This is a genomic window from Marinobacter bryozoorum (assembly GCF_023156245.1).
Lineage (GTDB): Bacteria > Pseudomonadota > Gammaproteobacteria > Pseudomonadales > Oleiphilaceae > Marinobacter > Marinobacter bryozoorum.
Map to the genome: position 1 here is coordinate 113,178 of NZ_JAKZAH010000003.1, position 115,343 is coordinate 228,520.

General features: G+C 59.6%; 93 protein-coding genes, 5 tRNA genes and 1 pseudogene (1 of these 99 only partly in view). 33 read left to right on the forward strand and 66 right to left on the reverse strand.

Annotated features, from left to right (window positions below; translation table 11 throughout):
• Positions 1-145 precede the first annotated feature (145 nt).
• Positions 146-610: a c-type cytochrome gene (locus MLC59_RS02900; RefSeq protein WP_248230705.1), complete on the forward strand. Its 465-nt coding sequence runs from the start codon at positions 146-148 to the stop codon at positions 608-610.
• Between the two features lie 15 nt (positions 611-625).
• Here MLC59_RS02900 and MLC59_RS02905 read toward each other — a convergent pair whose 3' ends face one another.
• Together MLC59_RS02905 and MLC59_RS02910 are read right to left on the reverse strand one after the other, a co-directional pair.
• The gene (locus tag MLC59_RS02905) at positions 626-1,318 is read right to left on the reverse strand and encodes a cytochrome b/b6 domain-containing protein (protein WP_248230706.1); all 693 of its coding nucleotides are present in this window, start codon (positions 1,316-1,318) and stop codon (positions 626-628) included.
• 116 nt (positions 1,319-1,434) lie between these two features.
• Positions 1,435-3,198 carry a PAS domain-containing protein gene (locus tag MLC59_RS02910; protein WP_248230707.1) on the reverse strand — a complete coding sequence of 588 codons (1,764 nt, stop codon included), beginning with the start codon at positions 3,196-3,198 and terminating at the stop codon, positions 1,435-1,437.
• A 428-nt stretch (positions 3,199-3,626) separates the two neighbouring features.
• On the opposite strand from MLC59_RS02910, the gene MLC59_RS02915 reads away from it, so the two are divergent.
• Positions 3,627-6,509 carry an MHYT domain-containing protein gene (locus tag MLC59_RS02915; RefSeq protein WP_345799743.1) on the forward strand — a complete coding sequence of 961 codons (2,883 nt, stop codon included), beginning with the start codon at positions 3,627-3,629 and terminating at the stop codon, positions 6,507-6,509.
• 8 nt (positions 6,510-6,517) lie between these two features.
• On the forward strand, positions 6,518-7,501 hold the full coding sequence (locus MLC59_RS02920) for an HD-GYP domain-containing protein (protein WP_248230837.1): 984 nt from the start codon (positions 6,518-6,520) through the stop codon (positions 7,499-7,501).
• A 21-nt stretch (positions 7,502-7,522) separates the two neighbouring features.
• Here the strand turns inward: MLC59_RS02920 and MLC59_RS02925 are convergent, their stop codons facing one another.
• From MLC59_RS02925 to MLC59_RS02935, 3 genes and pseudogenes are all read right to left on the reverse strand, one after another.
• The gene (locus MLC59_RS02925) at positions 7,523-8,098 is read right to left on the reverse strand and encodes a nucleoside deaminase (RefSeq protein ID WP_248230709.1); all 576 of its coding nucleotides are present in this window, start codon (positions 8,096-8,098) and stop codon (positions 7,523-7,525) included.
• Between the two features lie 270 nt (positions 8,099-8,368).
• Positions 8,369-9,007: pseudogene (locus tag MLC59_RS02930) on the reverse strand (ADP-ribosylglycohydrolase family protein); the annotation flags it as partial.
• A 116-nt stretch (positions 9,008-9,123) separates the two neighbouring features.
• Positions 9,124-10,131, reverse strand: coding sequence for a helix-turn-helix transcriptional regulator (locus MLC59_RS02935; protein WP_248230711.1), 1,008 nt, complete (start codon positions 10,129-10,131; stop codon positions 9,124-9,126).
• Positions 10,132-10,510: 379 nt separating this feature from the next.
• Between MLC59_RS02935 and MLC59_RS02940 the strand changes: the two genes are divergently transcribed.
• The 3 genes from MLC59_RS02940 to MLC59_RS02950 are packed head-to-tail and all read left to right on the forward strand — an operon-like array spanning position 10,511 to position 15,239.
• Complete coding sequence (locus MLC59_RS02940; RefSeq protein ID WP_248230712.1) at positions 10,511-12,139, forward strand: FAD-binding oxidoreductase; 1,629 nt, start codon at positions 10,511-10,513, stop codon at positions 12,137-12,139.
• A gap of 2 nt (positions 12,140-12,141) precedes the next feature.
• On the forward strand, positions 12,142-13,683 hold the full coding sequence (locus MLC59_RS02945) for a glycerol-3-phosphate dehydrogenase/oxidase (RefSeq protein WP_248230713.1): 1,542 nt from the start codon (positions 12,142-12,144) through the stop codon (positions 13,681-13,683).
• Entirely contained in the window at positions 13,683-15,239 is a 1,557-nt protein-coding gene (locus tag MLC59_RS02950; protein WP_248230714.1) for an FGGY-family carbohydrate kinase, read from the forward strand. The genes MLC59_RS02945 and MLC59_RS02950 overlap by 1 nt, the downstream gene beginning before the upstream one ends.
• 11 nt (positions 15,240-15,250) lie before the next feature.
• On the opposite strand, the gene MLC59_RS02955 is transcribed toward MLC59_RS02950, so the two are convergent.
• Positions 15,251-16,561 (reverse strand): DUF2252 domain-containing protein, encoded by a 1,311-nt coding sequence (locus tag MLC59_RS02955; protein ID WP_248230715.1) that lies wholly within the window; start codon positions 16,559-16,561, stop codon positions 15,251-15,253.
• Between the two features lie 326 nt (positions 16,562-16,887).
• Between MLC59_RS02955 and MLC59_RS02960 the strand changes: the two genes are divergently transcribed.
• Positions 16,888-18,639, forward strand: a complete 1,752-nt coding sequence (locus tag MLC59_RS02960; RefSeq protein ID WP_248230716.1) for a putative bifunctional diguanylate cyclase/phosphodiesterase — start codon at positions 16,888-16,890, stop codon at positions 18,637-18,639.
• Positions 18,640-18,739: 100 nt separating this feature from the next.
• Here the strand turns inward: MLC59_RS02960 and MLC59_RS02965 are convergent.
• A tRNA-Cys gene (locus MLC59_RS02965) sits at positions 18,740-18,813 on the reverse strand.
• Between the two features lie 89 nt (positions 18,814-18,902).
• Positions 18,903-18,978: transfer RNA gene (locus tag MLC59_RS02970), tRNA-Gly, on the reverse strand.
• A 237-nt stretch (positions 18,979-19,215) separates the two neighbouring features.
• On the opposite strand from MLC59_RS02970, the gene MLC59_RS02975 reads away from it, so the two are divergent.
• Genes MLC59_RS02975 through MLC59_RS02990 form a run of 4 tightly spaced genes read left to right on the forward strand, consistent with a single transcriptional unit; the run spans position 19,216 to position 22,721 of the window.
• Positions 19,216-20,340, forward strand: a complete 1,125-nt coding sequence (locus MLC59_RS02975) for an ABC transporter permease (protein WP_248230717.1) — start codon at positions 19,216-19,218, stop codon at positions 20,338-20,340.
• Between the two features lie 2 nt (positions 20,341-20,342).
• Positions 20,343-21,128 (forward strand): ABC transporter ATP-binding protein, encoded by a 786-nt coding sequence (locus MLC59_RS02980; protein WP_248230718.1) that lies wholly within the window; start codon positions 20,343-20,345, stop codon positions 21,126-21,128.
• Position 21,129: 1 nt separating this feature from the next.
• Entirely contained in the window at positions 21,130-22,068 is a 939-nt protein-coding gene (locus tag MLC59_RS02985; protein ID WP_248230719.1) for an MlaD family protein, read from the forward strand.
• Positions 22,065-22,721: an ABC-type transport auxiliary lipoprotein family protein gene (locus MLC59_RS02990; RefSeq protein ID WP_248230720.1), complete on the forward strand. Its 657-nt coding sequence runs from the start codon at positions 22,065-22,067 to the stop codon at positions 22,719-22,721. Before MLC59_RS02985 ends, MLC59_RS02990 begins: the two co-directional genes overlap by 4 nt.
• A 6-nt stretch (positions 22,722-22,727) precedes the next feature.
• Here the strand turns inward: MLC59_RS02990 and pgsA are convergent, their stop codons facing one another.
• From pgsA to MLC59_RS03020, 6 genes are all read right to left on the reverse strand, one after another.
• The gene (pgsA, locus tag MLC59_RS02995) at positions 22,728-23,288 is read right to left on the reverse strand and encodes a CDP-diacylglycerol--glycerol-3-phosphate 3-phosphatidyltransferase (RefSeq protein ID WP_248230840.1); all 561 of its coding nucleotides are present in this window, start codon (positions 23,286-23,288) and stop codon (positions 22,728-22,730) included.
• Between the two features lie 7 nt (positions 23,289-23,295).
• Positions 23,296-25,164 (reverse strand): excinuclease ABC subunit UvrC, encoded by a 1,869-nt coding sequence (gene uvrC / locus MLC59_RS03000; protein ID WP_248230721.1) that lies wholly within the window; start codon positions 25,162-25,164, stop codon positions 23,296-23,298.
• Positions 25,148-25,804: a UvrY/SirA/GacA family response regulator transcription factor gene (gene uvrY / locus MLC59_RS03005; RefSeq protein ID WP_248230722.1), complete on the reverse strand. Its 657-nt coding sequence runs from the start codon at positions 25,802-25,804 to the stop codon at positions 25,148-25,150. Before uvrY ends, uvrC begins: the two co-directional genes overlap by 17 nt.
• 139 nt (positions 25,805-25,943) lie before the next feature.
• Entirely contained in the window at positions 25,944-29,261 is a 3,318-nt protein-coding gene (locus tag MLC59_RS03010) for a carboxyl transferase domain-containing protein (RefSeq protein WP_248230723.1), read from the reverse strand.
• Between the two features lie 141 nt (positions 29,262-29,402).
• Positions 29,403-29,606: a hypothetical protein gene (locus MLC59_RS03015; protein WP_248230841.1), complete on the reverse strand. Its 204-nt coding sequence runs from the start codon at positions 29,604-29,606 to the stop codon at positions 29,403-29,405.
• 114 nt (positions 29,607-29,720) lie between these two features.
• Positions 29,721-31,334, reverse strand: a complete 1,614-nt coding sequence (locus MLC59_RS03020; RefSeq protein ID WP_248230724.1) for a methyl-accepting chemotaxis protein — start codon at positions 31,332-31,334, stop codon at positions 29,721-29,723.
• A 195-nt stretch (positions 31,335-31,529) separates the two neighbouring features.
• On the opposite strand from MLC59_RS03020, the gene MLC59_RS03025 reads away from it, so the two are divergent.
• From MLC59_RS03025 to MLC59_RS03035, 3 genes are all read left to right on the forward strand, one after another.
• Entirely contained in the window at positions 31,530-32,228 is a 699-nt protein-coding gene (locus tag MLC59_RS03025) for an AzlC family ABC transporter permease (RefSeq protein ID WP_248230725.1), read from the forward strand.
• Positions 32,221-32,559, forward strand: a complete 339-nt coding sequence (locus MLC59_RS03030; RefSeq protein ID WP_248230726.1) for a branched-chain amino acid transporter permease — start codon at positions 32,221-32,223, stop codon at positions 32,557-32,559. Before MLC59_RS03025 ends, MLC59_RS03030 begins: the two co-directional genes overlap by 8 nt.
• Positions 32,560-32,845: 286 nt before the next feature.
• Positions 32,846-32,936 (forward strand) — tRNA-Ser (locus tag MLC59_RS03035).
• Positions 32,937-33,171: 235 nt separating this feature from the next.
• Here the strand turns inward: MLC59_RS03035 and MLC59_RS03040 are convergent.
• The 5 genes from MLC59_RS03040 to MLC59_RS03060 all read right to left on the reverse strand — a co-directional run bounded on the left by MLC59_RS03040 (position 33,172) and on the right by MLC59_RS03060 (position 38,600).
• On the reverse strand, positions 33,172-33,801 hold the full coding sequence (locus MLC59_RS03040; protein ID WP_248230727.1) for a hypothetical protein: 630 nt from the start codon (positions 33,799-33,801) through the stop codon (positions 33,172-33,174).
• Positions 33,798-35,414 carry an ABC transporter permease subunit gene (locus MLC59_RS03045; RefSeq protein WP_248230728.1) on the reverse strand — a complete coding sequence of 539 codons (1,617 nt, stop codon included), beginning with the start codon at positions 35,412-35,414 and terminating at the stop codon, positions 33,798-33,800. The genes MLC59_RS03040 and MLC59_RS03045 overlap by 4 nt, the downstream gene beginning before the upstream one ends.
• Positions 35,411-36,211 carry a class I SAM-dependent methyltransferase gene (locus tag MLC59_RS03050; RefSeq protein WP_248230729.1) on the reverse strand — a complete coding sequence of 267 codons (801 nt, stop codon included), beginning with the start codon at positions 36,209-36,211 and terminating at the stop codon, positions 35,411-35,413. The genes MLC59_RS03045 and MLC59_RS03050 overlap by 4 nt, the downstream gene beginning before the upstream one ends.
• Positions 36,212-36,223: 12 nt before the next feature.
• Positions 36,224-37,546, reverse strand: a complete 1,323-nt coding sequence (locus MLC59_RS03055; RefSeq protein WP_248230730.1) for a transporter substrate-binding domain-containing protein — start codon at positions 37,544-37,546, stop codon at positions 36,224-36,226.
• A 304-nt stretch (positions 37,547-37,850) separates the two neighbouring features.
• The gene (locus MLC59_RS03060; RefSeq protein ID WP_248230731.1) at positions 37,851-38,600 is read right to left on the reverse strand and encodes a fructosamine kinase family protein; all 750 of its coding nucleotides are present in this window, start codon (positions 38,598-38,600) and stop codon (positions 37,851-37,853) included.
• 159 nt (positions 38,601-38,759) lie between these two features.
• Between MLC59_RS03060 and MLC59_RS03065 the strand changes: the two genes are divergently transcribed.
• A complete protein-coding gene (locus MLC59_RS03065) occupies positions 38,760-39,710 on the forward strand; it encodes an AEC family transporter (protein WP_282450821.1) in 951 nt (316 codons plus the stop codon).
• A gap of 19 nt (positions 39,711-39,729) precedes the next feature.
• Here the strand turns inward: MLC59_RS03065 and MLC59_RS03070 are convergent, their stop codons facing one another.
• From MLC59_RS03070 to MLC59_RS03090, 5 genes are all read right to left on the reverse strand, one after another.
• The gene (locus MLC59_RS03070; RefSeq protein WP_248230732.1) at positions 39,730-40,647 is read right to left on the reverse strand and encodes an ROK family protein; all 918 of its coding nucleotides are present in this window, start codon (positions 40,645-40,647) and stop codon (positions 39,730-39,732) included.
• 27 nt (positions 40,648-40,674) lie between these two features.
• Entirely contained in the window at positions 40,675-41,205 is a 531-nt protein-coding gene (locus tag MLC59_RS03075) for a lipocalin family protein (RefSeq protein WP_427901691.1), read from the reverse strand.
• Between the two features lie 51 nt (positions 41,206-41,256).
• A complete protein-coding gene (locus MLC59_RS03080) occupies positions 41,257-42,315 on the reverse strand; it encodes an endonuclease/exonuclease/phosphatase family protein (RefSeq protein WP_248230733.1) in 1,059 nt (352 codons plus the stop codon).
• A gap of 182 nt (positions 42,316-42,497) precedes the next feature.
• Positions 42,498-43,328, reverse strand: a complete 831-nt coding sequence (locus MLC59_RS03085) for a CheR family methyltransferase (RefSeq protein WP_248230734.1) — start codon at positions 43,326-43,328, stop codon at positions 42,498-42,500.
• A 45-nt stretch (positions 43,329-43,373) separates the two neighbouring features.
• Positions 43,374-44,303, reverse strand: coding sequence for a chemotaxis protein CheV (locus MLC59_RS03090; RefSeq protein ID WP_248230735.1), 930 nt, complete (start codon positions 44,301-44,303; stop codon positions 43,374-43,376).
• Between the two features lie 292 nt (positions 44,304-44,595).
• On the opposite strand from MLC59_RS03090, the gene flgA reads away from it, so the two are divergent.
• From flgA to MLC59_RS03120, 6 genes are all read left to right on the forward strand, one after another.
• Positions 44,596-45,297, forward strand: coding sequence for a flagellar basal body P-ring formation chaperone FlgA (gene flgA, locus MLC59_RS03095; RefSeq protein ID WP_248230736.1), 702 nt, complete (start codon positions 44,596-44,598; stop codon positions 45,295-45,297).
• A gap of 173 nt (positions 45,298-45,470) precedes the next feature.
• The gene (flgM, locus tag MLC59_RS03100; protein WP_248230737.1) at positions 45,471-45,800 is read left to right on the forward strand and encodes a flagellar biosynthesis anti-sigma factor FlgM; all 330 of its coding nucleotides are present in this window, start codon (positions 45,471-45,473) and stop codon (positions 45,798-45,800) included.
• Positions 45,801-45,808: 8 nt separating this feature from the next.
• On the forward strand, positions 45,809-46,279 hold the full coding sequence (locus tag MLC59_RS03105) for a flagella synthesis protein FlgN (RefSeq protein WP_248230738.1): 471 nt from the start codon (positions 45,809-45,811) through the stop codon (positions 46,277-46,279).
• A gap of 158 nt (positions 46,280-46,437) precedes the next feature.
• Positions 46,438-47,070, forward strand: coding sequence for a peptidylprolyl isomerase (locus tag MLC59_RS03110; RefSeq protein ID WP_248230739.1), 633 nt, complete (start codon positions 46,438-46,440; stop codon positions 47,068-47,070).
• 3 nt (positions 47,071-47,073) lie between these two features.
• On the forward strand, positions 47,074-48,966 hold the full coding sequence (gene mnmC / locus MLC59_RS03115) for a bifunctional tRNA (5-methylaminomethyl-2-thiouridine)(34)-methyltransferase MnmC2/FAD-dependent 5-carboxymethylaminomethyl-2-thiouridine(34) oxidoreductase MnmC1 (protein ID WP_248230740.1): 1,893 nt from the start codon (positions 47,074-47,076) through the stop codon (positions 48,964-48,966).
• A 104-nt stretch (positions 48,967-49,070) separates the two neighbouring features.
• Complete coding sequence (locus tag MLC59_RS03120) at positions 49,071-49,703, forward strand: CBS domain-containing protein (protein ID WP_248230741.1); 633 nt, start codon at positions 49,071-49,073, stop codon at positions 49,701-49,703.
• Between the two features lie 39 nt (positions 49,704-49,742).
• On the opposite strand, the gene ligA is transcribed toward MLC59_RS03120, so the two are convergent.
• The 3 genes from ligA to smc all read right to left on the reverse strand — a co-directional run bounded on the left by ligA (position 49,743) and on the right by smc (position 56,567).
• Entirely contained in the window at positions 49,743-51,770 is a 2,028-nt protein-coding gene (gene ligA / locus MLC59_RS03125; RefSeq protein ID WP_248230742.1) for an NAD-dependent DNA ligase LigA, read from the reverse strand.
• A 91-nt stretch (positions 51,771-51,861) separates the two neighbouring features.
• On the reverse strand, positions 51,862-52,947 hold the full coding sequence (zipA, locus tag MLC59_RS03130) for a cell division protein ZipA (protein WP_248230743.1): 1,086 nt from the start codon (positions 52,945-52,947) through the stop codon (positions 51,862-51,864).
• Positions 52,948-53,069: 122 nt separating this feature from the next.
• Positions 53,070-56,567 (reverse strand): chromosome segregation protein SMC, encoded by a 3,498-nt coding sequence (gene smc, locus MLC59_RS03135; RefSeq protein ID WP_248230744.1) that lies wholly within the window; start codon positions 56,565-56,567, stop codon positions 53,070-53,072.
• Positions 56,568-56,824: 257 nt separating this feature from the next.
• Between smc and MLC59_RS03140 the strand changes: the two genes are divergently transcribed.
• The gene (locus MLC59_RS03140; protein WP_248230745.1) at positions 56,825-57,757 is read left to right on the forward strand and encodes a GGDEF domain-containing protein; all 933 of its coding nucleotides are present in this window, start codon (positions 56,825-56,827) and stop codon (positions 57,755-57,757) included.
• A 14-nt stretch (positions 57,758-57,771) separates the two neighbouring features.
• On the opposite strand, the gene rluB is transcribed toward MLC59_RS03140, so the two are convergent.
• From rluB to sdhC, 13 genes are all read right to left on the reverse strand, one after another.
• Positions 57,772-58,737: a 23S rRNA pseudouridine(2605) synthase RluB gene (rluB, locus tag MLC59_RS03145; RefSeq protein WP_248230746.1), complete on the reverse strand. Its 966-nt coding sequence runs from the start codon at positions 58,735-58,737 to the stop codon at positions 57,772-57,774.
• Positions 58,738-58,754: 17 nt separating this feature from the next.
• Positions 58,755-59,474 (reverse strand): SMC-Scp complex subunit ScpB, encoded by a 720-nt coding sequence (gene scpB / locus MLC59_RS03150; protein WP_248230747.1) that lies wholly within the window; start codon positions 59,472-59,474, stop codon positions 58,755-58,757.
• Between the two features lie 12 nt (positions 59,475-59,486).
• Positions 59,487-60,335 carry a segregation and condensation protein A gene (locus MLC59_RS03155; protein ID WP_427901692.1) on the reverse strand — a complete coding sequence of 283 codons (849 nt, stop codon included), beginning with the start codon at positions 60,333-60,335 and terminating at the stop codon, positions 59,487-59,489.
• A 20-nt stretch (positions 60,336-60,355) separates the two neighbouring features.
• Positions 60,356-61,570 (reverse strand): tryptophan--tRNA ligase, encoded by a 1,215-nt coding sequence (locus tag MLC59_RS03160; RefSeq protein ID WP_282450822.1) that lies wholly within the window; start codon positions 61,568-61,570, stop codon positions 60,356-60,358.
• 148 nt (positions 61,571-61,718) lie between these two features.
• Complete coding sequence (sucD, locus tag MLC59_RS03165) at positions 61,719-62,591, reverse strand: succinate--CoA ligase subunit alpha (RefSeq protein ID WP_248230748.1); 873 nt, start codon at positions 62,589-62,591, stop codon at positions 61,719-61,721.
• Positions 62,591-63,757 (reverse strand): ADP-forming succinate--CoA ligase subunit beta, encoded by a 1,167-nt coding sequence (gene sucC, locus MLC59_RS03170; protein WP_248230749.1) that lies wholly within the window; start codon positions 63,755-63,757, stop codon positions 62,591-62,593. The genes sucD and sucC overlap by 1 nt, the downstream gene beginning before the upstream one ends.
• A 237-nt stretch (positions 63,758-63,994) precedes the next feature.
• Entirely contained in the window at positions 63,995-65,437 is a 1,443-nt protein-coding gene (lpdA, locus tag MLC59_RS03175) for a dihydrolipoyl dehydrogenase (protein WP_248230750.1), read from the reverse strand.
• Positions 65,438-65,511: 74 nt separating this feature from the next.
• Positions 65,512-66,753 (reverse strand): 2-oxoglutarate dehydrogenase complex dihydrolipoyllysine-residue succinyltransferase, encoded by a 1,242-nt coding sequence (gene odhB / locus MLC59_RS03180; RefSeq protein ID WP_248230751.1) that lies wholly within the window; start codon positions 66,751-66,753, stop codon positions 65,512-65,514.
• A gap of 26 nt (positions 66,754-66,779) precedes the next feature.
• A complete protein-coding gene (locus tag MLC59_RS03185; protein ID WP_248230752.1) occupies positions 66,780-69,611 on the reverse strand; it encodes a 2-oxoglutarate dehydrogenase E1 component in 2,832 nt (943 codons plus the stop codon).
• Positions 69,612-69,926: 315 nt separating this feature from the next.
• A complete protein-coding gene (locus MLC59_RS03190) occupies positions 69,927-70,631 on the reverse strand; it encodes a succinate dehydrogenase iron-sulfur subunit (RefSeq protein WP_091848246.1) in 705 nt (234 codons plus the stop codon).
• A gap of 15 nt (positions 70,632-70,646) precedes the next feature.
• Positions 70,647-72,419 (reverse strand): succinate dehydrogenase flavoprotein subunit, encoded by a 1,773-nt coding sequence (gene sdhA / locus MLC59_RS03195; protein ID WP_248230753.1) that lies wholly within the window; start codon positions 72,417-72,419, stop codon positions 70,647-70,649.
• Between the two features lie 3 nt (positions 72,420-72,422).
• Positions 72,423-72,776, reverse strand: a complete 354-nt coding sequence (gene sdhD, locus MLC59_RS03200) for a succinate dehydrogenase, hydrophobic membrane anchor protein (RefSeq protein ID WP_248230757.1) — start codon at positions 72,774-72,776, stop codon at positions 72,423-72,425.
• Positions 72,761-73,138 carry a succinate dehydrogenase, cytochrome b556 subunit gene (gene sdhC / locus MLC59_RS03205; protein WP_091848249.1) on the reverse strand — a complete coding sequence of 126 codons (378 nt, stop codon included), beginning with the start codon at positions 73,136-73,138 and terminating at the stop codon, positions 72,761-72,763. Before sdhC ends, sdhD begins: the two co-directional genes overlap by 16 nt.
• 510 nt (positions 73,139-73,648) lie before the next feature.
• Here sdhC and gltA point away from each other — a divergent pair.
• Both gltA and MLC59_RS03215 read left to right on the forward strand, forming a co-directional pair.
• Positions 73,649-74,923 (forward strand): citrate synthase, encoded by a 1,275-nt coding sequence (gltA, locus tag MLC59_RS03210; protein WP_248230758.1) that lies wholly within the window; start codon positions 73,649-73,651, stop codon positions 74,921-74,923.
• A 426-nt stretch (positions 74,924-75,349) separates the two neighbouring features.
• A complete protein-coding gene (locus MLC59_RS03215) occupies positions 75,350-76,219 on the forward strand; it encodes an NAD(P)-dependent oxidoreductase (protein ID WP_248230761.1) in 870 nt (289 codons plus the stop codon).
• Between the two features lie 208 nt (positions 76,220-76,427).
• Here MLC59_RS03215 and topA read toward each other — a convergent pair whose 3' ends face one another.
• The 3 genes from topA to fadB form a co-directional block, all read right to left on the reverse strand.
• On the reverse strand, positions 76,428-79,061 hold the full coding sequence (gene topA / locus MLC59_RS03220; RefSeq protein ID WP_248230762.1) for a type I DNA topoisomerase: 2,634 nt from the start codon (positions 79,059-79,061) through the stop codon (positions 76,428-76,430).
• 257 nt (positions 79,062-79,318) lie between these two features.
• Positions 79,319-80,494, reverse strand: a complete 1,176-nt coding sequence (gene fadA, locus MLC59_RS03225; protein ID WP_248230764.1) for an acetyl-CoA C-acyltransferase FadA — start codon at positions 80,492-80,494, stop codon at positions 79,319-79,321.
• Positions 80,495-80,528: 34 nt separating this feature from the next.
• On the reverse strand, positions 80,529-82,676 hold the full coding sequence (fadB, locus tag MLC59_RS03230; RefSeq protein ID WP_248230766.1) for a fatty acid oxidation complex subunit alpha FadB: 2,148 nt from the start codon (positions 82,674-82,676) through the stop codon (positions 80,529-80,531).
• A gap of 381 nt (positions 82,677-83,057) precedes the next feature.
• On the opposite strand from fadB, the gene MLC59_RS03235 reads away from it, so the two are divergent.
• Together MLC59_RS03235 and MLC59_RS03240 are read left to right on the forward strand one after the other, a co-directional pair.
• Positions 83,058-83,870, forward strand: a complete 813-nt coding sequence (locus tag MLC59_RS03235) for a hypothetical protein (RefSeq protein WP_248230767.1) — start codon at positions 83,058-83,060, stop codon at positions 83,868-83,870.
• Between the two features lie 187 nt (positions 83,871-84,057).
• The gene (locus MLC59_RS03240) at positions 84,058-84,489 is read left to right on the forward strand and encodes a universal stress protein (protein ID WP_248230769.1); all 432 of its coding nucleotides are present in this window, start codon (positions 84,058-84,060) and stop codon (positions 84,487-84,489) included.
• 111 nt (positions 84,490-84,600) lie between these two features.
• Here the strand turns inward: MLC59_RS03240 and MLC59_RS03245 are convergent, their stop codons facing one another.
• The 4 genes from MLC59_RS03245 to MLC59_RS03260 all read right to left on the reverse strand — a co-directional run bounded on the left by MLC59_RS03245 (position 84,601) and on the right by MLC59_RS03260 (position 88,252).
• A complete protein-coding gene (locus tag MLC59_RS03245; RefSeq protein WP_248230771.1) occupies positions 84,601-86,544 on the reverse strand; it encodes an ATP-binding cassette domain-containing protein in 1,944 nt (647 codons plus the stop codon).
• A gap of 8 nt (positions 86,545-86,552) precedes the next feature.
• Complete coding sequence (locus tag MLC59_RS03250; protein ID WP_248230772.1) at positions 86,553-87,353, reverse strand: MOSC domain-containing protein; 801 nt, start codon at positions 87,351-87,353, stop codon at positions 86,553-86,555.
• Between the two features lie 108 nt (positions 87,354-87,461).
• A tRNA-Gly gene (locus tag MLC59_RS03255) sits at positions 87,462-87,537 on the reverse strand.
• A 106-nt stretch (positions 87,538-87,643) separates the two neighbouring features.
• Positions 87,644-88,252, reverse strand: a complete 609-nt coding sequence (locus MLC59_RS03260) for a DUF924 family protein (RefSeq protein WP_248230774.1) — start codon at positions 88,250-88,252, stop codon at positions 87,644-87,646.
• 81 nt (positions 88,253-88,333) lie between these two features.
• Here MLC59_RS03260 and MLC59_RS03265 point away from each other — a divergent pair, with 81 nt between their 5' ends.
• The 3 genes from MLC59_RS03265 to MLC59_RS03275 all read left to right on the forward strand — a co-directional run bounded on the left by MLC59_RS03265 (position 88,334) and on the right by MLC59_RS03275 (position 89,802).
• Positions 88,334-88,711, forward strand: a complete 378-nt coding sequence (locus tag MLC59_RS03265; protein ID WP_248230775.1) for a sirohydrochlorin chelatase — start codon at positions 88,334-88,336, stop codon at positions 88,709-88,711.
• Positions 88,704-89,618 (forward strand): TIGR01777 family oxidoreductase, encoded by a 915-nt coding sequence (locus tag MLC59_RS03270; RefSeq protein WP_248230776.1) that lies wholly within the window; start codon positions 88,704-88,706, stop codon positions 89,616-89,618. Before MLC59_RS03265 ends, MLC59_RS03270 begins: the two co-directional genes overlap by 8 nt.
• A 108-nt stretch (positions 89,619-89,726) precedes the next feature.
• Positions 89,727-89,802: transfer RNA gene (locus MLC59_RS03275), tRNA-Glu, on the forward strand.
• Between the two features lie 32 nt (positions 89,803-89,834).
• Here MLC59_RS03275 and ccoM read toward each other — a convergent pair.
• Entirely contained in the window at positions 89,835-89,951 is a 117-nt protein-coding gene (ccoM, locus tag MLC59_RS19895; protein WP_282450823.1) for a cytochrome c oxidase subunit CcoM, read from the reverse strand.
• Positions 89,952-90,298: 347 nt separating this feature from the next.
• Between ccoM and MLC59_RS03280 the strand changes: the two genes are divergently transcribed.
• Genes MLC59_RS03280 through pta form a run of 3 tightly spaced genes read left to right on the forward strand, consistent with a single transcriptional unit; the run spans position 90,299 to position 96,097 of the window.
• Positions 90,299-92,704 carry a bifunctional diguanylate cyclase/phosphodiesterase gene (locus MLC59_RS03280; RefSeq protein WP_248230777.1) on the forward strand — a complete coding sequence of 802 codons (2,406 nt, stop codon included), beginning with the start codon at positions 90,299-90,301 and terminating at the stop codon, positions 92,702-92,704.
• Between the two features lie 28 nt (positions 92,705-92,732).
• A complete protein-coding gene (locus MLC59_RS03285; RefSeq protein WP_248230779.1) occupies positions 92,733-93,941 on the forward strand; it encodes an acetate/propionate family kinase in 1,209 nt (402 codons plus the stop codon).
• Positions 93,942-93,955: 14 nt separating this feature from the next.
• On the forward strand, positions 93,956-96,097 hold the full coding sequence (gene pta / locus MLC59_RS03290; RefSeq protein WP_248230781.1) for a phosphate acetyltransferase: 2,142 nt from the start codon (positions 93,956-93,958) through the stop codon (positions 96,095-96,097).
• A 24-nt stretch (positions 96,098-96,121) separates the two neighbouring features.
• Here the strand turns inward: pta and der are convergent, their stop codons facing one another.
• The 13 genes from der to trmJ all read right to left on the reverse strand — a co-directional run bounded on the left by der (position 96,122) and on the right by trmJ (position 109,095).
• A complete protein-coding gene (gene der, locus MLC59_RS03295; protein WP_248230783.1) occupies positions 96,122-97,543 on the reverse strand; it encodes a ribosome biogenesis GTPase Der in 1,422 nt (473 codons plus the stop codon).
• A gap of 112 nt (positions 97,544-97,655) precedes the next feature.
• Complete coding sequence (bamB, locus tag MLC59_RS03300) at positions 97,656-98,825, reverse strand: outer membrane protein assembly factor BamB (RefSeq protein ID WP_248230787.1); 1,170 nt, start codon at positions 98,823-98,825, stop codon at positions 97,656-97,658.
• Positions 98,825-99,478 carry a YfgM family protein gene (locus MLC59_RS03305; protein WP_248230788.1) on the reverse strand — a complete coding sequence of 218 codons (654 nt, stop codon included), beginning with the start codon at positions 99,476-99,478 and terminating at the stop codon, positions 98,825-98,827. Before MLC59_RS03305 ends, bamB begins: the two co-directional genes overlap by 1 nt.
• A gap of 63 nt (positions 99,479-99,541) precedes the next feature.
• Positions 99,542-100,825 (reverse strand): histidine--tRNA ligase, encoded by a 1,284-nt coding sequence (gene hisS / locus MLC59_RS03310; RefSeq protein WP_248230789.1) that lies wholly within the window; start codon positions 100,823-100,825, stop codon positions 99,542-99,544.
• Between the two features lie 38 nt (positions 100,826-100,863).
• Positions 100,864-101,982 (reverse strand): flavodoxin-dependent (E)-4-hydroxy-3-methylbut-2-enyl-diphosphate synthase, encoded by a 1,119-nt coding sequence (gene ispG, locus MLC59_RS03315; protein WP_248230790.1) that lies wholly within the window; start codon positions 101,980-101,982, stop codon positions 100,864-100,866.
• A 75-nt stretch (positions 101,983-102,057) separates the two neighbouring features.
• A complete protein-coding gene (locus tag MLC59_RS03320; RefSeq protein WP_248230792.1) occupies positions 102,058-103,131 on the reverse strand; it encodes a RodZ domain-containing protein in 1,074 nt (357 codons plus the stop codon).
• Positions 103,118-103,942 (reverse strand): type IV pilus biogenesis/stability protein PilW, encoded by an 825-nt coding sequence (gene pilW, locus MLC59_RS03325; RefSeq protein ID WP_248230794.1) that lies wholly within the window; start codon positions 103,940-103,942, stop codon positions 103,118-103,120. Before pilW ends, MLC59_RS03320 begins: the two co-directional genes overlap by 14 nt.
• Before the next feature lie 26 nt (positions 103,943-103,968).
• Positions 103,969-105,081 carry a dual-specificity RNA methyltransferase RlmN gene (rlmN, locus tag MLC59_RS03330; RefSeq protein WP_248230802.1) on the reverse strand — a complete coding sequence of 371 codons (1,113 nt, stop codon included), beginning with the start codon at positions 105,079-105,081 and terminating at the stop codon, positions 103,969-103,971.
• A 53-nt stretch (positions 105,082-105,134) separates the two neighbouring features.
• A complete protein-coding gene (ndk, locus tag MLC59_RS03335; RefSeq protein ID WP_248230805.1) occupies positions 105,135-105,563 on the reverse strand; it encodes a nucleoside-diphosphate kinase in 429 nt (142 codons plus the stop codon).
• Positions 105,564-105,673: 110 nt separating this feature from the next.
• Positions 105,674-106,846, reverse strand: a complete 1,173-nt coding sequence (locus MLC59_RS03340) for an IscS subfamily cysteine desulfurase (RefSeq protein WP_248230807.1) — start codon at positions 106,844-106,846, stop codon at positions 105,674-105,676.
• Between the two features lie 13 nt (positions 106,847-106,859).
• Positions 106,860-107,360 (reverse strand): Fe-S cluster assembly transcriptional regulator IscR, encoded by a 501-nt coding sequence (iscR, locus tag MLC59_RS03345; protein WP_248230809.1) that lies wholly within the window; start codon positions 107,358-107,360, stop codon positions 106,860-106,862.
• 75 nt (positions 107,361-107,435) lie between these two features.
• Entirely contained in the window at positions 107,436-108,257 is an 822-nt protein-coding gene (cysE, locus tag MLC59_RS03350) for a serine O-acetyltransferase (RefSeq protein WP_248230810.1), read from the reverse strand.
• A complete protein-coding gene (gene trmJ, locus MLC59_RS03355; RefSeq protein WP_248230811.1) occupies positions 108,250-109,095 on the reverse strand; it encodes a tRNA (cytosine(32)/uridine(32)-2'-O)-methyltransferase TrmJ in 846 nt (281 codons plus the stop codon). Before trmJ ends, cysE begins: the two co-directional genes overlap by 8 nt.
• Positions 109,096-109,299: 204 nt before the next feature.
• Here trmJ and MLC59_RS03360 point away from each other — a divergent pair, with 204 nt between their 5' ends.
• Positions 109,300-110,100 carry an inositol monophosphatase family protein gene (locus tag MLC59_RS03360; RefSeq protein ID WP_248230813.1) on the forward strand — a complete coding sequence of 267 codons (801 nt, stop codon included), beginning with the start codon at positions 109,300-109,302 and terminating at the stop codon, positions 110,098-110,100.
• A 128-nt stretch (positions 110,101-110,228) separates the two neighbouring features.
• On the opposite strand, the gene secF is transcribed toward MLC59_RS03360, so the two are convergent.
• From secF to queA, 5 genes are all read right to left on the reverse strand, one after another.
• Positions 110,229-111,188: a protein translocase subunit SecF gene (secF, locus tag MLC59_RS03365; RefSeq protein WP_248230815.1), complete on the reverse strand. Its 960-nt coding sequence runs from the start codon at positions 111,186-111,188 to the stop codon at positions 110,229-110,231.
• Positions 111,181-113,055: a protein translocase subunit SecD gene (secD, locus tag MLC59_RS03370; RefSeq protein WP_248230817.1), complete on the reverse strand. Its 1,875-nt coding sequence runs from the start codon at positions 113,053-113,055 to the stop codon at positions 111,181-111,183. Before secD ends, secF begins: the two co-directional genes overlap by 8 nt.
• Before the next feature lie 63 nt (positions 113,056-113,118).
• On the reverse strand, positions 113,119-113,481 hold the full coding sequence (gene yajC, locus MLC59_RS03375) for a preprotein translocase subunit YajC (RefSeq protein WP_248230823.1): 363 nt from the start codon (positions 113,479-113,481) through the stop codon (positions 113,119-113,121).
• A 48-nt stretch (positions 113,482-113,529) separates the two neighbouring features.
• Positions 113,530-114,651, reverse strand: a complete 1,122-nt coding sequence (gene tgt, locus MLC59_RS03380; RefSeq protein WP_248230856.1) for a tRNA guanosine(34) transglycosylase Tgt — start codon at positions 114,649-114,651, stop codon at positions 113,530-113,532.
• 19 nt (positions 114,652-114,670) lie between these two features.
• Positions 114,671-115,343, reverse strand: partial view of a tRNA preQ1(34) S-adenosylmethionine ribosyltransferase-isomerase QueA gene (queA, locus tag MLC59_RS03385; RefSeq protein WP_248230824.1) — the 3' portion only. It continues 389 nt past the right edge of the window; the window shows 673 of its 1,062 coding nt (coding positions 390-1,062); its start codon lies beyond the right edge, outside the window; the stop codon is at positions 114,671-114,673.

The window sequence follows — 115,343 nt, forward strand, 5'->3', positions numbered from 1 at the left end:
TGGTTCACCCGCACTTTACCAGTGAACTCCAGCTACGTATGATTAGCCTATTATTGCTTTATGGAATGAGCATATACCCCGCCCTTCTTAATGAATGCCACCAAGACCGGTGCGGGGCAACCACCACCGATAAGAGGAAACCAAGATGAGAAAGACTGGAGTTCTGACTGCAGGCCTGCTCGCAGCTGCCATGACATTCCCGGCATTCGCACAAATGAGCGTTGAAGACCAGATCGAGGCCCGCCAGGCCGCCTATCAGTTCATGTCCTGGAACATGGGCAAGATCAAGGCCCAGGTTATCGATGGCGAAGTTGCTTTCAATGCCGATCAGATGATGGCTGCTGCCAATGCCATTGCAGCCACCGCCAACTCCGGGCTCGGTGCCCTGTACAGCCCTGAATCCGCCATGGACCAGGCTGACGACACCCGCCTGAAACCGGAGTTCTTTGAACAGCCCGAGAAAGCCCGGGAAGTGGGCGGCAACTTCGTTCGGGAAGCCAATAAACTTCAGGAAGTGGCGGCAACCGGCGACCAGGAAGCGCTTGCCAGTCAGTTCGCCGCGGTGGGCAAGACCTGCAAGGCCTGCCACGATAACTTCCGCGCCGACTGATTCAGCCTATCCGAGCTACCACCCCAGATTCTGTGGTGGTGGCTCAGGTGCCGGCGCTGGTGGAATCAGCTCTCCGCTGGCAGCGACTACAACCACCGCAGCCACTGCTAACGCAACCACCAACGCCACTGGCCCACCCCCGGTGCCATCAACGGCGACCTCCGGAGGTACGACCTTCCTTCCCGTTATCATCGGCTTCAGCAGGTTGTCCTTGCGTACCACCTTATAGTACAGAACTGCAGCCACGTGGAGTGCGACGAGGCCATACAGGTACCACTCGGTTTGGCGGTGCCAGCTGCTGAGGGTGTCGCTCCAGCCAGATGACACCAGGGGAACCAACGGACCATTGAAGGCAATCTCATCGTTGGCAAACAGTCCAGACACAGCCTGGAAACCAAACAGGCCCAGCAACGCCAGTACCGACCATGCCCCCAGTGGGTTATGACCTAGACCCTGCCACTGCCCCCTGAGATAACGCACCACGGCCCCGGGTCCCCTGACAAACATGCTGAACCGGGCATATCGGGAACCTATAAAACCCCAGACAATCCGGAAGCTCAGCAGCCCCACTACCGCAAGGCCGAAGCGCTCATGCCATACCATCCAGTCGCCCCCGGCCTTGATCGTGGCGACAGATCCGATCACTGCTGTAACCAGAAGCCAGTGAAACAGTCGCAGGGGCAGGTCCCAAAGCCGGATAACGGTCATGGCAATTCCTCATCGGATAACAGGCGTGAAGACTGAAAGACAACGGTGAGCTTACTAAGTTCCGCCGCCCGGGTCATCCGGGAAACGTTGTCCCCGCCGGGTTTAGAGCCAGGCCGCTAAGACCGCGCCAGACCGAACACACCTTCTACCTCACCGGCAACAACCACGGGTATGAACGAGAGCGTAAACCGGCGGGCGTGCTCGCCGAAATTCTGGAACGTGAGTGTCACGGGCGACGGAGTCAGTCCGCTGAGCGACTGGGCATAGGCGTGTTCAAACCTGGCCAGATCCTCTACCGGAACGGTGGTTTCGTTGATTAGCTCCCGGAAATCCATGCCAGCCAGGCGATTAGCCGCCATACCGAGGGCCTCTGCAGTGGCCGCATTCAACCGCAGGAATCGACGCTCCCGGTCGAAGACGAATACCGGGTCAGGGTTACGCTCGATGAGGGCCCGGAGACGCTGGGCTTCAGCCTCCAGTTTGCTGGTCCGCTGCTTGCTCTCTTCCATCATGGTACGGGCGTGCATGGCCACGAAGGCGAGGAACAGCCCAAAACCGAGGATGAGTGCCGGTAGCAGCCCCATGCGCCCGGGTTCCCCGGCCGCAGAAAGGGTAAGGGCTCCGCCATGGCTGCCGAGACGGAAAGACCGTGTGGCCAGGGTAACGTGATCAACGGGTCCTGCTTCCTCCGGTAGCGACCATTCTCCCAGGGGACCCGCCAGGCGCAGCCCTGCAACGGCCAGGTCCGGCGGAAGTTCTTGCTGTATGAGAATATTCAGGTCCAGCAGTGCGACCAGGTATTGTTGGGTACTGTCTGATGGACGCGTAATAACGAGGATACGCTCTGGATGCTGGTCATCAGGGACCAGCCAGGAATGGGTCCCGCTGCGCTCCGGGAATAACCTCACCCAGCGCAGTCCCTCGTCTTTAAGCAGCTGATTCTCCAGCCAGAGGGTCAGGTCCGGGTTATCAGAAAAGCGCCAGTTTTGCCGTGCCTGCTTGTTAATCTTCAGCAGCGCACGAAGCGCGGCATGATCTGACAACAGGATCCGGGCGTCCCGGACCTGGTCAGCGCCCCCCGGACGACCGCCAAGCCGGGCCCAGCTATCGACCAGGCGTTCGAGCATCCGTGCCCGGTCGGTAAGGGCACTCTCAAGGGTTCCGGCATAGTTATCCAGCCATTGGGCCACCAACAACCGCCGGGCGTGCTCCTGGGCATGTGTCGCCTGAAAGGCAAGGGAAAAAGTGACAACGATAGCCCCCAGACCCAGTACCATTGCCGATTGGGAGAGCCTCAGCTTCTCAGTACCGCCCTGGCCTGTGCTCGCCAGCCAGAACGCGCAGCCAAGACCAATTGCGGCAATAGCTCCGAGAGGGGTAGCCTGCCCCTGCAAGGCTTCCAGGGCGCCCCCTGCTCCGATTTCGGATTCACCCACCAGCGCCGCCAGGCCAAATGCTATGCCGATGGTTCCGCCAAGTCGCCACAGCCATCGACCGAACCTTCGCTTGTTACCAAACCAGCAACAGAACGCCAGCAGGATCGTGATCAGGCTGGGTGCCACCGGCATAAGGTAGGGAGCGGCCGGGAGCTCCAGTTGCCAGACCTGCGAGAGTATCTGGGAAAGAGCGCTGGCGGCACCGTGAAGTGCCAGCAATACCGGTAATATCACCCGCCCCAACCGATCACCCAGCAGGACCGCACCCAGGGTGGCGCTGGCCATCGCCACGCCTATCGCTCCCCCGGGGGAAAGTCTCCACACCTGCGATACCGCATAGTTCGGAAGCAGCATCAACAACAGGGTCAACAGGGCAACCGACAGGCAACTGACGACGATCAGGAACAGCGCCACTTGCCGGGGAAGGTTATTGGTTATTCTCATGGGCCCGTTTCCGGTTGGGATGACGGGTGCCTTTCAAAAGGCGGCACCTGTAATTGCGAGCAGACAAATTACTGAAAAAAGCGGCCTGTGTCTTTATCCCTTCTCATACATAAAGGCCTGCAATGACTGTTTCTTTGAAATCGTGACCAGGTACTCAAACCCTCAGGGCCATTTTTAATAGCCAACGCCGGAGCAAGCCTCATTGATCCCATTCCGGCAAACTCGCCTGCCTGCGTAGCTGTCTCATGGGCGTACTGAAACTTTATCGGTTTCCGTCAGGAGGGTTCTGACCACAAGGTTGATCTGGTCAACGCTACAAACCGTAACTATCTGACACTGGTCTGGAAGCGGATTTGTGAATAGCATCACAACAACTCACTATCCGCTACTGCACCCGGTTACCCGTTCACCCGCTCCCGAGTTAAACCTTGCTGTCACTCGAACACTTTTTTGTTGTCGGCCCTGCCCCCGAAAGACTGGTTTCTGGCCAGTATGACCCCTGGTTGGTTGCCCTCTCCCTGTTTATCGCCATTGGCGCCTCTTATATGGCGATGACCCTTGCCGCTGCGGCGAGGCGGAGTCAATCCGTGTTCATGGAACGACTGCACCTGGTCAGTGGCTCTACATCGCTAGGGCTGGGTATCTGGTCCATGCACTTTATCGGCATGCTCGCGTTCCAGATGCCCACCCATGTCCATTATCACCCGGGCATTACGGTGTTATCGGCGGTGCCAAGCCTGATTGCTTCCTGGGTCACTCTCAGCCTGCTGTCGCGCCATGAACTCACCCCGGTCAGGCTGGTGGCCGGCGGGCTGGCCGTGGGTGCGGGTATCGGTGCCATGCACTACCTGGGTATGGCGGCCATGGAAATCGGCCCGGCGCTTCGCTATGACCCGGCGTTGTTTGCCATTTCCCTCGCTGTAGCCCTGGCCTTGGGCACCCTCGCGCTCTGGATCAGCTTCGGGTTGAGACACCAACACCGGCTGCGTGGCTACAAGCGGCGCCTTCTGGCAGGGACCGTTATGGGACTGGCCATTGCCGGCATGCACTACACGGCCATGGAGGCTGCCCGCTTTATCGGCACGCCCGCCGAGGACTTTCAGCCCGGCAGCCAGCGCCATACTGTGTTGGCCCTCGTTATTGCCTTTATCACTATTTCCTTCAGCCTGCTTGCGGCCGGTGTTAATGCCATCGCACGTTACCGCAGCCTGCTCCGGCACAGCCAGGAGGTTGCCAGCGAGTTGCAGGCAACGATGGATGCTGCAGTTGATGGCATCATCAAGATTTCGGATCAGGGCACCGTATTATCTTTTAACGAGTCGGCCGAACGCATACTGGGTTATCGAGCCCGTGAGGTGATTGGCCAGAACGTGAACATGCTGATGCCCAACCCCCACCGGGACGCCCACGATGGTTACCTGGCCAACTACCTGCGCACGGGAGAGCGCAAGATTATCGGCACCGGCCGGCGGGTAATGGCCCTGCACAAAGATGGGCACCAGGTACCGGTTCGCCTCGCCATTGGCGAGGCCCGCACGAATGGCAAGAGCACGTTCGTGGGCTTCCTCACAGACATTTCCGCGAGGGTGCGCATGGAGAACGAGCTGCGCCAGGCCAAGGAGGCTGCGGAGCAGGCTGCGGAGGCAAAGAGCAGCTTCCTCGCTAACATGAGCCACGAAATCCGCACGCCCATGAACGCCATCATCGGTTTCACGGATCTGTTACTCGACACAGGGCTGGACAGTTCGCAGGCGAAGCATCTGGGTGTTGTCAGTAAGTCAGCCCACAACCTGCTCGCACTGCTCAACGACATCCTTGATACAGCAAAGCTCGATGGCGGTCATACGATCCTTGAAGATAAAGATTTCTCCCTGCATAGCATCTGTGAGCAGATCGTTGCCACCCAGTCATTGAACGCAAAGCGTAAAGGGCTCTACCTGACCCTCAACTACCAGGCGCCGGAATACTTTCGTGGTGATCCGCTGCGAGTCCAGCAAGTCGTGCTCAACCTGGTGAGCAATGCCGTCAAGTTTACTGAGGAAGGTGGGGTCACCCTGACCGTCAGCCAGAACAACGATCACGGCGTCACCCTGGAAGTGACCGACACCGGGATTGGTATCTCCGCCGACCGGATTGACCGGATTTTCGAACCCTTCACCCAGGCCGATGCCAGCATGACCCGGCGCTTCGGAGGCACCGGCCTGGGTACGACTATCGCCAGGCAGCTTACCGAACTGATGGACGGGCGAATCTCCGTGGACAGCACACCCGGAGCCGGCACCCGCTTTTGTGTTGACTTGCCACTGCCCCCGGGCGAGGCCGTTGCGGAAGAGGCACGGGCTGAGCAGGAAACGCCCCTGCCACCGCTGACTGTGCTGGTGGCAGACGATGTCACCCAGAACCTGGACCTGCTTGAAACATTGCTCGAGCAACGCAAGCACACCGTGGTGACTGCACAAAACGGTGCGCAGGCCCTCGCCTGTTACCAGGCGCAGAAATTTGATGTGGTACTGATGGATGTCCAGATGCCGGAAATGAATGGTCACGAGGCCACTGAAGCCATCCGTCAGTACGAAACAGACCAGCAACTTCCCCGCACGCCAGTGATCGCCCTTACCGCCAGTGTGCTGGAAGACGACCGACGGGACGCCACGGCAGCCGGGATGGACGGCTTCGCCACCAAGCCGATTAACCTGCCGGAATTGACCGCGGAAATCGCCATACAGCTTGGTCTTGAGCCCGTCTCCCACCATGCCCTTGCGACCGGGCAAGAAGGTGTGGTGGACAATGCGATGATTGATCAGCTCTGGCCAGACAGTCGTATCCACTTGCGTTCGGCCCGACAATTTCTGACGTCACCTCCAAATCAGCCAGCGTCATTGCGACAGCAATCGGATGCCAGCCAGGCCCGGGAACAGGCACACAGGGTCAGGGGAACTGCGGCAAATCTGGGTTTAACCCGCCTTGCACGAAGCCTGGCGACCATCGAGCTGACCATTCAGCAGGGTGAGTCCGTCAGTGAACTGCACTGGCAGCAACTGGAGGAACAATTCACAGCTGCCCGACAGTGGCTGGACCGTCAGCCGGATGCCAACGAGCCGGGGGACCAGGTGAACAAACAGCCACCCAATGCAAGCGCGATCGACCAGTTGGTCGCACAGCTTGATCAAGGGGAAATACCGGACCAGGCCCTGGCTCTGATCACTGCCACCCTGCCCGACCCCGAGCGCGATGAGGCAATCAGCGCTCTGTCTGACTTCGAGCCAGAAAAAGCCGCCCGAATACTGTCCCGTTTCAACGAGACCCGATGAGAAAAGCCATGCTGACCGACACCCGAACCCTTCTGCTTGTCGACGATGAACCTGCCAACCTGCAGGTGTTGCGCAATATCCTTTCGGACCAGTACCGCCTGCTGTTTGCCCGGGATGGCGAGAGAGCCCTGCACCTGGCCTGCACCGAGGCACCGGACCTGATCCTCCTCGATGTCATGATGCCGGGGCTGAGCGGGTATGAGGTCTGCGAAGCACTGAAGGCAAATGACAGCACAAACCGGATTCCGGTGATCTTCGTAACGGCCCTGTCGGATGTGGATGACGAGGCCCGGGGCTTCCACCTTGGTGCGGTGGACTATATTACCAAGCCGGTGCGAGCGCCCATCGTTCTTGCCAGGGTGCAAAATCACCTTTCCCTGGTGCGTGTGGATGAACTGGTGGAAACACGCCTGGCGGTGGTGCAGCGGTTGGGGCGAGCCGCTGAATACAAAGATAACGAAACCGGCCTGCACGTCATACGCATGAGCCATTTCTCGAAATTGATAGCGCTTACCGCGGGACTGGGACAGACCTGGGCCGATACCCTGCTCAATGCCGCGCCCATGCACGACGTGGGCAAGATCGGCATTCCGGATGCCATCCTGCAGAAGCCTGGCAAACTGGACGCCGATGAGTGGGCCATTATGCAGAGCCACGCTGAAATCGGCGCCGAGATCATAGGCGAAGACGGCTCCGCACTACTGGACATGGCCCGGGAAGTCGCCCTGTGCCACCATGAAAAATGGGATGGAAGCGGCTATCCGCGAGGCCTCAGTGGCGACGATATTCCCATGTCTGCCCGCGTCGTGGCCATTGCCGATGTCTTCGACGCCCTCACCAGCGAGCGCCCCTACAAAAAAGCCTGGCCCATTGAAGAGGCAACACAACTGATCCGGGAACAAGCCGGCAAGCACTTTGACCCAACCCTCGTGGAGGCATTCTTTCAGTGCCTGCCGGAGATCTTGCAAGCCCGTGATCGCTGGCAGGAATAGCCAGGGAACTGTAGCTGATCTTCACTGAGGTACAGCACTAACCCCAAGCCAGTCTTCCAGGTCCTGGTTCGGCTTCTCGTGACGGAACCTGGCGTAGAGCTCGATTCCCTGACGGTCTTCCAGGACATCAACCTGGACACCTTTGTCCCGCAGTTGGGTCTCTGTGCCGGATGCATTGGTGACGTCACCCACGACAACCCGTGGAAATCCCCGCATGCTGATCAGCGTTGCACAGACCTTGCAGGGGCTGAGGCTGGTGTAAAGGGTGGTCCGGCTGAAATCGATGCGGCCCGCGTCGCGGATAGCCGACGTCTCTCCGTGATTGTAGGGGTGATTTTCCTGAACCAGTGTATTGTGCCCCTTGCCCAGGATTTCACCTGTGGTGCTGTCCACGATCACCGCGCCAATGGGGCAACCACCCTCATCGTAGCTCTTGCGCGCCAGCCGGACTGCAATTCGCATGAAGTCGGCGTCTGTCAGGTTCGCGTTGAAGCTACTGTCCATAAGTACCGGCAGGCTTCTGGTTGGCATATGAGCGATGGCTTCCAACGCTGCCTCGGTTACCGGCGATGCTTGTTCAAGCAGGGGTTTTATCACGATATGAGCCTCCTGGACTTTGCAGCATCGCAGTGGTTCCCAACACCTGTTGCTGCAGACTTGGCTATGGGTGCTTTCTGAAGAGATAGTGGAAGATCAGGAGACAAAGGGGAAGAGCGTTTAACAATCTTCAACAGTTTGAACGGAGATGACGATCTTCTGGGCTTAGAGGGAAGTTAATAGATAGAAGCGACAAAAAACGTCGTCACAACGATTTGTTACAAAAACACGGTTCAGCAAAAGACCGACGTTTCCGTATAACCGGGCGCCTCAGTACCCCGGATACCGCTCCCAAAGCCCATCAGCGTCCATATCAGAATGCCACTCCCGGCAGGTCCACAAATCTGAAGCGACGGCCTCGATAACCTCCCGAAGTTCCAACGGCGCCAGCCACCGTTGCGGAATCACATGGGTACCGAGCATGGCGCCAAGGATATTCCCGGTGATAGCTCCCGTGGAGTCTGAATCTCCATCGTGATTGACTGCCATCACAATGCCCTGCTCAAAACTTGCGGCCACCAGGGCACAATAAACAGAAATTGCCAGTGCTTCCTCGGCTACCCAGCCCTCGCCCAGCTCACGGACTGCAATGTGTGGTGGCTTGCCAGAGTGGCTCAGTTCAACTGCATTCTCCAGGGCCGCCAAAGTCTCCTCGTGACCGGGCGCTGCCTCCAGTAACGTCCTGGCGGTACTCAGGGCGTCCAGCAGTGTTTGATCGTTCAATAACTCAAAGATCAAAACGGCCAGCACGCCACCTGTCAGATACCCGCTGGGATGGCCATGGGTGAGGCCAGCGCACATACAGCCATCTTCAAATACCCTTTCCAGCCCGGAGCTACCCTTGAAGGTGCGCCAGAACAGTCCAACCGGAGCCACCCGCATTACCCCGCCGCAACCCTTGCTGTCATTGCTGGCGGTTTCGGGAACGCCCGGCTAACCACTGAGACTTGAAGCGGTGGATCCGGTTGTGGCCCTTGCCGCCTTTGAGTTGCGACGGGATATGACCACAACCGGGATTTTCCGGTCTATCGAGCCTTGGTCTGACGGGTCCGTTTCAGCCCCTGCTTGAGCGTGGCTTCAATCTCTTCCCGCAGCCACGCCGGTTCAAGAATATCGCAGTGTACCGCCTGGGCGGTGAGCCACCAGCGCAAGTCCTGGGTGTCGCCCACGGTGACGCCGATTTCGAAGGTCTTATCGTCAATCTCGTTAGTGATCTGATCAAATCCCAGCGGAGATTCGATCAGGTGGTTCAGCACCGGTTTATCGCAACGTAACTTCAGGTAGACCGGCTCGTCGGATTTCAGAATGCCCATGGCACCGGTGTGGATGTACAAATCCAGGTCAAAATCTTCCGGGCGGTCGATAAATTCTTCCACCACTTCACCGGCTGTCGCCCTGTGCAGCACCAGCTGACGTATCCCTTCCCTGCCTTCGATGGTGCCGATCAGATACACGTTTGGGTCCCGGAAGATGAGCCCGAACGGATGCACCACAATCTCCTCCGGCTCCGGCCAGCTGCGGGCCTGGTACGTGAGTTTGCATTGATATTCCCGGAGTAAGGCCTCGGTGACCGCTTCCAGAACATCCGCATCAACGGTTGGGCGAGCCCCTCCCAGCCCCCGGTTGATCACCCGGACCCGGTCGGGCCATTGGCCCAGGGGGTTCTTTTCACGCAGCAGTGTGCGGTGGGCTTCATCGAAGTGGGGCTTGAGGTGAGACAGGGCCCTCGGTGGCAGCATCGGGGACAGGTAGGCCCGGGCCAGCTCGAAGGTGAGTGCGGCTGGCAGATCCAGTGCCGGGATGATGTCCATGGTGGCATTGCGGTCGAACGACCAGCGGTAAGGCCGGGAGTTTTCGTCTACCAGCAGGGGGAAATCCGTACTCAGTTTTTCCAGGTCCCGCTGGATAGAGCGCATGGTCACCGAGAAGCCCTGCTCTTCCAACCGGCTTGCCAGTTCGGTGGTGGTAATAGACCTTGGATACCGGGGCACCATCCGGAGCATGGTGAGATAGCGAACGGCCGTGTTGGACATAGCGGGATCCTTGCGTGCGGAAACATTTTAGCGACTTTAGATGTCGTTTTACTTTATCCAACATTGGACACGCAAACCACTCACCTACTCTTTCCTGAGGGTAACAAGGCCCGGTTACTCCATGATGCGGGAGGCCCACTCGGGTGCGTCCTTGACAAAGATCTCCCAGGCAACGTCCTTCCCTGAGGCAATTCGGGCATCGGCAACAAGTCAATCAATACCAAGGACCGGCACTTTATAAACTAACCATTTGCTGCGAAGATCAATATGGTTTTTAGGCACATGTAAATCCTGGTGGAGCCGGTCGGGGATGTTTTTCCCGGACCGACTCCAGGGCATCAGAGCTGGCAGGCGCGTAAAAGAACAAGAGGAAAAAACGATGCGCAGATGGAACGGCTGGGGTGACGACAGTATCCAGCCCCAACTCCCGGAGAATGGCCTCACCTTCCTCAAGGACCGCATTGGCGCCGCTACTCGCCTGCCCCAGGCCATACTCGAAGACGTCATCAGCAAGGTGCCGCCCTCCCGGCTTCCCGATCAGCCGCTGATCTCCAGGGATCCCGAAACCCGCATCCGTCACGCTCGTGGCCAGAGCCTTCCGGACTGGCTCGCCATGCGCAGCGGCCATATACCAGCTTACCCGGACGGCGTTGCCCGTCCTGGCAACACCCACCAGGTCCGGGAACTGCTGCAACTCGCCCGGGATCAGGGTTTCCATGTCATTCCCTATGGCGGTGGCACCAGCGTCGCCGGACACATCAACCCGCTGGCGGGCGACACTCCCGTGCTGACCATCAGTATGGCCCGCATGAACCGCCTGCTGGACCTGGACACGGAAAGCCAGATTGCCACCTTCGGTGCCGGCACCCCCGGACCTCTGGTGGAATCCCAGCTACGCGCTCACGGTTACACCCTTGGCCATTTCCCCCAGTCCTTCGAGCTGTCCACCCTCGGCGGCTGGATCGCCAGCCGCTCCAGCGGCCAGCAGTCGCTGCGATACGGGCGTATCGAACAGCTTTTTGCCGGCGGCACCGTGGAAACCCTGCGCGGCAGTCTCCGCATCCCTACTCTGCCTGCCTCCTCGGCGGGCCCGGATGTGCGGGAAATGATCCTCGGTTCGGAAGGTCGGCTCGGCATTATCACTGAAGCCAAGGTGCGGGTGACACCGTTGCCCGAGCAGGAATCTTTCCATGTGATGTTCTTCCCCAACTGGACACTGGCGCGGGAAGCTGCCCGACGAATGGTGCAGGCAAAACTGCCCCTGTCCATGCTGCGTCTGAGCAACGAGGAGGAAACCAGAACCCAGCTCGCCCTGGCCGGCCACCCGGCACAGATCCGCCTGCTTGAAAACTACCTCGCCCTGCGCCGGGCAGGGTCAACAAAATGCATGATGACTTTCGGTATCACCGGTAGCCCTCGTCAGTGCCGGTTTGCCCGGGAAGAAGTCAGGCGATTATGCAAACCCTTCAGAGGCGTCTACATGGGCACCGGCATGGGCAGGAAGTGGGCCGAGAAACGATTCGCCATGCCCTACCTCCGGGAAACCCTGTGGGAACTGGGTTACGCGGTGGACACCCTGGAAACCGCCACCGACTGGGACAATGTGGATACCCTGATGGGGATGGTGGAGGACAACCTGCGCCACGGTCTGATGGAGTATAACCAGCCGGTCCATGTTTTCAGCCATCTTTCCCACGTCTATCCCCAGGGCAGCAGCATCTACACCACCTATGTATTTCCGGTGGCGGACAACTATCGCAATACATTCGCCCGATGGCAGCATCTGAAGGACACCACCTCCGCCCTCATCGTCAACAACCGGGGCACCATCTCCCACCAGCATGGCGTGGGCAAAGACCATGCGCCATGGTTGCCGGTGGAAAAGGGGGAGCTGGGCATGATGGCGATTCAGGGGCTGTTGGACACCTTTGATCCACGGGGGCTTCTCAACCCTGGCACCCTCATTGCCGGCAATGACACCGAAGACGGCGAACGGCCCGAGTCATGAGCATGACCGATCCCGCACCCCACTACGACGTGATTGTAATCGGCGGCGGCATCACCGGCGCTGGCGTGGCCCGGGAAGCCGCCGCAGCCGGACTGAAAACCCTGCTGGTCGAACAGCGGGATTACGCCTGGGGTACGTCCAGCCGCTCCTCCAAGATGATCCACGGCGGTCTGCGTTACCTGGCTGGCAGGCACCCGGGGCTGACACGGGACGCCGTGCAGGAACGCGAACGGTTGCTGGAACAGGTGCCGGGACTGGTGGATCGCATGCGCTACGTCATGCCCCACTATCGCAAGGCTTTTCCCGGCCCCAGGCTCTTTCAGAAGGTGCTGTGGCTCTATGACCGGCTGGCTGGAGCCCACACCCGGCAGCTGATTCCGGTCACTGAAATCCTGCAGTGGCTACCCGGCCTGGAGACCGAAGGACTGAAGGCCGCCTCCGCGTTTACCGACGCAGTGACTGACGACGCCCGGCTGGTGCTGCGGGTTCTCGACGAAGCCCGCGCCCTCGGCGCCGTTACCCGCAATTACACCCGCGCCACGTACGTCGAGAAACCCGATGATGCGCCCTGGAACATCACCATCGCTGATGATAGCGGCGAGAGCAGGCTGACGGCTGCCGTGGTGGTCAATGCCACCGGTGCCTGGGCCGAACACCTGTGGCGCGGGGAACACGGCAAGGAGCACATCCGTCCCCTGCGGGGCAGTCATCTGGTGGTGCCCTATGAACGACTGCCGGTATCGGTCTCGCTCACCCTGCAACACCCGGTGGACAAGCGCCCGGTGTTCCTCTTTCCCTGGCTGGGCTGCACGGTGGTCGGCACCACCGATCTTGACCATGACGATGACCTGTCCCTTGAGCCACATATCACGGAACCGGAGGTCGCCTATCTCTTGCAGGCCGTGGACAAAGCCTTCCCCAGCAGCCACGTGGACACCGGCGATATCCTGAGCACCTGGGCCGGCGTGCGACCGGTGGTGACCCGGGGAGGCTCCCGCTCTCCCTCTTCCGAGAGCCGTGAGCACGTTATCTGGAACGAGGGTGGCCTGATCTCGGTGGCAGGGGGCAAACTGACCACCTTCCGCCGGATTGCCAGGGACGTCCTGCTGATCGGAGCCCCCCACCTGCAGGATATGGTGTTGCAGGACGATGACGCCCCCGTGTTCCAGCCCACTGCCCCCATGGCCCTCCCCCGGGCAATCCCGCACCTGACCTGGCGCCGGCTGCAGGGTCACTATGGGCACTGGTTACCACAGGTACTGTCCGCAGGGCCCCTGGACCGCATCGCGGGCACCGATTACCTGTGGGCCGAGGTGCACTGGGCCGTAACAGCGGAGTCGGTTGTCCACCTGGATGATCTGCTGCTTCGCCGCACGCGACTGGGCCTGTTGTGTCCCGACGGTGCCAGCGACCTGCTGCCGGAGATCCAGAGGCGGCTGGCGCCGGAGATGAACTGGTCGGACACGCAATGGCGGCAGGAAATCGATCGTTACCGGCAGCTCTGGCGGTCGGCCTATTACCTGCCTGAGTCCATGGTGCCGTGATGAGCCAGCCACTGATCCTCGCCATCGACCAGGGCACCCAGAGCGTACGAGCCTTGCTGTTCGATGCCTCCGGCGCTCTCGTGGGCCGGGGCTATGAGCCCATCGAGCCCTATTTTTCCGACCGCCCGGGGTGGGCAGAACAGCAACCGGACTACTTCTGGGACCACCTGGGGAAGGCCTGCCAATCGCTCTGGGCAAGTACCGATGCCAGGCCGGACCAGGTCGCCGGAGTGACCATCACCACCCAGCGCGGCACGGTGGTCACCCTGGACGACCAGGGCCAGCCCCTGCGACCGGCCATTCTCTGGCTTGACCAGCGCCACGCCGACATCCAGGAGCGGCTGCATGGCCCCTGGGGCTGGCTGTTCCGGGGCCTGAGGCTGGAAGACACCATTGATCAGTTTCGCCGCAATGCCCAGGCCAACTGGCTGATCCAGAATGAACCTGAAAACTGGCGCAGGACATGCCACTACCTGCTGCTGTCCGGCTACCTGGGTTACCGGCTCACCGGTCAGTTCCGGGATTCCACCGCGGCCCAGGTCGGCTACCTGCCCTTCGACTTCCGGCGCCACCAGTGGGCCGGAAAGCGGAACTTCAAATGGCAACTAATGCCTGTTCGCCGGGAGCAGCTGCCAGAACTGGTAAACCCCGGCGAACCCCTGGGAGAACTGACCTCTGAAGCGGCTAACCATCTTGGTGTGCCGTCCGGCCTGCCGGTCATCGCCGCCGCATCCGACAAGGCCTGTGAGGTCCTCGGCAGCGGCGGCACAGCCCCGGACATTGCCTGCCTGAGCTACGGCACCACTGCCACCATCAATGTCAGTAACCCCCGTTATGTAGAGCCCGTGCGGTTGATGCCACCCTACCCCTCTGCCATACCCGGGCACTATTCCACGGAAGTCATGATCTACCGGGGCTACTGGATGGTGAGCTGGTTCAAGCGTGAGTTCGGGCTGCGGGAACAGCGCATCGCGGAGCAACGCGGCATCCAGCCGGAAGCCCTGTTTGACGAACTGGTGGAGAGCGTCCCGCCCGGGTCCATGGGCCTGATGCTGCAACCCTACTGGTCACCGGGGGTAAGGCACCCTGGACCAGACGCCAAGGGGGCGATGATCGGTTTCGGGGACGTCCACACCCGCGCCCATATCTACCGGGCCATTCTGGAAGGTCTGGCGTACGCCCTGCGTGAGGGCAAGGAACGCATCGAACGGCGCAGCGGAACGCCGACCCGTTCCCTCAGGGTGGCCGGCGGCGGAGCGCGCAGTAACGCGGCCGTGCAGTTAACCGCGGATATCTTCGGTATGCCTGCGGAACGGCCGAACACGGCGGACGCCTCCGGCCTGGGTGCCGCCATTGTGGCCGCTGCCGGCCTGGGGCTGTACCCGTCGGTGCAGGCCGCTGCCCGGCAGATGACAGGTGTCGCAGAGGTGTTCGAGCCGGACCCGGCCGCGAGCAGGCTTTACGACGAACTCTACCGGGACGTTTACCTGCGCATGTACGGGCAACTGGCGCCCCTGTACCGGAATATCCGGCGGATTACCGGTTACCCCGAGTAACCGGGGCGCGTTCAGTCAACGGATTCGACAAAGGTTTCCAGGAAGGTCTGATAGTCCCGCTCAACACATTCGGCATAGTGGGTGGCGATCGCCAGCACCAGGGTCACGAACTCCTCCTCACGGTCTTCTGTCAGTCGGCTCAGGGTGTCTTCAAACAGGAACGGCGCCTCGGGATTGACCGCCCGGCTGGCCCGTTTGTGCTCGGTGGCCAGCACCTCGCCCCACAGGGCGGCCATCTTGCGGAACTCCTTCTTGCTGTCGAGCTTGTCCGTGGGGAAGTCATCCTTGAACGGCGAGCGTTCCCGCACCGAAAACACCTTGCCGTCCAGCTCCAGCCAGCCAAGATAGCGGTCGGGGTGCTCAGCCATGGCTTCGAAAGCGGCGGCGTGGCGGATGCCTTCATTGGCGTAGACCCTGTGGTAGGCCTTGCGCTCGGCATCCGTCATCGCCAGCAGCAGCGACGGGCCGTCCTGCTGTTTGATATCCAGGATGATGTCGTCATGATGAGTGCCGCTGTCACCCTCGATCAGGGCGTAGAAGCGGTCCGCACCCAGCGAGCCGGTACCAGCGTTGACGCGCCGTACCACGTCCTTGATCCGGTAAAACTCGTCTTGTCCCTCTTTTCGTTGAGCCCGGTAGGCTTCGAAGGCTTCCATGAACCGCTTGCGGGCAACCGGAGAGAGTCGTTTCAGTTTGGGATGCATGGCATCGAATACCCGCTTGCCGTTTTTCTGCAAACGGGTCCACTTGTCCAGCATTTTTTTGCGGCCCTTCTTGCGTTCCACTTTACCGAGAAACTTCTTCAGGGGCTTGCCGGCCGTGTCGGCAGTGAAGTGGACTTCCTTGCCCAGATCCTTCTCCCGGTACCGGGTAGCGGTCGTCAGGTAGCTTTCCACCAGGGTTTCCAGAGCCTTGCGGCCGGCTTTCTCGTGGAAATTGCCGTTGGCCCGGGTATCCAGCACCAGGCTCACGGCCAGGCGCCAGAGGTCGTACTGATAGTCGCTGACCACCGCATCATCAAAGTCGTCCAGGCCATAGATCACCTCGCCTTCATGGTTGGCAAAGGCGCCGAAGTTGTAGACGTGGGCATCCCCCTGGATCCAGGTCTGGGTGCCGGGCACACCACCGAACAGGGAAAACCGCCAGTCGTTGTACATGTCCTGCCAGAACAGGTGACTGGTACCACGAAAAAACCGGTAGGGGGATTCGGCCATGGCCGCGAACTTTTTCTCCCGGGACGCCTGGTCCAGATCATCGTTATTGTCGGCAATCGCCTGGATGACCTGCTGATCACGGTTATGTAGTGTCAGGTCTTTGATCATTGTAGGATTCCGGTCAGTGAGTGCAGAACAGATAGAAACTGGTCACAGCCTAACACAGCCCCTGTGAACGCCAAGGGCGCACACACTATGGGCAGGATTGTCGATCGAGAAATCGGCAGAAAGGAATTGCCCGCGGTTTACGACGATTTCCATGTCATCAACCCCCGGCGCCAGTTCGAGAGCGAGACTCGTCGCGAGCTGATGGCCCAGCCAGTGGACAGTCTCCCGGACGGGGCACTAGAAAGTGTGCACATACCAACTATGCTCGTATAACCGTCAGGCAAATCGGCCGGTGGTATTTTGATCAATTCTTGGAGTTACCAGTAATGCCGGATAAACAGAGGCCCAATTGGCGGGAGGTGCCTGTTACTGATACCGAACAGCAACAGTATTCACTCAACCAGGGCGAGAGAAAATTCTATGAATTGATAGAAAGCCTGCCGATGGTCGCTGTGCAGGGTTATAACCGGAACCGTGAGGTTATCTACTGGAACGAAGCCAGCCGGCGCCTGTACGGTTACACTCGGGAAGAAGCCCACGGACGGTTGCTGGAAGATCTGATCATTCCGGACCATATGCGTGAAGGCGTTATTCAGGCGCACCACGAATGGATTGAGAATAATGTCAGCATTCCATCGGAAGAACTGGAACTGAAGCACAAGCATGGACACCCGGTGCCGGTTTACTCCAGCCATGTAATGATCAAGGAGGATACCGGTGAATGCGAAATGTTCTGCATTGACATCAGCCTGGAAGAGCAAAAGAAAGCCAGGGAGCAGTTGTACCGCACGGCGTCCTTCGACGACCTGACCGAACTGCCCAACCGCCGCTTTATGGAAGCGGAGCTGACCGCCCGGCTCGACGAAGCAGCCCGAAAGAATGGCCAAGTGGCGGTGGTCTTCATTGACCTGGACAACTTCAAGCTGATCAACGACACCCTCGGTCATCACCAGGGCGATCGGCTTTTAAAGGCTGTCGCGGAAGCCCTGAAACAGGAAGTGCGGGGTGCCGACCTGCTGACTCGTTTCGGGGGTGATGAGTTTGTCCTGCTGCTGTTCGATTTCAACGGACCCGAGGGTATCCACGAACTGCTGGGGCGCCTGATACGAATCCTCGATCGCGGGTTTATCCTGGACGGAGACAGTTACCAGGTAACGGCCAGTTTCGGCATCAGCCTGTTTCCCGACAATGGAACAACCAGCGTTGAACTCATGGGTAACGCCGATGCGGCTATGTACCAGGCCAAGGAAAAAGGTAAAAACAGCGTCTGCTTTTTCACACCGGACATCAATCACCGGCTTACATACTACCAGAACATCACGACACGACTGCGTAACGCCATCGCCACCAATTCGCTGCAATTGCACTTTCAGCCGCAGATTGACCTTGTACACGGCGGCATGGATTCCTGCGAGGCATTGCTCCGATGCGTTGACGAAAATGGACAGGGTATCTCGCCGGCAAAATTCATACCCGTTGCAGAGAAATCAGGACTGATCAACCGGATCGGCGACTGGGTCCTGGAAGCCGCCTGCAAGCAACTCCAAGCGTGGCAAGGCACAGCCCTGGAAAATACCCGCATCGATATCAACCTGTCGGGAAAACAGCTGAACAACCCCCGGCTGGCCGATCACATTCTGGAGACACTCACGCACTACGGGCTCAGACCAGACCAGTTGGGGCTGGAACTGACCGAAAACGAAGTCTTTGGCAGCGAAAACGAACACATCCAGCAACTTGAAACGCTGAAGCAGGCCGGGGTCCATATCTCCATTGACGATTTCGGCACCGGTTATTCGTCACTGGTTTATCTCCGCAAACTGCCGGTGTGCAGTATCAAGATCGACCGCAGCTTCCTGCAACACGCCATCAGCAATGAAAGCGACATGGCGATCATGAATGCCATCATTACGGTGGGCCATACCCTGGGTCTCTCTGTCGTCGTCGAGGGCGTCGAGACCTATGAGCAGCATTCGATAGTACGAGACCTGGGGTGCGACCTGGCGCAGGGGTACCTTTACGCCCGCCCGATGCCCGCAGCCCGGATGCCGGTCTTCATAGAAGGTTTGAATACCTGAACACCCGGTTGGGCTAAACCCGAATGCCGGGTGTGGAGGCAGCCGCTATAGGCGTCACCCTCTGGATCAAAACGAGAAAAGGAATCGTATAATCGAAAAATGGAGGCGCGGGTCGGAATCGAACCGGCGTACACGGAGTTGCAGTCCGCTGCATAACCACTCTGCCACCGCGCCGGAAAAGCCATTTGAAGGGGCTTTCTGCTCTCAGGTGGGCGTTGAGAGACTTGGATAGTACTTTCCAACCGGCGGAACCGGAGAGAAATTGGAGCGGGAAACGAGATTCGAACTCGCGACCCCAACCTTGGCAAGGTTGTGCTCTACCAACTGAGCTATTCCCGCTCTTCGTCTTGAGGCATTGCCTCGTCAACGGCTGCGTATTCTACGGATTCCGGTTCCGCCGTCAACACTTTTTTATCAAGTTTCTGTTTTGTCAGGTATTGTGGTGAAATTTCAGCCAGGGTTCGAGGCTGGTTGTTGCAAGGTTCGGATTGCACCCCTGCAACGTGGCTGACATTACCTTAAGCTCGCGATCCGCTATCATTGATGCATCAGCTATTTTCAATACGGGAGTGATGGATGCCGACAATCGGCAACCTGACGATTGAAAGGGACACCCTGATCCTGACCGAGGATTGGGTCCTCGCCCATTTCAGCCAACTCAGACCACAGGTCCAGACAGCATTAGCCAACGCCGGGGCGACCGACCATTCTGTCGACTGGTCCGGGCTCGGCCGGCTCGACAGTGCCGGGGCTGCCCTGATCGCGGAATTGCTGGGCAGTGACCGCCTGACTGCGCTGGCCGAATCTGACACCGACCTTGCGCCGGAACGCCGGGAGCTCCTGCTTGCCGTGGCCCGGGCCACCTCGGGCCTGGAAGTCGACCCCGTCAGCCAGGCTCCGACCTTGCGAGAATCCCTTGCGCGGGTCGGGCGCGGCATGTCTGAGTTCTATCGCGGGCAGAAACTGCTGGCGGGCTTTATAGGCCTGACGCTCACTGCACTACTGGCCATTGTGCCCCGCCCCAGGCGCTGGCGGTTGACCTCGCTGGTGGCCCACATTCAGTCCACCGGGCTCAACGCACTCCCCATTGTCGCCCTGCTGACCTTCCTGGTGGGTGCGGTGGTCGCCTTCCTTGGCGCCACCGTCCTGGAAAACTTTGGCGCTACGATCTACACCGTGCACCTGGTCTCCTACGCCTTTTTGCGGGAATTCGGGGTGGTTCTGGCCGCCATCCTGCTGGCTGGTCGGACAGCCAGCGCGTATACCGCCCAACTGGGCTCAATGAAGGCCAACCAGGAAGTGGATGCGCTAAGGGCGAGCGGTCTTGACCCAATGGAAATGCTGGTGCTGCCAAGGGTGTTGGCCATGATGATCAGCCTCCCCTTCCTGACCTTTGTGGGCATGCTGTCCGGTATCCTGGGCGGCATGCTGGTTTGTTTCTTCAGCCTGGATATTTCTGTCACGCAGTTCCTGACAATCCTGGAACGGGATATACCCCTGAATCATTTCCTCGTTGGTTTGGGCAAGGCACCGGTGTTTGCCTTCGTGGTAGCGGTCATCGGCTGCCTGGAAGGGCTGAAAGTCAGTGGCAGCGCCCAGTCCGTGGGCGAACACACCACCTCCAGCGTGGTGCAGTCCATCTTCATGGTGATCCTGCTGGATGCTATCGCCGCTTTATTCTTTATGGAGATGGGCTGGTAATTATGGCGCCATTGATTGAAGTCCGGGGACTGGTAAACCGTTTCGGTGATCACACGGTCCATGATGACCTGGACCTGGACGTCTACCCGGGAGAGATCCTGGGCGTTGTGGGCGGCTCAGGGACCGGCAAGTCGGTTTTGCTGCGCAGCATTATCGGTTTGCGACAGGCCAGTGGCGGCACCATCCGCGTTTTCGGCCAGGATCTGCAGGAGCTGTCTGCACAGGACCGTTCCCGGGTCGAGCAGCGCTTCGGCGTTCTGTTCCAGACCGGCGCCCTGTTTACCTCGCTCAACCTGCAGGAAAACGTTGCCCTGCCGCTGATTGAACACACAGGCCTGAGTCGCAGTGATGCCGAACACCTTGCCCGAATGAAGCTGGCACTGGCGGGCTTGCCCGCGCAGGCGGCATGGAACTACCCTTCGGAGCTGTCCGGTGGCATGGTCAAGCGGGCGTCACTCGCCCGTGCCCTGGCCCTGGACCCGGAGGTTCTTTTCCTCGACGAACCGACCGCTGGACTGGACCCGATCAGCGCTGCTGCTTTTGACAGGTTGCTTCGCACCCTCCGTGATGCGCTTGGTTTCAGCGTATTCCTGGTGACCCATGACCTGGATACGCTCTACACGACCTGCGACCGGGTGGCCGTGCTGGCCAGGGGCAAGGTGCTGGTCGCTGACTCACTGGAACAGGTAGAGGACAACCCGGACCCCTGGATACAGGACTATTTCCACGGTCCGCGGGGCCGTGCCGCCGCAGACGCCCACCAACGCCTGGGCAGGGAGGATTACTGACGTGGAACCCAAGGCTCACCATGTACTGATCGGCCTATTCACCGTTGTCACCATCGCCGCCATTCTGCTGTTTGCACTCTGGCTGGGGGACCGTGAAGGCAACCGCGAGTATGGCTGGTACGAAATCGGCTTCCGCCAGGGGGTCAGCGGACTCGCCGAAGGCAGCCCGGTTCAGTACAGCGGCATTGAAGTCGGTGACGTGGCCGAACTGACACTGGACCCGGAAGACCCCAGCCACGTGCTGGCCCTGATTCGGGTCTACCAGGATATTCCGGTACGGGAGGATACCCGCGCGACGCTGAGCCTGGCCAACATCACCGGCGCCATGACCATTCAGCTATCCGGCGGTTCGAAAGGCAGTGCTGTGCTCGGTGGCGACCGACAGGACCCACCCTATATCGAAGCCGAGCCCTCACAGTTCAGCGCATTAATGAGCAGCAGCGAGAACCTGTTTCGGCGCGCAGACGACTTTCTCACCAGCGCCAACCGCTTTCTCTCCGAGGAAAATGCTGAAAACCTTACGACAACCCTGGAAAACTTTCGCGTTGCCTCCGATGCCATGGTTGCTGAACGGGATAATCTCAACCGTGCCCTGGTCACCGTCTACGAGGCCGCTGCCCGGGCAGAGGCCACCTTTGAGCGCTATGAAGGTCTGGGCAATTACCTCGACAGCCTGCTAAAGCAGGAAGGTAAGCCCATGCTTGCCTCAGCCCGGCAGGCGGCCGAATCCCTCGAACGGGCCACCACCCGTATCGACACCCTGGTGGCCGACAACGAAGGCTCCGTCGGCCAGGGACTGCAGAGCCTGGGTGAACTGGCCCCGGTCATGCAGGAGTTGAGAACCACCCTGCGCAACCTGCGCCTGCTGACCCAGCGACTGGAAGAGGACCCCGGCAAGGCATTGCTGGGACAGGACCCCATTCAGGAGATCTCACCATGACTCCCACCGGTATGCCCCTGCGCGGCCTTCCCGGACACTTGCTCAAAGCCACGCTGCTGGCAGCGATCTCAGTCTCGCTCACCGCCTGTAGCGTTGCCCTGTTTCCTGACAAGCAGCCCCAGCGCCAGTTCACGCTGCCGTATCAGTTCGAGGCGGACCGTGCACCTGGACCGGCGAACAGTAACCTGCCTGTCCTGAAGGTCGAGAGACCGCAGGCCAGTGGCTTGCTTGGTGGTAAGCGCATTGTCCTGGAGGTTCAGCCCAACGAGTTGGCTGCGTACAGTGCCGTGCGCTGGACAACCGATGTTCCGGGACTCCTGCGGGATCACCTTGTGCAGGCCCTGCGGGCGGATGGCCGGTTGGGTACGGTGGTGTCCGATGCCAGTGGTGCCGGCAGCCAGGTGACCGTCAGTTCGGCCTTGCTCAGTTTCCAGGAGGACCGAACCGGTCCACGGAATGCGGTTCACCTGCACCTTCAAGCGCAGCTGATCGAAAATGGCAGCCGCAAACCGCTGGCCACCCGGGACTTCAGGGTCAAAGTACCGTTAGGTGAACAATCCATCGAGGGCTCGGTAGCGGCGTTCGGACGTGCCGCCGACCGGCTTGCGGCCGAGGCTGCTGACTGGATTGCCAGCTCCCTCGCCGAAAACTGACCCGGTTTACTCGCCCTGAGCTTTCTCCGGGAACAGGTCCGGCCAGGCGGCCTGCAGATACAGGACCATGGACCAAAGGGTCAGCACCGCCGCCAGGTAGAGCAGTCCCGTGCCGAGCCAGGCAACGACCACCCCGGGCGGAACAGCCAGTAACATGATAATGGATACCATCTGAGCCGTGGTCTTGATCTTGCCGATGTAGGACACCGCGACACTGGCACGGCTGCCAACCTCGGCCATCCACTCCCGCAGGGCGGAGATCACGATCTCCCGGCCAATGATGACCATGGCCGGGATGGTCAGCACAAAGCTGGCATGCTCCTCGATCAGTACCGTCAGCGCCACCGCCACCATCAGCTTGTCTGCCACCGGATCCAGGAACGCGCCAAACGGTGTCGACTGATCCAGCTTGCGGGCCAGGTAGCCATCCAGCCAGTCTGTGGCGCCGGCAACGGCAAAGATAGCGGCACTGACCACGTAGCTCCACTGGACGGGCAGGTAGAAAATCGCCACGAAGACCGGAATCATCACGATCCGGGACAGGGTGAGGATATTGGGCAGGTTCATGGATTCGTTACTCATCGTGTAATGCGGCGTAGATGGATTCAGCCAGGGTCTTGCTGATGCCCTGAACCTTCGCTATTTCGTCAACACCGGCGTCTCGCAGCGTCCTGACGCTACCAAAGTAGCGGATCAGGTCCCGGCGGCGCTTGGGCCCGACCCCTTCAATCCCTTCCAGCGCTGACTGTCGGCGCTTCTTGTCCCGGCGCGCCCGGTGGCCGGTAATGGCAAACCGGTGACTCTCGTCCCGGATATGCTGGATCAGGTGCAGTGCTGGCGAGTCTGGCGGCACCCGGAAGACCCGACCAGTCAGGGCGTCAATCAGCTGCTCCATCCCTGCCCGGCGGGTGACCCCCTTGGCCACGCCAATCAACGGAATATCCCGGATATGCAGTTCCTCGAACACTTCCCGGGCCATTCTCAGCTGGCCCTTGCCGCCATCGATCAACACCAGGTCCGGGCGTTTGCCTTCCCCGTTAACCATTCGGCGATAGCGACGGGTCAGCACTTGCTTCATGGCGGCGTAGTCGTCACCCCCGGTGATGCCTTCAATATTATAGAGCCGGTAATCGCTTTTGAGCGGGCCATTCTCGTCGAAAACCACACAGGATGCGACCGTGTTTTCGCCGTGGCTATGGCTGATATCGAAACATTCCATGCGGGACGGAGTTTCGGGCAGGTCCAGCAGGTCCCGCAACGCCAGCAGCCGACGGTAGACGGTTTCCTTGCTCGCAAGGTGGGTCAACAGGGTCTGGCGGGCGTTGGTCTGCGCCAGCTCCAGCCATTTGCGGCGTTCGCCACGAACGTTCTGGCGAACGCGGGTTTCCCGCCCTGCCTGCTCGCTGAGGGCCTGGGCAAGCAGTTCATGTTCGTCCGGCATGGCCGTTACCAGCACGTCACGGGGAATCTCCCGGCGGGTGGCGCTGCCAAAATAGAACTGGCCCAGGAATGCCGACAACAGTTCCTCATCCGACTGTTCCAGCGAGAAGCGGGGAAAGTAATCCTTGGTACCGAGCACGCGGCCACCGCGTACGATAATGACGACCACACAAACGATACCCGCGTCCTGGGCCATGGCAATGACATCTGCATCGCCGCCCTCACTGTCGATCGCCTGCTGTTCCTGCACGTGGCGCAGATGATTGATCTGGTCGCGACAGGTGGCAGCCTTTTCAAATTCAAGGTTGGCGGCGGCCTGTTCCATGGTGTCCATCAGGTCACGGATAATGGCCGGGTTCTTGCCCTCCAGGAACATGGTGGCGTGGCGCACGTCAGCCAGGTAATCCTCCGGGATGATATGGCCGACACATGGCGCGGTACAACGGTTGATCTGGTATTGCAGGCAAGGTCGGTTTCGGTTCTTGAAATAACTTTCAGAACAATCCCTTATACGGAATATCTTTTGCAGAATATTAAGACTTTCCTTCACCGCCCCGGAGCTGGGATAGGGGCCGAACCAGGTGCCTTCCCCCTTGCGGGTCCGGCCGCGGCGGAAGGTTAGCGACGGGTAGTCGCTATGACCTGACAGGTAGATATAAGGGTAGGATTTGTCATCCCGCAACAGGATATTATAGGGCGGCCGCTCCGACTTGATCAGGTTCTGTTCCAGCAGCAACGCCTCGGTTTCGCTACCGGTAACCGTGACCTCGATATGGTGAATGCGGGCGACCAGGGCAGCGGTCTTGGGAGCGAGTCCGGACTTACGGAAATAACTGCCGACCCGTTTCTTCAGGTTGCGGGCCTTGCCCACATAGAGCATGTTACCGCTGTCGTCGTACATGCGGTAAACGCCCGGGCGCTCCGTAAGTCGCTTGAGGAAGGCCTTGCTGTCAAATCCCTTCTCGTTGCTGTCCTGCGACGGGGTATCAGACCTTGTCGGCATCAAGCAACCCGAATCGAACCGCCATAAGCGCCAGTTCCACATCACTGGAGATTTCCAGCTTCTCAAAGATGCGGTAACGGTAACTGTTTACCGTTTTCGGGCTCAGGCAAAGCTTGTCGGAAATATCCTGTACCTTCTGGCAATCCACCACCATCATGGCAATCTGAAGCTCGCGCTCGGAAAGGCGGTCAAAGAGGGACTCTTCGGCGTCGTCGGCATCACCCCCGAGCTGTTTGAGGGCCATCTTCTGGGCAATTTCGGGGCTGATGTAACGCTGCCCGGCGTGGGCCTTGCGGATGGCACGAACCATCTCGTCCAGGTCCGCCCCCTTGGTGATGTAAGCGGTAGCCCCTGCCTGCATGACCCGGGTTGGATAGGGATCATCGGCGCACGCCGTTACCACGATCACCCGTATGGAATCATCCAGGCGCAGAATCTTGCGGGTCGCTTCCAGGCCGCCGATACCCGGCATGCGGATATCCATGAGAACGATGTCAGGGCGTCTCTGACGGACGGCATCGATGGCGCCCTCCCCTGATGAGGCCTCACCCACCACGTCAATGTCCGGGTTATCGGCCAGCATACGGGAGATCCCGGAACGAACCAGGTCATGGTCGTCTACAACGAGTACGCTGATCAATGTTCACCTCTCGCTACCAGTCGATCAATGCCTGGGTGTCCAACCATTGTATGCCGCCGATTGTACCGCCTGCCGGAATCAGCGAATAGCCTGCACATCACTATCTTCCCATGTCGCCAGTTAAGCAGGTTCCCGATCATCACCAGGCGTCGATGAACCGGTCACTCCGGTCATAACCCTGCCGACTTTCCGCCGGCGAAGACTCGAGTCCCCGGATAACCCAGCGCCGGGTCTCGGCGGGGTCGATGACCGCATCGATCTCCAGGAAGCTGGCCATGTTCATGCCCTTGCCGTGCTCGTAGGCCTTGGCCACCATTTTTTCGAAGGCTGCCTGGCGTTCGTCGGGGTCTTCAATGGCTTCAAGCTCCTTGCGGTAACCAAGCCGGACCGAGCCTTCCAGTCCCATAGCGCCAAACTCACTGCTGGGCCAGCCAATGGTAAACATCGGCGAATGGAAGCTGCCTGCCGCCATGGCCTGGGCACCCAGCCCGTAGCCCTTGCGCAGCACCACCGTAAAGAACGGTACCCGAAGCTTGGCGGCGGTGACAAACATCCTGGACACATGCCGCACGGTAGCTTCCTGCTCGGCGTCCGGCCCGACCATAAAGCCAGGGGTGTCACACAGTGACACAATGGGCAGTCCGGCGATATCGCAAAGCTGCATGAACCGGGCAGCCTTGTCTCCTGACACCGCATCGAGAGCCCCACCCAGTACGGCCGGGTTATTGGCCATCAGGCCAAATGGACGGCCTTCGATACGAACCAGGGCAGTAATCAGCCCGGGTGCAAACTCCCGCCGCAACTCGGTCACCGAACCGTCGTCCGCCAGGGTTTCGATGACCCGGCGGATGTCATAAACCCGTAGCCGGTTCTCGGGGATCAGGTGTCGCAGCAAGCGCTGGTCCGTCGCTTCCCAGTCATTCGCATCGCCCTGGAGGTACGACAGGTACTGCCTGGCCACTGATACAGCTTCAGCCTCATCCTCCACCAGGATATCAATCACGCCGTTAGGCCCTTGCACGGATACAGGCCCGACTTCCTCCGGCGTGAAACGGCCCAGGCCGCCGCCTTCAATCATGGCGGGGCCGGCCATGCCAAGGGTGGCATCCTTTGTCGCGATAATGACATCACAGCAACCCAGTAATGCCGCGTTACCGGCAAAGCACCGCCCGGAAACGATCCCGATCAGAGGTACCTTGCCAGACAGGCTCGCCATGGCGGTAAAGGTATGACAATCAAGCCCCGCTACACCCATGTGGTCTGTGTCACCGGGACGACCGCCGCCGCCCTCGGCAAACAGGATCAGCGGCAGCCGCCAGCGGTCTGCCAGCTGCAACATGCGGTCGGTTTTCTTGTGGTTCATCATGCCCTGGGTGCCGGCAAAGACTGTGTAGTCGTAGGACATCACCATGCAGCGGGCCGCGTCCGGACCGACACGGTCCCGGTTTACGGTACCCAGGCCGGCGATCAGTCCATCCGCCGGGCTGGATTCCATCAGCTCATCCATGGGTACCCGCCTGCGGCGGGCAGCCAGCGCAAGGGCTCCATATTCGGTGAAGCTGCCGTCGTCCATCAAATCGAGGATATTCTCCCGGGCCGTGCGCTGGCCGGTCTTGCGCCGCTTGGCTACGGCCTTGGGGCGACGGTGATCCTGCAGCCGGTCATGGCGCTCCAGCACCTCGGCAAGGTCATCGCGGATCAGCTCCAGGTCCCAGCTTTCTTCCGTGAGCACGTCCTCTGCCACCGTGCCATCGGTCGAGAGATGGAACATGGCCTCCCCTTCTTTCAGGGTGGCGCCCTCTTCTGCGATGACTGCCGCAACCTGGCCGGTGTCGCTGGCCTTGACCTCGAATTCCATTTTCATGGACTCAACAATAGCCAGCACCTGCCCCGGAACAACCGAGTCCCCGGACGACACTGCAACCCGGACAACGGTGCCCTGCACCGGGGTGTTAACGGCCGCCTGGCCTGCAGGCAATTCCGGCTCAATGGACCGACTGACAGGGGCGTCCTGGGGGCCCTTCTGCTGGTCGAAAAAGTAACGGGGATGGGCATCGTCACTGGTATCGGCAAGCTGCGACAACTGCTGCTCCACCAGGGCGGTCGTAACGGACCAGTCCGCCACTTCCGGCAACCGGGCCAGGTTGCGAAGGAACTCAAGGTTCGTATCAATGCCCTCCACCCGGAACTCACACAGGGCCCGGTAGGTCTTGCGCATCAGCTCCTTGAGGGAGCCCTGCCCGGAAACTACCAGCTTGGCAAGCAGCGAATCGTACCCGCCGGTATTCTGGTAGCCGGCGTAGCCGGCGCCGTCCACCCGGATTCCCGGCCCGCCAGGCGGCTCATAGATCGACAGGGTGCCAGCAGCAGGCATTGCCTGACCTTCCGGACCCTGGGATTCCATATTGATACGCACCTGGACGGCACTGGCGGCGCCCGGGTCGGCTGGTGTGTTCGCCAGCCCCAGCTGACGCAGTGACTGACCGGCTGCCAGGGCCAGTTGCACGGCGACCAGGTCCTGGCCACTGATGGCCTCGGTCACGGTATGCTCGACCTGGAGCCGGGGGTTGGCTTCCATGAACACGAAGTCACCGGTATCTGCGTCGAGCAGGAACTCAATGGTGGCCAGGCCCTGCAACCCCGCCGCCTTCGACATGGCCAACGCAGCATCGATCATGCCCTCTCGCTGGTCCCTGGAGAGATGCGGTGCAGGCGCCAGCTCCACCAGTTTCTGTCGCCGCCGCTGCAGGCTGCAATCCCGGTCCCAGAGGTGAGAGACTGCACCCCACTCGTCACCCAGCACCTGCACCTCAATATGACGGGCGTTGACCAGCAACCGTTCGGCGTACAGTGAGTCGTTGCCAAAGGCACGGCTGGCCTCCCGCTGGCAGGCCTGCCAGGCCTGCTCCAGTTCGTCAGCACTGAAAACCGGCCGCATGCCGCGCCCGCCGCCGCCAGCAACGGCCTTGAGCATCATGCCAGCTGCCTCGCCATGCTCCGCCTTGAGAGTCCGAAGGAAATCCGCCGCTTCTGCCAGGGTTATCTCGCCATTGGTGCCGGTTGCCAGGGGCACCTTGCACTCCATCGCCAGGTCCCTGGCCCGGGCCTTGTCCCCCAGCAGGGCCAGGCAATCCGCCGATGGCCCGATAAAAACCAGGCCTGCCTCTTCGCAACGACGACTGAAGTCGGCATTCTCACTGAGGAAGCCATAGCCAGGGTGTATGGCATCACAGCCCTCTGCCCGGGCAAGCTTGACCAACTGTTCTGCGTCCAGGTAAGCCGCTACGCCCTGCCCGCTGAGCGCCACGGCATGATCCACCCGGCGGACATGCAGGGACTGGGCATCATCCGGCGCGTAGACCCCAACGGAGCGAATGCCGGCCTCGGACAGGCTGCGGGCGATACGGATGGCGATCTCGCCACGGTTGGCGATAAGGACACTACGAAAACTGGCCATGGGTATGCTTCCATTTATTGTTGATTAGCCACCTGGGCGCCTGTTGAGTGAAGAAGGCACCGGGCTTCCGGGTACCACATGATAAAGGGGAAACCCTATCGACTGAACCGCCTATGGGTTATACCTGCCCATGCACGGTTTTTATGGAGAAGGCGGCTGGCCAAGTCCTGCGCTGTTTTCGACCGGGTCAAACCAGACTACCAGGTCGCCACGTCTGACAGCGGCGAGTACCCGGCTTTGCTCCTGCAGAGGACTTTCATGGTCGTTAAGGCCGTGATAGCGAGTGCAGTATTCCTGCACCAGCCCCTCCAGCTGCTCGGCTGTCAAAAGGTCCGTATCGACCATGAAGGGTTCCTGGCGCGGATCCTGCTCGGGGGTCTTTTCAGTGTCGTCCACCTGGCAACTCCATCAGTGAATGTGGCTGCCATGATAACGGAACCTGCCGGTCTTTTTGGCTTTTCAGACCTCCTCGACCTGGAAGCGGGCTACCACATCGCGTATAGCTCCCGACTCCAGGCGCAGGGCATCACTCACGTTACGGGTTTGCGCCACGGAGCCCACCAGACGGTCAGCGCTTTCGGAAAGGGTGCGGGAGCGCCGGCCAACACGCTCAATGTTCTCCCGTTGTGCAAAGATGGCGCTGTCAATGTTCGCACTGAGCTCTGAAAGCCGGGCAAAATGCTCATCCAGATGCTCAAGATGCGAGCGTAACTCTATAATTTCTGATCGGTTTTCGTACCCTGCGGCGCGCATTTCGGAGAGCCGCTGCTCAATGCTATGAACGTTCTCCACCAGGTCTGTCATCCATTGACGAATCTCCCCCGTGGAGTCCGACGTACGCCGGGACAGGGTGCGAACCTCATCCGCTACCACTGCAAATCCACGTCCATGCTCCCCGGCCCTGGCAGCCTCGATCGCGGCATTCAGGGCGAGCAGGTTGGTCTGGTCGGCAATATCAGAGATAACGCTGACCACCTGGTCCACCTTGCCAGTCGAGGCCGCCAGAACCTGTATGGCGCCAGACACTTCGCCGATCACCGTCACCGTATGCTCCGCTGCCTGCTCTGACCGCTGCAGGCCAAGCTGCACGCCCCGGTTGTCCTCCAGTGCGGTGGCAATCGTACCCCGGGAATCCCGGGCTGCATCCTCGACCCGGTTTGCCTGGGAATCAATCTCATCCATGGACCCTGCCACATCCTCGACCTGGCTCCGGGTCTGGGCGGATGCCTGCTGGACCGTTTCAGCTTCTTCCTCCAAGGTGCGGGCGCGGTCATCCAGGGAAGCGGCCGCCTGGCGAATATCCTGGATAAACCGGGCGAACCGGGTAACCAGGCCGTTGATAGCCGCTCCTACCCCGGCCACCTCATCCCTTCCCGCGACCTGTGGAGGATGCCGAAGGTCTGACTGGGCTTCCATCTGTCTCAGCGCCTGTTCGGTGCGCCGGAGACGGAGTATCACGGTGTGCCGTAACCATAGGGTCATTCCCAGAGCGATGATGAGAAAGACCAGTGCCCCGGCCAGCAGGTAGCGCCCCTGACGCTCCATAAACGCAAGAAGGCTGGCCGCGCTGCCCTGAATCGCGTCCCGGCGAAGAAGTTGCTCATCCCGGATAGCCCTGAGCAGAGGTTCCACCGCGGGCATCAGCTTGAAGTCCACCACCTGACCAACCTGGTAATAGGAGCGGGCGTCAATACCTTCTGACATGGCCGCCAGAAGGTTCTGAACCCGCTCAAACTCTGCCTGGTGCGCCGTGGCCCAATCTCGCAGCCCCGGATCCGCAAGCAATGACTGCCACCGCCCTGGCAGCCCCGTTTCAAGTTCGGTAAAAGCCGCATCGATTTCGTCCCACAGCAGCAATTGCGCCTTGGTCTGATAGGACAGGTCCTGCAAACTACGCAGGCCTTCGTTCAGCGCCGTCAGTTGCCAGCTTTGCGCCAGGTCCCTGTTGACCAGGTCGTCTGTGGCCCGGGATGACTGGGCAATAACAGACCAGCTCACCGCCCCGAGGGCAGCCAGAGCGGCCAGGGCGAGGAAGGCAAACGTAAAGATACGGGCACGAACAGTGGCGAACATGACAACTCCGGAGTCAGGACCATTGCCCGCACCGTAAGTCGCTTATGTGACAGTAAGATTTCAGCAAGCACGCAAGGCCAGGGTTTCCGGTGAAGAATTGTAAAATTAAGTAGGTACCAACCAATAGTAGGCAGCCGAACAGCAGGGCGGTATGATTAGCGGTTTTTCCTGTACCGGAAGAGTTTCACCACACCCATGAGCGCTGCATTGTTTCGACAGACCCTGCCCATCCTTTTTGGCTACCTGCCCCTGGGCATGGCCTTTGGTGTGCTGTTCACTGCACAGCTGGATTACGCCTGGTGGTACGCACCACTGATGGGCGTCACCATCTTCGCCGGCGCCGGCCAGATCCTGGGGGTGAGCCTGATTGCCGCCGGCGCCGGCATGCTGGAGGTGTTCGTGGCCATGTTTGTACTCAATGCACGCCACCTGTTCTACGGTCTCTCCCTGCTGGGCCAGTTCCGGGGTGCCGGCTGGCGCAAGATCTATCTGATCTTTGGCCTGACCGATGAGACCTACTCCCTGTTGACCAGCCGCCCCCGCCCCGGACCGAAGGCTGAAGAGCAGCGCAATGATTTCCTGATCACCCTTTGCAACCAGGTCTACTGGGTGGTTGGTTGTGCCGTGGGGGCCTTGCTGGGAGACAACGTGGCCTTTGACAGCACGGGCATTGAATTTGCCCTGGTCGCACTTTTCATCGTATTAACCATCGAGCAGTACAAGGCGCTTGGCGAACAGTTCCCCCTGTGGACCGGCGCCCTCGCCGCTGCCGTGGCAGTCACATTGTTACCACCCGCTCACCAACTGATTGGTGCAGTGGTGCTGGGCACCAGTGCCCTGCTGGTTCAGTATCGCTGGCGAAAAGTTGCCACGGAGGGCCCTGCCCGTGGATAACACCACCTACATCATCGCTTTTATCGCCGTAGCAACCGCAGCAACGTTCCTGACCCGGGTCATCCCGTTCCTTTTCCTGTCCCGACACCATGAGCATCCGTTACTGCTGCACATAGGCCGCTACCTGCCAGCAGCGGTAATGGCGCTGCTGGTCGTTGTGTTCCTGCTACGCTCCGCCAACTGGAGTGCCCCGGCCTTCGGCGCCGACGCCCTGATACCTTGTGCACTGGTCGTGATCCTGCACCTGTGGCGCCGCAACGCCCTGCTCTCCATAGTGGCTGGCACCGCCGCCTACATGGCGATTCAGCAAAGCGGCCTGTTCAACCTTTAGCCAACCGGATTTTTTTCAGGCTAACGGTTGCCAAGCCCGGAAAAAACCATTACAGTTTGCGCCCTCAAATGAGCGACGAGATCGCTGATTTGGAACAGTTTATTGGCATCAGCTGATAAGCTGGCCGAGTGGCTGACACCAAGGCCGCCAGGCCGACTGAACGTCGGAGCCAAGCGACGACGGCCCCCGAAGGGGGTGAGGCCCGCAGGGCCGAATAACGCGCACGCCTGGAAAGTACGCTTGCAACGCAAGCGCCGCGCGAAAAACAGGCACAGTTTTACAGTTTGGAGAGGTGGCCGAGTGGCTGAAGGCGCACGCCTGGAAAGTGTGTATACGTTAATAGCGTATCGAGGGTTCGAATCCCTCCCTCTCCGCCAATACAAAACCCCAGCAGAAATGCTGGGGTTTTTTATTGGCCGTGAGGGCGGGCGAGAAACCTCGCGGGTTCGACCGGAGGCTGCATCGCAGCCGCAGGAACGTCGGAGCAACGCGACGACGGCCCCCGAAGGGGGGTGAGGCACGAAGTGCCGAATAATCCCTCCCTCTGCACGAGCACAAAACCCCAGCAGAAATGCTGGGGTTTTTTATTGGCCGTGAGGCCGGGTGATCGAGTTACCGGTCAGCAATACGCGCACTATGCAGAGAGCGAACCAGCGCGGAAATCCCCAGTCCGCTTACCAGGAACCAGAGGCATACATAACTGTAGGTCAGCAACAAAAACCCCGGGCTGTTATCCACCGCGATGACCCGGTTAGCCCGCCCCACCACTTCATCCGCACCAATCACCGACGCCGTGGCGGAAGCCATCAACACGATCAGGTAGTACTGAATCCAGGCAGTGACAAAAACGGCTCCCGCGTCGGTCAGGCCAGAGCGTTTCTGGCGCAGGTAAGCCCCGCCCTGGTCTGAGGCAAAGCCGATCACGGGGATGATCAGTGCGAAGGTCGCCTTGATCCACAGAGGAACCTGCACCAGGGTGTCGCCCCACTCCACTTCTACCGGGAACACGAAGGCAACGTAAAACATAAGCACAAAGCTCGGTATGTTCCGGCACAGACTGGTTACAACTTCCCCGGCGAGACGAAGGGGCGCAGCCCGCGCATGCCTGGCCACTGCGACAACCAGGCCGATAGCCGTGCCAGCGGCCATGGCCAGGGCGGCGATCAGCAGGTTGTAACCGTAGCCGCCAAGAAGGAAGGGAGTACGCTCCCAGAGGTGGACCAGCATCTCGCCCATGCTCATGACACCACCACTTTTTTCAGCAGGTTCAGCAACGCCATGACCACCATGACGAAGGTGAAATAGAACACCAGCAACAGCGTCATGAGGGATGTGGCGTCGCCGCCCTCAGAGATCAGCGTATTCACACTGGAAATCACTTCTGGCAGGGCAATCGTACTGGCCATGCCCGCCGCCTTGACGATATTCACCATGATCGAGACCAACGCTTCAAAGCTTTGTTCAACGGCTTTCGCCAACAGGTCCCTTAGTGGCGTATCCGGGTGCTGTCGGGACAGGCGGGCCAGCGCAGGGCCGATCACGGCAGCATTGCTGGCGCCGGCGTAGAACGAGAACACAACCGTGGCCACCAGAAAGCTGCTCAACGAGATGCCAAGCCATGCCGCCAGCAATCCGCTAAGGCCGAAAAACACGATGTACAACTGCAGAATGGGCGGAGTCATGCGGGCCACGGCCACCAACCCACGGGTTGGCGCCCGGACCAGCCAGGCCAGCACGCCCTTCTGAAAGCGGTGATCGACCACGGCCAGGCCGACGCCGGCCACCAGTGATCCGATGATGGAAGCCACACTGATTGCCAGCGTCATCAGGATGCCCTGCACCAGCCTTTGGGCGTTGAAGGGGTCGAAGAGCGGTGTCAGGTCCAGGCCAGTAAACATTCGAAGCTGGCGCGCCCAGCCGGGCAACTCGATCTTTGATCTGTCCGCAGACAAGGTGGTTTCAAGGCAGGCTTCGGGGAAGTCTCCCGAGTCGGTACGACGGCAGCGGTATTCACCGTTTTCCATGCTGGTCCAGCGCTCGTGCTGCTTTTGCAGAAAGGCGCTCTCTGGCAGCTGCCATCGAGACTGAAGGTCCACCAACGTGCCGTCCCGGTGCCACTGCACAGTCGCGTTACCGATCAGCCGCCCCAACGGACGATCGCCCTCCCCTTTGGCCACCGCAATGGCCCATGGCGTTTCCAGAATGGGGGTCAGGCTCAGCTGATAGTTCTGCCACCCCTCTTCGGCCAGTACCTGGGCCAGCACGGTATCGTCGTAGGCCCAGCCGAGGCAGCGACGTTCCTGTAGTGCCAGGCGTGTGTCCCTGGTACCGGGAAAGATCACCGGATTTACCAGGTACCGCTCGGCAATCCGTCGGTTGAAATAGGCGCCCTCGGTCAGGCACACGGGCCGGCCCCGCATGGCGCCCCATTCGGTATAGGGAAAGTCCCCGCGAGTGAGCAGCCGAACGCCACTGGAATAGTAACTTGGTTGGAGGAGGTCCGCTTTTTCCCTCCGCTCCGCGGTGTCACCGAGGGTGGCAATCACCACATCAACCAGGCCCTGGTCCAGTCGTTGCAGTCGATTGGCTGAAGTAACTGCCCTTAGCTCCAGGTCAACTCCAATGCGTTCTGCCAGCAAGGCCGCGAGGTCCGGCTCCAGTCCGACCAGCTCTCCCTGGTCATTGACCATACCCCAGGGCGGGTAGTCGCCCTTGACGCCAACGATCAGGGTGCCACGCTCCTTTATTCGCTCCAGCCTGCCGTCCCCGGACTGCGCAAGGGCACCGGAGCCCCACAGGGCGCTGACCAGCAGGGCGAGCCACATAACGCACAAGCGCGCTGCCGGTCGGCTCATATCTCACCCGTTTCCGGTTGCACTGGCCTGGCTACGGCCAGGAGTCCGTATCCCAACCGGGCTGGCACAAGCCTGCTCAAGAATTGGTCGAGGCAACCCAGCGTCGGGTAGCGGCTGACCAACGACTCTGGCAGTACACTCTCAGCGACCACAAAATCTACCAGGAACCCGGCCGCCTCCAACTCTTGTTGCAAAGATGAGGGATCGTACAGCCGGTAGGTCAGCTCCAGCGGACCGGTTTCGGTGTCACGTACATAGGTGATCTGGTCTTTCCCCGCGAACTGCCTTTGTTCCTCCCGGAATCGGCGCAGGCGGTTTGGTACGGATATGATTAACCGGCCCCGATCAGGACAAAGGGAAGTGCGAAGTTTCGTCAACAGCTCCCGGCGGTTTTCAGGGCTATCCACATGGGCGAGCACCCCGAACAGACACAGCGCCAGATCTACCGGCCCATGGCGGTTAACCGCTTCTGCCAACCGTTCCATCTCCGGCCCGATTAGCCTGTAACGGTGCGCTACCGGCTTGCTGATGCGGTCGTTAGCACTGTTCAGCGCTGCGGTACAGATATCAAAACCGATCGCCAGACGCACCTGCTGCCCCAGTGGCAGCAGGTAACGCCCGCTGCCGCAGCCATAGTCCAACACCACGGAGTCGGACGACACAAACTCCCCAAGAAACGACATGACCCGTGGATTGGGCGACGGATAGCGGCGATCATAGGTACCGCTGTCAAAGTACTGCTCGTATTGCCTGACGTTGTTGTTTGGCGACATCGACTGCTCGCTGTTGTCGGCCATGGATTTCGAGTCTCAGTTGGAACCGATACTGCCCGTACCGAGATACTCCTGGACAAAATAGCGCCATTGCGGATTGCGAATGCGCTCGATCAATTCCCTGTTGATGGCGTAGAGCAACTCAGGACGCTGTGGGTTAATACCCCAGCCATAGGGCTCAGACTTGAACGCCGCCGACTGCACATGAATGCGTTGATCAAAGACCGGCAAACGGGCCAGATAACTTAACTGGGCCCAGTCACCGACCACAGCATCCACCTCTCCGCGATCCAGCATCCGCATGGCGTCGAACCAGGAATTGGCCTGCAGGCACCGGGCTTCGCTGTTTGCCGCCCCCGGACGGTGGCAGCCCGGGGACCACTTCTCATCACCACGCTGCACTTCCGGTTCCTGAGCCGGGGTCACAGTGGCGTTGTCCGATGAGGAACCCCGCATGGCGCGACGGCCAAAAGTCGGGGTCGTCTCGCCACCGGACTGAGCTGCAAACAGCTCACCCGGGGACCCGCTCACCGGTTTTTGGTGCATCGACTCAACGAACGCCTGGGAGGTGGAGTTCGCCAGCGTTGCCACCTTCAACTCCGGGATGTCAGTGATCGAAACATCCCGCGTGACGCCGATTGAACCGATCAATGCCGCTGTCAGTACGCCGAAGATGGTGGCCGAGAGGATGGTTCCGATAACTGCCATGATCGCATCCAGGGTCTTGGCAGTGGTTGAGCGAAACTCACTGCTCATCCCGTAGAGACCGGTGGTTCTCACCACCGTCTCCACCACCGGTCGGGCCCATCGCAGCAGCAGTGGCTCTTTGCCGATAACCTCGAAATCCACATGGTGCTTGATGGTCCACGACACCAGGCCAATAAACACCAGGTTGACCAGCAGGAACAGGAAGATTGCTCCCGGTACTCCGGGCTGCATCACGGTATCAACCAGGATGTTGGTGGCATAACCGAAATTGATGACATTGCCGCTGTTCTGGGCAACCGTGATGCCTGAACCCAGGTATTGATGAGTAAAGGGAAAGTGTTCCTGTCGCTCTGCAGTAATGGTCAGGGGCGAGATAACCACATCCAGCTGACCGGACCGCAACGCAACCAGCTGATCGCTGAGGGAACACCGGATCCATTCAGTCTGACCCAGCTCGCCCTGTTGCTGCAGGTCTGACTCAATGCTTTTCCAGAGCTCAACCGCGAATCCCCGCTGGCCGCGAATATCGTCGTGGGCGATAAAGGGCGGGGCCTCGCGTATGCCAACAGCTACGTCGGTCTCTGGCGAGGGTTGCGGGCATGCGGCCAGGGCAGACAATGAAAGGCCACAGCCCAGCAGAAGGGCGACCACACACTGCACCCAGCCAAGACGCAACAATCCGCTGTTACCGCCTCGGAAACATCCTCTGTATCGGCGTTTGGCCGAACGACTCCAGTACAACATGGGTGTGCCCCGGGGGTATTCCTTAAGAATAGTTCACGAAACGATGATGGTTCCGTATGCTTCCCCCAATTGCAAGCATTGACCGGCAACGAATGCATTCGCCTCAAGTCGAGCCTTTGCGCTGGTCCCGGGCGTCCCATGTTGAAAGCTCTGTAAACCCTGCCACTGCGCGCAAGGCGCTTGTCATATCCCGAAAGATCTGACTCCGGATTCACAACCGCCTGATAACGTCGAACCCCTTCTCACAAGGCCCCAGATACCACCCGCCAAACAGGTTGTAGTGATTGAGGAAGTGGTAGAGGTTGTAGACCTCCCGTTTCCGGGGGTATTCCCCACTCAGGGGCCGACTTTGGCCGTATGCCTCGTAGAAGGTCTGCCCGAAGCCCCCGAACATCTCCGTCATGGCCAGGTCCGCCTCGCTGTCACCGTAATAGACGGCCGGGTCAATCAGCCACGCGGCTTCGTCGTCGAACATGGCGTTGCCGGACCATAGATCACCGTGCAACAGGCTGGGTTCAGGGCAGTGTTCGTTGAGCCAGTCCGCCAGCCTCTTGCCGGCGCTTTCCAGTATCTCTGAAAACCGGTCACGAATGCCCGGGTCGCCGATCAGACTCACCTGGAAGGCCAGCCGGTACTCAACGAAGAACTCGCCCCAGTTGTCAGTTTCACGGTTTTTCTGGGGATTCAGGCCAATATAGTTATCCCGTGCATAGCCGTAACAGGCCTGGTGGAGGCTGTGAATGGCAGCCAGCCCCCTGCCCAGGGTCGCCAGTAATTCGTCCGTCTGCCGTTGTGGCGAGATGGCCGTCATCTCCATTCGCTCTTCGCTGACCGAGTAAACCCGGGGAACCCGGACACCGGTAACTCCCGCGGTTTCCAGCGCATCGCGGAGTAACTCGAGGCCTTCTGCCTCGCAAATCAGCGCATCGGCGTAACCGGTTTCATTTTTCTTGGTGTACACAGCACCCCCTGCACTCTCTGGAACCCCATCATCCGTCGCGCCACATGCTACGGGCAACCCCGGACGCAAAGCGTGATAGCATTCAATGATCCCTGTTTAACTACCCTGACCCCATTTAACGCCCTCACGGGGGTGCCGAGAAGTTAAGGAATATTCAGCTTGTATACGGTTGTCGAGATTTTCCTGCAAACCCTGGCCACCACCCTGCCGGTCTTCGCCATGGTGTTTATCGGACTAGGCTTGCGGAAGTTGGGGTGGATAGACACGTCGTTTGTGAACACGGCCTCCGCCCTGGTGTTCAAGGCGACGCTGCCCACCCTGATTTTCCTGAGCATCCTGCGGGCGGACCTGGACACGGCCTTTAACCCGAAACTGCTGGGTTTCTTTGCGCTGGCCACGCTCGGAAGCTTTGCACTGGTGTGGGCCTGGTCATTATGGCGGGTGCCGCGGCCTGATCGCGGCGTCTATGTGCAGGGCTCATTTCGAGGTAACTGCGGCATCGTCGGCCTGGCACTGGCCGCCAGCCTGTATGGTGACTATGGACTGTCTGCCGGAGGCATTCTGTTGGGGCTGGTGATCATCTGCTACAACATTCTCTCGGTCGTGGTGCTGCTGACGTATCAATCCGAACAGAAGCTGCACTGGGGAAGGATTCTCACGGATATTGCCCGCAATCCACTGATTCTCTCCGTGCTTGTTTCCATCCCGTTTGCCTGGTGGGAAGTGTCCTTCCCGGAATGGATCATGACCAGCGGCGACTATTTCGCTTCCCTGACCCTGCCACTGGCTCTGCTGTGTATTGGCGCAACCGTGTCCCTGAGTGCGATTCGTAAAGAGAGCGGCCCGGCGCTGGGCGCCAGCGCTTTCAAGATGATCACCCTGCCAGCACTGTGTACCCTGGCCGCCTGGGCCATCGGGTTTGAGGGGCGTGAGCTCGGGCTCATGTTCCTGTACTTCGCAAGCCCCACCGCTGCTGCCAGCTTTGTCATGGTCAAGGCCCTCGGCGGCAATGCCCGCATGGCGGCGAACATTGTCGCCATTACCACGCTGCTGGCCAGTGTAACGGTAACGCTGGGTGTGTTTGTGCTGCAAAGTGCCGGGCTGATCTGATGCCTGGCATCCCGCCTGGTCAGGCCTGGCTCCGGGCAAGCCAGGCGGCACCCCGCACTCCGCTGGAGTCCCCATGGGCCGCCCGCACAACCGGGGTCTGGCATTCTCCTCCGAATACCAGCTCCCCGAGGCGCCCGGGCAGTTGCTGGTAGATTGCTGCCACGTTGGACAGGCCTCCGCCCAGTACAATGACGTCCGGGTCAAGCAGGTTGATGACCGATGCCAGCCCCCGGGCCAGGTGGTCAAGGTAGAGTTCCAGGGTCTGCGCGGACTTGCTATCGCCCCTCGCTGCCTCCGCCACAACCTGCTCGCTGGTCCTGGCTTCCTGCCACATTAATTGATGGGTCAAGGCCATACCGGTGCCGGACAGGAAGGTTTCGTTACAGCCCAGGCGTCCGCAAAAACAGGGCCGGCGATCCAGCTCCACCTGACTGGTCCATGGCAAGGGGTTGTGGCCCCACTCCCCCGCCACACCATTCGGCCCGGTAAGGAGCTGACCATTAACGCTGATACCGGCACCGCAACCTGTTCCAAGAATGGCCGCGAACACCACCCCATAGCCTTCCCCCGCGCCATCGGTGGCTTCAGACAGCGCCAGGCAGTTGGCGTCGTTGGCCAGGGTTACCGGACGACTTAGCAGACGGGTAAGGTCTGCTGCCATTGGCTGACCATTCAGCCAGGTGGAGTTACCGTTTTTCACCCGCCCCGTCAGCCCGGAGACAAAGCCAGGAATACCCACACCCACAGGCGGGCAGGACGAACCGGAGTGGGCCTCAGCCTCCTGTACCAGCCGCACAATGGTCGCCAGGGTGCCCTGGTAATCCCCTTTCGGTGTCGGCTGGCGCATCCGGAAATGTTCCCGGCTGGCCGAGTCCAGCAGGATAACTTCGGTCTTGGTGCCGCCCAGGTCTACGCCAATCAGCCAGTCAGAGGTCATGGAGCCTGAGCGCCATCGTCACTGCATTCACTCATTGCGGTCCTGGTCGACAATAATCAGCCCATCCAGGTCAAAGCCATTGGCGCGGGCAGCCTCCCGGAACTCATCCATGGCCTCGTCGCTGACGGTGGGGGTTCGGGACAGGAACCAGAGATAGTCCCGGTCGTAGCCAGTCACGTAGGAGTACTGGTAGTTTTCACGATCCAGCCCGAACACCACGTAAGAGGCGTAGAAGGGCCCGAAGAAGGAAACTTTCAGGTGGGCAGTCTCCTCGTCTTCCACGAACTTGGCGGTACCCTCCGCTTCCTGCCACTCGCCCTCCTCCGTTGAATAGCCGCGGTTGATCACCTTGATACTGCCATCGTCGTTCAACGAATACTCGGCAGTGACATTTTCCAGGCCTTCCTCGAAGGAGTGATCGTATCGGGCGATCTCGTACCAGGTGCCCAGGTAGCGGTCAGCGTCAAACCCCTGCACCGGCTCAATATTATCGGGCACGCCGGTACAGCCAGCCAGCATCAGGCCCAGGGCTCCCGCAATCGCAGTTTTTATCGGCATAGATGGTTTCCGTTGCTGGTGAATTGCTTTCGCATACGATGGCTTGCCGCTTCAGGTTTCCTGCTCTCGTATCTTACCCTCACGCACGGTTTCACGGGCCTCTTCCTGTTCTTCCGCGTCGGCCTCTGGTGTTTCATGCTCATCAGCCCGGGACGGGCGGTAGCACAGGGTCACCAATATCGGGAAGTGGTCCGAACCAAAGTACCCCAGCCGCCGGATGTTACTGACGGTAAAGTGCTCACTGGTAAACACATGGTCCAGCGGCCAGCGCAGATACCAGCGACCGGCATGGAAGGTACTGAACATGCCCCGTCCCCGCCGCGGGTCCAGCATTCCGCTGACCTTGCAGAACAGTCGGGTGGTGCGTGACCAGGCCACATCATTGAGGTCGCCTGCCACCACCGAAGGCAAGCCGGATTCGTGGATTTCCTGGCCCACCAGCAGCAGCTCGGCATCGCGCCAGAGGGACTCTTCACTTTCGCTGGGTGCCGGGGGGCGTGGGTGCAGGGCATGAAAGCGTACCCGGTGATTATCCGGCAGCTTCAGCCAGCCATGTATGGAAGGAATGTCATCCTGGATCAGGTACTTGACCTCCGCTTCTTCCAGGGGCAGCCGTGAATACAGGTGCATGCCATACAGGTTGTCCAGCGGGATGCGGATAATGCAGGGCCAGTCGCCAAAGGCCTCGTCCAGCTGATCGCCCCACCACTGGTCAGACTCCAGGGTCAGCAGCAGGTCTGGCTGATGCTCCCGGACCTGTCGGATCAGGCCTTCACTGTCCCGGTTCGGTGTCAGCACATTGGCCACCATCAGCGTGAAGCACCGCTCCTCCTGGTCTGTCTCGGCAGGTTGTACCTGCAATGGCCATATGCGTGTCCATGGCAGAATGCGATATACCTGCAGCACGAGCACAACCAGGGACGCGAGCAAGACCCACAAAGACCAGCCACCCGCCAGCGGTGACAACCCGGCCAGGATCAATGCGAGCGTGGCAATCTGTACACGGGGAAACTCACAGGCGCGGACCCACCAGTCATGGACCGGCACCTTGCCAAGTACCGTAACCACCAGGAGTACCAGCGCTAGGCCAAAGAGTATGAGTCCTGTCATGAGATCTCCTGCTGGTTATGTGCGCATGTCACCGGCAAGCTCCGCGTACATCATCCAGGTTGCCCGTCCATGGTGTTATTCAACCCTGCAACAGAGTGTTTGGCAAATACCCCGGGCGGATCCAGGTCTTTAGCGGACTACCTCCTCAGAAACAATGACACATCGGCACGGGGCGCAGGGATTCATTTCTTACGGTAGATAATACCCGGATGGCACTGGACCATCTCATACAGGTGAGACAGTCCGTTGAGGGATTCAGAAGCCCCCAGAATGAGGTAGCCGCCGGGGTTGAGGCAGGCGTGCATGCGGGTGAGGATGTCTTTCTTGTGATCAGCTGAAAAGTAGATAAGGACGTTGCGGCAGAAGATCAGGTCGAATTTGCCGAGCAGATAGCGATCGAGCAGGTTCAGTTCGCGAAACTCGACCATGCGCTGTATCTGTGGTTTGACCTTCCAGCCCCCGCCGGGCAGCGAGGTAAAAAAGTGTCTCTGGCGCTCAGGAGACAAGCCGCGGCCCAGCGCGAGCATTTCATATTCCCCCCGCTTGGCGGTATCCAGGACCGGTCGGGAGATATCAGTGGCAACGATTCTTACGTCACTTTTGAGCCGCCCGGGCTGGAATCGCTTGTACTCCTCGATGATCATGGCGATGGAATAGGGTTCCTGCCCCGTAGAGCACGCCGCCGACCAGATCCTCAGGGGCTGGGTACTGTTGCGGGCCGCCAGTTCAGGCAGCAACTTCTCGGAAAGGATACGAAACGGATGGGTATCCCGGAACCACAGGGTCTCGTTCGTCGTCATTGCGTCAATGACGGTTTCCTTTAGCTGGGCGGAACCCGGGCGCTGCAGACGGGTCAGCAGGTCACTCAGGGATTCCAGGCCATTATCTTCGAGTAAGCGGCGCAGGCGGCTCTTTACCAGGTACTGTTTGTTGTCACCCAGCAAAATGCCGGAGGCATCCTGCAGGAAATTCTTGAAGGCCTCGTATTCCTGTGGCGTCATGTCAGCTTTCATGGATTCTCTGCAGTTGCCCGATAGGTGGAGCGGCGGCTTCCGGCCTTATTCACGGTCCAGTATTTCCATAACCCGCTCAGCCAGCTCGTCCGGACTGAACTTGGCCATGAAATCATCGGCCCCGACTTTTTCCACCATGGCCCGGTTGAAAATACCGCTCAGGGACGTGTGCAGCATAATGTACATATCTTTCAGGGCCGGGTCATTCTTAAGACGCGACACCAGCGTGTATCCGTCCATTTCCGGCATCTCGACATCCGAGATCACCATGGAAACATGGTCCGTCACCTTGCTGCCGTCGGCTACCAACTCCTTGAGATACGCGAGCGCCTGTTTGCCGTCGTTCCTGGACTCCACCTCGAGCCCGATAGCGGTCAGGCAGCGAATCATCTGCCGGCGTGCAACGAACGAGTCATCCACGACAAGTACGGGCCTGGAGGCACTTCGATCCCGGGTATTCTTCGACAGTACTGCCTCCGTGACATCTTCGCTCAGGGGTGACACTTCTGACAGGATCTTCTCAACATCGATGACTTCGACCAGCGCGTCGTCCATTCGGGTAACCGCCGTCAGATAGACATCCTTACCGGCACCCTTGGGAGGCGGCATGATATCTTCCCAGTTCATGTTGACGATGCGATCCACCCCGGTAACCAGGAACCCCTGGGTGCGACGGTTATACTCGGTAATGATCACGAAGCTGTTGGCAAGCTCCTCGGCAGGTATTCCCGGCCCCTGTATCGCCATGGACAGATCGATAATGGGAATGGTCTCTCCCCGTGTATGGGCCACACCACGAACCACCGACCGGCTTTTGGGAATAGAGGTCAGTCGCGGGCACTGCAACACTTCCTTGACCTTGAAAACATTGATGCCGTACATCTGCCGGCCCCGCAACCGGAAAAGCAGCAATTCAAGGCGATTTTCACCCACCAGCTGAGTGCGTTGGTTAACGCTGTCAAGGACGCCTGCCATCGAAATAGTCTCCGAAACCTGTACTGCCCCCGGCCGAAGTTGTGTCAGAAACCGGTCGGGCACGCTAGTTGCATAATTATCGTATAGCGACAGCTTGAACCAGTGTGTGACGAAAATCCGTCGCAGTCCTGGCAACCATCATTAATGGGCATTGTACCGCCCCTTTGCCATGGCGTATGTAACGGCTGGTATCCGGATAAGTTTAATGAGCTGCGCGAATAATCACACACCACTTGCAAGGCAGGTCACGGATCCGCCGATGCTTTCAACAGAATAGGACAATGTCGGGCAAATGCGCATTCTGATTCCCATCATGCTCATCCTGTTCAGCAGCACCGCACAGGCTTCGGACAAGACCGGACCGGAGGACATTCTCAAGGCGGGCCGCGAATTCATGGAGACGTTTGCGGAAACCCAGGCCAGCGAGGGTTTCGAAGCGAACTTTACCGTCGGCAGTCTTGACCCGAGACTGGCCCTGGCCCCCTGCCCTGAAAATGGAATCGATGTGTCGTTCAGCAGTGACCCGTGGAAAACCACACAACCCTCGCTGATGGTGTCCTGCCAGGGTGAACGCCCATGGCGCATGTACCTGTCTGTATCGCTGGATATTTACGGTGACGCCCTGGTGGCTGCCCGTCCCCTGAGTCGCGGTGACAGGGTAACAACTGCAATGGTGGCAACCGAACGGGTCGTAGTGAATGCCATTCGCCGGGGTGCGATTACCGAACCGGAGAACCTGCTGGGCCTTGAAATGAAGCGCCCGGTCAACGCAGGTACGCCGTTCACACCGGACCTGGTAACCGCTCCGGATGCTGTGGCAAGGGGGGATCATGTTATGATCACAGCCAGGAACGGTACCTTTGCCGTTACGTCCCGCGGCAAGGCACTGGCCAATGCCCGGGTTGGCGAGCAGGTGCTGGTTGAAAACCTGTCATCCACCCGGAAGATACGCGCCCGCGTGACCGGACCGGGACAGGTCGAAGTTGCCATGTAAGGCCCCGGCACGGCCTTGCCGCTGGGAGGCAAGGGTTTGCCGCTGGTCAGCACAAGTTGCCTACAAAAAATGAACAAAGTTTTAATTAAAGTAACGGTCAGTACGGCCGATATAACGGTCAGAGACACATTCCGACCGCCATGGAGCGGCAAGAGACAAAGAAGGTAATCGTCATGACAGTTGACTTCAACGGAATCGGCAACAGTCAGGTTAATAACCCGAGAACCACGACTGACAAGGGCGCTGCCGGCAAGCAACCAGCCCAGCAGGCGCCAGCAGAGCAAGCGAAGAGCCAGGCTCCGGCTGCCCGTGGTGAAAACGTCAACCTGAGCAAGCAGGCCAGGGATATCCGCCAGCTGGGTGAAAAGCTCGAGAGCGCCCCGGAGGTGGACGACAGCCGGGTTGAGCAGATCCGTGCCGCCCTGGCCGATGGTTCGTACAAAGTGGATGCCGAGAAAGTGGCCCAGAAAATGCTTGAGATGGATGAAAGCATTTTCGGGTGAGGTAGATCATGTCCACTACAGAAAAGCTCCAGGCACTGCTCAACCATGACCTGGACCAGCTCCGGCAGCTGAAAACCCTGCTGGAGGAAGAAAAAGCCCTGCTGGGCAACGCCGACGTACGGGCTATCGAGCCCCTGACCGGCCGCAAGAACGCCCTGCTCGGCGATATCCGCGAGCGGGCCCGCCAGAAAGTACACTTGCTCGTAGAGATGGGGTTCCGCCCGGACCAGGGACCCCCCTCCCGCTTTATTCGCAGTGCCGGTTTGACCGATCTTTATAAAAGCTGGGAAGCGGCCCAGTCAGTACTGGCAGAATGTCACGCACTGAATCAGCAGAACAGCAAGGTTGTCAGTCATTTGCAAAGCCGCCTGTCCCGGCTCACCGATATCTTCCGGGGCAGCTCCGGCCAGCAAAAGCTCTACGGTGCTACCGGCCAGCAGACCTCAGTAGGCCAAAGGAACATCCTGGCCAGCGCCTGACGCTGGCCGGTATTCAGGCTACCGACGGTCCACGCGGCATTGTTCACCAGCCCCTGGTTGCCATTGCCAGACAGAACATTAAACCCGCGTAGTGAGCGACCCACCTTCCCGACCGCTTCTGGTAGACTCTGTACATTGTCCCCGACCCGGAGCCTATCATGGTTTTTTCCCCACGTATCAAGCTTTTCCCTGTGTTTTCTGGTGCCAGGCGCCTTGCCCTTGCGCTGTTGATCCTGTTCACCGCTGCCTCTCCGGTCTACGGGGATCAGTCCGGTAACAGTGACCAGGACCTGCCGGAAGTCAGGGTGTCTACCACCGAGGGAGCCTTCAACATCCGGTTGCGCCCGGATATTGCACCGAAGACCGTGGCCAATTTCCTCCAATATGTGGATGAAGGCTTTTATGACGGCACCCTGTTCCACCGCGTGATCCCTGGCTTCATGATCCAGGCCGGCGGTTTCGATCAGAACATGAACCGCAAAGATACCCATGATCCTGTTGAGAACGAGTCTCGTCAGACCGCAAAAAACCTGCGGGGCACCATTGCCATGGCCCGAACTGCCAATCCCGACTCCGCCACCGCCCAGTTCTTTATCAACCTCGTGGACAACCCCCACCTGGACGCGACCCGTGCCCGGCCCGGGTATACCGTGTTTGGCTCAGTAACTGACGGCATGGGCGCAGTTGACGCCATCGGCAATGCCGAGACGACACGGCGTAATGGCATGGGTGATGTGCCTGTTAAACCGATCGTGGTTGAATCCGTCCGTCGTGTCGAAAGCGGCCAGTAATCCATGAACAACAGCAACACCTTTGGTCCTTTGATGGAAACTGCCAGCCTGACCTGGCGGGACGGTCAGCCAGTATCCGGGCAGTTTGGCGACGTCTATTTCAGCCGCGAAAACGGCCTCGAGGAAACCCGCTACGTCTTCCTGCAGCACAACCAGCTACCTGGACGGTTCCAGCAGCTAAGCAATAACGAAACCTTTGTTATTGCAGAAACCGGCTTCGGTACCGGTCTCAACTTTCTCGCGGCTTGGCAGGCTTTTCAGGAGCACGCTCCGGCGGGGAGCCGGCTGCACTTTGTCTCCGTTGAACGGTACCCGCTCAGCACCGCCGACCTGGAACGGGCCCTCGCTCTCTGGCCGGAACTGGCTCAACAGGCCCGGGAACTGGTCAACAACTATCCACAACCTGTATCCGGCTGCCACCGCATTGTGCTAGATGGCGGCCGGATACGGCTGACACTGTATTTCGGCGATGCGGTAGAAGCGTTCGAAGCCATGACCTTCAGCGCCGATGCCTGGTTCCTGGACGGCTTCGCTCCCGCCTGCAACCCCGGGCTGTGGCAAGACCTGCTGATCCAGCAAGTACGTGATCACAGCCACCAGGGGACGACGCTGGCGACATTCACCGCTGTCGGGAGAGTCCGGCGGGCGCTGGCGGACGTTGGTTTCCAGATGCAGCGGGTACCGGGATTCGGTCCAAAGCGGGACATGCTGCGGGGCGACCTGGAGCAAGCTACGCCACGTAATACCGAGAACGCCGGCCACATCCTGGTGGTTGGCGCCGGCATCGCCGGTGCCGCAACGGCCCGAAACCTCGCCGGCCGCGGCTACCGGGTCACTGTAGCAGACCAGGGGGGAGGTCCCGGGGCCGGCGCCTCCGGCAACCCGCAGGGGGCCCTTTACGCCAAGCTTGGCGTCCAGCTGAATGACCAGACCCGCCTGGCCCTGGCCGCACTGCTCCACTCACAACGATTCTATCCACTGGCGGCACCCAACGCCTGGCACCCGACCGGACTTCTGATGACGGGCTTTTCGGACCAGGAGCGTGAACGCCAGCAGAAGTTCCTCGCCGCCAACACCTATCCGGACACCCTGCTTCGGGCCGTAAACAAGGACCAGGCCAGCTCGCTGACCGGTGTCACGTGTCCAGAAGGCGGGCTCTGGTTCCCTGACTCAGGCTGGCTTGAACCGGCCGTGCTCTGCCGGCAATTACTTGACCATCCGAATATTCGTACCGAGTTCGGATTCCGCGCCACCCGCCTGCTGCCCTGCAACAATCGCTGGTGCCTGTCAGGGGATGGCCGCCAGGACCTGCAGGCCGATACCGTCATACTTGCCGCGGGTCACCTGACCAGGAAACTTATGCCGGTGACCGGCGAATTCCGCATGAAAGCCATCCGGGGGCAGATTACCCGACTACCTGAACGGCACTTAACACAGGCCCCGAACGCTGTTATCACCGGTGCCCGTTACCTTAACCCGCCAGCAGATGGGCACGTGGTCACCGGAGCAACCTTCGACCTGCGAGACCCGGACCCGGAGGTTCGTGCCGACAGCCACCGGGAAAACCTTGACGGGCTAGAAACCATGCTACCGGGATTGCTTGCTGCTCCGGGCATGGAAACTGAGGGCATCAGCGGAAGAGTCTCGTTCCGTTGTACCACCCACGATTACCAGCCCGTTGTCGGCCCACTGGTGAACGGCGAAGGCCACACACTGGGCGGCGCCTGGCTATTGACGGGCCTTGGCAGCAAGGGATTGATGTGGGCGCCGCTTATGGCGGAATACCTGGCCGATGTCATCACCGGGGAGCCGCAGGCCCTGCCCCGGGCTCTCGCCGGGCGGGTAAGCCCGGAACGCTGCCTCGCCGCAACCAGGAAAACCGGCTCACCTGCGTGATTTTTGATCCAGTTTTTATACAATCGGCCGATAAAAGGGTATAACCGAACAGTGGTTGTGGTCTTGCTGTCATAACCCATCGTTAGCGAAACCCTGGAGCCACCATGTCCATTCATGTAAGTGAACCCGGAAGACCCACAGGAACCCGGTTACCGGAAATTTTCCGGAACCGACGCGTGGGTGGCCTTGAGGAGATGGCAGAATCCCACCGCATGCGGGAAAGCAGCGAGGAGATTTCCGACGGCGAGTACCAGCAGGCCAGGGAGGTTACCGCTCGCCGGGCGGTAGCCCAATACAGCCAGGCAGAAGACGCCCAACCCGAGCCGGAGCGTGCCTACCTGCCAGTCGGTCGTGTATGCAGTCCCTGGATTCATACCCTGCCGGCGGAATCATCCCTGGCGGAAGGCCTGGCCTTGATGGACGAGCACGGGGTTCATCACCTGGTCATTACGTCTGATGGCGTGGTCGGCGGCCTGGTGGATATGCGCTGGATTCTGAACTGGCTCCACGAAAACCGGGACCAGGATGCCTCACGGAGCTTTCTGAACATCGAGTTACCGGCCTTCCTGACCGCGTCACCGGAAACCGACGCCCACCAGCTGGCCCGGCTGATGTTGGCCCACCAGCTGGATGCCGCCCTGGTTGTCGGGGCTGACAGCACACCGACCGGCATCATCACCAGTACGGATTATCTAAGGCTCTACGCGAGCCTCAGCCAGCAGGAAGGAGAGGTTTGAACTTTCCTGAGCAACAACCTGCTCGCCAAGACTTCGATGTTAAAGCCCCGAATCCCGGAGAAATTCCAGAAATTCCTGTTCATTCATAACCCGCACGCCCAGCGATTCAGCCTTGGCCAGCTTTGACCCGGCCGCTTCCCCGGCCACCACGCAACTGGTCTTCTTCGATACACTGCCGGCCACCTTCGCGCCAAGACGCTCCAGCTTCTCCCTGGCGTCATCACGGGTCATTTCAGACAATGTGCCCGTCAATACCCAGGTTTCACCTTTCAGGGGCATCTGCTCCGGCTCGGGAACATCCACCGACTGCCAGCGAACGCCCCTCTCCCGCAACTCGTCGATGGTCTCCTGGTTATGGGCCTGCCGGAAAAAGCTGTGGATATGACCCGCCACGATGGGGCCCACATCGGGCACCTCCTGCAGATCCCCTTCCGATGCCTCGGCGATCTTCTCAAGGCTCCCGAAGTGCATGGCCAGCGCCTTCGCCGTGGCTTCCCCCACTTCCCGGATACCCAGGGCATAGAGAAAACGCCACAGCTCCGGTTCCCGGGAACCGTCGATGGCCTTGAGCAGGTTATCGGCCGACTTGTCACCCATACGGTCCAACCGCACCAGGTCGGCCTTGCGTAACTGGTACAGGTCCGCCACGGTACGCACCATCTCCCGCTCGACCAGCATATCGATCCACTTCTCACCCAGCCCCTCTATATCCATCGCCTTGCGGGAAGCGTAATGGCGGATAGCCTCCTTGCGCTGGGCCGGACAGTAGAGCCCGCCGCTGCAGCGGGCCACGGCTTCGCCTTCAATCTGGATCACATCCGACCCGCACACCGGGCAGTGTTCCGGCAGGTGTACCTCGGGGGCATTCTGCGGGCGTTTGTCGGCAACCACCTTCACCACCTGGGGAATGACATCCCCTGCCCGGCGGACAAACACCGTGTCGCCGATACGCACGTCCAGGCGGCGAATCTCGTCCATATTGTGGAGGGTGGCATTGCTGACCGTGACGCCGCCAACGAAGACGGGCCTGAGCCTCGCTACGGGCGTTACTGCGCCGGTCCGCCCCACCTGCCATTCTACTGACTCCAGTACAGTCAGCTCTTCCTGTGCCGGGAATTTGTGGGCAATGGCCCAGCGGGGGGCACGTGAGACGAATCCCAGCTGCTGCTGCAGATCGATGCGGTTGACCTTGAAGACGATCCCATCGATTTCATAGGGCAGGCTGTCCCGCTTCTCCAAAAGGCTCTCATAGGCCTTCAGGCATTCTTCCGGGCCAGTAGCCAGGCTCATTTCCGGATTGATACGAAAGCCCCAGTCGTGGACCATCCCCAGGGCGTCGTAGTGGGTATCGGGCAGCACTCCCTCGTCGGGGACCGCGACACTGTAGGCGCACATTTCCAGGGGGCGTTTGGCGGTAATACGGGGATTTTTCTGACGAAGGCTGCCAGCGGCAGCGTTGCGAGGGTTCACAAAGGTTTTCTCGCCCTGGTTCGCCAGTTTTCGATTCAGGGTTTCAAACCCGGCCCGGGGCATATAGACCTCACCCCGGATCTCCACCATCGCCGGCACATCCTTGCCCCGCAGCCTCAGCGGCACAGATTCGATGGTGCGGATGTTGGCCGTAATATCCTCGCCACTGTAGCCGTCTCCCCGGGTAGCGGCCTGGGTGAGTACGCCCTGTTCATAGTGCAGGCTCACCGCGAGGCCATCCAGCTTTGGCTCGCAGACATATTCCACCGGCTCGTCCTGAGCCAGCCGATCCCTCACTCGCCGGTCGAAATCCTTCAGCTCCTCATCGGAAAAGGCGTTATCCAGGGACAGCATGGGCAGGCGGTGAACCACCTCGGCGAAGGTATTGTCGCCGGCCGCACCCACCCGCTGGGTCGGCGAATCCGGGGTCACCAGTTCCGGGTGTTCCGATTCCAGCTCCTGGAGCTCCCGCATCAGGCGGTCGTATTCCGCGTCCGGAACGGCGGGCTCGTCCAGCACGTAGTAGCGGTAGTTGTGGTCGTCAATGACCTGGCGGAGTTCCTGGATGCGGCGTTCAGGGGATGAGGTCTGGCTCATGGTCTCTGGTTCCGGAAAGCGGGGCTACGCTGCGACGTCCCGGGACAATACCGGGACGTCTGTAAGGCAGTCAGGTGTCAGCAACCTGACTTCAGCGTTTGAAACGGCTCTTGCGCTCGTACTCGCGAATGCGCTGGCGGCAGTGTTCGATGGTCTGGGCGGTCATTACACTGCGGCGCTCATCCTTCAGCTCGCCACCGAGGTTTCGTACCACCGCCTGGGCAGTTTCCAGCATGAACTCGAACGCCTGCATGGAATTGCTGGGGCCGGGAACGCTCATAAAGAAACTGATGCCCGGGGTGGACATAGCTTCCATCTCACCGGGTACAAATGTGCCGGGCTCAACCGCGCTGGCAACGCTGAACTGAACCGGGCTGGTGTTTTCCGTTGTTTCATGGCGATGGTAGATATCCAGGTCACCGTGTTCCAGGCCGCATGCCTCGAACAGTTTTTTCAGAGCCTTGCCAGAAAAATCCCCCTGCTCCCGGGACGCCAGCACGTTGATTACAATCACTTCTTCCGCCGGTGGCCGGTTGGCACCCGCCTTGGGTTGTTCCGCACCCGTCATTTCAGGGCGGTCACCCCGACTGGCGGTATCTTCCTCTACTTCCGTAATAGTGGGAGGCGCCACCTTCTTGCGGAAGAAGGATTTTTTCTTCGCCGGCCGATTGGGGGCGTGCACCGTTCTTGCCTCGCCAGGCAGCTCTTCATGCACCTGGTCTGTGGCATCACCGGTCAGGGGTTCTGGCTCAGGCTCCTGGAAGACTTCCGGTTCGGGCTCTGGTCCCGGTTCTGCCGTAAAGGCGGGTTCTTCCGGCTCAGGCACCGGCTCCGGCACAGGTTCGGGAGGACTTTCAGGTTCCATTGGTGCACGGCGGGGCCGGACCTCGCCCAGCTCATCATCGGCATCCGGCAAGGGGGCCTGGTCTGCGGAGGGAGCAGACTTGAAATAGCCACGCTCTTCGAGGGTGTCCCGGGATATCGAGCGGGCACCACCATTGGGAAGCTCGGGGTTGTAGTCGTCATCCAGCGGAGAGCCTTCGATATCGTCGGCACCCATCCCTTCAGAGATAGTGATGGCATCCTTACGGGCACGGCGCATTCGCCGCAGACCATCTACAACGATGGCGATAATAATCAGGGCACCAATGGCAATTAACCATTCCCGAAGCGACATAACAACCTGATCCTGTCTGTGGTCCTTAAAGCGGTAACTCTATGAAAAGACCAGCGTGAATACAACGCAATGGGCGCCCAGGTGGCGGATTTTTCATGTGGCCCACTGATTCTGACGGGCTATCAGGCCTCTGCCAGTGCTGCTGCCTCATCCACGTCCACCGATACCAGCCTGGAACAGCCCGGCTCGTGCATGGTGACCCCCATCAACTGGTCGGCCATTTCCATGGCTATCTTGTTATGGGTAATGTAGATGAACTGAACCTGAGATGACATCTCTTTCACCATATTGGCGTAACGCCCTACGTTGGCGTCATCGAGCGGTGCATCTACCTCATCCAGCATACAGAAGGGTGCCGGGTTCAGCTGGAAGATGGAAAATACCAGGGCAATAGCGGTCAGCGCCTTCTCGCCACCTGACAACAGGTGGATGGTACTGTTTTTCTTGCCTGGTGGTCGAGCCATGATCGCCACGCCCGTTTCAAGCAGATCTTCGCCGGTGAGTTCGAGGTAGGCGTTGCCACCACCAAAGACCTTCGGGAACAGGGCCTGCAGGCCGCTGTTAACCTTGTCGAAGGTCTCCTTGAAGCGCTGACGGGTTTCCCGGTCGATGCGGCGGATGGCGCTGTCGAGGGTCTCCAGGGCCTCAATCAGGTCGTCGTGCTGGCTGTCCAGGTAGGTCTTGCGCTCGCTCTGGACCTGGTACTCCTCGATGGCCGCCAGGTTGATGGCCCCCAATCTCTGGATACGGTTGCCGATTTTCTCCAGCTCTTCGGACCAGGCCTTCTCAGTGGCCTCTTCGGGGAGTTGTTCAAGGATGTCCGCCAGTTTTATTTCGAGCTCTTCGAGCTGTTCCAGGTGATTGGCTGAGCGGATTTCCAGTGCCTGGGATTCCATGCGCAGCTTTTCCAGCTGGCCGCGAATCTCCTGGGCGCGATGTTCCGCCTGGCTGCGGAACTGCTCCTTCTCCCGTACCTGGCGGTCAATATCTTCCAGCGCGTCCCGGGCGACCGAGAGTTTCTCTTCCTCGGCCAGGCGGCGGTCGAGCAGCCCTTCCAGCTGCATCTCCAGGTCTTCGATGGGAGCCTCGGCGCTTTCGCGATTTTCCCGCAGGATCTCCAGCCGTTCTTCCAGTCGCTGATCCTGCTGGCGGGTACGCTCCAGGGTCTGCCGAAGACCATCCTGCTGGCTACTCAGGGACTGGATCTGCAACTGTAGCTGGTGGGCATGGTCACGATCACTTCTGGCCTGGTGCCGAAGGTGATCCAGGCGGCCACGCAGGTCATCCCGCTGGCCCAGCAGGCGCTCCTTCTCCTCCTCGCTGTCCTCGTTCGCTGCCAGGGACTGGTCCCAGCGCATGCGCGCTTCTTCCAGTTCTTCCTGCTTCATGGCGAGCTGTTCACGCAGGTCTGCAATATCCTCATCAATCCGTTGCAGGCGTTCATTGATCTGTTCGGCGCGGGCTTTCAGGCCGCTGACCCGGGACCCCAGTGCAGACAGCTCCCCCTGGATATCACTGGCGGCCTGCTGGGCCTGGTCCCGCTGGAGCTCCGCTTCCGCGGTGCGCTCCTGCAACCGGTCAAGGTTTTCGCGAGCTTCTGCCAGCCGTGTCCCGGCGTCGTCGAGGGCGGCAGCCAGCTCTTCTACTTTCTGCTGGCGCTCGATGACACCCGTATGGGACCGATCAGACTGCGGCATTCTCAGCCAGCCACGTCCCAGCCAGACGCCATCCGGTGTGACGACGGAATGCTGCTCGGACAACTCCTCCTGCATTGCCAGGGCCCCGGCAAGGTTCGGGGCCGTACGAATCTGACCAAGCCAGTGGCCCAGCCCGCCGGCACGGGTTACCTTCGCCGCAAGACTGTCCTGCAGTACGCTGTCGGCAGCCCCCTGCCCCTGGACCAGCGACAGCCCTCTGGGGGCGTCGCCAAGCTCCCGGGCCAGCGCTTCCAGGCTGTCGACCTCGACGCCCTGCAGCAGGCTGCCGAGAACCTCTTCCACAGCAAATTCCCAGCCCGGCTCGGCCTGCAGCTCCCGGGCGATGCGGGGAGCCCCGGACAGGCCGGATCGCACCAGCCATTGTTGCAGGGTGTCGTCGTCTGCCCCCAACTGCTCATCCAGCATGGCCTGCTGCGATTCCAGTGATGCACGCAGGGACTGGTCCCGCTGGCTCAGCTCGCTGACACGCTGCTCCTGCTCCCGAAGATCGCCACGCAGTGCCTGTAGCGAGTCCGTGGCATCCTCGATTGCTTCCGCCGCTTCCTCGCGGCGCAGGTTCAGCTCTTCTTCGCGGGCCAGGAGCTCATCCAGCTCTGCCCTGTCCAGTTGTCCGTCCAGCAGGTCTTTTTCATCCTCAAGCCGCCGTTGCCGGTTGATCAGGTTGTCGATCTCCTGCTCGAGGGTCCGGATGCGATTCTGTGTCAGCTCTGCTTCCCGCTTGGTATCCGAGGAACGCGCGCTGAAGGCTTCCCACTGGTGCTGCCAGTCGCTCATCGCCTCTTCTGCCGACTGCAACTGCAGTGCGGATTCTTCAGCCTGGGCGGCCAGGGTTTCCTGTTCAGGCTCGATGGCCGCCAGCTCCTGGTTGATGGCCTCAAGCTTGTCGTCGTCCTGTGCCAGTTCCCGGGTGATTTCCGAACGACTGGACAAGGCCTGGTCCAGTTCAGTCGCCAGCTGACGGCTGCGCTCCCGCTGGTGTTCCAGGCTTTGCTCGACCCGGGCAATGTCAGCTCCGGCCTCGTAGTAGCGGGCCTGGTTGCGGTTGAACTCGTCGGTACGTTGCTGGTGCCCATCCCGCAGACGCTCCAGCGCCGTTTCCAGGTTCACCCTGTCGGTCAGGTGTTTTTCCAGGTCCAGCTCGGTCTCCCGGAGCTGTTCCCGGCGCTGTGCCAGGTCCTGGTCGAGGTCCTGCCATTTCAGTGCTGTTAATTCTGCGCGATAACGCCGCTCACTGGCCTTGAGTTCCTTGTAACGCTCTGCAGCCTGGGCCTGCCGCTGCAGGTGTTGTAACTGGCGGTCGAGTTCCTCTCGCAAATCGGTCAGTCGTTCCAGGTTTTCCTGGGTGCGGCGAATGCGGTTCTCGGTCTCCCGACGGCGTTCCTTATACTTGGAAATGCCGGCCGCTTCCTCAATGTAGACCCGCAGCTCTTCTGGCTTGGCCTCGATCAGCCGGGAGATCATGCCCTGTTCGATGATGGCGTAGCTGCGCGGCCCCAGACCGGTACCAAGGAAAAGATCAGTGATGTCCCTGCGACGGCACTTGGCACCGTTCATGAAATAGTCTGACTGACCTTCACGGGAGACACGGCGGCGAACGGAAATTTCGTTGAAGCGGGCAAACTCACCGGGCGCTGAACCATCAGAGTTGTCGAAGATCAGCTCGATGGACGCCTGCCCCACTGGCTTGCGGGCACTGGAACCGTTGAAAATGACGTCCGTCATGGACTCACCCCGCAGGTACTTGGCGGAGCTTTCGCCCATTACCCAGCGGACCGCGTCAATGATATTGGACTTGCCACAGCCGTTAGGACCTACCACTGCCGTCATGCTGGAGGGAAACGGCACAGTGGTCGGGTCGACAAAGGACTTGAAACCCGCGAGTTTAATGGACTTCAGGCGCATAGTGTTCCGGTATTACCTCTGGCCCTGTTGGCGTGTTCGCAAGCGTCGGAGTGTACCATAACGCTCCCCGGTGCCCAGTTCGACTCCCTCCCAATTCTGACAGGGTGGTGGAACCGGTGACGGAAAATTGCCGGTTTTACGCGATCAACTTGTAAATTGCCGGAGGTTTTATTCGTATATAATTGGTTAATATATATTTTTCCTGAATGGCATGATGCCTGCTTAAGATCCGCAAATATTTCGGAAAGGCATAACCCATGGCAGGAAATAACCGCACTCACCTGGAAACCCGGTCAATACACCCAGGCCGAATCGCTGCCCTGCGCCAGGCACGGGAAGCCTGGACACAGGCGGATGATCCGGTTGCCCGTCTCTACCGTCGGGTCAGCATGACCCTCTCGCTGGAGCGCCTGCTGGGAACGTTTACCGAGGAGCTGGGCCAGGTACTGCCCTTCGGGCAGCTGGTTTACCGGCACCGACTGGGGCATCAGGACTTTGTCTATACCTCGGGCATGGGTGGGGCACATCGCTGCGATTACCAGCTGAACCTGGAGGGTGCAAACTATGGCTCTCTGTCACTGTCTCGTCGCTCCCGTTACAGTGAGGATGAGCTGGAAGCCATCGAGTTTCTGCTGGGCATCCTGATCTGCCCCCTTCGCAATGCCTGTCAGTATGCCCTTGTGGAACAGGCAGCACTCACCGATTCCCTGACGGAGATTCCGAACAAGCGTGCACTCGACATGGCCCTCAGCCGGGACTGCAGTATCGGCGACCGGCACGGGGATGCGTTTACCCTGATTCTCTGTGACCTGGATCATTTCAAAAAGGTTAACGACACCTTTGGCCATGTGATCGGTGACCATATCCTTAAGGCCACGGCAAAGGCATTGAAGGAAGCGACCCGTGATGGCGACAGTGTTTTCCGGTTTGGGGGCGAAGAGTTTGCGGTAATGCTGCCCCATGCCGATTCCAGGGATGGCCAGCAGGTAGCCGACCGCATCCGGGCGGCCATCAGCAACATTTGCATTCCGTGCGGAGACCGGCAAGTGCGGGTAACCGCCAGCACAGGCGTGGCAGCACACCGCAAGGGAGAAAGCCCGGACCAATGGCTGGCCCGGGCGGACGATGCCTTGTACCGGGCGAAGGAGGCGGGCCGTAACCGTACCCATATCGCCCATGTTATCGACTGAGGCGCGGACCCGCCTCAGGATTTATTTCGGGGGGCGGGCGTACGGCGGCTACCAGCCGCGGGCTTGCTGTCAGCCACCTGCCATTTACGTCCACCTGTCGGCTTCTTCTTACCCCGCGATGGTGCCTTGCGAAGGCGGCGCTCATGCTCAGCCTGCTCTCCAGGAGTCTTGGCAGGGACTTCCACCGGGGCCATGCCAACGGTACGACTGAGGGTGTCCAGGGCTTTTTGATCCAGCTCTTCCCAACGACCTACACTAAGCCGGCTGGGCAGGAATATCGGTCCATAGCGGACCCGCTTGAGGCGGCTGACGCGGACGCCCTGGGACTCCCACAGTCGACGTACCTCCCGGTTCCGCCCTTCCAGCAGCGTCACATGGAACCACTGGTTATGGCCCTTACCGCCGGCCGGTGAAATATCGGAAAACGAGGCCTGGCCATCTTCCAGCAGCACACCTTCAAGCAGGCGCTGGATCATGTCGTCGCCTACCTCGCCGAAGATCCGAACTGCGTATTCCCGGTCGATTTCACTGGACGGGTGCATCAGTCGGTTTGCCAGCTCGCCATCAGTGGTGAACAACATCAGGCCGGTGGTGTTGATGTCCAGCCGCCCTACCGCCACCCAACGCTGATCTTTCAGTCGCGGAAGGCTGTCAAATACCGTCGGGCGACCTTCCGGGTCATTGCGGGTGGTTACTTCACCCTCGGGCTTGTTGTAGATCAGTACCCGGCGCACAACGGCAGCGGCTGACCGGCTCTCTACCGGTTTGCCATCCACGGCAATTCGATCAGTCGACAGCGCACGGTCACCTGGCTGGGCCACCTCGCCATTGACGGTAACACGACCTGCCTGGATCCACGCATCCACTTCACGCCGGGAACCCACCCCGGCACGGGACAGGAGCTTTTGCAGACGCTCGGCTTCTCCGGAAACGGGACCTGCGCCCTGTGGGGACTTCTTTGGGGGGCGTTGCGACGCCATGATGAATCCTTGTTCACTTAGTGAAGTGTAGTGTTACTTTGAGACGGGTCTTCATCCGGTGTTGTCAGCGGCGATGACCCATCGCGGCTAGCCGACGCCTCCTCGTTACCGGCAGCTGAAAAGTCGTCCGGTTCCGAAGCGTCGGGTGAATCAAATTGTATCTCGGCCTGTATTTCCCGCTCGATTTCCCGGCCGATTTCCTCAAGGTCCCGGATCTCCGCGAGCGGCGGCAGCTCATCCAGGCTGGACAGGTTGAAATAGTCCAGAAACTGTCGTGTCGTGGCATACATGGCCGGTCGACCGGGTACGTCCTTGTGGCCTACGACACGGACCCATTCTCGTTCCTGCAGCGTGCGAATGATATTGCTGCTTACCGTAACACCCCGTATATCTTCAATTTCACCCCGGGTAATGGGCTGGCGGTAAGCGATCAGCGCCAGGGTTTCCAGCAGGGCCCGGGAGTAGCGCTGGGGCTTTTCCTCGAACAACCGTCCTACCCAGGGAGCAAAGTCCTGCCGGACCTGGAACCGGTAACCACTGGCTACTTTTCTCAGCTCAAAGCCCCGGCCGGCGCAAGCCTCCTCAAGAAGCATCAGAACATGCTCCATCACCTGCCGGGCAGGCCGTTCATGTTCCTCGAACAGCTCTCGTAGCTGGTCCACAGTCAGGGGGCGACCAGCCGCCAGCAACGCCGCCTCAACAATATTCTGTACATGTTTGAGGTTTTCTTCATTCATTGACTTGCGACCTCACTTACTGGTCCGGGCCCGCACATGGATGGCGCCCAGGGTTTCTGCCTGTACGATCTCTATCAGCTCTTCCTTGACCAGCTCCAGCATGGCCAGGAAGCTCACCACGACACCAAGTCGGCCCTCTTCCCGGGTAAAAAGGGATTCAAAGGGTATGAACCGGTCTGCCGGCAACATCGCCAGTATTGACGACATTCGCTCACGTGTGGACAGACGCTCTTTCTCAACATGGTGGCTGGTGAACAGCTCCGCACGCTGTAACACGCCCTGCAAGGCCAGGAGCACTTCTCTCAGGTCCACCGATGGATGGGCATCCCCCCGCTGCAATTCAGGCAGGGCGGCGGAGTTGGGAAAGGTATCCCGCTCCATCCGTGGCAGCGAATCGACGTCCTCAGCGGCCTTCTTGAACCGTTCATACTGTTGCAGTCGACGAATCAGCTCTGCCCGGGGGTCATCTTCCTCATCCTCTTCCACCTCCTGCCGGGGCAGCAACATACGCGACTTGATTTCAGCAAGGGTCGCGGCCATCACAAGGTACTCGGCAGCCAGGTCAAAGCGCATGGCCTCGACGGCGCTGATGTAGTCCATGTACTGGCGGGTAATTTCACTGACGTCGATATCCAGGATGTTCATATTCTGGCGACGAATCAGGTATAACAGCAGGTCAAGCGGGCCCTCAAAGGCTTCCAGGAAGACGGCCAGGGCATCCGGGGGAATATAAAGGTCCTGGGGCAGGTCAGAAACGGGCTTGCCATCCACCCGGGCAACTGGCGCCTGCCCCCCCTCTTCGGTGGGAGCTACTGCGGGTTGTTCCTGCAACTCTTCAGAGCCGGATTCCGGTTCAGTCAAGCGTCACCCCCGGGGTGCATTCAACGATAGACCATGCCCATGGCTTCCCGGACTTCCTCCAGGGTGTCCCGGGCCGCGTCCCGGGCCTGGTCTGCCCCTTCCTGGATAATGGCATGGATCAGGTCCGGGCTGGATTCATACTCCTTCGCCCTCTCATGGAGCGGCTTCTGCTCCTCAACGATGGCGTCGATGACCGGGCCCTTGCAGTCCAGGCAGCCGATACCGGCGCTGCGACAGCCGGTCTGCACCCACTCCCGGGTCTCCTCATCGGAGTAGACCTTGTGGAACTCCCATACCGGGCACTTTTCCGGTTCGCCCGGATCCGTCCGGCGCACCCGTTGCGGGTCGGTGGGCATGGTGCGGATTTTCTGCGCCACGGAATCCGGCGACTCCCGCAGCCCGATGAAGTTGCCATAGGACTTGGACATCTTCTGGCCATCAAGCCCCGGCATTTTCGAGGAATCCGTCAGCAAGGCCTGGGGTTCCGGCAACAGTACCTTGCCACCGCCCTCGATGTAACCGTAGAGGCGCTCACGATCTCCGAGGGAGATATTCTGCTGCTCACCCAGCAGGGCCCTTGCCGTTTCCAGCGCCTCCATGTCGCCCTCTTCCTGGTAACGACGTTTCAGGGAGCGGTACAGACGGGCGTTCTTCTTGCCCATCTTGACGATGGCCGCTTCCGCCTGCTCTTCAAACCCCGGTTCGCGCCCGTAGAGGTGATTGAACCGGCGGGCGATTTCCCGCGTTATTTCCACATGGGAAACCTGATCTGCCCCTACCGGTACCTTACCGGCGCGGTACAGCAGGATATCCGCACTCTGGAGCAGCGGATAGCCAAGAAATCCATAAGTTGCGAGATCTTTCTCACGGAGTTTATCTTGCTGATCCTTGTAGGTTGGCGCCCGTTCAAGCCATCCCAGAGGGGTAATCATGGACAGCAACAGGTGTAATTCCGCGTGCTCTGGCACGTGGGACTGCACAAACAAGGTGGCAGAGCCGGGGTTTACGCCCGCCGCGAGCCAATCGATAAGCATTTCCCAGACGTTCTCACGGATATGGAACGGGTCATCGTAGGTCGTGGTCAGGGCGTGCCAGTCGGCGACGAAGAAAAAGCACTCGAATTCATGCTGCAGTTTCACCCAGTTTTTCAGTACACCGTGGTAATGACCCAGGTGCAGACGCCCTGTGGGCCGCATACCGGACAATACCCGTTGCTGGGAATCGACAGAACCCAAAGCATGAACTCCTTTTGATCACAATTGACCGGTCATGATAAATCAGACGGTTCCCGGATAACAGAAATTGCCGCCCTGAGAACGCAAAACCCCCGCGCCGGTCACACCGGGCGGGGGTTTTGGGCGTAGAAGCCAGTAAACCGCGGGTTTACCAGCCAGTCGCTTCCTTCAGGGCCTTGCCGATTTCGGCCAGGCTGCGCACGGTTTTGACACCGGCATCCTGCAGGGCTGCAAACTTCTCGTCTGCGGTACCCTTACCACCGGAGATGATGGCGCCGGCATGACCCATCCGCTTGCCCGGAGGCGCGGTAACACCAGCGATGTAAGACACCACCGGCTTGGTCACGTTTTCCTTGATAAAGGCAGCGGCTTCTTCCTCTGCGGTACCACCGATTTCGCCGATCATCACGATGGCCTCGGTTTCCGGGTCTTCCTGCAGCAGCTTCAGGATATCGATGAAGCTGGAGCCAGGAATCGGATCACCACCGATGCCCACACAGGTAGACTGGCCGTAGCCGAAGTCAGTGGTCTGCTTGACCGCTTCGTAGGTCAGGGTGCCGGAGCGGGAAACGATACCCACCTTGCCCTTCTTGTGGATGTGACCCGGCATGATGCCGATCTTGCACTCATCCGGAGTGATCACGCCCGGGCAGTTCGGACCGATCATGCGGGCGCCGACCTTGTCCACGTACTCCTTGGCGTAGAGCATGTCGATGGTGGGGATACCCTCGGTGATGCAGACGATCAGCTGGATGCCGGCATCAGCCGCTTCGATGATGGCGTCCTTACAGAACGGAGCCGGCACGTAGATAACCGTAGCCTCGGCACCGGTCTTCTCGACGGCTTCGCGAACGGTGTTGAATACCGGCAGGCCCAGGTGCTCAGTGCCACCCTTGCCCGGGCTTACACCGCCAACCAGCTTGGTGCCATAGTCAAGCGCCTGCTCAGAGTGGAAGGTACCCTGGGCACCGGTAAAGCCCTGACAGATAACCTTGGTGTCTTTATTGATCAGGATGCTCATTATTTACCCCCTGCGGCTGTAACGACCTGCTCTGCGGCATTGGACAGGCTGGTTGCGGCGATGATGTTGAGGCCACTCTCTTCGAGCACCTTGGTACCCAGTTCAGCGTTGTTGCCTTCCAGGCGTACCACCACAGGAACTTTTACCCCGACTTCCTTCACGGCACCGATGATGCCTTCGGCAATCATGTCGCAACGAACGATACCACCGAAGATGTTGACCAGAACGGCCTGGACGTTGTCATCAGACAGGATGATCTTGAACGCTTCGGAGACGCGTTCCTTGGTCGCACCGCCACCAACATCCAGGAAGTTGGCCGGCTGGCCGCCGGACAGCTTGATGATGTCCATGGTACCCATGGCAAGGCCGGCACCGTTGACCATACAGCCGATGTTGCCGTCCAGGGCCACGTAGTTGAGTTCCCACTTGGCCGCTTCCGCTTCGCGGGCGTCTTCCTGGGAAGGATCGTGCATTTCCTGGATCTGCTTCTGGCGGTACAGGGCGTTGCCGTCGACGTTGATCTTGGCGTCCAGGCAGTGCAGGTTGCCTTCACTGGTGATAACCAGCGGGTTGATTTCCAGCAGGGCCAGGTCCTTGTCTTCGAACAGCTTGGCCAGGCCTACAAAGATCTTGGCAAACTGACCGATCTGCGGGCCTTTCAGGCCCAGCTTGAAGGCCAGTTCACGGCCCTGGTAAGGCTGAGCGCCAACCAGCGGATCAACCTCGGCCTTGAGGATCTTCTCGGGGGTTTCCTCGGCGACGGTCTCGATTTCAACACCACCTTCGGTGGAGGCCATGAAAACGATACGACGGGTAGCACGGTCAACAACCGCACCCAGGTATAGCTCCTGGTCGATATCAGTCAGGGATTCAACCAGGATCTTGGTAACCGGCTGACCTTTCTCGTCGGTCTGGAAGGTGACCAGGTTCTTGCCCAGCCACTGCTCGGCGAAGGCCTTGATTTCGTCCTTGCTCTTGACCAGCTTGACGCCGCCGGCCTTGCCGCGGCCACCGGCGTGCACCTGGGCCTTCACTACCCAGCCGTCACCGCCAATCTTGTCCGCCGCTGCGGCAGCTTCTTCAGGAGTATCACAGGCATAGCCCTTGGATACGGGCAGGCCGTATTCAGCGAACAGCTGCTTGGCCTGATATTCATGCAAATTCATAATCAAGTGTCCCGCTTTTTGATGGAGGATAACCACATACGGAAATGAACCCGCCGGAACACATCGGAACAAGGCCTGCGCTATACGCCTGCAGCCTGACTCCGATGCGCTCCTTTACGCGAATTCGCTACGATACGCCGGGGATCGCCTCAGCGCACCTAAACACCGGGTGCCGACACGGCCAGTGTACGCCGCTCGGGCAGGTCGTCCTGGCCTGCCCCGTCGACACCATCGGCATTATTTCTTTTTACGACGGTTGGCCTTGTGGATTGCACCACCGTCGACGGCCAGGGCCGCTTCATGCACAGACTCCGACAGGGTCGGATGCGCGAAGCAGGTCAATGCCAGGTCTTCGGCGCTGGAGCCGAATTCCAGGGCGATGACACCCTGCGCCACGATCTCGGATGCCTGGGGACCCACAACGTGGAAGCCAAGAACCCGGTCGGTTTTCTCGTCGGCAATGATTTTCACCATGCCGGCAGTGGAGTTGGCAGCCATGGCGCGACCGTTGGCAGCAAACGGGAAGGCCCCAACCTTGTAGGCTTCACCCTCGGATTTGAGCTGCTCCTCGGTCTTACCTACCCAGGCAACTTCCGGGGAGGTGTAGATCACGTTGGGGATGGCGTCATAATTGACCTGCGGTTTATGGCCCGCGATCCGTTCAGCCACCATGATACCTTCTTCCGAGGCCTTGTGGGCCAGCATGGGCCCACGGACCACGTCACCGATCGCCCATACGCCGGGTACGTCGGTCTTGCACTGGTCATCTACATAGATAAAGCCGCGCTCATCCATGTTAATACCGGCGTCCGCCGCCAGCAGGTTTTCAGTGTTGGGCCGGCGACCAACGGCAACAATCAGCTTGTCGAACTTGACCTGCTCCTTGTTCTTGCCGTCTTCGTAGTCAACATAAACCAGCTTGCGCTTGATCTCTGCATTGGTCATGCGGGCGCCAAGCTTGATATCCAGGCCCTGTTTCGTGAATTGTTTGAGGGCGTCCTTGGCTACCTGCTGGTCTACCGCAGGCAGGAAAGTGTCCATGGCTTCGAGGACCGTCACTTCAGAACCCAGGCGGGCCCAGACGGAACCCAGCTCAAGCCCGATGACGCCCGCACCGATCACACCCAGTCGCTTGGGCACTTCGTCAAACTCCAACGCGCCCTCGGAGTCAACGATGTAGTCTCCGTCAAAGGGTGCCGGCGGAATCTCGATAGGCTTGGAGCCGCTGGCGAGGATAACGTTGTCAGCTTCGTAGGTCTTGGTGTTGCCGTCCTTGTCAGTGACTTCCACCTGCTTGTTGGCCAGCAGCTTGCCGTGGCCATGGATAGAAGTAACGCCATTGGACTTGAACAGACCGGCAATGCCACCGGTCAGCTGCTGGACGATACCGTCCTTGCGCTCCATCATCTTGCCGACATTGATCTTCAGATCGTTCAGCTCGATACCCTGGTCGGCGTAGCTGTGCTCGGCTTCCTCGTACTTGTGGGAAATCTCCAGCAGTGCCTTGGACGGAATACAGCCCACGTTCAGGCAGGTGCCACCAAGCACCTGTTGCTTGCCATCCTCGGAGGTCCAGGATTCCACACAGGCGGTTTTCAGACCCAGCTGGGCGGCCTTGATGGCGGCCACATAACCGCCGGGGCCGGCGCCAATGACGATCACATCGTACTTGTCAGACATGTTCTATCCCGTTTTCTGGCGGAAGCCCCGGAAGGCGGCTTCGCCTCCGGGGCTCCGGAATGAGTTTGATAGGTTCAGACGTCCAGCAGGATGCGGGTCGGATCCTCGATCATTTCCTTGATGGCGACGAGGAACTGTACCGCTTCCTTACCATCGATCATGCGATGGTCATAGGACAGCGCCAGGTACATCATTGGCAGGATCTCGACCTGACCGTTCACTGCCATCGGGCGCTCCTGGATCTTGTGCATACCCAGGATCGCTGTCTGTGGCGGGTTCAGGATGGGCGTGGAAATCAGTGAACCGAAAATACCACCGTTGGTGATGGTGAAGGTGCCACCGGTCATCTCGTCGATGCCCAGCTTGCCGCCCTTGGCCTTCTGGCCGTACTCGATGATCTTCTTCTCGATGTCGGCCAGGCCCAGGGCATCCGTATCACGAATCACCGGCACCACCAGGCCCCGGTCAGTGGAAACGGCTACACCGATGTCCTGGTAGCCATGATAGACCATGTCGTTGCCGTCAATAGAGGCGTTGACTGCCGGGAAGCGCTTGAGGGCCTCGGTGGCGGCCTTGGCAAAGAAGGACATAAAGCCCAGCTTGACGCCGTGACGCTTCTCGAAGGATTCCTTGTACTGCTTGCGCAGTTCCATTACCGGCTTCATGTTCACTTCGTTGAACGTGGTGAGCATGGCGGCATCGGTCTGGGCCTGCACCAGGCGCTTGGCAATACTGGCACGCAGGCGGGTCATCGGCACGCGCTTCTCGGGCCGCTCACCGGCGGGCAGGTCTGCTGCCGGGGCTGCCGCCTGTTGCGGAGCTGCCTGGCTGCCACCGGAGGACTTGGCGCCATCGATATGGGCCTGTACGTCTTCCTTGGTAACGCGACCACCCTTGCCAGAACCCTTGACGGAATCCGGGTCGACGTTGTTTTCCTCGGCCAGCTTACGGGCTGCCGGGCTCAGGATGGCATCACCGGACGCAGCATTACTGCCCTGGTCATCGTCATCGGAGGCCGGGGCTTCTTCCTTCTGGTCACCGGATTCGCCCTTCGGTTCGGACTTGCTTTCGCCGGCAGCGCCTTCCTTGAACTTGCCAATCACTTCACCGCTCTCAACGGTGTCGCCCTCGTCCTTGATGATTTCCTCGACCACGCCATCGGCGGGCGCAACCACTTCCAGGACCACCTTGTCGGTCTCGATATCGACAATCAGTTCGTCGCGTTCACAGGCTTCACCCGGCTTCTTGTGCCAGGTGGCAACGGTGCCCTCAGCGACCGACTCGGGGAAAACGGGGGCTTTTATTTCTGTTGACATTTCAATTCCTTACGTTCGGTAGCTCGTCACAGTTCAAAGGCGTCATTTACCAGCTTCTTCTGCTGCTCGACATGCACGGACATATAGCCCGCCGCCGGTGCGGCAGAAGCATCACGACCTGCGTAATCCAGATACAGCTTCGGGTTCAGGCGATGCAGGGCCGCACGCATATGGTGCTGACTGCAGTACCAGGCACCCTGGTTCATCGGCTCTTCCTGACACCAGACCGCATGCTTGAGTTTGGTATAGGGCGCCAGCAGCTCGTCCAGGTCGTCACCGGGGAACGGGTACAACTGCTCGATACGGAAGATGACCACGTCATCGCGACCGTCGGCCTTTTTCTTCTCCAGCAAATCGTAGTACACCTTGCCACTGCAGAGGATCAGACGAGTAACTTTTTTCGGGTCTGCTGGCTCTTTTTCCGGCAATACTGTCTGGAAGGTACCTGAGGTCAGGTCGTCCAGGTCAGACGTCGCTTCCTTGTGGCGCAGCAGACTCTTGGGCGTAATCGCCACCAGCGGCTTGCGCAGCGGACGCTTCACCTGACGGCGCAGCATGTGGAAGACCTGGGAAGGTGTGGTGGGCACACATACCTGGATATTGTGCTCCGCTGACAGCTGAAGGAAACGTTCCAGCCGGGCGGAAGAGTGCTCCGGGCCCTGCCCTTCATAGCCATGGGGCAACAGCAGTGTCAGGCCACACAGCCGGCCCCACTTGTGCTCGCCACTGGTGAGGAACTGATCAATCACCACCTGGGCGCCGTTGGAAAAGTCACCGAACTGGGCCTCCCAAACAATCAGGGCGTTCGGGGTAGTGGTTGAATAGCCGTATTCAAAGGCCATCACGGCCTCTTCCGACAGCAGCGAATCGTAGATCTCAAAAGACGGCTGCTTTTCAGACAGGTTGGACAGGGAAGTCCAGGTGTCGCCACCCTTCTGGTTATGCAGTACCGCGTGACGATGTGAGAAGGTGCCACGGCCAACATCCTGGCCCGTAAGCCGGATCGGATGACCCTCGTCCAGCAGGGACGCATAGGCCATCATTTCACCATAGCCCCAGTTCAGGCCAAGGGCGCCGGCAGTCATCTTGTTGCGATCTTCAACAATCTTCTGGACCTGGCGCTGGATAGAGAAGCCTTCCGGCACGTAGGTCAGCTTCTTGCCAAGGCGCTGGATATTTTTCAGGGTCACGCTGGTCTTGCACTTGGCGGTCCATGCGTGCCCCAGGTACGGCGTCCAGTCGACGTAAAGCTCGGTATTCGGTTCCTTGACCAGGGACTTCACCACATGCTCACCGTTATCGAGGGCATCCCGATATTCGGTTTCCATCTTCTTGGAGTCGTCCTCGGACAGGATGCCCTCCTCTACCAACTGACTGGCATAGAGGTGACGGGTGCTCTTGAGCTTGCGGATCTTGTCGTACATTACCGGCTGGGTTGCGGAAGGCTCATCGGCCTCGTTGTGCCCCCGGCGACGGTAACAGACCAGGTCGATCACCACGTCCTGCTTGAACTCGTTGCGGTAGTCCATGGCCATCTGGGTCACGAACATAACCGCTTCCGGATCATCCGCGTTCACGTGCAGGATGGGCGCCTGGATCATCTTGGCCACATCGGTACAGTACTCGGTGGAACGCGCGTCTTCCTGCTTGCTGGTGGTAAAGCCGACCTGGTTGTTGATCACAATGTGGATAGTACCGCCCACACCAAAGCCCCGGGTCTGGGACATCTGGAAGGTTTCCATCACCACGCCCTGACCGGCAAAGGCCGCGTCACCATGCATGATGATCGGCACCACCTGGCTGCCGTCAGTATCTTTCCGGCGGGTCTGCCGTGCACGAACGGAGCCGACGACAACCGGGGAAACAATTTCAAGGTGAGACGGGTTGAAGGCCAGTGCCAGGTGAACCTCGCCACCCTCAGTCATCACGTTGGAGGAGAAGCCCTGGTGATACTTCACGTCACCGGAGCCGGAATCGGCCATTTTCTTGCCTTCGAACTCGTCGAACAGCTCTTTCGGATTCTTACCCAGGGTGTTGACCAGCACGTTAAGGCGACCACGATGGGCCATGCCAAGCACGATTTCCTTCGCGCCATAACTGCCGGCACGCTGGATCAGTTCGTCAAGGCAGGGAATCAGGCTTTCACCACCTTCGAGGCCAAAGCGTTTAACGCCGGGATAACGGGAACCAAGGTATTTCTCAAGGCCCTCTGCCGCGGTCAACCGCTCCAGCAGGTGCTTACGGGTCTTCGCCTCATAGGCCGGGCGCGACCGCACGGGTTCCATGCGTTGCTGGAACCACCGTTTGATGCGGGTATCCACCACATGCATGTACTCGGCACCGATGCTGCTGCAATAGGTCTTGCGCAGCTCATCGACGATATCGCCGAGCTTCATGGTCTCAGACCCGAAGTTCAGGGACCCGGTCTGGAACTCCAGGTCACGGTCGGCATCTGACAGCTCATGGAAGCCTGGGTCCAGGTCTTCTACCTGGGGCCGCTGCCACACACCCAGGGGATCAAGCTGGGCTTCCTGATGGCCGCGGAAACGGTAAGCATTGATCATCTGCAGAACACGGATCTGCTTACGATCGGCATCAGAGGTGGCAGAGGCGGGGACACCGGCGCCGTAAAAGCGCTGGTTGCGGGAAATATGTTCGAACTGTTCACGAATGGTGGAGTGAGCAACATCACGGGTATTGCCGTCGATGCCCGGAAGCTTGTCAAAATAGCTTCGCCACTCTTCTGGAATGGCATTGGGATCGGTCAGGTAGGTTTCAAAAAGCTGCTCAACGTAGGCCAGATTCCCACCCTGTAAATGGGAGGTCTGCCATAACTGCTCCATTATGCTTTCATGCATTTTGAATAGCTCACCTTGGACTGGTGCGGGGGAGCTCATCATGGTCAGCCAGGGGTATTTCGCAGTCAATACGGGTTTTTACGGGATCGACTGTAGCCGCCACAATGCACACGGATGTTTTCCGTTCCCCGGTGGTTTTTATACTGAATCAGGCCGCAGCAGCGCTTTTTGGGCACTTGCTACGGCTCGATAGCTTGCCTCACCGGTCCTCACCTGCCAATGCGCCTTTGGTAGAAGGCTATCCAGTCAGGTGGAATGCAGACCGGTGGCCTGACACTTCCAGAACAGTATAGCGGTTATACAGAAAACCGCAGATCAGGTGGCCCGTTGCAGCAACAGGTCGCGAATATGCCCGATCGCACGGGTCGGATTCAGACCCTTGGGGCAAACGCTGACACAGTTCATGATTCCGCGGCAACGGAAGACACTGAACGGATCGTCCAGGTTGGACAGGCGCTCGGCCTGGGCCGTGTCACGGGTGTCCGCCAGGAACCGGTAGGCCTGGAGCAGGCCAGCCGGACCAATGAACTTGTCCGGGTTCCACCAGAACGACGGACAGGACGTGGAACAGCACGCACACAGGATACACTCGTACAGGCCGTCCAGCTTCTCCCGGTCTTCGGGGCTCTGCAGGCGTTCGATGGCGGGCTCCGGTGTGTTGTTGATCAGGTACGGCTGTACCTTCTCGTACTGCTGGTAGAACAGGTTCATGTCCACCACCAGGTCACGGATGACCGGCAGACCCGGCAGCGGGCGAAGAACCAGCTTGCCATGCTTGACCACCTCGGAAGCCGGGGTGATACACGCCAGCCCGTTCTTGCCGTTCATGTTCATGCCGTCGGAGCCACAGACCCCTTCCCGACAGGAGCGACGATACGCCAGTGACGGATCCTTCTCCTTGAGCAGGTTGAGCACGTCCAGCACCATCAGGTCCTTGCCTTCCGGAAGCTCCAGCTCTACATCCTGCATGTAAGGGGCGTTGTCAGTTTCCGGGTTATAACGGTAAAGGCTTACCAACATCTTGATCTATCCCCCTTAGTAAGTCCGGACTTTCGGCTCGAAGGTCGGAACCGTCTTCGGCGCGAAGTTGACGTCACGCTTGCCTACACGCTTGTCGAGCGGGAAGTAGACAGAGTGCTTCAGCCAGTTTTCGTCATCACGCTCGGTAAAGTCATTACGGGCGTGGGCGCCACGGCTTTCTTTACGCTCTACAGCGGAGACAGCCGTTGCATAGGCAACTTCGTACAGGTTGTCCAGCTCCAGCGCCTCGATGCGGGCAGTGTTAAAGGCGTTGCTGCGGTCAGCAAGCCTGGTATTACGTACGCGCTCGCCGATCTCGTCCAGCAACTTCAGACCCTTGTCCATGCTTTCGCCGTCACGGAATACACCGAAGTACAGCTGCATGCAGTTCTGCAGATCCTTGCGGACCTGGGCCACGTCTTCGCCCTCTTCGGTGCTGTTCAGGCGGTCCAGTCGGGCCATGGCCTTCTGGATTTCCTCGTCGGTAGCGCCGTCGATCTCGAAACCGTCACGAATCATCTTCTCGATGTGCAGCCCAGCCGCACGGCCAAACACCACCAGGTCCAGCAGGGAGTTACCACCAAGGCGATTAGCGCCGTGAACAGATACACAGGCAGCCTCACCACAGGCAAACAGACCTTCGATCGGCATATCGTTGCCGTTCTCATCCTGGGTCAGGGCCTGGCCACCAACGTTGGTGGGAATACCGCCCATCATGTAATGACAGGTCGGAACCACCGGAATCGGCTCCTTGACCGGATCCACGTGGGCAAAGGTGCGGGACAGCTCACAGATACCGGGCAGACGCAGGTTCAGGGTCTCTTCACCCAGGTGGTCCAGCTTCAGCAGTACGTGGTCCTTGTCAGGACCACAGCCGCGGCCTTCAAGGATTTCCAGTACCATGGAGCGGGCCACGACGTCACGACCGGCAAGGTCCTTGGCGTTGGGCGCGTAACGCTCCATAAAGCGCTCGCCCTCGGAGTTGATCAGGTAACCGCCCTCACCCCGGCAACCTTCGGTTACCAGCGTACCGGCACCGTGGATACCGGTGGGATGGAACTGCCACATTTCCATGTCCTGGACCGGATAACCAGCACGCAGGGCCATACCGATACCGTCGCCGGTGTTAATCAGGGCGTTGGTGGTAGAGGCGTAGATGCGGCCCGCACCGCCAGTGGCCAGAACGGTCGCCTTGGCCTTGATGTAGGCCACTTCGCCGGTTTCAATTTCAATGGCGACGACGCCAACCACCTGGTTCTTGCTGTTCTTCACCAGGTCGACGGCATACCACTCGTTCAGGAAGGTGGTGCCACCCTTCAGGTTCGCCTGGTACAGGGTGTGCAGCAGCGCGTGACCGGTACGGTCAGCAGCAGCACAGGTACGGGCGGCCTGGGTGGGGTTATCCGGACCCTTGGACTGGCCACCGAACGGGCGCTGGTAAATACGGCCCTGCTCGGTGCGGGAGAACGGCAGACCCATGTGTTCCAGCTCGAATACCGCCTGGGGGCCTACGGAACACATGTACTCGATCGCGTCCTGGTCACCGATGTAGTCGGAACCCTTGACGGTGTCATACATATGCCAGCGCCAGTCATCGTCAGGGTCGGCACTGGCGATCGCACAGGTAATACCACCCTGGGCAGATACGGTGTGGGAGCGTGTCGGGAATACCTTGGTAATACAGGCGGTATTCAGGCCTGACTCGGTAAGTTGCAGCGCGGCACGCATGCCGGAACCACCACCACCGATGACAATCGCGTCGTAGGAAATGGTCTTGATATTAGCCATCTATTAAAGCCCCCAAAGAATCTGAATGCCCCAGACAACATATACGAACATTACGGTGCCGCAGACGCCCTGGAACAGGAACCGCGGCAGCGTTGCCTTGATGTAGTCAGTGGAGACCGTCCACAGACCAACCCAGGCGTGTCCGCCAAGCGCAATCAGGGTGCCGAGACTGAAGATACGGAACCAGGTCTGGCTGAACAGACCGGCCCATGCCTCGTAATCCAGGTCGGTTGTCAGCATGAAACCAAGCAGGAAAATTGTATAAAGTGCAAGCAGGTAGGCGCTGACGCGCTGGACCATCCAGTCATAGACACCGCTGCGGCCGAGATTCGTTACGCTGTTCACTGCCATACCCATACCCCCGCAAGAACAATCAGGATCACTGAAATAACAATGGTGAGCTTAGCCGCCAGACGACCGCTCTTGAGCTCTTCACCAATACCCATATCCATCAGCAGGTGCTTGATGCCGGCTACCAGGTGATACAGCAGGGCGGACAGGATGCCCCAGATGATCAGCTTCGCCAGGAAGCTGTCCAGCAGTTCATTGACGCGAGCAAAGCCTTCTTCCCCGGACAATGACAGGTCCAGGCCGTACAACAGGAAGGCGACACCAACGAACATGATGACGCCGCTGATGCGGTGCAATATGGAAGTAATGGCAGGTAGCGGAAAATGAAACTTGCCGAGATCGAGATTAACTGGTCGTTTGCTATTCACAGCGCTCTCACACTCTCTCGTTGCTCCGCTTTTCCGGACGGACCGGAGCGGATGGTTGGTATGAAGGATGACCTTGTCGGCACACCGTCGTGCCCGCACAGGTTATTCGGGAGGGAGAACATTACCGCAGACGTCGTTGCCGGCGTTCCGGCTTGGTATGTCCCCGTTTCCGGGCTAGGGATTATAAGGAGTGCCCCCCGGAATTACAAACCGGCAAGTCTGGAAAACCCTGATACATCAGGCTACGGACTCAGCTATTGGGATGATTGACAAATACTATTCGAGACATAAAAAACAACCGTCTCAGTATGCCGGCGCATTGGAAAATAACAGCGTCCCGAGGACCGGCGCCTGCCATTCGTCGAACAATCGGGTATCATGCCCGGATTGTTTCACGATGTTTTATCTCGCCGTGCATTGACAAAAAAAGCCAACACCCTATATTTTGCCGCCGGTTTACCAATAATACGCGCCTTCCCGCGCTACTAACGCTGATAACAGGAGAGCACCATGACCGACAGGAAAGCAACGCTCTCGGTGGGTGACAAATCCATTGAGCTTCCGGTTTATTCAGGCACCGTCGGCCCTGACGTCATCGACGTTCGCGGCCTCGTCCAGGAAGGCGTTTTCACTTACGATCCGGGCTTCGTATCCACCGCAGCCTGTGAGTCTGCCATCACCTACATTGATGGCGCCCAGGGCACCCTGTTGCATCGTGGCTACCCCATTGACGAGCTGGCCGAGCATTCGGACTACCTCGAAGTATGCTACCTGCTGCTGAACGGTGAGCTGCCCACCCCGGAACAGAACAAGCAGTTCCACACCACCATCAAGAACCACACCATGCTGCATGACCAGATGCGCAACTTCTTCCACGGCTTCCGCCGGGATGCGCACCCGATGGCGATCATGTGTGGCGTAGTAGGTGCCCTGTCCGCCTTCTACCACGACCAGATGGATGTTGCCGACCCACGTCAGCGTGAAATCACGGCCCACCGCCTGATTGCCAAGATGCCGACCATTGCGGCCTGGTGTTACAAGTATTCCATTGGCCAGCCCTTTGTATACCCACGCAACGACCTGAACTATGCAGAGAATTTCCTGCAGATGATGTTCGGCGTCCCCTGCGAGGAGTACAAGCCAAACCCGGTGCTGGCGAAGGCGATGGACAAGATCTTTATCCTGCACGCTGACCACGAGCAGAATGCGTCCACTTCCACTGTACGCCTGGCCGGCTCGACCGGCGCCAACCCCTACGCCTGCATCGCCTCCGGCATCGCAGCCCTTTGGGGCCCGGCTCACGGTGGCGCCAACGAGGCGGTGCTGGATATGCTGGATGAAATCGGCGACGAAAAGAACATTGAAAAGTTCATCGCCAAGGCGAAAGATAAGGACGATCCTTTCCGTCTGATGGGCTTTGGTCACCGGGTTTACAAGAATTTCGATCCGCGTGCCAAGGTGATGCGCGAGACGGCCCACGAGGTTCTGCAGGAGCTGGGCCTGGAAAACGATCCCCTGCTCAAGATTGCCCAGCGCCTGGAGAAGATTGCCCTGGAAGACGAGTACTTCGTGGAGCGCAAGCTGTACCCGAACGTGGACTTCTACTCGGGTATCATCCTGAAGGCTATTGGCATTCCCACCTCCATGTTTACGGTTATCTTTGCCCTGGCCCGCACCATTGGCTGGTACAGCCACTGGAACGAGATGGTGTCCGGCAACTACCGCATCGGTCGTCCCCGTCAGCTGTATACCGGCTCCGACAAGCGGGCTTATCCGAAGAAGTAAGTCCCGCCTTTTCTGGCTGGAATTACCTGAAGGCCGCCGGGGTTTCCCTGGCGGCCTTTTTTGTTTGCCGTGAGCTCAGACTTTTCTGTGCGTCAGGGCTGTATGGCTCGCTTGCCGAGTTACGGTGTTCGTTCCACCCAGGCCTGCCTGTCTGGGTGGAGGGCGGCTGGCCAGTGGGCAGGTCTTTCGCCGCCGCAATTCACGGTCCATCCCTGGACCGGCCTTGCTCCGGGGCATCCTTGCCCCTGCTCTGAAAGACCTCCCCACTACCCACCCGCCCCCAGACCTCCCGGATACCGCGAGCCTCAACAAAGCAACGTTATTATTAGCCTTCTCCAGCAAGCTTCGCAGCTTTAACATCCCGCATAGTTCTGCAATCATCGCTGCTTTGAACCAAGCGATTATCCGCAAACAGGAGAGTGGCAGATGAAGAACATTGCCTTTATTGGTCTGGGAGTAATGGGCTATCCAATGGCCGGACACCTGGCGAATGCCGGGCTGACTGTGAATGTGTGGAACCGTAGCCCGGAGAAGTCCAGTCAGTGGGCTACCGAGTACGACGGTGAGGCCTGTACCACCATTGCCGAGGCGGTCCATGGCGCTGACGTGGTTTTGACCTGTGTCGGGGCCGATCCGGATCTTAGAGAGGTTTACCTGGGTGACCAAGGCATTATCGCCAATGCGCCAAAGGGTGCCGTGCTGGTGGATCACACCACGGCATCCGCCGGCATTGCCGAGGAGCTCAGTGAAGCGGCATCCGCCGCCGGTCAGCACTTTATCGATGCGCCTGTGTCAGGTGGTCAGCAAGGGGCTGAAAACGGGCAACTCACTATTATGTGTGGTGGTGAGGAGGATCCATTCACCCGTGTCAGCAAGACCCTGAGCCTGTATGCGAAGGCTCTGAACCTGATGGGACCGGCAGGTAGCGGACAGAAAACCAAGATGGTGAACCAGGTGGCCATCGCCGGGCTGGTGCAGGGTCTTTCCGAGGCGATTCACTTCGCCGAGCAGGCGAACCTGGATGTGTCGAAGGTCATCGACGTCATTTCAAAGGGTGCGGCCCGGTCCTGGCAGATGGAAAACCGCTCAGCCACCATGATTGCCGGAGAGTTCGAGCACGGCTTTGCCGTGGACTGGATGCGCAAGGACCTGGCCATCTGCCTGGAGGAGGCCCGCCGCAATGGCGCCAAGCTGCCGGTAGCGGCGCTGGTGGACCAGTTCTATGCCGATGTACAGGACATGGGAGGAAGGCGCTGGGATACGTCGTCGCTGATCCAGCGGCTACGGACTAAGTGATTGTTTAGCCACGGAATCCACGGAATAACACGGAAAAAAATAAAGACAACGCTATTTGCCACGAAAACCACGAAAGAACACGAATAAAGAAGAATGCTTTAAAGATCCCCTTGTTTTTTTACTTTCGTGTTCTTTCGTGGATTTCGTGGCTAAAAAATCATTTCATCTGTTTTCCGTGTTATTCCGTGGGTTCCGTGGCTAACAAGCCTTACTTCTTCTTGTCCCGGGGCACCCAGCGGCCGTTTTCGTACCACGCTGACCAGCCGGTCGCCTTGCCGTCCTTCTCGGACATGACGTACTGCTCCTTGCTCTTGCGGCTGTACCGGATCACCGTGGGGTTGCCTTCCGGGTCTTTCTCCGGGGCATCCATCAGGTAATCGTACTTGGGGTCGATTTCCTTGCGATGGGGCTTGATCTCCATGACCAGGGGCGGACGGGTTTCCCGGTTCTTGGGGAACTTGCTGGCTGCCAGGAACAGGCCGGAGGCACCGTCACGCAACACGTAGGTGTCGTCCACCTTCTGGCACTGGAGTTCCGGCATGGGCACCGGGTCCATCTTGGGCGGTGCTGGCTCGCCGCTTTTCAGCAGCTTGCGGGTGTTCTTGCAGTCCGGGTTGGTGCAGCCGAAGTACTTGCCGAAACGGCCGGTCTTGAGCTGCATTTCAGAACCGCACTTATCACACTCCAGGGTAGGTCCGTCATAGCCCTTGATACGGAACGTGCCCTCTTCTACCTCGTAGCCAGAGCAATCAGGGTTGTTACCACAGATGTGCAGCTTGCGCTTTTCATCGATCAGGTAGCTGTCCATCGCCGTGCCGCACTTGGCGCAGCGACGCTTCTTGCGCAACAGGCGGCTCTCGCCCTCACCTTCCACGTCATCGTCCGCGCTGACCACTTCATCGCCGGACACCAGGTTGATGGTGGTCTTGCAACGCTCCTTGGGTGGCAACGAATACCCCGAACAACCCAGGAAGACACCTGTGCTGGCCACACGGATCTGCATATTGCGACCGCAGCTTGGGCAGGGTATGTCAGTCTCGGTGGGCGAATTACTGCGCATGCCGCCTTCTGGCTTTTCGGCTTCTCCCAGCTGCTTGCTGAAGCGGGCATAGAAGTCGTTGAGGACCTTTTTCCAGTCCTCCTCGCCCTCGGCAATATCGTCCAGTTCATCTTCCATGCGGGCCGTGAAGTCAAAGTCCATCAGGTTCGGGAAGGACTCAGACAGGCGCCCGGTGACGATGTCACCCATTTTCTCGGCATAGAAGCGACGATTCTGGAGCCGGACATAGCCCCGGTCCTGGATGGTGGAGATGATGGATGCGTAGGTGGATGGGCGGCCAATTCCCTGCTTCTCCAACTCCTTGACCAGGCTGGCTTCCGTGTAGCGCGGTGCCGGCTTGGTGAAGTGCTGGGTGGGGTCCAGCTTTGCCAGGTCGAGGACTTCGTCTACCTTGATGTCCGGCAGCGCCACATCTTCATCTTTCTTGGCAGACTGGGGCGCGGCTTTCAGGAAGCCGTCGAACTTGATGATGCGGCCACGGGTACGCAATTCGTAGTCACCATTGGCAACAACGATGGAGGTACTCAGGAACTCGGCATCCGCCATCTGGCAGGCCAGGAACTGACGCCAGATCAGTTCATATAGTTTCTCAGCATCCTTTTCCAGACCACTGATATCGCTCGGCTTTCGTGTTACCTCGGTAGGACGGATTGCCTCGTGGGCCTCCTGGGCGCCTTCCTTGCTGCCATAGACTCTCGGCGAATCCGGGAGGTAACGTTCACCAAACTGTTTAACGATGTAGTCACGGGCACCGCTAACGGCATCCTGGCTCAGGTTGGTTGAGTCAGTCCGCATGTAGGTGATGTAGCCGGCCTCGTAGAGGCGCTGGGCCAGCATCATGGTCTTCTTGACGCTGAAGCCCATACGGTTACTGGCGGCCTGCTGCAGGGTCGAGGTAATGAAGGGGGCAGACGGCCGCGAGCGGGTCGGCTTGTCTTCACGCTTCGCTACCCTGAACTCGCCCTGTTCCAGGCGGGCGACGTGTTCACTGCTCTGTTTTTCGTTTTCCGGTCGGTAGGCCTTGTCCTGGTAGCGGGTGACCTCAAAGCGAACCGGCGTGTCCTTTTTCTTCAGGTCGGCATGCAGCTGCCAGTACTCTTCCGGCACAAAGCTGCGAATCTCTTTCTCGCGCTCCACAATCAGGCGCACAGCTACCGACTGAACCCGGCCGGCAGAGAGCCCGCGGGCAATCTTGGACCACAACAGCGGCGACACCATGTAGCCCACGACCCGGTCGAGGAAGCGGCGGGCCTGCTGGGCATTTACGCGGTTGGTGTCCAGGCTGCCGGGATCTTCAAACGCCGCCTGGATGGCGCGCTTGGTAATCTCGTTGAACACCACCCGACGGTACTTGTCTGGCTCTCCGCCAATGGTTTCCCGCAGGTGCCAGGCAATGGCCTCCCCTTCGCGGTCCAGATCCGTTGCGAGGTAGACGTGGTCGGCATTCTTCGCCAGGCGCTTGAGTTCGCTGACCACCTTTTCCTTGCCCGGCAGAATCTCGTAGCGGGCCTGCCAGTCATGATCAGGGTCGACGCCCATGCGGGCAATCAACTGCTCCCGGGCCTTACGCTTCTTGTAGGCGGCCTTTTCATCCGGGTCCATCTTCCGGGTCTGGGCGGCCTGGCGGGCACGCTCCTTGGGGTCTGAGGTGGAGCCGCTGCCACTGACGGGCAGGTCGCGAATATGACCAACACTGGACTTTACAATGAAATCATTGCCCAGGTACTTGTTGATGGTCTTCGCTTTGGCTGGCGACTCGACGATAACGAGACTTTTACCCATATCAGAGACATTACCTCTGGAAACTGTTCAATAAATAGCCAGACTTCAAACCGCAAGAAAAATCAGCCAACTGGAGTGACTGCGGTGGCTGGCCGGAGCGCATAGGTGCACTGTTTTACAGTGTCATCAAAGTCAAGACAACCCATACTTTGATTTTTGGTATGGCTACGACACGTCCGTAAACAGCTGCTACCCCGCTCAAAAGTAAAAAGCCCGGCACTTGGCCGGGCTTTATCAGACTTGCTTTCGGTCCGGGGTTACAACCGCTCCCAGACCGTTGCAATGCCCTGGCCAAGGCCGATACACATGGTGGAAACACCCAGATTGCCGCCACGGGCCTGCATGATGTTCAGCAGGGTGGTGGAAATCCGCGCACCGGAGCAACCCAGCGGGTGTCCCAGGGCGATGGCACCGCCATTCAGGTTGACCTTTTCGTCCATCACATCCAGCAGCTTGAGATCCTTCAGTACCGGCAGGGACTGCCCGGCGAAGGCTTCGTTAAGCTCCCAGAAGTCGATGTCGTCAACGGTCAGGCCAGCACGCTTCAATGCCTTCTTGGTGGCCGGTACCGGGCCGTAGCCCATGATAGCCGGGTCCACACCGGCCACCGCCATGCCGCGAATCTTCGCGATCGGAGTCAGCCCCAGAGACTGGGCCTTCTCGGCAGACATCATCAGCATGGCGGAGGCACCGTCGGTCAGCTGGGACGACGTACCCGCCGTAACAGTGCCCTGCTTCGGATCAAAGGCCGGCTTCAGCTGCCCCAGAGACTCTGCAGTCGTCTCCGGACGAATGGTCTCGTCCTCTTCAATCAGCTTGACGAAGCCGTTCTCGTCATGGCCTTCGATGGGCACGATTTCGTTCTTGAACCGGCCTTCCTGGGTCGCTTCGTGGGCCAGGCGGTGAGACCGGGCACCAAACTCGTCCTGCTGCTCGCGGCTGATACCATGCATCTTGGCCAGCATTTCCGCGGTCAGGCCCATCATGTTGGAGGCCTTGGCGGAATACTTGGAAGACGCCGGGTTATGGTCAAAACCCTCGGTCATGGGAATGTGGCCCATGTGCTCCACACCACCGATTACAAACACATCGCCGTTACCGGTCTGGATCGCCTGGGCAGCGGTGTGAATGGCGGTCATGGAGGAACCACACAGGCGGTTCACGGTCTGGGCGCCGGCTTCGTGGGGCACGCGGGTCATCAGGGAGATGTGGCGTGCCACGTTGAAACCCTGCTCCTTGGTCTGGTTAACCGCGCCCCAGATCACGTCTTCCACATCTTTGGGGTTGAGCTTGGGGTTGCGGTCCAGCAGTGCATCAATCAGCGCGGCTGACAGGTTCTCGGCGCGAACGTTGCGGAAACAACCGTTCTTGGCCCGACCCATCGGAGTCCGCACGCAATCCACTACGACAACGTCTCTCGGATTAAGGCTCATAGATCTTTCTCCGTTCGGAAATCTCGTTCAGGGTTCAGCCGAAGAACTTCTCGCCGTTCTTGGCCATTTCACGCAGCTTCTCGGTCGGGTGGTAAAGCGGACCCAGGTCTGCATACTTGTCTGCCAGTTCGACAAACTTGTCGACGCCCATATCATCGATGTAGCGCAGGGCACCACCGCGGAACGGAGGGAAGCCGATACCGTAGATCAGGCCCATATCTGCGTCTGCAGGCTCTTCGACAATGCCGTCTTCCAGGCAGCGAACGGTTTCCATGCACAGGGGGATCATCATACGTGCGATGATGTCCTCGTCGGTGAATTCCTTCTTGTCCTGGACAACCGGCTCAAGCAGCTTGTAGGTCTCTTCGTCGACCACCTTCTTCTGCTTACCCTTTCGGTCTTCCTCGTAGGCGTAGAAGCCCTTGCCGTTCTTCTGACCGTAACGGTTGTTTTCGAACATCACGTCGATTCCGGATTTCCAGTCGGTCTTCATGCGATCCGGGAAGCCTTCTGCCATCACTTCGTTCGCGTGCTTGCCGGTGTCCATGCCGACGACGTCCAGCAGGTAGGCCGGACCCATGGGCCAGCCAAATTTTTCCATCACCTTGTCGACACGCTGGAAGTCGGCACCGTCGCGAACCAGGCCGGCAAAGCCGCCAAAGTACGGGAACAGCACACGGTTAACCAGGAAGCCGGGGCAATTATTGACCACGATGGGGGTCTTGCCCATGGCCTTGGCGTAGGCCACGGTGGTGGCGATGGCCCGGTCACTGGTCTTCTCGCCACGGATAACCTCAACCAGCGGCATCATCGGTACCGGGTTGAAGAAGTGCATGCCGCAGAAGTTTTCCGGACGCTTGAGGTTGGTCGCCAGGGTATCGATGGAGATGGTGGAGGTGTTGGAGGTCACGATAGTGTCCTCGGAGACCTGATCTTCCACTTCCCGCAGCACCGAGTCCTTCACCTTCACGTTCTCGACCACGGCTTCAACAACAATATCCACGTTGCCGAAATCGCCGTAGGTCAGGGTCGGACGGATATTGTTCAGTGCGTCGGCCATCTGCTCGGGCTTCATCTTGCCCTTGGCAACGCGCTTGCTCAGCAGCTTCTTGGCCTCTTTCAGGCCCAGGGCGATACCGTCCTCGTTGATGTCTTTCATCAGGATCGGTGTGCCTTTATAGGCAGACTGGTAAGCGATGCCGCCACCCATGATGCCGGCACCCAGTACCGCCGCCTGTTTCACGTCAGCAGCTTCCTTCTCCCATTGCTTGGCCTTGGCCTTGAGCTTCTGGTCATTCAGGAACAGGCCCACCAGGCAGGCCGCCACGTTGGTCTTGGCCATCTTGGCGAAGCCCTTGGCTTCCACCTCGATCGCCTTGTCACGGGGCAGGCTCGCATGCTTCTGCATGACCTTGATGGCTTCCACCGGTGCCGGGTAGTTCTTGCCAGCCTGGCCAGCCACGAAACCCTTGGAGGTTTCGAAGGCCATCATGCTCTCCATGTTGTTCAGCTGGATCTTGCCCTTCTTTTCTTCACGGCGGGCCTGGTAGTCCAGCTTGCCTTCGTTACACTGGTCGATGATGGCGCGGGCGGCATCCATCAGCTTGTCGGCTTCCACGACCGCGTCGACAGCGCCCACTTTCAGGGCCTTGTCGGCACGGTTCTCGGAGCCCATGCAGATCCATTCAATGGCGTAGTCGACGCCCACCAGGCGGGACAGACGTACGGTGCCACCAAAGCCCGGGAAGATGCCCAGCTTGACTTCCGGCAGGCCAACCTTCGCCCTGGTGTCCATAACCCGGTAGTCGGTGGCCAGGCCCATTTCGAAACCACCGCCCAGTGCCATGCCGTTGATGCAGGTGACGGTCGGGAACGGCAGGTCCTCAATGTCGTTGAAAACGGCGTTGGCAGTGAGGTTGTTGTTGATCAGGTCTTCTTCAGGGCCAGCGAACAGATCGGTGAATTCGGTGATGTCGGCACCGACGATAAAACTGTCCTTGCCGCTGGTGACTACCAGCCCCTTGAGGTTGCCCTGCGCCTTCAGCTTGTCGGTGGCGGCGCGCAGTTCCTCGATGGTGAGGCGATTGAACTTGTTCACTGACTCGCCCTGCAAGTCAAAGTTCAGCTGCGCAATTCCGCCTTCGATCTCTTTTACCGTGATGGCTTTACCTTCGTAAATCATCAACTGATCTCCAGTCTGTGTTGATTGCTGTGCCCTGCTCCGCAGTCCACGGAACCGGTCTGACAGCGGATTGTCGGTCACTGCCCTGACGCCCCTGTTACAATCGGGGATCAGCCTTCGGACCAAAAATTCATACAGTCGTTTGAATCCGGAGGGCACACCTTGTGAAAAAACGGCGATTTTGTCAATCAATTTGTGACACCAGCCCTGCACGGCCGGGCAGGCTGGGGCCATGGGGAAACTGCAAAATTCCGTAAAATCGCGGAACAGCGTCGCAATCTGCAACGTCGCGCTTGATTGGCCGTAAGGCTTAATTTAGCTTTGTGAACCGGATCCCGTCCATTCCAACAAGAAAGCGCTTCGCCATGGAGTACTGCCCCGATGAATAATTTTCACCTCCGCCTGTCGTCTGCCCTGGCAGCCCTGGTTCTGCTGCTGGCCAGCTCACTGCCGACACACGCCGATGAAGGTGCTGCCTTCCTGCGCAACCTCCACGACTTTCGCGTAAGTAATTTTATGGCGCTCAGTAACTATTATCGTTACAGCGCGACCAAGGACACTTCCGCCGAGGCCACGATCAAGGAACTGATGGGCGAAGCAACACGCAATCTACAAGCTGTCTCCGAAAGCGGTGCCAATGTGCTGACCGCTGACCAGCTTTCCTCACTGCGTTCCGAATTCGGCACATTCAGCGAGCTGATGGCCCAGAACGTCAGTGATGTCACCGAGATTGGCTACCCGGACCTGCGCCTGGTCGGTGAAATGGCCAACCAGGCCGTTGCCCTGAGCAACGTTGCCCAGGAACTCTACGCCCAAGCCCGTGACAGCTCCCAGACCCCGGTCAAGTCAGAAGTGGAAACTGCACGCGCTGCTTCGGTGCTGATGGCCCAGATGCTGTCCCGCTATGCCGCACGCTCCTATAGCCCTGTCACCCAGACGTTCCAGGGCGCCTCCGGCCTCGCACCGCTGGATGAACAGGCCCGCGAGCTCGACACCCTGATCAGCGACTTTGTGACGTCTACGGGTAAGGGAAACCTGAGGGACGCCGCGGTAGATATCAAGACCAAGTGGGTATTCATCCGCGATTCCTACATCAATTACAACAAACAGAACGTCGTGTTCGTGATCGAACGGTATTCCCGCTCTATCCTGGACGAGCTGAGCGCAGCGGTCTCTTCGTTGCAGAACGCGTAACTGCGACCTTTACTACCCAGGCTGTAGACCAACAACGGGCCATCCCTGGATGGCCCGTTTCTCGTTATTTGACCCCGGTCAGTTTACAGTAGTGTAAACTTGCCTAGAGTGTTGGTTATACCTCACTGAGTGCGGGTGCACGCAAAACGCGGCTACTCCACCCTCTATTGAACAAGGAGTTGTGTCTATGTCTGTCTACAGCAAGATCATGGTAGCGATCGACCTTACCGAGGAGGCCCCCCAGGTACTTAAAAAGGCGGTTGCCCTGAGCGAACAACATAATGCCCAGTTATTGCTGGCACACGTAGTGGAACCTGTTGGCTATGCCTATGGCGGCGATATTCCCATGGACCTGAGCGAGCTGCAGGACCAGCTGGACAAGGCCGCCCGCGAACAGCTGGCCGCCTACGGGAAGGAGTACGGTATAGCCGAGCAAGACCAGATCGTTACCGTGGGTCGTCCCGAGTCAGAAATCCACCACCTGTCTGAAGACAAGGGCGTAGACCTGGTCGTGGTGGGCAGCCATGGCCGCAGTGGTATCCAGTTATTGCTTGGCTCCACCGCCAACGGCGTGCTGCACGGCGCCAAGTGTGACGTGCTGGCTATACGGATTAACTGAAAGGCCTGGCTTGCCAGCCTTCCCCCGGCGTCCGGAATAACCAGGTCCCGGACGCCTGAATTTTTGTGCACAGCCCCGCTACTGGCTGCAACAGAGAGGTAGTGGCCGCTGTCAGCCGCCCCCCTGCATTTCTTCCAGCTCCATCCATCGCTCCATGGCCTTCTCCAGGCTCGCCTCTTTCTGTTCCAGCTCCTTGAGAACCCGGTTTACCGTATCCGTGTCCTGCTGATAGAAGTCAGGTGCCGAGACCTTCGCATTCAGTGATTCCAGCTCCGACTCCAGCACTTCGATCTGCCCTGGCAGTTGCTCGAGTTCATGCTTGTGCTTGTAACTGAGCTTGGCGGGCCGTTTTCCGGAGGCTGTTGATGAGGAGGATGAGGCCTTTCCCGATCCAGGGGCTGCGGCGTCTTTTCCGGCGCCCGCCCTGGCTGCGCCCTGAGAGCCAGTCGCCTCCACCTCCGTCGGGAAGCGACCACCCTGATGACGCCAGTCGGAATAGCCCCCCACGTATTCCTGCACTCGCCCGGAACCGTCCAGGAACAGCGTATCGGTGGCGATGTTATCAAGGAATTCCCGGTCGTGACTGATCACGATTACCGTACCGGCAAAGTCCACCAGCCGCGCCTCGAGGAGTTCCAGGGTTTCGACGTCGAGGTCGTTGGTGGGCTCATCGAGCACCAGGATATTGGCAGGCTTGCTGAACAGTTTCGCCAGCAGTAGCCGGGCCCGCTCACCGCCGGAGAATACCCGCACCGGTGACCTGGCCCTTTCAGGGGAGAACAGGAACTCCTGCAGATAGCCAAGGACATGCTTCTGCTGTCCGTTGATCTCAATGAACTCCCGCCCTTCTGACAGGTTGTCCAGCGCGTTACGTTCGAGGTCCAGCTCACCACGAAGCTGGTCAAAGTAGGCTACCTGTCGGTTGGTGCCAAGGCGGACCCGGCCTTCGGTGGGCTCAAGGTCGCCGAGCAGGAGGCGGACCAGGGTGGTCTTACCGGTGCCGTTCTCCCCCACCAGGCCGATCTTGTCACCCCTGAGGATGGTCAGGCTGAGATCACGGATAATTTCCTTCCCGTCCGGGTAACGGAAACTTGCGTGGGCAGCGTCCACCACCAGCTTGCCGGAACGAGACGCGTCCTCCACGGAAAAGCTTGCGGTACCAACCCGCTCCCGGCGCTGGCGGCGCTCCTCGCGCATGGCCCTGAGCGCCCTCACCCGCCCCATATTACGGGTACGACGGGCCTTGATCCCCTGACGGATCCAGGCCTCCTCCTGCTTGAGCCGCTTGTCGAACAGCGCGTTTTGTCGATCTTCTTCTTCCAGGGCCTTCTCCTTCAGCTCCAGGTATTTGTCATAGTTGGCAGCGAAACTGACCAGGTGCCCACGGTCCAGCTCCACCACCCGGGTCGCCATGCGCCGGATAAACGCACGGTCGTGGGAAACGAACACAATGGCGCCACGAAACTGTGCCAGCGCCTCTTCCAGCCAGGCAATAGCCGGCACATCCAGGTGGTTGGTGGGCTCATCCAGTAACAGGATGTCCGGATCGGCCACCAGGGCCTTGGCCAGCAATACCCGGCGCTGCCAGCCCCCGGAAAGGGTGTTCAGGGTCTGATCCGGGTCTATACGGTACTGCTGGAGAATGGCGGTGACCTTCTGATCCAGGCGCCAGCCGTCAAGCGCCTCCAGCCGCTCCTGGACTTTCATCATCTGATCCATGGACGCTTCGTCAGCCTGCTGGGACAGGTGATGAAAGCGCGCCAGCAGCTCGCCGGTTTCGGGAAACGCCCCGGACACAACGTCGTAGGCGGTGCGGGTATCGTCAGAAGGCAGCATTTGGGGCAGCACGGCAAGCTTTGTTCCACTGTCCAGCCGCACCAGCCCGCCATCAGGGGTCACCTCCCCGGCAATGATTTTAAGCAACGTGGACTTGCCCTCACCATTCCGCCCCAGCAGGCACACCCGCTCGCCGGGCTCAATCACCAGGGAGGCCTGGTCCAGCAGCGGCTGCATGCCATAGGCCAGTGAGATATTTTCAAGGGTCAGCAGTGGCATGACCGGTGTTACTCCTCTGAATCGATTAGCGTTACCGGATTTCCGACACGCAAGGTACCTGTGTTTTCGTGCACACCGTTAACACCGAACATCACGCCATCACTGGTGCGCCGGAAGCTGGCCAGGGTTTTGAGCGGTTCGCCGATCGGGCTGCGATCACCGGTGTCCGGGTCTACTGTGGTCATGATGCAGCGACTGCAGGGTTTGACCATACGTACCCTGACGTCACCCAGCCCCATGACCTGCCATTGATCTTCCGCCCAGGCACCCGCGCCCTCTATCACAACGTTGGGGCGAAAACGGCGCATATCCCCATAGCCCGGCAGCCGTGACGCCAGGTCATCGAGGGACGCCTGGCTGGTCACCAACAGCGGGAAGCCATCGGCAAAACTGACCGGGTGAGTGCCTGCCAGGCTTTCATGCCGGGCCGGCCGGGTCACAGTCTCCGGCATGTAAACCAGCGAAACCGGACAGCCAAGAAACGCCGAAATCGCGTCGGCTGCACTGCCGCTCGCCTCCAGCGCACCGGCTACCTGGTCCCGCCATACTGTCACTTCCCGCTCCCGGGTGCCCTGGGTAACGGCAAGGGTTCCATGCCCGGGAATATCCAGCATCAACTGGCCGTCGCGCAAGGCCGGCTTGATTCGCACAAGGGAGGGATATCGTCGCTGGCTGACAAACTGACCCTGCCCGTCTACCAGCATCCAGCGCCGGTCGTATGAAGGCCCGAAACGGTCCAGGGTCAGGGTGTCGGTGGCGATTCCAGCCAGGGATTTGACGGGATAGTAAAACAGCGATCTGATCTTCATGGGCTTCCGGGCCTGGGTACAGGAACCGCGCCAGTATACTGAAGTTCGGCCGCAGTGAGGGGCCGGATACGAAAAAACCCGGCCATTTCTGACCGGGTTTTCGGAATCTGGAGCGGGAAACGAGATTCGAACTCGCGACCCCAACCTTGGCAAGGTTGTGCTCTACCAACTGAGCTATTCCCGCTTGCTAAAAGGCGGTTGGCCTCTCAACGGCTGCGTATTCTACTGATCGGACCGGAGCCGTCAACCGTTTTGTAGAAAAATTTTCAAAGCCCTCGTTCAGGACGCCCTCAACCCTGACCGTAGGTCTTGCCCCCGCCTCCGAGGTAGGCTTCTTCTTCCGGCGTTGAGCGCCTCTTCAATGGCCGGTTGCGGTGGGGGAAGCGACCGAACCGCTCGATTACCGAACGGTGGTCCCGGGCAGACTCAAGGAAACTGGCCAGGAAGGCCCCCAATGGTCCGTCCTCCTGTGCAGCGAGCTGCTCATAAAGGGCAACTGAACGCTCCTGGTGCGTCAACTTCTCTGAGTGCTGAAGCGGCATGTAGAAGAACGCTCTCTGAATCGACACCAACCTGGTGTCGGCGCCCTCCTCCAGCCCCTCAATGCACAACGCAATAGCCTGCCGGTCATTGGAAAACGCCAGTTCGCCACCACGGTGTATATGTCGGGTAAACTGGTCCAGAAGGAGGATTTCAGCAAGCCGGCCACCAGGCTCCCGACGCCAGTGATCCAGTCCGTTCTCCGATGCAAACAGCACCATGGATATAAAGCGACGTCGGATTTCCTGGTCGAAGGCCCTGGATGAACGGAACCAGCGCTCACGGTGGGCCTTATCTGGCAAGCCATATTGATCCAGTGGCCCAAACCAGAAATCCAGAAGTTCATGCCAAGCGAACATAATGTCTCCGGCTGTTCAATTTCGCAGTCAGGAATGCGCAGTTATACACTGATTCCGTACACCACCAAAGGAGCCCGGCCCATGACTGACAGGACACGGATTCTGTTACTCGCCCATGGCAGCAGCGATCGCCGCTGGTGCGAGACCTTCGAAGCCCTCGCCCGGCCAACCCTGGAAAGCCTGCCCCAGGCCAGGGTGGCTTACATGGAGCTGGCTGAACCCTCCCTGGAAGCAGAGGTGCAGCAAGCCGCGGCGGAGGGGATAACCGATATCCGCGTGGTACCGCTATTCCTCGCCGCCGGCCGCCACCTGCGCAAGGATGTTCCTGCCATGCTCGCGGGTTACCGGGAGCAGCTCGGAGTAGCGATCACGCTGCTGCCACCGATTGGCGAAGACCCACGACTGGGGCAAGCGCTGAAAGACATCGTGAGAGACACCCTGGAGGCGTCTGATGGCTGACAAGTCGGTATTGCTGACCGGTGGCACCGGTTTTATCGGGCAAGTACTCTCCCCGGAGCTTCTTCGGGCCGGCTATAAGGTAGACGTACTTAGCCGACAAAAGCCAGAGGCCGTTCAGGCCCTGTGTGGGCGGGTCACCCCGATTAGCGAGCTTTCTGCAATAAACGGGGGCCCCGGTTATGACGTAGTCATCAACCTGGCTGGTGAAGGCATTGCAGAGAAGCGCTGGTCCGAAGCTCGCAAACAGTCCCTGCGAGACAGCCGCATCGCCCTTACGCGTGAGCTGGTCACGGGCCTCCTTAGCTGCGAACGACTGCCGGAGGTGATGGTATCCGGCTCAGCGGTTGGTTATTACGGCGCCCAGGGAGGGCAGCCTGTCACTGAAACCACGACGCCGAAGGATGAGTTCAGCCACCGGCTCTGCGCAGACTGGGAACATGCCGCGTCACCGTTGTCGGACAAGGGCGTGCGAGTCTGTTACTCCAGAACCGGTGTCGTCGTTGGCCGTGATGGCGGGTTTCTGGACAGAATGCTGCTGCCGTTCCGTCTGGGCCTCGGCGGCCGCATCGGCTCAGGTGAGCAGTATATGCCCTGGGTGCACCGACAGGATGTGGTAAGGGCCATCCAATGGATGGTGGAAACGGACAGCGCAGCAGGTGCTTATAACGTGGTTAGCCCGAACCCGGTCAGCAACCGGGCGTTCACTCGCACCCTGGCAGACGTACTGGGACGACCCGCCCTGTTCCCGGTGCCGGCTACCGTACTGAAACTTGCGCTCGGAGAGATGTCCCAATTACTGCTGACAGGTCAGAAGGCCCTGCCCGAACGCCTGCAAACGGAAGGTTTCGAATTTCTTTACCCGGACCTGGATGCAGCGCTCCGTGAGGCTGTTGGCAAACCCGGATAAGACTCACCGGCCATCCGGGGAAATTTTTTTACAGGCAACAGTTGACACTCGCAACGCGCATTCTTAATATACGCGCCACCTCGACGAGGCAAGGTTTTCGAGAAATGCGTCCCCTTCGTCTAGTGGCCTAGGACTCCGCCCTTTCACGGCGGCAACAGGGGTTCGAACCCCCTAGGGGACGCCACTCTTTCTGGATATTGTGAGAACTCCCCTCTCTCACCTTGGCTTCTTGTTCTTGGCATCCCGCATTACGAAATAGCCTACGGCAGCCATAAAGCCGACCATCAGCAGTACAGTTCCCACACCTGCGATTACCACAGCATCCATATACATGGTATTACCTCCCGTGAAGTTCAGGCTCATTCATTGTCTGATTTCAGATTACGCCTGCGCCGACCAGGTGATATTGACGTGCATCAAGAGGGCACTCACGGGCTGTCCAAGTTTTTTCGGGAAATTTCCATCCAATACGGGCACCCATTGAAGGCAACGGGCTGCTATAGTTTCCGCAAGCGCTTGCAATTGCGCTAGACCCGTCAGTGTCTTGCCTGCTTAGTTTGTCAGGCCTGGTCTTACAGCAGTGGAGGTATCAGCCGGAACACGGGTCACTGCGACAGGTCATATAGGGATCTGACAGGTTTCAGGATTTTTTCACCCGGGAAGCAATAAAGACAAACGGGATGGCCAGATTGATTTCGCGTTTCCAGCAGTTTCGCCGCGGCTCGCCCCTGTCGTTCCGTTTGCTTGCCTATATCCTGCTGTTCAGCACCGCGTTCAGCCTGATTGCCTCGGGCCTGCAAATCTACACAGATTTCCGCAAGGACGTGACTGTCATTGACGACCGGCTCAAGGTCATCGAGACCAGTTACCGGTCCAGCCTGTCCCGGAGCCTGTGGGCCCTGGACCAGAACCTGCTGCAAATCCAGCTTGAGGGCATACTGTCGTTGCCTGACATTGTGCACCTGCGCCTGCGAATCTACCCGGATTCCGAGTTGGTACTCGGCGAACTGCCGGAGAATGGCACCGCTACCCGGCAGTACAGTTTCGAGATTCAGCATCAGGGTACTCCCGAGAGCCAACTTGGCGAGCTGTCCATTACCGCTTCACTGGAGCGAAGCTACGCTGACCTGTGGGACAGTGTCTGGGTCATCGTTACTACCCAGTTCTTCAAGACGTTCCTGCTTGCCATCGCGATCGTGTGGATACTCCGCCAGGTGGTGATACGCCACCTCACCAGAATGGCCACCTACGCAAGGGACTTTTCCCTGGACAACCTGGACGCTCCCCTGCGCCTTGACCGCTCATACGTTCATCGACACCGTGGCGACGAGCTCAGCCAGGTCACGGACGCCATTAACCAGATGCGGGAACGACTTGCCCAGGACCTGGAGCGCCGCAAGCGGGACGAGTCCGAAATCCGCAAATTATCCATGGCGGTCGAACAGAGCCCCTCCTCGGTCATGATTTGTGACCGCCAATGGCGGATTGAATTCGTTAACCAGAAGTTCAGTCAGCTCACGGGCTATCCTGCTGACCAAGTGCTGGGACAGCGTCCAGGAGACCTGGCTCTGGGGGGCCGGAACACCCGCAGTACCCAACAGCTATGGCAGTCTATCCGGCTGCAGGTACAGCGCGTAGGCGTCTGGCAGGGGGAGGTAAACAGCGCACGCCGAAACGGTGACAGGTTCTGGGAGCAGATCGTTGTCACTTCCATCAAGGACCCGGAAGGGCTGGTTACGAACTTCCTGGTGGTCGGCGAGGATATTTCCATCCGCAAGCGCTACGAGCAGCAGCTTCTGCGCCAGGCCAACTACGACATTCTTACCGGATTACCCAATAGAATGCTGGCCCTTGACCGCCTGAAACTCGCCCTCGCCCAGGCCCAGCGGGAAAAAACCCTGGTAGGCGTGATGTTTCTCGACCTGGATAACTTCAAGCACATCAATGACACCCTCGGCCACGACGCCGGCGACACCCTGCTGGTGGACGCCGCCCACAGAGTCTCGGCCAGCCTGCGCGGCACCAGTACCGTTGCCCGCCTGGGCGGCGATGAATTCCTGGTGCTGCTCCCTGGCCTCAGAGATGCCAGCGATGCCGAGCAGGTCGCCGACCGTATCCTCGCCGGTTTCAGTGCACCTTTCATCCTGGGTGGACAGGAAGTCTTCGTAACCACGAGTATCGGCATCGCCATCTACCCCACGGATTGCGACAACACGGGCACCCTGCTGCAGAATGCGGATGCGGCAATGTATGAGGCCAAGCACAAGGGCAAGAGTGCCTGGGAGCGATTCGCACCAGAGATGAAGGAAGTGTCCCACGAACGCCTGCAGATGGAATCGCGGATGCGGCGGGCCCAGGAACTGGACGAGTTCGAGCTCTGGTTCCAGCCCATCATCGAGACCGCCACCGGCCAGGTCACCGGCGCCGAAGCACTGTTGCGATGGAACAGCCCGGTAATGGGACTGGTGATGCCCGACCGGTTTATCCCCCTGGCCGAAGAGACCGGCATGATCATCCCGATTGGTCGCTGGGTTCTGGAGCAGGCCTGCCTGGCCGCCCGGCACTGGCAGGAAGTGACCGGGCGCGAACTGCGGATCGCGGTGAACGTGTCCCCTCGCCAGTTCCGGGACCCCGAATTCGTCCAGTCCACACTCCAGATCCTCGCCGCCTGCGATATGCCCCCGCACCGCGTAGAGCTGGAAATCACCGAGCGCCTGATACTGGACAACAGTATCGAAACCGCTACCATCCTCCGGGAACTCGACCAGGCCGGCATTCGCCTGTCAGTGGATGACTTTGGCACCGGGTTCTCCGCTCTCAGTTACCTGAAGAGTTACCCCTTTGATACGCTCAAGATCGACAAGACCTTCATCGCAGACGTGATGGTATCAGAGGACAATGCGTCCCTGGTGCGCGCTATTATCAACATGGCCCACAGCCTCAACCTCACCGTGGTCGCCGAAGGCGTGGAAGAAGAAGCCCAGCATGACTTCCTGCGCGACCACCGGTGCGACCATGCCCAGGGCTACCTGTTCAGGCGACCGGGGCCGGAATCGGACTTCCTGGCCTGGCTCCGGGATCACTAAACCCATCAACCCAAGGACCCCGTTACCCATGGATGATCAGATACTGGTCATAAACTGCGGCAGTTCCTCCGTAAAGATCGCGGTATTCGATTCCCAAGGTACTGCGCTGGTCAGCGCCCTTGCCGAACGACTCGGCCAGCGGGGCGCAAGGCTGGTTCCAGACCAAACACAGCCGGTCACCCTGCCCGAAAACGCCAACCACCAGGAAGCCCTCAGTGCGTCCATTCACTGGCTGCAGGAAAGCGGTTACCTGAATGGGCAACCCTCCGCCATTGGCCACCGGGTGGTACACGGCGGCGAAACCTTCCAGGAGGCAGCACTGCTGGATGACGATGCTATACGGGCGATCGAAGCCTGTGCTGACCTGGCCCCTCTCCACAACCCGGTCAACCTGGAAGGCATCCAGGCCGCCCGGGAACTCTTCCCGGAGGTACCCCAGGTAGCGGTATTCGACACCGCTTTCCATCAGACACTGCCGCGCCATGCCTGGCTGTATGCCCTGCCCCGGCGTTTCTACGAGGATTACGGGGTACGGCGTTACGGTTTCCACGGTACCAGCCACCACTACATGGCCGAGGAGGCAGCGCGCCGACTGGGTAAACCACTGGAGCAGACATCCATCATTTCTGCCCACCTGGGTAACGGATGCAGCATTACTGCCATTCGGAATGGGCTGAGTGTCGACACCAGCATGGGGCTAACGCCCCTGGAAGGGCTTGTTATGGGCACCCGCAGCGGAGATATCGATCCTGGCCTGTTCGAGTTCATGGCCGTCAAGGGCGTGCCGGCAGAGGAAACACACCGCATCCTTAACCGGGAGAGCGGACTGCTGGGCATCTCCGGCCAAACCAGCGACATGCGTAACCTGGTCAGCGCTGCCAGAGAAGGCAATGAACATTGCCGGGACGCCTTTGAAGTGTTCTGTTTCCGCCTCGCCCGCTATATCGGCGCCATGATGGTGTCACTGGATCAGCTGGACGCCCTTGTCTTCACCGGCGGGATCGGCGAGAACAGCACCCACGTCCGCGCCCGCACCCTGGAGCACCTCACCCTGCCGGGCTTCCTTATCGACCCTGAGGCCAACGAAAACCACGGCAGTCAGCTGGACGGCCACATCGAAGCAGCGAGCAGCCGTTTCCCGGTATTGGTTATTCCAACACGCGAGGAAGCCATGATTGCCCGCGAAGCCAGGGCCCTGGTTCAGGTGCACGCCAATCCACGAACAAACCGGCACTAACGAAGGAAACCCCAATGGCAAAGAGTCTCTTTATCGCACCCACAGAACTGGACAGCGGCCTGACTTCGGTATGCCTGGGCCTGCTCCGCGCCCTGGATCGGGTCGGTGTCCGCGTGGGGTTCTATAAACCCGTGAGTCAGCCAACCCGCTCTGCCGGTGCGGACTCACAGGATGATTTCTCGGTCCCCTTTGTCCGGGCCCGCTCCGACCTGAATCCGCCAACACCAATCCCCCTGAAAGAGGCACAGAACCTCCTTAACAGGGGCAAGACCGACGAGTTTATGGAAGACATGGTTGGCCGGTTCCAGCAGGTAGCCCGCGACGTGGACGTGGTGATCGTTGAAGGCCTGGTCCCGGATCGCAGCGAGGCCTACACCGCACGTATGAACGTGGAAATGGCCCGCAACCTTGGCTCGGACGTCATCCTGGTGTGCAGTCCTAATGGCCGGAGCTGCCAGGAGCTTGATGACTGGCTGGATTTCTCATCCCGCCTGTTTGCCGACCCGGAAGATCCTGACGTCATTGGCGTCGTCCTGAACAAGGTCGGCAAGCCGGAGCAAACCGGCTTCCTGCCCACCTTTAATCAGCAGGCACCAGAAGAGAGGCTGGATTACGAGGAACAATGCCGGATACTGAGTTCAGGCCGGCTGCGCCTGCTGGCCACCATCCCCTGGCAGCCGGACCTGCTCGCACCCCGTATGTCGGATATCGCCCGGGACCTGCCGGCAGAAATCCTCCACGAAGGTGACCTCGATACCCGCCGGGTACAGAAGGTTTCCGTATGCGCCAGAACCATTCCCAACATGATCGACACCCTGCGCCCGGGAACCCTGATGGTTACTCCCGGCGACCGGGAAGACATCCTTGTGGCGACCGCCGTGGCGGCGCTGAACGGTGTGCCACTGGCCGGGCTGCTGCTCACCGGTGGCCTGATGCCGGATCGACGTACCATTGACCTGTGCCGCCGTGCACTGGCGACCGGACTGCCGGTGTTAATGGCAGATACCAATACCTATGAAACCGCCCACCAGCTGGCAAACCTGCCCGGTGCCGTACCGGCGGACGACCCAGACCGCATCGAGAAAGTGATGGAAGCCGTGGCCTCCCGCATGGACGCAGACTGGTTGCAGCAGCATCTCAAGGTCGAGCGGCTGCGTCGGCTGTCACCACCGGCGTTCCGCTACCAGCTTTCGCGCCTGGCCCGTGAAGCGGGTAAACGGATTGTATTGCCAGAAGGCAGTGAACCCCGCACCGTGCAGGCAGCCATTATCTGCACCCAGCGAGAACTGGCCCACTGCATTCTGATTGGCGAGCGGGAAGAAATCGAAGCCGTTGCCGAGTCCCAGGGGCTGACCTTGCCAGAGGAGCTGGAAATCATTAACCCCGCTGATGTCCGGGGACGCTACGTAGAGCCCATGGTAAAACTTCGTGAGCACAAGGGGCTCGCCCCTGACATGGCAGAGGCCATGCTGGAAGACAACGTCGTGCTGGGCACCATGATGATCGCGCTGGACGAAGCGGACGGACTGGTTTCCGGCGCCATCCACACCACAGCCAACACCGTGCGGCCGGCGCTGCAACTGATCAAGACGGCAGACCATGCCAAGGTGGTTTCATCGGTGTTCTTCATGCTGTTGCCGGAGCAGGTCCTGGTCTACGGCGACTGTGCGATCAACCCGGATCCGAATGCGGAGGAACTGGCGGATATTGCTATCCAGAGCGCTGACTCAGCCAGGGCGTTCGGCGTCGAACCTGTCGTGGCGATGATCAGTTACAGTACCGGAACCTCCGGCAGTGGCGAAGACGTGGTAAAGGTTCGGGAAGCAACCCGCATTGCCCGGGAGCGACGCCCGGACCTGGTGATCGATGGCCCGCTGCAATATGACGCCGCCGCGATCGCCGATGTGGGCAAGAGCAAGGCACCGGACAGCCCGGTAGCCGGCAAGGCCACGGTGTTTATCTTCCCGGACCTGAATACCGGCAATACGACCTACAAGGCGGTACAACGCAGCGCCAACGTGGTGAGCATCGGCCCCATGCTGCAGGGCCTGCGCAAGCCGGTGAACGACCTGTCCAGGGGCGCCCTGGTGGACGACATCGTGTTTACCATTGCACTGACAGCAGTACAGGCAGCCCAGGCCGAGGCTGCCGAATAAGGGAGGACAAGGGCTGGGTTCGGCTCAGCCCTTTTTCTTGCTTTTCATGCGGGTCTTGTTGATTCTGCGGCCTTTCTTGAGATCGTTATCCTGCTTGACCTTCTGGCGGGGTGTACGACGGTCCACCTTGTCCGCAAAGGGATTTTCCCCGGAACGGAATTCAAAGCGGATGGGCGAACCGTTGACCTTCAGCACCTTGCGGAAGGTATTCTCCAGGTAGCGCTTGTAGGCGCCCGGCAGGGCATCCGTCTGGTTACCGTGGACCACTACCACGGGTGGGTTTGAACCGCCCTGGTGTGCATAGCGAAGCTTTATCCGGCGCCCCCGGACCATGGGCGGCTGATGCTGGGACACGGCGTCCTGCAGAATGGCGGTAAGCCGGTTGGTGGACCACTTGGCCATGGCAGACTCGTAGCAGTCACCAATGGAGTCATACAGCAACCCGACACCCGAGCCATGCAGTGCCGAGATATAGCGCTTGTCAGCATAGTCCAGGAAGTCCAGGCGGCGCCTGACCTGCTCTTTTACCCGGTCGCGCTCTTCCGGGTCCATGCCGTCCCACTTGTTCACCGCGATGACCAGTGAACGACCGGCGTCCAGCACAAATCCGATCAGGTGTAAGTCCTGGTCGACCAATCCTTCCCTGGCATCAATGACCAGGATCACTACATGCGCGTCTTCGATGGCCTTGAGGGTCTTGATAATGGAGAACTTCTCCACCACTTCCCGGACATTCTTGCGCCGCCGCACCCCTGCGGTATCAATCAGGGTGTATTCCTGGCCCTGTCGCTCATAGGGGATATACACGCTATCACGGGTGGTGCCCGGCATGTCGTAGACGACAACGCGCTCCTCCCCCAACAGACGGTTGACCAGGGTTGACTTGCCCACGTTGGGACGACCGACGACACCAATACGTATACCGGGATATTTGTCCGCGCGATCTTCTTCCTCCTCGGCAACCTCATCAAGGAGGAGTTCCAGCATGGAACGGATACCGCGGTTATGGGCTGCCGCGATCTGATAGACGGACTCGAAGCCTAGGGCGTAAAAATCCGCCGCTGCCACATCCGGGTCCTGGCCATCGGTCTTGTTCACCACCAGGTGAGCCGGCTTGCCGGAACGACGCAGATGGTCGGCTATCATTTCATCCCCGGCCGTCAGGCCGGAGCGGCCGTCCACCAGGAACAGCACGATGTCCGCTTCTTCCACCGCCTGCATGGACTGCCGGGCCATTTCGGCATCCAGTCCGGCCTCATCACCGGTAAGGCCCCCGGTATCAATGACAATGAAGCTACGACCCTCATAGTTGCCATCACCATACTTGCGATCGCGGGTCAGGCCCGGGAAGTCCGCCACCAACGCATCGCGGGAGCGGGTCATCTGATTGAACAGGGTGGACTTGCCTACGTTGGGGCGGCCCACCAGAGCGATTACCGGGGTCATTAAGGATTGCCTGGGGTTAAATGCCAAGAGTTAAAGGATAACGATCCGGAGCCGGTCCGTCGAACAAGACCGCTAGTGTGCGCCCGGATATATCCGGGCGCACACTAGCGACTCAGTTGCGATCCTCAAGGGTAAAAACTGCGAGGCGACCACCGTTACCGTAGACAACCAGGCGGTCCTCCCAGCGGAGCATCGGTGAGCGGATGCCCTCGTCATCGAACTCAATCTGGCCCTGGAACTGGCCATTCTCCTGGGACAGAAGGTGCAGGTAACCTTCGTAATCACCAACCACCACCTGGTCTCCGATCACCGCAGGAGCCGACAACCGGCGCCAGGACAGGGCATCCTGGTTCCACACTTCGTCAAGGCTGCGGGCATCCAGGCCTGTTACGTCACCGTTATCACGGACCACAAAGACCCGCTCAGGCCCCAGTGCCGGACTGTGAAAGGTAGACGTCGGGCGACTCCAGATCTCGTTGCCATTGCGCAGGTCAACCAACGCCAGCTTACCCTGGTAGCCGGCGACCAGTGCTGCGCCTTCCACAACCAGAGGTTCGGCTGTCACATCGACCAGGCGCTCCAGCTCGGTACGACCGGTGGGCTCGCCCACGATGTACTGCCAGACCGGTTGACCAGTCTCCAGCGCCAGCGCTACCAGGCGACCGTTAGCCAGGGAAACCAGGGCCAGTTCTCCACCGACTACAGGTGAGGCGGTAGCCCGAATCGACAGTGCCGGTGCCGGGGCATCATATTGCCAGAGTTGCTCGCCAGTACTGGCATCTGCGGCCACGACCTTACCATCGATGGTCTGGGCCAACACCAGGTTACCGTTGGACTGCGGTGGAGCAAGCACCTCGTTCGGGAGGCGCAAGCGCCAGTTTTCCCCGGCCTCTCGCCGGTCAAGGGCAATGAGTTCTGCATTGGCGTTTACTACGTAGAGATTCCGGCTGTCACCGCCAACGCCGGCCATGATGCGCTCATCCAGGTCCCGGCGCCAGCGCACATCTCCCGTGGCGGGACCGACGGCCAGCAGCTCGCCATCCGCTGATACTGCATAGAGACTACCACCAACAATGACTGGTGCCAGTTGCAGGTACTCACCATCATGGCCATCACCCACACTCAGGGACCACTGCTCTTTCAGGGCCACTGAAGAAACCACACTGGGGACGGGATCCGGCTTCTCCAGATTCTCGGAGGAACTGCATCCGACCATGACGGACACCATGCCGGCAATTGCCAGGGGTATACCCAGGGACCTGAGGCAACGGGATAGCCCCATCACACATCACCTCCGATACCCAGGCTCGCCAGCTTCTGTCGCAGCAGGCCGATGCCACCGTCTCCCCCGGCATCCCGGGCTTTCAGGTAGGCTTTCTCGGCGCCAGCCTGGTCGCCACTGGCCAGCAGAATGTCCCCCTCCAGTTCAGCCAAAAGCCCTTCAAACTGACCGGCATTCCCGGCGCCCCGCACCGTACTCAACGCTGCCTCATACTCACCGGCACCGTATTGCGCCCGGGCCAGGCGGGTACGCACCACCAGGGACAGAGCTTCACTACCGGACTGGTCCAGTGCCCACTGCAGCGACTCAGCCGCCGCTGCGGGATCGTTGTCAGCCATCATCTGCTGATTGGCCAGAATCAGCATCGCGTAAACGGCGTAGGCCGTATCACTGTGCTCATCCCGCACCTGGTTGGCCAGGTAGGCAACGGATTCAAAGTCTTCATCCGAGGAGGCCTCTGTCGCCTGCTGCATCAATTGTCCGAAATCAGAGGCCGCCTGGGCCTGCTTGTTGGCCTGGTGGTTCTGCCAGGCCTGCCAGCCAAACACGATGGCCAGGGCCAGGGCTATGCCGATCAGCAGGGAGGCGCCGTTTTTCTTCCACCATTGCTTGATGGCTTCGATCTGTTCTTCTTCGGTCCGCATTTCGGCCATGGTGACTCCTGACTGTCCTTTCCGGTTCTGATTATGATTGATTCGATGCTGTAAGCGCCGGGATCAGGCGTCAGCAAACTGGCTGGCAATATGGTTACCAACCTGTTCCAGCGAAACCTGCTCCTGGTCACGATCTTCGCGAAGGTACTTGACACCGGCAGTGCCGTCACGGACCTCGTTCTCGCCAAGAATAATCGCTACCCTGGCACCGCTGCGATCCGCCTTTTTCATCTGACTCTTGAAGCTGCCGCCACCGCAGTGGGTCACGACAGTGCGCCCCGGCAGGGCCGAGCGAACCGCCTCGCTGACGCGGAAGGCTGCGGTAACCGCAGACTCCCCCATCGCCGTCACATAGACATCTGCGGCATTGTTGACGCTGTCTGGTACCAGCTCGAGCGTTTCAAGCAAGAGGATCAGGCGCTCCATACCCATGGCAAAGCCTACCGCCGTGGTGGGCCGGCCACCCAGCTGCTCTACCAGGCCATCGTAACGGCCCCCGGCACAGATAGTTCCCTGGGCGCCCAGGCTGTCGGTTACCCATTCGAAGACCGTCTTGCCGTAGTAGTCCAGGCCTCTCACCAGGCGGTTGTTGACCGCATAGGGAACGCCAGCTGCATCGAGCATGGCGGTAAGCTGCTCGAAATGATCGCGGGACTCATCGTCGAGGAAATCGTCCAGTGACGGCGCGTTCTCCAGGATGCGCTGGGTCTCGGTGTTCTTCGAGTCCAGGATACGCAGCGGGTTGGTCAACAACCGGCGCTGGCTGTCCGGGTCCAGGTCGGACCGGTAATCTCCCAGGTAATCGACTAATGCCTGGCGGTATTCAGCCCGGGCTTCTGCGGTACCGATACTGTTGATCTCGAGCCGGGCGTGCTCCTGCAGTCCCAACGTCTGCCAGAGACGGGCGGTAAGGATCAGTAGCTCGGCGTCGATATCCGGGCCTTCCATACCGAAACATTCCACACCAATCTGGTGAAACTGGCGATAGCGTCCCTTCTGGGGGCGCTCGTGCCGGAACATTGGCCCCGTGTACCACAGGCGGCGAGTCTGGTTGAACAACAGTCCATGCTCTTCGGCGGCACGTACACAGCCAGCAGTGCCTTCAGGCCTCAGGGTCAGGCTGTCACCGTTGCGATCATCAAAGGTGTACATTTCCTTCTCGACAATGTCGGTGACCTCACCAATAGAGCGCCGGAACAATTCGGTATGCTCTACTACCGGCATGCGGATTTCCTGGTAGCCGTAGGACTGCAATACCCCGCGCACCCTGGACTCAAGATACTGCCAGACGGGGGTTTGCTCGGGCAGGATATCGTTCATCCCGCGGATTGCCTGAATCTTAGCCAAAGTAAAACCTTTTTCTGTTGGATAGAAGCCCGGGCGACTTACTGGCCGGACTTCGCAATAATCGATTCTTCCTGTTCCCGGCGCCGGGCGACTTCTTCCCGGATCAGCCGTTCCAGGTCATCTGTGAGGTTGGCATTGTCCAGTTTCTGGTTGGGTTTGCCAGCAGCGTAGAACAGGTTTTTCGGTGACCCCCCTGTCAGCCCCAGGTCCGCGACCTTGGCTTCGCCCGGACCGTTGACGATGCACCCGATAATGGCCACGTCCAGCGGAACATTGACATCTTCCAGCCGTGCTTCCAGGTCATTCATGGTCTGGATTACATCAAAGTTCTGGCGGGAGCAGCTCGGGCAGGCCACGAAGTTTATACCGTGACTGCGCAGGCGCAGGCTCTTGAGGATATCGAAGCCCACCTTGATTTCCTGAACCGGGTCCGCTGCCAGGGATACCCGGATCGTGTCCCCGATGCCGTCCATTAGCAGCATGCCCAGGCCGATAGACGACTTCACCGTGCCGGAACGAAAGCCACCGGCCTCGGTGATACCCAGGTGAAGAGGCTGCTCGATCTGACTGGCAATCTTGCGGTAGGCATCCACCGTCATGAACACTTCTGATGCTTTCAGGCTGACCTTGAAGTCCTGGAAGTCATAGCGGTCGAGTATATCGATATGACGCATGGCTGACTCGACCAGCGCATCGGCGGTGGGCTCACCATACTTTCGTTGCAGGCTCTTCTCCAGGGAACCGGCATTCACACCGATCCGCATGGGAATGCCCCGGTCCCGGGCGGCTTCAATCACCGCGCTGACCCTGTCTTCCCGGCCGATATTGCCCGGATTGATCCGCAGGCAGTCGACACCCAGCTCGGCAACACGCAGGGCAATCTTGTGGTCAAAGTGAATATCTGCCACCAGCGGCAGGGTCACTCGTTGGCGAATCTTGCCAAAGGCCTCGGCGGCATCCATGGAGGGTACGGAAACCCTGACAATGTCAGCACCGGCCTGTTGCAGTGCCTCGATCTGGGCAACCGTGGCTTCCACGTCACAGGTTTCCGTGTTGGTCATGCTCTGTACCGCAATGGGGGCATCACCACCCACAGGTACGTTGCCAACGTGGATCTGGCGGGATTTACGTCTTTTGATGGGAGACTCGAGTTTCATAAACGGCCAAACCGATGTGGAGAATGAAATCTTAGCTGGGGCGATACCGCAAAAGCACCGGTATACAGTGCCCGGTTACGGCAGGTTCAGTACCAGCCGGTTGTTCCTTACCTGGCGATCGGCCAGGTTCACCGTTTCGCCACTGTAACTTATAGATTCAACGCCACTCACCGCACCCAGAACGACTGTCAGGGGCGCCTGCCCCGTCAGCTCCAGTGTATCACCAGCGGATCGCAGCGAGGCTTCCAGGGTTCGCCCGGAGCGGTCCTTTACTTCGATCCAGCAATCTCCGGAAAACTCCACCAGCAGCTGCCCTTCCCGGGCAACATCCTGCTGACTGGCAGGTTCCTCCAGGGGCTGTGAACGAATCGCAGGGTCGGTAACCCCTTCCGACGGCGCCGCCACGTCGGAGTCAGTGGCGGGTTCCACCACCCCTGTCCCGGAACTGGCGTCACCGGTGCCGGCCGAACCATCTGACCCTGTCCCTGTGCCCCGGGCCTGCTCCATGGTTTCAGTATCGCCCATGGATTCATTTGCACCGGGAATGTCACTGGTTGCAGGGACGCTGTCATCAGGCGACACCTGTTCAGGACCAGCCTGCGATAATGGCGCACCTCCGTCCGGGGTTTCGTTCGCATCCACGTTGGACTCTTCCGGGGGAGCTGAAGCGCCCTCCTCTTCCGACATGGTTTCAGCTGATCCGGACGGGGCCACCGTGGTGTCCGCCTGCTGGCGGGCCAGATACAGCGACCCTGCATAGAAAATGCCCACCAGTATGGCCAGTAAAACCGCAATGCGGGCAATCTGGCGCTTACGGCGTTTGCGGCGCTGTATATCGACCAGCGGGTTGGCTTCGACCCTCTTCTTCTGTTCTTCACGCAGGGGCTCGAGTTCCTGGTCGAGCTGGCGAATAACACTTTCCGGGTCAACGCCGACCTGTGTCGCATAGGCGCGCACGTACCCTTTCAGGAATAGCTCGCTGTCAATCTTGCGGTAGTCACCGTTCTCGATTGCTGTGATGACCGCCGGGCGCAGATGTTGACGATCTGCCACCTCGTTGACGGTTAGTCCGGCGGCTTCACGGGCCTTGCGCAGACGCTCACCGGCGCTGGGCTGGGGGCGGTCCTGGGTGCCGTTATCCGTTGTCATCGGCCGTTAACACCTTGTATTGTCTGTATTCCTCAGAATCCGGGTAGCGGTTTCGCAAAAGCAACGCGAGGCTGGACTCCTCGTCGTAGTTCTGGAAATAGCGGGCGATACGAATACCCACCAGCAGGCTTTCCGGAGTATGGCTGAGCTGTGGACTGCGCTGAACCATGTCGGTCAATCGACTGAAATGGCGAGAGGCAGCCGCGTAGTCACCAGTTTCCACCAGTGCCCTGGACAGCGCCAATAACCAGCGGGGGTCGTTGCGCCCAAGCTCCAGCGCCCGGCGGTAAGCCGTTACCGCGCCATTCAGCTCGCCCATACGCTCGCTCGCCCGGCCCAGGTTGTAGAAAACCGAGGCGCGGTCGCCGTACCCGGTATCACGGGATGCCAGGCGAAACTGCTCCTGGGCCTCCTTGAATCGCTCCTCACGATACAGAAACGCACCGTAAAAGATGCGGCCCCTGGTGTATCCACCATCACTGCGCAAAGCCTTGCGGTAGGCGTCTTCCGCCAACTCGGGTTCGCCTTCGGTCTGCATGAGCAAACCCTTGGTGGCAAGCGCTGGCGGGTTACCGGGGCTCAGGTTCAGCGCCCTTTCGAGGTGCTTCCTCGCCCGGTCATAATTACCCTGGGAAAGGTAGGCAGTGGCTAGCTGAACATAGTTTTCGACAGCTTCGTCCTTGTCTTCTTCGCGGGCGAAACGACTGTCAGTTGTGGTCACACAACCAGCGAAAAGGCTCGTCAGAAGGAGCATGCACAAAGACAGGATGAAACGGTTACTGCTGGCACCTGGTAACAACACTGATTGCATGGTCTCTTCCTGAAGCCTGTACGTAGTTAGGGAGTCATCTGATGTACCGGGATATAGCGCTGACTGCGCCGGGTCCGGTCTTCCACTTGACCTACGAGCTGACCGCAAGCGGCGTCGATATCATCGCCCCTTGTGGTGCGGATGGTTGTGATGTAACCCGCTTCGTTGAGAATTTTCTGGAAACGACGGGTGGCATTCATGCTCGGACGCCGAAAATCGCTTTCCGGAAACGGATTGAACGGAATCAGGTTGATCTTGCAGGGCAGGCCACGCAAGACATCAGCCAGCTGTCGGGCATGTTCGGGCTGGTCGTTGGTATTTTCAATGACAGTGTATTCGATGGTTGCCTTACGCTTGTCCGGCAACCTGGCCAGGTAGCGACGGGTAGCCGCCAGGAGCTCGGCAATCGGATACTTCTTGTTAAGCGGAACCAGCTGGTTACGCAGTTCATCATTCGGCGCATGGAGGGAAATCGCCAGCGAAACATCGGAAACTTCCCCCAGGCGATCGAGCGCAGGCACCACCCCTGATGTACTCACCGTTACCCGGCGCTTGGAAATGCCGTAGGCCAGGTCTTCCATCATCAGGTTCATGGCATCGACAACGTTATCAAAGTTGAGCAAAGGTTCGCCCATGCCCATCATGACAACGTTGGTAATGGGGCGATCAGCGTTAGGATCGAACGGCATGAACGCCTTGCGGGCAACCCAGACCTGGCCGATGATTTCCGCAGCAGTCAGGTTGCGGTTAAACCCCCGCTTGCCGGTCGAACAAAAGGTGCAGTCCAGGCTGCAGCCAATCTGGGAAGACACACACAGGGTGCCCCGCTCACCGTCGGGAATCAGCACGGTTTCGACGCTGTTACCCGAGTCCATGCGCATGACCCATTTGCGGGTGCCGTCTTTGGAAGTCTCATCGTAGACCACTTCCGGCCCACGCACTTCGGCAACTTCCTTGAGCTTTTCCCGCAGGACCTTGCTCATGTTTGTCATCTGATCGAAGTCGTCCACACCCCGTTGATGAATCCACTGCAAAACCTGGGTCGCGCGGAAACGCTTCTCACCCAGGGTTTCAAAGAATGCTTCCAGCCTGGCCTTTGGCATTCCCAGCAGATTGGTTTTTTCTACAACAGCAGTCATGGTCAGTCTCGATCAGATAACAGGCGGGGCGATGGTGACCGCCCCGGACAGCATCAGCCGCGGGGGCAGATCTCGCTGTCGTTGAAGAAGTACGCGATTTCACGCTCAGCGGAGGCCGCAGAGTCGGAACCGTGCACGGCGTTCGCATCGATGGTTTCGGCGAAATCGGCGCGGATGGTACCCGCTTCCGCTTCCTTCGGGTTGGTAGCACCCATCAGGTCACGGTTCTTGGCGATGGCGCCCTCGCCTTCCAGTACCTGAACCACAACGGGGCCAGAGGTCATGAAGGCAACCAGGTCACCAAAGAAGGGACGCTCCTTGTGCTCGGCATAGAAACCTTCTGCCTGTTCCTGGGACAGGTGCATCATCTTGGCGGCTACGATCTTCAGGCCGGCTTTTTCAAAGCGTGAGTAAATCTCGCCGATGACGTTCTTGGCAACAGCATCCGGCTTGATGATAGAGAGCGTGCGCTCGTTGGACATAATCTTTGCTCCAGTTGGGTTTCAGGTGAAAATTCTGGCCTGAGATTATACGCAGTAAGGGGCCGGCTGCCTACCAACAGCGGGCCCCTTCGTAATCCGGGTGCAGGGCGTCACGCAGAAGTACGCCGGCGTTCTCGCAGGCGCTGCACCACCGACGTGACCTGGCCCGCCGCAAAATCCACCTCTTCTTCCGAGGAAAAACGGCCCAGGGAAAACCGGAGACCCGCGTGCGCCCGGGCCTCACTCAGGCCTATTGCCGTGAGCACATAGGAGGGTTCCATTGTCGCTGATGCGCAGGCGGAGCCTGACGATACGGCCAGTTCCCGCAGCCCGAGCATGAGTGACTCAGCCTCGATACCATCAAAGGACAGGTTGATAATGCCAGGTACCCGGTCCGTTTCGTGACCGTTCAGGCTCACCCCGTCGAGACCCGCGATGCCCTGCAGGAACCGGCCGCGAAGCGCTTCAAGTCGGGCCGCTTCACTGGCAAGCACCTCACCGGCGAGCTCAAAGGCCTTGCCCATGCCGGCAACCTGGTGAGTGGGCAGGGTTCCCGAGCGCATGCCACGCTCATGGCCACCACCATGAATCTGTGCGTCGATACGCACGTCCGGTGAGCGCCTTACATACAGGCCACCCACACCCTTGGGACCGTACACCTTGTGCGCCGAAAGCGCGACCAGGTCTGCCTGCAGCTCGCCAACGTTTACCGGGATCTTACCTGCTGCCTGCGCCGCATCCACATGGAACAGCACACCGCGATTCCGCAGTATCGAGCCGATAGAAGCGATATCGTTCACGGTTCCCAGCTCGTTATTCACCAGCATCAGGCTGACAATGAGGGTTTCCGGGCGCAGCGCCTGCTCTACCTGGACCGGAGCAATCTGGCCACTGGTATCGGGATCAAGGTAGGTTACGTCACACCCATGGGCCTCCAGCCAGCTGCAGGTATCCAGAACTGCCTTGTGCTCAATCGATGAGGTGATGATATGGGGACGAACATCCCGGTTGCGATTGGCGTCAACAGCACCTTTGATGGCCAGGTTGTCTGACTCGGTGGCGCCTGAGGTCCAGACAATCTCCCGTGGATCAGCCCCGATCAACTGGGCAACCTGTCGCCGGGCGTTTTCAACAGCCGCTTCCGCCTGCCAGCCATAACCGTGGGACCGGCTGGCGGGATTGCCGAACACTCCGTCAAGTGTCAGGTAGCCTGCCATGGTTTCGGCAACGGCGGGGTCCACAGGCGTTGTTGCTGCGTAATCAAGGTAAACCGGTGTTTTCATGCTTCGTTTCAGGTCAGGCGGGCGCCTGGTCTTCCAGACGCTCGGTGTTGATAGTATCGGCCAGCTGGCCTTCTTGCGTCCGGCCGTCCTGGCGGTCGGCCACCGCGCGGATTTCACGCTTGTTCATCAGGTCCGCAAGGCTGATGCGGCTGAGGAACTGGTGAATCTGGTCGCTAAGATCAGACCACAGATGATGGGTCAGGCACATCTCACCGTTCTGGCAGTCACCTTTGTGGCTGCACCGGGTGGTGTCCAGGGACTCATTGACCGCGTCCACCACGTCGGCGATGAATACCTGCTCGCTGGAGCGACTCAGGCGATAACCACCACCCGGGCCACGTACACTGCTAACCAGCTTTCCCCGGCGAAGACGGGAGAACAACTGCTCAAGGTAGGAGAGGGAGATACCCTGGCGCCGGGAAATATCCGCAAGGCTGACAGGCCCTTCACCACTATGGAGGGCAAGGTCCAGCATGGCAGTAACGGCGTAGCGGCCCTTGGTAGTCAGTCGCATAACGGCAGCCCCGGCTCAGAAATTCAGGAATTCCAGCCGCTGAGTATGAATTGACCAACTGTTTTGGTCAAGTATTCAGCGACCCTCTGCACCACTCTCTTCCTTGCGGTCGTCCTCCCGGGGCCCCGCTGGCTCCACGGCGTCGTCCCTTACACAATCGAACTCCTCGGCGTCCAGGGGTGGCAGTTTGCCGTTGTCCACGTAGTCCTGGTTGACCTTGTGGATGGCAGCGCACATCTTCTCAATGCGCTCGTCGACCGCATGCATGTGATCGAGCAGGCTGCGCATGGCACGGGCTACAGGGTCCGGCATTTCCTCGGTAACCCCATAGGCATCGAAGCCCATCCGTGCTTCCATCTCCTTGCGGCGATCGTCCTTGTCGTGGGTTTTCACAACGATCCGGCCAGGAATACCCACGACGGTCGCACCTGCTGGCACCGCCTTGGTCACAACCGAGTTGGACCCCACCTTGGCGCCCTCGCCCACTTCGAACGGCCCGAGAATCTTGGCTCCGGCCCCCACGACGACGCCATTGCCGATGGTCGGGTGACGCTTGCCCTTGTTCCAGCTGGTTCCCCCGAGCGTAACACCCTGGTAGAGGGTCACGTCATCGCCGATAACCGTGGTTTCACCGATAACGACGCCCATTCCGTGATCAATGAAGAAGCGCCGGCCTATGGTGGCCCCCGGATGGATTTCGATGCCGGTGAGCCAGCGGGAGAAGGTGGAAATACTCCTCGCCAGCCACTTGAAGTCTGCGCGCCAGACGCGGTGGGCAAAGCGGTGCAGCAACAGCGCATGCAGCCCGGGGTAATTGGTCAGGACCTCGAACGTGTTACGGGCGGCGGGGTCCCGGTGAAAGACGCTGCCTATATCTTCTTTGAGTCGTTCAAACATCTGCCTGGTCCTGTTTGCGTGCACCATCGCCCCTGCCAGTGGCAGAGGTGGATTTCTGAACCGCCGTCAATATGCCCCGGAGGATGCGGACCTCCATCTGATCCGGCCTGGCCCGCTGGTAAAGCCGCCGCAGCCTGGTCATCAGCTGGCGGGGTTTGTCCCGACGATGGAAGTCAATCTCTGCCAACGTGCTCTCCAGGTGCGCGAAGAAGCCTTCCAGCTCCCCTGCCGTAGCCGCTGGCACATCCCAGCCTTCATCGCCGGGTGCGGTAATAGCCCTGAGCTGCGGGTTGTCTTCGCTGTTTTCAAGCCCCCTCAGGCACTCCATGCGAATCTCATAGCACATCACCTGCACGGCCATGGCCACATTCAGTGAACTGTAGTCCGGATTGGTGGGAATATGGATATGCACGTGGCAGCGTTGGAGCTCCTCGTTGCTCAGGCCGTTGTTCTCCCGCCCGAACACCAGCGCCACCTGCCCGCGCCCCTGGTGCTCCCCCACCTGTCGCGCCGCATCGGTTGGCGACATTACCGGCCAGGGCACCTTGCGCCCCCGGGCACTGGTGCCCATCACAAGCACGCAGTCCTCGATGGCTTCCTCAAGGGAGGAAACCACTGTGGCGTGATCAAGAACGTCGGATGCCCCCGCTGAGCGGGCATAGGCCGCCTCATCAGGAAACGACGAGGGATTCACCAACCACAGATTGCCCAGCCCCATATTCTTCATGGCACGGGCCACCGCCCCAATGTTGCCGGAATGGGATGTTTCCACCATCACTACGCGGACATAGTCACGGGCGGGCAGGTCAAAGGTGCTTGGCAATGCGGGTTTGTGCATGGGCTGTCTGGGTCCGAAAGCGGAGAAAGGAGATCAGGAACAAGCTGCCATGTTACCAGAAGGAGCCGACTTTTTAACGGCGCAGATACACACAGGCCCCGGGAAAACGGCCATGGGTGTCTTTACGGACCGGAAAAAGTTTCAAGGGTTGACGGCGATTTGCTATCATCCCGCCTTTGATCACTCCTGATACTGAAGATTCCGATGCAACCAGCCATAAAAATGGCCCTGCGTGTCGCGCGCCAGGGTGCCGATTATCTGAAAGCCCATTTCGAACGCCAGGATATCGCCGGCAATTCCGCCGATGATCGCCAGCGCCAGCTGGAGCGGATCACCGGCAATATGTTCGAGAACTTTTCCGAACAGCTGAAGAAAGCCTACAAGGATCACTATATTGCCCCCGCCGGAGACGGCAATGCAGACGGGCACGCCCTGAGCTGGCACATCTTCCCGGTGATCGGAGCTGACAACCTGCTGCGAGGCATTCCGGACTTTGTTGTCGCCCTGGTACAGAAAAAAGACGGCCGCACTGACAACCTGCTGATGATCAACCCGGTAACCGGCGAGGAATACTCTGCCAGCCGAGGTCGTGGCGCAGCACTGAACAGCCGCCGCATGCGGGTCAGCGAGACCCGTCACCTTAACGAGGCCGTCGTGGTCTCGAACATTCTGGACCAGGCCCGTGGCGTCGAAGACCCCCTGGTATGGGGCGAACTTTCAGCGGAGCTGGCCTCCCAGTCCCGGCAGATTCGCAGCACTGGCTGCAGCGTACTGGATATTGCCCGGGTGGCAGCCGGCCACCTGGATGCGGCCGTGCTGTTCCGTCCTTCCCAGGAGGACCTGGATATTGGCCTGGCGCTGGCAAATGAAGCCGGCGTACTGAGCAGTGACTTCTCTGGCAACCCTTCCTCTGGCGACACCCGCCAACTGGCCATTGCCAACCCCAAGCTGATCCGGGAAGTACTCCGCACATTGCGGCCGTTCCAGGCCAGACTGCCACGCTGACCCGAAAGGGCGACGTGAATACAAAAAAGCCGGGCTGGAATCTCCAGCCCGGCTTTTTTGTGTGTGCCGGGTTTGCTTACCGGTCCCCGGCGGGACGACAGACCGCCGGGACCCGTGCGCTTCGCCCATTACATGCGGTTCAGCCACTCAGGCGGTTCTTCGTCCTCCTCACCCTCGCCGGCAACACCCTCTTTCGGGGGCACAACCATGTCACTGCGGGTCACACCCAGGGCAACCAGCAGGTTGGCTGACACATAGATGGATGAGTAGGTACCGACGATGACACCAATAGCCAGCGTGAGGGCAAAGTTGTTGATCGCCTCCCCGCCCAGGAAATAGAGGGCCATGAGCACCAGCAAGGTTGTCAGGGACGTATTGATCGTCCGGTTGATGGTCTCGTGGATGGAGAGGTTGACGGTCTCCTCCGGGTCATCGATGCGCAGCTTGCGGAAGTTCTCCCGGATGCGGTCCATGATCACGATGGTATCGTTCAGGGAGTAACCGATAACCGCCAGCAAGGCGGCCAACACCGTAAGGTCAAAGGTCCACTGGAACAGGGCGAATACACCCAGCACGATGATCACATCGTGGGCCAGCGGAATGACCGAGGCGATACCAAACTTGAACTGGAAGCGCATGCCTACATAGATGAGCACCACCGCCAGGGCCAGCAACATGCCGAGGCCACTGTTTTCCTTGAGCTCGTCCCCCACCTGGGAGCCAACGAACTCCGAGCTGACCAGCTCCACTTCAGTGTCAGAGCGTTCCTGGACGTCCGCCAGGATACGCGGCCCGAGTTCGTCGTCGCCAGCTTCCTGCATGCGGATCAGCACCAGGGTATCGGAGCCGAAGTTCTGTACCACGAAGCCGTCGTAGCCGGCCTCGGTCAGGCCACTACGTACATCATCGAGCTCCGGCGCCTCGGCATACTCCAGTTCCACCGAGGTGCCCCCGGTGAAGTCCAGGCCGAAGTTGAGGCCGCGCATGCCCAGCAATACGATCGATGCAATCACAAGCAGTACCGAGATAGCGGCAAACGGCTTGCGCAGGCTCATGAAGTCGAATTTTTCGGTGCGAGTATCAGACATTGGCCAGCTTGCCTCCGATCGCGAGGGATTCGACCTTCCGGCCTCCGTAAATGGCGTTAACCATCGCCCGGCTGACGACCAGCGCAGTGAACAGCGAGGTCAGGATGCCGATGCTGAGGGTAACGGCGAAGCCCTTCACCGGGCCGGAGCCCATGGCAAACAGGATAATCGCTACCAGGAAGGTGGTGATGTTCGCGTCCACAATGGACACGAAGGCCCGTGAGTAGCCGGCATTGATGGCCAACTGGGGCGACACACCCTCTCGCAACTCTTCTCTTATACGTTCAAAAATCAGGACGTTGGCGTCTACGGCCATGCCCACCGTCAGTACGATACCGGCTATACCCGGCAAGGTCAGCGTGGCCGAAATGATCGACATACAGGCCAGCAACAGCATCAGGTTCAGAGTCAGGGCCACGTTCGCGACAAGGCCGAAGGCCCGGTAGAAAACCGCCATGAACACCAGTACCAGGCAGAAACCGACCACGACCGACATGAAGCCGGCGTCGATGTTCTGCTGCCCGAGGCTCGGGCCGATGGTCCTTTCCTGGACAAAGTACATGGGCGCTGCCAGCGCACCGGCGCGCAACAACAGGGCCAGTTCTGACGCCTCATGGATGGAATCAAGCCCCGTAATCCGGAAGCTGGAGCCCAGCGTTGACTGGATAGTGGCCAGGGAAATGATACTGGTTTCCTCAACCCGCTCTTCACGGGTAACCACCTCACCGTCAACCACCTCCTGTTCCATCTCGGTGCGGAACTCGATGAACAATACGGCCATACCACGGCCGACGGCATTACGGGTAGCCCGGGTCATCAGGTCACCGCCCACACCATCCATGGTGATGTTGACCTGCGGCATGCCGTTTTCATCAAAACCCTGGTTGGCGTTGGAGACATTCTCACCGGTGACAATCACCTCCCGCTCCAGGCGGGCAGTACGACCTGGCTCATCCCGGAATGGATAGCTTTCCGTAGAAGCCGCAGGCGCATCCTGTCTAGCGGCGAGGCGGAACTCCAGGTTGGCGGTTGCGCCAAGCACCCGCTTGGCCTGGGCGGTGTCCTGTACGCCAGGCAATTCAACGATAATCCGGTCAGCGCCCTGACGCTGGACCAGTGGCTCGGCCACACCCAGCTCATTAACCCGGTTGCGGATAGTGGTCAGGTTCTGCTCAATCGCATAGTCCTGGATTTGCTGCACTTCCTGCTCGGACAGGCTCAGGTTGAGAAGGAAGTTCTCACCCTCTGTTGTCTCGTCCAGCAGGAATTCATTGTAACGGTCGCGGATGATATCGAAGGCTTCTGAACGGTCTGCCTCACTGCGGAAGGACAGCTCGATCTGGTTGCCACCAGACACGTCACCACCACGGTAACGGATACGCTCTTCCCGCAGTTCCCGCTTGATCTGGCTGGCCGTGGCCTCGAGGCGCTGCTCTACGGCGGTTTCCATATCCACTTCCAGCAGGAAATGAACACCACCGCGAAGGTCAAGGCCCAGCTTCATGGGGCCAGCGCCAAGGGCCTGCAGCCACTCAGGTGTAGACTCGGCCATATTCAGGGCGACGAGGAATTCGTCCCCCAGGGCCTGCTGAACAATGGGCCGCGCCTGGAGCTGGTCATCGGAGCTGTTCACGCGAATCAGCGCACTGCGCTCTTCCCGATCAACGCCCTTGATGGTGATGCCGGCTTTTTCCAGTGCCTCCGATGCCCGATCAACAGTCTGCTGGCTGATCTCGGTGCCACTGCGGGCGCCGGTGATCTGCACGGCGTAGTCATCGGGGAATACGTTCGGCAAGGCATAGACGAACCCGATCGCCAGAACGACCAGGATCAGTATGTTTTTCCAAAGCGGATACTTGTTCAGCATAGGAGCCCTTTCTTGACCGCAACCGGACCGCCGTAACCGCAGCGGCCTCCCTGGTCAGTGTGTTCAGATGTCTTTCAGAGTGCCCTTCGGCAGGGCCGCGCCTACGGCAACCTTCTGAACTTTCAGTTCCACGTTGTCGGCCACTTCCAGCACGATGAAGTCATCGGTAACACGGGTAATCCGGCCAACGATTCCGCCGGAGGTTACGACTTCGTCGCCTTTGTTAAGGCCGGACATCAGTGATTTGTGTTCCTTGGCGCGCTTGGACTGGGGGCGCCAGATCAGCAGGTAGAAGATCAGGATGAAACCACCGAAGAAAATCACCTGACCCATAACACCCATACCCTGGGCGGCGTCCTGGGCGAGGGCAACACCCGGCACGGCGGCGGCCAGGAGGGTGGCCAGCATGGCTTTTACTGCTTTCATAGGATATCTCCGTTGATAGTTCTGCAATGAATACGGGTGCGTGGAGGTTCAGCCGCCGGCCAGGGGCGGCACAGGCAGGCCACGCTTGGCGTAGAAGGATTCCACAAAGTCGGACAATGTACCTGCTTCAATAGCCCCACGCAATCCGGCCATCACCTTCTGGTAATAGTGAAGATTGTGGATGGTATTCAATTGCGAACCCAGCATTTCACCACACTTATCAAGATGATGCAGATAACTTCTCGAAAAATGTGAACAGGTATAGCAATCGCATTCCGCATCCAGCGGTGACGTATCATGGCGGTGCGCGGCATTACGGATCTTGATGATCCCGGTAGACGTAAACAGGTAACCATTACGGGCATTGCGGGTGGGCATCACGCAGTCGAACATATCGACGCCCCGGCGCACTGCTTCCACAATGTCCTCCGGGCGACCGACGCCCATCAGGTAGCGGGGGTGGTCCTGCGGCATTCGTGCCGGCAGGTAGTCCAGCACTGCAATCATCTCTTCCTTGGGCTCGCCCACTGACAGCCCCCCGATGGCATAGCCGTCAAAGCCAATGTCCACCAGGCCATCCAGTGAGCGCTGACGCAGGTCGTTGTACATGCCACCCTGGATAATCCCGAACAGCGCAGACGGATTGTCGCCATGAGCCGCCTTGCTGCGAGCGGCCCAGCGCAGGGACATCTCCATGGACTCCCGGGCCTGCTTCTCGGTGGCCGGGTACGGCGTGCACTCATCAAAGATCATCACGATATCGGAGCCCAGGTCCCGCTGGACCTGCATGGCAATTTCCGGATTCAGCTCCACCGGCGAGCCATCCACCGGCGAGCGGAAGCTGACCCCCTGCTCGGTGATCTTGCGCATCTCCCCGAGGCTGAACACCTGGAAGCCACCGGAGTCGGTGAGTATGGGCCCCTGCCACTGGGTAAAATCGTGCAGGTCGCCGTGGGCCTTGATGACCTCGGTACCGGGGCGCAGCATCAGGTGGAAGGTATTGCCAAGAATGATCTGGGCACCGGTGGCCTCGATGTCCCTTGGCAGCATGCCCTTTACGGTGCCGTAGGTACCCACGGGCATGAAGGCCGGGGTTTCCACCACACCGCGGGGGAAGGTCAGCCGGCCACGACGGGCCTTGCCGTCCTCACCGAGTTTTTCGAATGACAGGAAACAGTTGTCGCGCATCTCAGGCTCCTGGTCCGGCAAGCGCCCCAAGGCTGGGCTCCTGGCCGGTGATAAACATCGCATCGCCGTAACTGAAGAAACGGTAGCGTTCTGCCACCGCCTCCCGGTAGGCCGACATGGTGTGGTGGTAGCCGGCGAAGGCGCTCACCAGCATGATCAGGGTGGATTCCGGCAGGTGGAAATTGGTAACCATCCCGTCCACGGTCTGGAACCGGTAGCCCGGGTGGATAAAGATATCGGTCTCCCCCTGGAACGGACGCACCACCCCGCCCCGGCTGGCAGACTCCAGTGACCGTACCGAGGTGGTGCCGACGGCGATAACCCGTCCGCCCCGCTGCCTGGCGGCCCGGACAGCCTCAACCGTGGCTTCCGGCACCGTGGCCACCTCGCTGTGCATTACATGGTCTTCCACCTTATCCACACGCACGGGCTGGAAAGTACCCGCACCGACGTGCAGGGTCACGAAAGCTGTTGCAACGCCCTTGTCGGCAAGGTGGTCAAAAATGGACTGATCGAAGTGCAACCCTGCCGTCGGCGCGGCAACGGCGCCAGCCTCCCGGGCATAGACGGTCTGGTAACGCTCCCGGTCACTACCTTCGTCCGGGCGGTCCACATAGGGCGGCAGGGGCATGTGCCCTGCCCGCTCCAGCAGGTCCAGCATGGCTTCGCCGGAC

What these genes read in the sequence shown, in the direction of transcription:
- sucC (WP_248230749.1), bottom strand. Translation starts at nt 63,757, where the DNA reads ATGAATTTGCATGAATATCAGGCCAAGCAGCTGTTCGCTGAATACGGC.
- MLC59_RS03245 (WP_248230771.1), bottom strand. Translation starts at nt 86,544, where the DNA reads ATGCCACTGCTGACCCTTGAAAATATCTCACTGGCCTATGGCATGCAG.
- mnmC (WP_248230740.1), top strand. Translation starts at nt 47,074, where the DNA reads ATGAACAACAGCAACACCTTTGGTCCTTTGATGGAAACTGCCAGCCTG.
- MLC59_RS03070 (WP_248230732.1), bottom strand. Translation starts at nt 40,647, where the DNA reads ATGACCTCTGACTGGCTGATTGGCGTAGACCTGGGCGGCACCAAGACC.
- sucD (WP_248230748.1), bottom strand. Translation starts at nt 62,591, where the DNA reads ATGAGCATCCTGATCAATAAAGACACCAAGGTTATCTGTCAGGGCTTT.
- pta (WP_248230781.1), top strand. Translation starts at nt 93,956, where the DNA reads ATGGCAAAGAGTCTCTTTATCGCACCCACAGAACTGGACAGCGGCCTG.
- MLC59_RS02945 (WP_248230713.1), top strand. Translation starts at nt 12,142, where the DNA reads ATGACCGATCCCGCACCCCACTACGACGTGATTGTAATCGGCGGCGGC.
- fadB (WP_248230766.1), bottom strand. Translation starts at nt 82,676, where the DNA reads ATGATTTACGAAGGTAAAGCCATCACGGTAAAAGAGATCGAAGGCGGA.
- MLC59_RS03185 (WP_248230752.1), bottom strand. Translation starts at nt 69,611, where the DNA reads ATGCATGAAAGCATAATGGAGCAGTTATGGCAGACCTCCCATTTACAG.
- MLC59_RS02905 (WP_248230706.1), bottom strand. Translation starts at nt 1,318, where the DNA reads ATGACCGTTATCCGGCTTTGGGACCTGCCCCTGCGACTGTTTCACTGG.
- MLC59_RS03015 (WP_248230841.1), bottom strand. Translation starts at nt 29,606, where the DNA reads ATGGTCGATACGGACCTTTTGACAGCCGAGCAGCTGGAGGGGCTGGTG.
- MLC59_RS03265 (WP_248230775.1), top strand. Translation starts at nt 88,334, where the DNA reads ATGACTGACAGGACACGGATTCTGTTACTCGCCCATGGCAGCAGCGAT.
- MLC59_RS02955 (WP_248230715.1), bottom strand. Translation starts at nt 16,561, where the DNA reads ATGATCAAAGACCTGACACTACATAACCGTGATCAGCAGGTCATCCAG.
- MLC59_RS03105 (WP_248230738.1), top strand. Translation starts at nt 45,809, where the DNA reads ATGTCCACTACAGAAAAGCTCCAGGCACTGCTCAACCATGACCTGGAC.
- MLC59_RS02975 (WP_248230717.1), top strand. Translation starts at nt 19,216, where the DNA reads ATGCCGACAATCGGCAACCTGACGATTGAAAGGGACACCCTGATCCTG.
- secD (WP_248230817.1), bottom strand. Translation starts at nt 113,055, where the DNA reads ATGCTGAACAAGTATCCGCTTTGGAAAAACATACTGATCCTGGTCGTT.
- smc (WP_248230744.1), bottom strand. Translation starts at nt 56,567, where the DNA reads ATGCGCCTGAAGTCCATTAAACTCGCGGGTTTCAAGTCCTTTGTCGAC.
- MLC59_RS03075 (WP_427901691.1), bottom strand. Translation starts at nt 41,205, where the DNA reads ATGCCGATAAAAACTGCGATTGCGGGAGCCCTGGGCCTGATGCTGGCT.
- secF (WP_248230815.1), bottom strand. Translation starts at nt 111,188, where the DNA reads ATGTCTGATACTCGCACCGAAAAATTCGACTTCATGAGCCTGCGCAAG.
- ndk (WP_248230805.1), bottom strand. Translation starts at nt 105,563, where the DNA reads ATGTCCAACGAGCGCACGCTCTCTATCATCAAGCCGGATGCTGTTGCC.
- ligA (WP_248230742.1), bottom strand. Translation starts at nt 51,770, where the DNA reads ATGAGCCAGACCTCATCCCCTGAACGCCGCATCCAGGAACTCCGCCAG.
- MLC59_RS03305 (WP_248230788.1), bottom strand. Translation starts at nt 99,478, where the DNA reads ATGGCCGAAATGCGGACCGAAGAAGAACAGATCGAAGCCATCAAGCAA.
- cysE (WP_248230810.1), bottom strand. Translation starts at nt 108,257, where the DNA reads ATGTTTGAACGACTCAAAGAAGATATAGGCAGCGTCTTTCACCGGGAC.
- MLC59_RS03260 (WP_248230774.1), bottom strand. Translation starts at nt 88,252, where the DNA reads ATGTTCGCTTGGCATGAACTTCTGGATTTCTGGTTTGGGCCACTGGAT.
- gltA (WP_248230758.1), top strand. Translation starts at nt 73,649, where the DNA reads ATGACCGACAGGAAAGCAACGCTCTCGGTGGGTGACAAATCCATTGAG.
- topA (WP_248230762.1), bottom strand. Translation starts at nt 79,061, where the DNA reads ATGGGTAAAAGTCTCGTTATCGTCGAGTCGCCAGCCAAAGCGAAGACC.
- MLC59_RS03285 (WP_248230779.1), top strand. Translation starts at nt 92,733, where the DNA reads ATGGATGATCAGATACTGGTCATAAACTGCGGCAGTTCCTCCGTAAAG.
- MLC59_RS02910 (WP_248230707.1), bottom strand. Translation starts at nt 3,198, where the DNA reads ATGAGAATAACCAATAACCTTCCCCGGCAAGTGGCGCTGTTCCTGATC.
- flgM (WP_248230737.1), top strand. Translation starts at nt 45,471, where the DNA reads ATGACAGTTGACTTCAACGGAATCGGCAACAGTCAGGTTAATAACCCG.
- pilW (WP_248230794.1), bottom strand. Translation starts at nt 103,942, where the DNA reads ATGCAATCAGTGTTGTTACCAGGTGCCAGCAGTAACCGTTTCATCCTG.
- flgA (WP_248230736.1), top strand. Translation starts at nt 44,596, where the DNA reads ATGCGCATTCTGATTCCCATCATGCTCATCCTGTTCAGCAGCACCGCA.
- MLC59_RS02950 (WP_248230714.1), top strand. Translation starts at nt 13,683, where the DNA reads ATGAGCCAGCCACTGATCCTCGCCATCGACCAGGGCACCCAGAGCGTA.
- MLC59_RS03140 (WP_248230745.1), top strand. Translation starts at nt 56,825, where the DNA reads ATGGCAGGAAATAACCGCACTCACCTGGAAACCCGGTCAATACACCCA.
- MLC59_RS02980 (WP_248230718.1), top strand. Translation starts at nt 20,343, where the DNA reads ATGGCGCCATTGATTGAAGTCCGGGGACTGGTAAACCGTTTCGGTGAT.
- MLC59_RS03340 (WP_248230807.1), bottom strand. Translation starts at nt 106,846, where the DNA reads ATGAAAACACCGGTTTACCTTGATTACGCAGCAACAACGCCTGTGGAC.
- yajC (WP_248230823.1), bottom strand. Translation starts at nt 113,481, where the DNA reads ATGAAAGCAGTAAAAGCCATGCTGGCCACCCTCCTGGCCGCCGCCGTG.
- MLC59_RS03360 (WP_248230813.1), top strand. Translation starts at nt 109,300, where the DNA reads ATGCAACCAGCCATAAAAATGGCCCTGCGTGTCGCGCGCCAGGGTGCC.
- MLC59_RS02920 (WP_248230837.1), top strand. Translation starts at nt 6,518, where the DNA reads ATGCTGACCGACACCCGAACCCTTCTGCTTGTCGACGATGAACCTGCC.
- lpdA (WP_248230750.1), bottom strand. Translation starts at nt 65,437, where the DNA reads ATGTCTGACAAGTACGATGTGATCGTCATTGGCGCCGGCCCCGGCGGT.
- MLC59_RS03190 (WP_091848246.1), bottom strand. Translation starts at nt 70,631, where the DNA reads ATGTTGGTAAGCCTTTACCGTTATAACCCGGAAACTGACAACGCCCCT.
- MLC59_RS02900 (WP_248230705.1), top strand. Translation starts at nt 146, where the DNA reads ATGAGAAAGACTGGAGTTCTGACTGCAGGCCTGCTCGCAGCTGCCATG.
- MLC59_RS03025 (WP_248230725.1), top strand. Translation starts at nt 31,530, where the DNA reads ATGAGCGCTGCATTGTTTCGACAGACCCTGCCCATCCTTTTTGGCTAC.
- MLC59_RS03320 (WP_248230792.1), bottom strand. Translation starts at nt 103,131, where the DNA reads ATGACAACGGATAACGGCACCCAGGACCGCCCCCAGCCCAGCGCCGGT.
- uvrC (WP_248230721.1), bottom strand. Translation starts at nt 25,164, where the DNA reads ATGCCGACAAGGTCTGATACCCCGTCGCAGGACAGCAACGAGAAGGGA.
- pgsA (WP_248230840.1), bottom strand. Translation starts at nt 23,288, where the DNA reads ATGAACCTGCCCAATATCCTCACCCTGTCCCGGATCGTGATGATTCCG.
- MLC59_RS02940 (WP_248230712.1), top strand. Translation starts at nt 10,511, where the DNA reads ATGCGCAGATGGAACGGCTGGGGTGACGACAGTATCCAGCCCCAACTC.
- der (WP_248230783.1), bottom strand. Translation starts at nt 97,543, where the DNA reads ATGACCCCGGTAATCGCTCTGGTGGGCCGCCCCAACGTAGGCAAGTCC.
- sdhD (WP_248230757.1), bottom strand. Translation starts at nt 72,776, where the DNA reads ATGGGTATGGCAGTGAACAGCGTAACGAATCTCGGCCGCAGCGGTGTC.
- fadA (WP_248230764.1), bottom strand. Translation starts at nt 80,494, where the DNA reads ATGAGCCTTAATCCGAGAGACGTTGTCGTAGTGGATTGCGTGCGGACT.
- MLC59_RS03020 (WP_248230724.1), bottom strand. Translation starts at nt 31,334, where the DNA reads ATGTTCGCCACTGTTCGTGCCCGTATCTTTACGTTTGCCTTCCTCGCC.
- rlmN (WP_248230802.1), bottom strand. Translation starts at nt 105,081, where the DNA reads ATGACTGCTGTTGTAGAAAAAACCAATCTGCTGGGAATGCCAAAGGCC.
- MLC59_RS03280 (WP_248230777.1), top strand. Translation starts at nt 90,299, where the DNA reads ATGGCCAGATTGATTTCGCGTTTCCAGCAGTTTCGCCGCGGCTCGCCC.
- iscR (WP_248230809.1), bottom strand. Translation starts at nt 107,360, where the DNA reads ATGCGACTGACTACCAAGGGCCGCTACGCCGTTACTGCCATGCTGGAC.
- odhB (WP_248230751.1), bottom strand. Translation starts at nt 66,753, where the DNA reads ATGTCAACAGAAATAAAAGCCCCCGTTTTCCCCGAGTCGGTCGCTGAG.
- MLC59_RS02935 (WP_248230711.1), bottom strand. Translation starts at nt 10,131, where the DNA reads ATGTCCAACACGGCCGTTCGCTATCTCACCATGCTCCGGATGGTGCCC.
- MLC59_RS03090 (WP_248230735.1), bottom strand. Translation starts at nt 44,303, where the DNA reads ATGGCAGGCGTCCTTGACAGCGTTAACCAACGCACTCAGCTGGTGGGT.
- MLC59_RS03120 (WP_248230741.1), top strand. Translation starts at nt 49,071, where the DNA reads ATGTCCATTCATGTAAGTGAACCCGGAAGACCCACAGGAACCCGGTTA.
- MLC59_RS03110 (WP_248230739.1), top strand. Translation starts at nt 46,438, where the DNA reads ATGGTTTTTTCCCCACGTATCAAGCTTTTCCCTGTGTTTTCTGGTGCC.
- MLC59_RS02990 (WP_248230720.1), top strand. Translation starts at nt 22,065, where the DNA reads ATGACTCCCACCGGTATGCCCCTGCGCGGCCTTCCCGGACACTTGCTC.
- zipA (WP_248230743.1), bottom strand. Translation starts at nt 52,947, where the DNA reads ATGTCGCTTCGGGAATGGTTAATTGCCATTGGTGCCCTGATTATTATC.
- MLC59_RS03250 (WP_248230772.1), bottom strand. Translation starts at nt 87,353, where the DNA reads ATGAAGATCAGATCGCTGTTTTACTATCCCGTCAAATCCCTGGCTGGA.
- MLC59_RS03270 (WP_248230776.1), top strand. Translation starts at nt 88,704, where the DNA reads ATGGCTGACAAGTCGGTATTGCTGACCGGTGGCACCGGTTTTATCGGG.
- bamB (WP_248230787.1), bottom strand. Translation starts at nt 98,825, where the DNA reads ATGGGGCTATCCCGTTGCCTCAGGTCCCTGGGTATACCCCTGGCAATT.
- sdhA (WP_248230753.1), bottom strand. Translation starts at nt 72,419, where the DNA reads ATGGCTAATATCAAGACCATTTCCTACGACGCGATTGTCATCGGTGGT.
- MLC59_RS03045 (WP_248230728.1), bottom strand. Translation starts at nt 35,414, where the DNA reads ATGAGCCGACCGGCAGCGCGCTTGTGCGTTATGTGGCTCGCCCTGCTG.
- MLC59_RS03040 (WP_248230727.1), bottom strand. Translation starts at nt 33,801, where the DNA reads ATGAGCATGGGCGAGATGCTGGTCCACCTCTGGGAGCGTACTCCCTTC.
- MLC59_RS03050 (WP_248230729.1), bottom strand. Translation starts at nt 36,211, where the DNA reads ATGGCCGACAACAGCGAGCAGTCGATGTCGCCAAACAACAACGTCAGG.
- MLC59_RS03080 (WP_248230733.1), bottom strand. Translation starts at nt 42,315, where the DNA reads ATGACAGGACTCATACTCTTTGGCCTAGCGCTGGTACTCCTGGTGGTT.
- MLC59_RS03215 (WP_248230761.1), top strand. Translation starts at nt 75,350, where the DNA reads ATGAAGAACATTGCCTTTATTGGTCTGGGAGTAATGGGCTATCCAATG.
- scpB (WP_248230747.1), bottom strand. Translation starts at nt 59,474, where the DNA reads ATGAATGAAGAAAACCTCAAACATGTACAGAATATTGTTGAGGCGGCG.
- ispG (WP_248230790.1), bottom strand. Translation starts at nt 101,982, where the DNA reads ATGAAACTCGAGTCTCCCATCAAAAGACGTAAATCCCGCCAGATCCAC.
- trmJ (WP_248230811.1), bottom strand. Translation starts at nt 109,095, where the DNA reads ATGCACAAACCCGCATTGCCAAGCACCTTTGACCTGCCCGCCCGTGAC.
- MLC59_RS02960 (WP_248230716.1), top strand. Translation starts at nt 16,888, where the DNA reads ATGCCGGATAAACAGAGGCCCAATTGGCGGGAGGTGCCTGTTACTGAT.
- ccoM (WP_282450823.1), bottom strand. Translation starts at nt 89,951, where the DNA reads ATGTATATGGATGCTGTGGTAATCGCAGGTGTGGGAACTGTACTGCTG.
- MLC59_RS03235 (WP_248230767.1), top strand. Translation starts at nt 83,058, where the DNA reads ATGAATAATTTTCACCTCCGCCTGTCGTCTGCCCTGGCAGCCCTGGTT.
- MLC59_RS03085 (WP_248230734.1), bottom strand. Translation starts at nt 43,328, where the DNA reads ATGAAAGCTGACATGACGCCACAGGAATACGAGGCCTTCAAGAATTTC.
- MLC59_RS03010 (WP_248230723.1), bottom strand. Translation starts at nt 29,261, where the DNA reads ATGGCCAGTTTTCGTAGTGTCCTTATCGCCAACCGTGGCGAGATCGCC.
- rluB (WP_248230746.1), bottom strand. Translation starts at nt 58,737, where the DNA reads ATGGCGTCGCAACGCCCCCCAAAGAAGTCCCCACAGGGCGCAGGTCCC.
- MLC59_RS03240 (WP_248230769.1), top strand. Translation starts at nt 84,058, where the DNA reads ATGTCTGTCTACAGCAAGATCATGGTAGCGATCGACCTTACCGAGGAG.